General features: G+C 59.6%; 159 protein-coding genes, 1 other RNA gene, 1 pseudogene and 1 riboswitch (2 of these 162 cut by a window edge). Of the genes and pseudogenes, 85 read left to right on the top strand and 76 right to left on the bottom strand.

The genetic code is table 11. The annotated features are described in order from the left end of the window. The 5 genes in view from SynA1524_RS07130 to SynA1524_RS07110 are tightly spaced (at most 52 nt apart) and all read left to right on the top strand, a layout consistent with a single transcriptional unit that may run on beyond the window. Nucleotides 1-663, top strand: the 3' portion of a protein-coding gene (locus tag SynA1524_RS07130) for an MSMEG_0567/Sll0786 family nitrogen starvation N-acetyltransferase (RefSeq protein ID WP_186496335.1). The gene continues 39 nt to the left of window position 1, outside the view; 663 of the gene's 702 nt are visible here — the last part of the coding sequence; its start codon lies beyond the left edge, outside the window; the stop codon is at nucleotides 661-663. Continuing rightward, a complete protein-coding gene (locus tag SynA1524_RS07125; protein ID WP_186496333.1) occupies nucleotides 660-1,637 on the top strand; it encodes a sll0787 family AIR synthase-like protein in 978 nt (325 codons plus the stop codon). Before SynA1524_RS07130 ends, SynA1524_RS07125 begins: the two co-directional genes overlap by 4 nt. Before the next feature lie 52 nt (nucleotides 1,638-1,689). After that, nucleotides 1,690-1,971 (top strand): MSMEG_0570 family nitrogen starvation response protein, encoded by a 282-nt coding sequence (locus SynA1524_RS07120; protein WP_186496331.1) that lies wholly within the window; start codon nucleotides 1,690-1,692, stop codon nucleotides 1,969-1,971. Between the two features lie 45 nt (nucleotides 1,972-2,016). Further along, a complete protein-coding gene (locus SynA1524_RS07115) occupies nucleotides 2,017-2,484 on the top strand; it encodes a nuclear transport factor 2 family protein (RefSeq protein WP_186496329.1) in 468 nt (155 codons plus the stop codon). Nucleotides 2,485-2,486: 2 nt separating this feature from the next. Further along, nucleotides 2,487-3,227 carry a DUF3050 domain-containing protein gene (locus SynA1524_RS07110; protein ID WP_186496327.1) on the top strand — a complete coding sequence of 247 codons (741 nt, stop codon included), beginning with the start codon at nucleotides 2,487-2,489 and terminating at the stop codon, nucleotides 3,225-3,227. 37 nt (nucleotides 3,228-3,264) lie between these two features. Here the strand turns inward: SynA1524_RS07110 and SynA1524_RS07105 are convergent, their stop codons facing one another. From SynA1524_RS07105 to SynA1524_RS07070, 8 genes are all read right to left on the bottom strand, one after another. Further along, the gene (locus SynA1524_RS07105) at nucleotides 3,265-4,317 is read right to left on the bottom strand and encodes an aromatic ring-hydroxylating oxygenase subunit alpha (RefSeq protein WP_286188517.1); all 1,053 of its coding nucleotides are present in this window, start codon (nucleotides 4,315-4,317) and stop codon (nucleotides 3,265-3,267) included. Then, entirely contained in the window at nucleotides 4,317-5,072 is a 756-nt protein-coding gene (locus tag SynA1524_RS07100; protein ID WP_186496315.1) for an ABC transporter ATP-binding protein, read from the bottom strand. Before SynA1524_RS07100 ends, SynA1524_RS07105 begins: the two co-directional genes overlap by 1 nt. Nucleotides 5,073-5,075: 3 nt before the next feature. Further along, on the bottom strand, nucleotides 5,076-5,903 hold the full coding sequence (locus SynA1524_RS07095; RefSeq protein ID WP_186496313.1) for an ABC transporter permease: 828 nt from the start codon (nucleotides 5,901-5,903) through the stop codon (nucleotides 5,076-5,078). Continuing rightward, nucleotides 5,903-6,904: an ABC transporter substrate-binding protein gene (locus SynA1524_RS07090; protein WP_186496311.1), complete on the bottom strand. Its 1,002-nt coding sequence runs from the start codon at nucleotides 6,902-6,904 to the stop codon at nucleotides 5,903-5,905. The genes SynA1524_RS07095 and SynA1524_RS07090 overlap by 1 nt, the downstream gene beginning before the upstream one ends. 36 nt (nucleotides 6,905-6,940) lie before the next feature. Next, nucleotides 6,941-7,675: a hydrogenase nickel incorporation protein HypB gene (hypB, locus tag SynA1524_RS07085; RefSeq protein WP_186496309.1), complete on the bottom strand. Its 735-nt coding sequence runs from the start codon at nucleotides 7,673-7,675 to the stop codon at nucleotides 6,941-6,943. Nucleotides 7,676-7,699: 24 nt separating this feature from the next. Continuing rightward, nucleotides 7,700-8,098 (bottom strand): hydrogenase maturation nickel metallochaperone HypA, encoded by a 399-nt coding sequence (locus SynA1524_RS07080; RefSeq protein ID WP_186496308.1) that lies wholly within the window; start codon nucleotides 8,096-8,098, stop codon nucleotides 7,700-7,702. A gap of 3 nt (nucleotides 8,099-8,101) precedes the next feature. Then, nucleotides 8,102-9,292, bottom strand: a complete 1,191-nt coding sequence (gene speB, locus SynA1524_RS07075; RefSeq protein WP_186496306.1) for an agmatinase — start codon at nucleotides 9,290-9,292, stop codon at nucleotides 8,102-8,104. A gap of 25 nt (nucleotides 9,293-9,317) precedes the next feature. Continuing rightward, nucleotides 9,318-9,416: riboswitch (guanidine-I (ykkC/yxkD leader) on the bottom strand. 97 nt (nucleotides 9,417-9,513) lie between these two features. Continuing rightward, entirely contained in the window at nucleotides 9,514-9,699 is a 186-nt protein-coding gene (locus SynA1524_RS07070; protein ID WP_186496305.1) for a hypothetical protein, read from the bottom strand. 163 nt (nucleotides 9,700-9,862) lie between these two features. On the opposite strand from SynA1524_RS07070, the gene SynA1524_RS07065 reads away from it, so the two are divergent. After that, the gene (locus SynA1524_RS07065; RefSeq protein WP_148228865.1) at nucleotides 9,863-10,078 is read left to right on the top strand and encodes a hypothetical protein; all 216 of its coding nucleotides are present in this window, start codon (nucleotides 9,863-9,865) and stop codon (nucleotides 10,076-10,078) included. Between the two features lie 55 nt (nucleotides 10,079-10,133). On the opposite strand, the gene SynA1524_RS07060 is transcribed toward SynA1524_RS07065, so the two are convergent. Next, on the bottom strand, nucleotides 10,134-10,238 hold the full coding sequence (locus tag SynA1524_RS07060) for a DUF4278 domain-containing protein (RefSeq protein ID WP_186496299.1): 105 nt from the start codon (nucleotides 10,236-10,238) through the stop codon (nucleotides 10,134-10,136). Nucleotides 10,239-10,831: 593 nt separating this feature from the next. Here SynA1524_RS07060 and SynA1524_RS07055 point away from each other — a divergent pair. Next, nucleotides 10,832-11,023 (top strand): hypothetical protein, encoded by a 192-nt coding sequence (locus tag SynA1524_RS07055; protein WP_186496297.1) that lies wholly within the window; start codon nucleotides 10,832-10,834, stop codon nucleotides 11,021-11,023. Between the two features lie 24 nt (nucleotides 11,024-11,047). Beyond that, the gene (locus SynA1524_RS07050) at nucleotides 11,048-11,200 is read left to right on the top strand and encodes a hypothetical protein (RefSeq protein WP_186496295.1); all 153 of its coding nucleotides are present in this window, start codon (nucleotides 11,048-11,050) and stop codon (nucleotides 11,198-11,200) included. A 10-nt stretch (nucleotides 11,201-11,210) separates the two neighbouring features. Here SynA1524_RS07050 and SynA1524_RS07045 read toward each other — a convergent pair whose 3' ends face one another. Further along, on the bottom strand, nucleotides 11,211-12,455 hold the full coding sequence (locus SynA1524_RS07045) for a cytochrome P450 (protein ID WP_186496293.1): 1,245 nt from the start codon (nucleotides 12,453-12,455) through the stop codon (nucleotides 11,211-11,213). Nucleotides 12,456-12,518: 63 nt separating this feature from the next. Between SynA1524_RS07045 and SynA1524_RS07040 the strand changes: the two genes are divergently transcribed. Beyond that, nucleotides 12,519-12,743, top strand: coding sequence for a hypothetical protein (locus SynA1524_RS07040; RefSeq protein WP_186496291.1), 225 nt, complete (start codon nucleotides 12,519-12,521; stop codon nucleotides 12,741-12,743). A 68-nt stretch (nucleotides 12,744-12,811) separates the two neighbouring features. Then, on the top strand, nucleotides 12,812-13,273 hold the full coding sequence (locus SynA1524_RS07035) for a cupin domain-containing protein (RefSeq protein WP_286188516.1): 462 nt from the start codon (nucleotides 12,812-12,814) through the stop codon (nucleotides 13,271-13,273). A 9-nt stretch (nucleotides 13,274-13,282) separates the two neighbouring features. Here SynA1524_RS07035 and SynA1524_RS07030 read toward each other — a convergent pair whose 3' ends face one another. The 5 genes from SynA1524_RS07030 to SynA1524_RS07010 all read right to left on the bottom strand — a co-directional run bounded on the left by SynA1524_RS07030 (nucleotide 13,283) and on the right by SynA1524_RS07010 (nucleotide 16,604). Beyond that, nucleotides 13,283-13,435: a hypothetical protein gene (locus SynA1524_RS07030; protein WP_186496287.1), complete on the bottom strand. Its 153-nt coding sequence runs from the start codon at nucleotides 13,433-13,435 to the stop codon at nucleotides 13,283-13,285. A gap of 124 nt (nucleotides 13,436-13,559) precedes the next feature. After that, complete coding sequence (locus SynA1524_RS07025; protein WP_186496285.1) at nucleotides 13,560-13,859, bottom strand: DUF3104 domain-containing protein; 300 nt, start codon at nucleotides 13,857-13,859, stop codon at nucleotides 13,560-13,562. A 51-nt stretch (nucleotides 13,860-13,910) separates the two neighbouring features. Continuing rightward, nucleotides 13,911-14,414 carry a DUF924 family protein gene (locus SynA1524_RS07020; RefSeq protein WP_186499563.1) on the bottom strand — a complete coding sequence of 168 codons (504 nt, stop codon included), beginning with the start codon at nucleotides 14,412-14,414 and terminating at the stop codon, nucleotides 13,911-13,913. 17 nt (nucleotides 14,415-14,431) lie between these two features. After that, nucleotides 14,432-14,884 (bottom strand): lipocalin-like domain-containing protein, encoded by a 453-nt coding sequence (locus SynA1524_RS07015; protein WP_186496283.1) that lies wholly within the window; start codon nucleotides 14,882-14,884, stop codon nucleotides 14,432-14,434. A 40-nt stretch (nucleotides 14,885-14,924) separates the two neighbouring features. Beyond that, nucleotides 14,925-16,604: a protein adenylyltransferase SelO family protein gene (locus tag SynA1524_RS07010; RefSeq protein WP_186496281.1), complete on the bottom strand. Its 1,680-nt coding sequence runs from the start codon at nucleotides 16,602-16,604 to the stop codon at nucleotides 14,925-14,927. Nucleotides 16,605-17,026: 422 nt separating this feature from the next. Here SynA1524_RS07010 and SynA1524_RS07005 point away from each other — a divergent pair, with 422 nt between their 5' ends. The 4 genes from SynA1524_RS07005 (at nucleotide 17,027) to SynA1524_RS06990 (ending at nucleotide 18,766) form a co-directional block, all read left to right on the top strand. Beyond that, nucleotides 17,027-17,224 carry a hypothetical protein gene (locus SynA1524_RS07005; protein WP_186481763.1) on the top strand — a complete coding sequence of 66 codons (198 nt, stop codon included), beginning with the start codon at nucleotides 17,027-17,029 and terminating at the stop codon, nucleotides 17,222-17,224. Next, a complete protein-coding gene (locus SynA1524_RS07000; protein ID WP_502707892.1) occupies nucleotides 17,224-17,613 on the top strand; it encodes a DoxX family protein in 390 nt (129 codons plus the stop codon). Before SynA1524_RS07005 ends, SynA1524_RS07000 begins: the two co-directional genes overlap by 1 nt. A gap of 39 nt (nucleotides 17,614-17,652) precedes the next feature. Then, a complete protein-coding gene (locus SynA1524_RS06995) occupies nucleotides 17,653-18,033 on the top strand; it encodes a DUF1330 domain-containing protein (protein WP_186496277.1) in 381 nt (126 codons plus the stop codon). A 532-nt stretch (nucleotides 18,034-18,565) separates the two neighbouring features. Beyond that, nucleotides 18,566-18,766: a hypothetical protein gene (locus tag SynA1524_RS06990; RefSeq protein ID WP_186499665.1), complete on the top strand. Its 201-nt coding sequence runs from the start codon at nucleotides 18,566-18,568 to the stop codon at nucleotides 18,764-18,766. Nucleotides 18,767-18,795: 29 nt separating this feature from the next. Here the strand turns inward: SynA1524_RS06990 and SynA1524_RS06985 are convergent, their stop codons facing one another. Further along, on the bottom strand, nucleotides 18,796-18,957 hold the full coding sequence (locus tag SynA1524_RS06985) for a hypothetical protein (RefSeq protein WP_222930474.1): 162 nt from the start codon (nucleotides 18,955-18,957) through the stop codon (nucleotides 18,796-18,798). 189 nt (nucleotides 18,958-19,146) lie between these two features. On the opposite strand from SynA1524_RS06985, the gene SynA1524_RS12895 reads away from it, so the two are divergent. The 4 genes from SynA1524_RS12895 to SynA1524_RS06970 are packed head-to-tail and all read left to right on the top strand — an operon-like array spanning nucleotide 19,147 to nucleotide 20,078. Beyond that, on the top strand, nucleotides 19,147-19,323 hold the full coding sequence (locus SynA1524_RS12895; RefSeq protein ID WP_173358493.1) for a DUF8642 family protein: 177 nt from the start codon (nucleotides 19,147-19,149) through the stop codon (nucleotides 19,321-19,323). 40 nt (nucleotides 19,324-19,363) lie between these two features. Continuing rightward, the gene (locus tag SynA1524_RS06980; protein WP_186499562.1) at nucleotides 19,364-19,579 is read left to right on the top strand and encodes a Nif11-like leader peptide family natural product precursor; all 216 of its coding nucleotides are present in this window, start codon (nucleotides 19,364-19,366) and stop codon (nucleotides 19,577-19,579) included. A gap of 53 nt (nucleotides 19,580-19,632) precedes the next feature. Continuing rightward, on the top strand, nucleotides 19,633-19,917 hold the full coding sequence (locus SynA1524_RS06975) for a DUF427 domain-containing protein (protein ID WP_186496275.1): 285 nt from the start codon (nucleotides 19,633-19,635) through the stop codon (nucleotides 19,915-19,917). Beyond that, nucleotides 19,914-20,078: a hypothetical protein gene (locus SynA1524_RS06970; protein ID WP_186496273.1), complete on the top strand. Its 165-nt coding sequence runs from the start codon at nucleotides 19,914-19,916 to the stop codon at nucleotides 20,076-20,078. The genes SynA1524_RS06975 and SynA1524_RS06970 overlap by 4 nt, the downstream gene beginning before the upstream one ends. Before the next feature lie 4 nt (nucleotides 20,079-20,082). Here the strand turns inward: SynA1524_RS06970 and SynA1524_RS06965 are convergent, their stop codons facing one another. Beyond that, complete coding sequence (locus SynA1524_RS06965; RefSeq protein WP_011128259.1) at nucleotides 20,083-20,280, bottom strand: DUF7441 family protein; 198 nt, start codon at nucleotides 20,278-20,280, stop codon at nucleotides 20,083-20,085. A 39-nt stretch (nucleotides 20,281-20,319) separates the two neighbouring features. After that, entirely contained in the window at nucleotides 20,320-22,074 is a 1,755-nt protein-coding gene (locus SynA1524_RS06960; protein ID WP_186496271.1) for a gamma-glutamyltransferase family protein, read from the bottom strand. Nucleotides 22,075-22,146: 72 nt separating this feature from the next. Between SynA1524_RS06960 and SynA1524_RS06955 the strand changes: the two genes are divergently transcribed. The 6 genes from SynA1524_RS06955 to SynA1524_RS06935 all read left to right on the top strand — a co-directional run bounded on the left by SynA1524_RS06955 (nucleotide 22,147) and on the right by SynA1524_RS06935 (nucleotide 25,457). Further along, nucleotides 22,147-23,775, top strand: a complete 1,629-nt coding sequence (locus SynA1524_RS06955; protein ID WP_186496269.1) for an FAD-dependent oxidoreductase — start codon at nucleotides 22,147-22,149, stop codon at nucleotides 23,773-23,775. Between the two features lie 93 nt (nucleotides 23,776-23,868). Beyond that, nucleotides 23,869-24,138 carry a hypothetical protein gene (locus SynA1524_RS06950; protein WP_186496259.1) on the top strand — a complete coding sequence of 90 codons (270 nt, stop codon included), beginning with the start codon at nucleotides 23,869-23,871 and terminating at the stop codon, nucleotides 24,136-24,138. Nucleotides 24,139-24,173: 35 nt separating this feature from the next. Next, entirely contained in the window at nucleotides 24,174-24,419 is a 246-nt protein-coding gene (locus SynA1524_RS06945) for a hypothetical protein (RefSeq protein ID WP_286188515.1), read from the top strand. Continuing rightward, complete coding sequence (locus tag SynA1524_RS06940) at nucleotides 24,416-24,820, top strand: hypothetical protein (protein WP_186496257.1); 405 nt, start codon at nucleotides 24,416-24,418, stop codon at nucleotides 24,818-24,820. The genes SynA1524_RS06945 and SynA1524_RS06940 overlap by 4 nt, the downstream gene beginning before the upstream one ends. A 30-nt stretch (nucleotides 24,821-24,850) precedes the next feature. Next, on the top strand, nucleotides 24,851-25,006 hold the full coding sequence (locus SynA1524_RS13035; RefSeq protein WP_286188514.1) for a hypothetical protein: 156 nt from the start codon (nucleotides 24,851-24,853) through the stop codon (nucleotides 25,004-25,006). Further along, the gene (locus tag SynA1524_RS06935) at nucleotides 24,939-25,457 is read left to right on the top strand and encodes a hypothetical protein (protein WP_286188513.1); all 519 of its coding nucleotides are present in this window, start codon (nucleotides 24,939-24,941) and stop codon (nucleotides 25,455-25,457) included. The genes SynA1524_RS13035 and SynA1524_RS06935 overlap by 68 nt, the downstream gene beginning before the upstream one ends. Nucleotides 25,458-25,463: 6 nt before the next feature. On the opposite strand, the gene SynA1524_RS06930 is transcribed toward SynA1524_RS06935, so the two are convergent. The 3 genes from SynA1524_RS06930 to SynA1524_RS06920 form a co-directional block, all read right to left on the bottom strand. Continuing rightward, on the bottom strand, nucleotides 25,464-25,874 hold the full coding sequence (locus SynA1524_RS06930) for a YccF domain-containing protein (RefSeq protein WP_186496255.1): 411 nt from the start codon (nucleotides 25,872-25,874) through the stop codon (nucleotides 25,464-25,466). A gap of 65 nt (nucleotides 25,875-25,939) precedes the next feature. After that, a complete protein-coding gene (locus SynA1524_RS06925; RefSeq protein ID WP_186499560.1) occupies nucleotides 25,940-26,275 on the bottom strand; it encodes a type II toxin-antitoxin system PemK/MazF family toxin in 336 nt (111 codons plus the stop codon). Nucleotides 26,276-26,548: 273 nt separating this feature from the next. Then, nucleotides 26,549-27,409, bottom strand: a complete 861-nt coding sequence (locus SynA1524_RS06920; protein WP_186496253.1) for a DUF429 domain-containing protein — start codon at nucleotides 27,407-27,409, stop codon at nucleotides 26,549-26,551. Nucleotides 27,410-27,619: 210 nt separating this feature from the next. Here SynA1524_RS06920 and SynA1524_RS06915 point away from each other — a divergent pair, with 210 nt between their 5' ends. The 3 genes from SynA1524_RS06915 to SynA1524_RS13030 all read left to right on the top strand — a co-directional run bounded on the left by SynA1524_RS06915 (nucleotide 27,620) and on the right by SynA1524_RS13030 (nucleotide 29,047). Further along, nucleotides 27,620-28,090, top strand: a complete 471-nt coding sequence (locus SynA1524_RS06915; protein WP_353616586.1) for a DUF411 domain-containing protein — start codon at nucleotides 27,620-27,622, stop codon at nucleotides 28,088-28,090. A gap of 3 nt (nucleotides 28,091-28,093) precedes the next feature. After that, entirely contained in the window at nucleotides 28,094-28,804 is a 711-nt protein-coding gene (locus SynA1524_RS06910; RefSeq protein WP_186496249.1) for a response regulator transcription factor, read from the top strand. A 120-nt stretch (nucleotides 28,805-28,924) separates the two neighbouring features. Then, nucleotides 28,925-29,047, top strand: coding sequence for a hypothetical protein (locus tag SynA1524_RS13030; protein WP_263969699.1), 123 nt, complete (start codon nucleotides 28,925-28,927; stop codon nucleotides 29,045-29,047). A 51-nt stretch (nucleotides 29,048-29,098) separates the two neighbouring features. Here SynA1524_RS13030 and SynA1524_RS06905 read toward each other — a convergent pair whose 3' ends face one another. Continuing rightward, on the bottom strand, nucleotides 29,099-29,296 hold the full coding sequence (locus SynA1524_RS06905) for a DUF3136 domain-containing protein (protein ID WP_186496247.1): 198 nt from the start codon (nucleotides 29,294-29,296) through the stop codon (nucleotides 29,099-29,101). Nucleotides 29,297-29,443: 147 nt separating this feature from the next. Between SynA1524_RS06905 and SynA1524_RS06900 the strand changes: the two are divergent. Further along, nucleotides 29,444-29,661, top strand: a pseudogene (locus tag SynA1524_RS06900) (CP12 domain-containing protein). Between the two features lie 63 nt (nucleotides 29,662-29,724). Beyond that, a complete protein-coding gene (locus tag SynA1524_RS06895) occupies nucleotides 29,725-30,411 on the top strand; it encodes a response regulator transcription factor (RefSeq protein WP_186496245.1) in 687 nt (228 codons plus the stop codon). An 11-nt stretch (nucleotides 30,412-30,422) separates the two neighbouring features. On the opposite strand, the gene SynA1524_RS06890 is transcribed toward SynA1524_RS06895, so the two are convergent. Then, nucleotides 30,423-31,313, bottom strand: coding sequence for a GNAT family N-acetyltransferase (locus SynA1524_RS06890; RefSeq protein ID WP_186496243.1), 891 nt, complete (start codon nucleotides 31,311-31,313; stop codon nucleotides 30,423-30,425). Between the two features lie 127 nt (nucleotides 31,314-31,440). On the opposite strand from SynA1524_RS06890, the gene SynA1524_RS06885 reads away from it, so the two are divergent. Together SynA1524_RS06885 and SynA1524_RS06880 are read left to right on the top strand one after the other, a co-directional pair. After that, a complete protein-coding gene (locus tag SynA1524_RS06885) occupies nucleotides 31,441-31,659 on the top strand; it encodes a hypothetical protein (RefSeq protein ID WP_011128242.1) in 219 nt (72 codons plus the stop codon). A gap of 107 nt (nucleotides 31,660-31,766) precedes the next feature. Then, a complete protein-coding gene (locus SynA1524_RS06880; RefSeq protein WP_186496241.1) occupies nucleotides 31,767-31,937 on the top strand; it encodes a DUF8633 family putative protein in 171 nt (56 codons plus the stop codon). A gap of 52 nt (nucleotides 31,938-31,989) precedes the next feature. Here the strand turns inward: SynA1524_RS06880 and SynA1524_RS06875 are convergent, their stop codons facing one another. The 3 genes from SynA1524_RS06875 to SynA1524_RS06860 form a co-directional block, all read right to left on the bottom strand. Then, nucleotides 31,990-32,277 (bottom strand): hypothetical protein, encoded by a 288-nt coding sequence (locus SynA1524_RS06875; protein ID WP_286188512.1) that lies wholly within the window; start codon nucleotides 32,275-32,277, stop codon nucleotides 31,990-31,992. Between the two features lie 178 nt (nucleotides 32,278-32,455). Further along, a complete protein-coding gene (locus tag SynA1524_RS12890) occupies nucleotides 32,456-32,716 on the bottom strand; it encodes a hypothetical protein (RefSeq protein WP_222930520.1) in 261 nt (86 codons plus the stop codon). Nucleotides 32,717-32,835: 119 nt separating this feature from the next. Further along, the gene (locus SynA1524_RS06860) at nucleotides 32,836-33,102 is read right to left on the bottom strand and encodes a hypothetical protein (protein ID WP_222930472.1); all 267 of its coding nucleotides are present in this window, start codon (nucleotides 33,100-33,102) and stop codon (nucleotides 32,836-32,838) included. A gap of 144 nt (nucleotides 33,103-33,246) precedes the next feature. Between SynA1524_RS06860 and SynA1524_RS06855 the strand changes: the two genes are divergently transcribed. Continuing rightward, the gene (locus tag SynA1524_RS06855) at nucleotides 33,247-33,411 is read left to right on the top strand and encodes a hypothetical protein (RefSeq protein ID WP_186496233.1); all 165 of its coding nucleotides are present in this window, start codon (nucleotides 33,247-33,249) and stop codon (nucleotides 33,409-33,411) included. Nucleotides 33,412-33,419: 8 nt separating this feature from the next. Here the strand turns inward: SynA1524_RS06855 and SynA1524_RS06850 are convergent, their stop codons facing one another. Continuing rightward, the gene (locus SynA1524_RS06850; protein ID WP_186496231.1) at nucleotides 33,420-33,722 is read right to left on the bottom strand and encodes a DUF8646 family protein; all 303 of its coding nucleotides are present in this window, start codon (nucleotides 33,720-33,722) and stop codon (nucleotides 33,420-33,422) included. Nucleotides 33,723-33,840: 118 nt separating this feature from the next. Between SynA1524_RS06850 and SynA1524_RS06845 the strand changes: the two genes are divergently transcribed. Both SynA1524_RS06845 and SynA1524_RS06840 read left to right on the top strand, forming a co-directional pair. Beyond that, a complete protein-coding gene (locus SynA1524_RS06845; RefSeq protein ID WP_186496229.1) occupies nucleotides 33,841-34,092 on the top strand; it encodes a hypothetical protein in 252 nt (83 codons plus the stop codon). A 23-nt stretch (nucleotides 34,093-34,115) separates the two neighbouring features. Then, nucleotides 34,116-34,352: a hypothetical protein gene (locus tag SynA1524_RS06840; RefSeq protein ID WP_011128235.1), complete on the top strand. Its 237-nt coding sequence runs from the start codon at nucleotides 34,116-34,118 to the stop codon at nucleotides 34,350-34,352. 29 nt (nucleotides 34,353-34,381) lie between these two features. On the opposite strand, the gene SynA1524_RS06835 is transcribed toward SynA1524_RS06840, so the two are convergent. Further along, nucleotides 34,382-34,528, bottom strand: coding sequence for a hypothetical protein (locus tag SynA1524_RS06835; protein WP_186511511.1), 147 nt, complete (start codon nucleotides 34,526-34,528; stop codon nucleotides 34,382-34,384). Between the two features lie 570 nt (nucleotides 34,529-35,098). Between SynA1524_RS06835 and SynA1524_RS06830 the strand changes: the two genes are divergently transcribed. After that, on the top strand, nucleotides 35,099-35,242 hold the full coding sequence (locus SynA1524_RS06830) for a hypothetical protein (RefSeq protein ID WP_186496227.1): 144 nt from the start codon (nucleotides 35,099-35,101) through the stop codon (nucleotides 35,240-35,242). Nucleotides 35,243-35,271: 29 nt separating this feature from the next. Continuing rightward, nucleotides 35,272-36,432: a glycosyltransferase family 2 protein gene (locus tag SynA1524_RS06825; RefSeq protein ID WP_186499559.1), complete on the top strand. Its 1,161-nt coding sequence runs from the start codon at nucleotides 35,272-35,274 to the stop codon at nucleotides 36,430-36,432. A 38-nt stretch (nucleotides 36,433-36,470) separates the two neighbouring features. Here the strand turns inward: SynA1524_RS06825 and frp are convergent, their stop codons facing one another. The 4 genes from frp to SynA1524_RS06805 form a co-directional block, all read right to left on the bottom strand. Further along, nucleotides 36,471-36,791: a fluorescence recovery protein gene (frp, locus tag SynA1524_RS06820; protein WP_186496225.1), complete on the bottom strand. Its 321-nt coding sequence runs from the start codon at nucleotides 36,789-36,791 to the stop codon at nucleotides 36,471-36,473. A 45-nt stretch (nucleotides 36,792-36,836) separates the two neighbouring features. Next, nucleotides 36,837-37,571 carry a fatty acid desaturase gene (locus SynA1524_RS06815; protein ID WP_286188511.1) on the bottom strand — a complete coding sequence of 245 codons (735 nt, stop codon included), beginning with the start codon at nucleotides 37,569-37,571 and terminating at the stop codon, nucleotides 36,837-36,839. Beyond that, the gene (locus SynA1524_RS06810; RefSeq protein ID WP_186496221.1) at nucleotides 37,561-38,517 is read right to left on the bottom strand and encodes an orange carotenoid-binding protein; all 957 of its coding nucleotides are present in this window, start codon (nucleotides 38,515-38,517) and stop codon (nucleotides 37,561-37,563) included. Before SynA1524_RS06810 ends, SynA1524_RS06815 begins: the two co-directional genes overlap by 11 nt. Before the next feature lie 91 nt (nucleotides 38,518-38,608). Further along, on the bottom strand, nucleotides 38,609-38,857 hold the full coding sequence (locus SynA1524_RS06805; RefSeq protein WP_286188510.1) for a hypothetical protein: 249 nt from the start codon (nucleotides 38,855-38,857) through the stop codon (nucleotides 38,609-38,611). Nucleotides 38,858-39,240: 383 nt separating this feature from the next. Between SynA1524_RS06805 and SynA1524_RS13025 the strand changes: the two genes are divergently transcribed. The 7 genes from SynA1524_RS13025 to SynA1524_RS06770 all read left to right on the top strand — a co-directional run bounded on the left by SynA1524_RS13025 (nucleotide 39,241) and on the right by SynA1524_RS06770 (nucleotide 42,989). Continuing rightward, the gene (locus SynA1524_RS13025) at nucleotides 39,241-39,627 is read left to right on the top strand and encodes a hypothetical protein (protein WP_286188509.1); all 387 of its coding nucleotides are present in this window, start codon (nucleotides 39,241-39,243) and stop codon (nucleotides 39,625-39,627) included. A 58-nt stretch (nucleotides 39,628-39,685) separates the two neighbouring features. After that, the gene (locus SynA1524_RS06795) at nucleotides 39,686-39,931 is read left to right on the top strand and encodes an RNA recognition motif domain-containing protein (RefSeq protein ID WP_042504323.1); all 246 of its coding nucleotides are present in this window, start codon (nucleotides 39,686-39,688) and stop codon (nucleotides 39,929-39,931) included. 941 nt (nucleotides 39,932-40,872) lie between these two features. Continuing rightward, entirely contained in the window at nucleotides 40,873-41,058 is a 186-nt protein-coding gene (locus SynA1524_RS06790; protein ID WP_222930471.1) for a hypothetical protein, read from the top strand. A gap of 48 nt (nucleotides 41,059-41,106) precedes the next feature. Continuing rightward, nucleotides 41,107-41,259: a hypothetical protein gene (locus tag SynA1524_RS06785; protein ID WP_186499663.1), complete on the top strand. Its 153-nt coding sequence runs from the start codon at nucleotides 41,107-41,109 to the stop codon at nucleotides 41,257-41,259. A 9-nt stretch (nucleotides 41,260-41,268) separates the two neighbouring features. Then, nucleotides 41,269-41,661 (top strand): DUF559 domain-containing protein, encoded by a 393-nt coding sequence (locus SynA1524_RS06780; protein WP_186496217.1) that lies wholly within the window; start codon nucleotides 41,269-41,271, stop codon nucleotides 41,659-41,661. Nucleotides 41,662-41,690: 29 nt separating this feature from the next. After that, nucleotides 41,691-42,044 (top strand): hypothetical protein, encoded by a 354-nt coding sequence (locus SynA1524_RS06775; protein ID WP_186496215.1) that lies wholly within the window; start codon nucleotides 41,691-41,693, stop codon nucleotides 42,042-42,044. Nucleotides 42,045-42,125: 81 nt separating this feature from the next. Further along, nucleotides 42,126-42,989, top strand: a complete 864-nt coding sequence (locus tag SynA1524_RS06770) for an SDR family oxidoreductase (protein WP_186496213.1) — start codon at nucleotides 42,126-42,128, stop codon at nucleotides 42,987-42,989. A gap of 9 nt (nucleotides 42,990-42,998) precedes the next feature. Here the strand turns inward: SynA1524_RS06770 and SynA1524_RS06765 are convergent, their stop codons facing one another. Then, entirely contained in the window at nucleotides 42,999-43,175 is a 177-nt protein-coding gene (locus SynA1524_RS06765) for a hypothetical protein (RefSeq protein WP_186496211.1), read from the bottom strand. Between the two features lie 83 nt (nucleotides 43,176-43,258). Between SynA1524_RS06765 and SynA1524_RS06760 the strand changes: the two genes are divergently transcribed. Continuing rightward, a complete protein-coding gene (locus SynA1524_RS06760) occupies nucleotides 43,259-43,495 on the top strand; it encodes a hypothetical protein (RefSeq protein WP_186496209.1) in 237 nt (78 codons plus the stop codon). Here SynA1524_RS06760 and SynA1524_RS13020 read toward each other — a convergent pair. Beyond that, nucleotides 43,488-43,616, bottom strand: coding sequence for a hypothetical protein (locus SynA1524_RS13020; protein WP_286188508.1), 129 nt, complete (start codon nucleotides 43,614-43,616; stop codon nucleotides 43,488-43,490). The two genes, SynA1524_RS06760 and SynA1524_RS13020, sit on opposite strands and share 8 nt — an antisense overlap. A gap of 200 nt (nucleotides 43,617-43,816) precedes the next feature. Here SynA1524_RS13020 and SynA1524_RS06755 point away from each other — a divergent pair, with 200 nt between their 5' ends. Then, nucleotides 43,817-44,002 (top strand): hypothetical protein, encoded by a 186-nt coding sequence (locus SynA1524_RS06755; protein WP_286188507.1) that lies wholly within the window; start codon nucleotides 43,817-43,819, stop codon nucleotides 44,000-44,002. Nucleotides 44,003-44,355: 353 nt separating this feature from the next. Beyond that, nucleotides 44,356-44,487: a hypothetical protein gene (locus tag SynA1524_RS13015; RefSeq protein ID WP_286188506.1), complete on the top strand. Its 132-nt coding sequence runs from the start codon at nucleotides 44,356-44,358 to the stop codon at nucleotides 44,485-44,487. Between the two features lie 12 nt (nucleotides 44,488-44,499). Here SynA1524_RS13015 and SynA1524_RS06750 read toward each other — a convergent pair whose 3' ends face one another. Both SynA1524_RS06750 and SynA1524_RS06745 read right to left on the bottom strand, forming a co-directional pair. Further along, nucleotides 44,500-44,817, bottom strand: a complete 318-nt coding sequence (locus SynA1524_RS06750) for a hypothetical protein (RefSeq protein WP_286188505.1) — start codon at nucleotides 44,815-44,817, stop codon at nucleotides 44,500-44,502. 45 nt (nucleotides 44,818-44,862) lie between these two features. Beyond that, a complete protein-coding gene (locus SynA1524_RS06745) occupies nucleotides 44,863-45,246 on the bottom strand; it encodes a DCC1-like thiol-disulfide oxidoreductase family protein (protein WP_186496205.1) in 384 nt (127 codons plus the stop codon). Nucleotides 45,247-45,260: 14 nt separating this feature from the next. Between SynA1524_RS06745 and SynA1524_RS06740 the strand changes: the two genes are divergently transcribed. After that, nucleotides 45,261-45,614, top strand: coding sequence for a DUF8671 domain-containing protein (locus SynA1524_RS06740; RefSeq protein ID WP_286188504.1), 354 nt, complete (start codon nucleotides 45,261-45,263; stop codon nucleotides 45,612-45,614). A 2-nt stretch (nucleotides 45,615-45,616) separates the two neighbouring features. On the opposite strand, the gene SynA1524_RS13250 is transcribed toward SynA1524_RS06740, so the two are convergent. From SynA1524_RS13250 to SynA1524_RS06730, 3 genes are all read right to left on the bottom strand, one after another. Further along, nucleotides 45,617-45,808 (bottom strand): DUF8622 domain-containing protein, encoded by a 192-nt coding sequence (locus SynA1524_RS13250; RefSeq protein ID WP_502707891.1) that lies wholly within the window; start codon nucleotides 45,806-45,808, stop codon nucleotides 45,617-45,619. Then, nucleotides 45,784-46,011 carry a DUF2811 domain-containing protein gene (locus tag SynA1524_RS06735; protein WP_186496203.1) on the bottom strand — a complete coding sequence of 76 codons (228 nt, stop codon included), beginning with the start codon at nucleotides 46,009-46,011 and terminating at the stop codon, nucleotides 45,784-45,786. Before SynA1524_RS06735 ends, SynA1524_RS13250 begins: the two co-directional genes overlap by 25 nt. A 359-nt stretch (nucleotides 46,012-46,370) precedes the next feature. Then, nucleotides 46,371-46,529, bottom strand: coding sequence for a hypothetical protein (locus SynA1524_RS06730; RefSeq protein WP_186496201.1), 159 nt, complete (start codon nucleotides 46,527-46,529; stop codon nucleotides 46,371-46,373). Between the two features lie 125 nt (nucleotides 46,530-46,654). Between SynA1524_RS06730 and SynA1524_RS06725 the strand changes: the two genes are divergently transcribed. Then, nucleotides 46,655-46,834, top strand: coding sequence for a hypothetical protein (locus SynA1524_RS06725; protein ID WP_186496199.1), 180 nt, complete (start codon nucleotides 46,655-46,657; stop codon nucleotides 46,832-46,834). A gap of 298 nt (nucleotides 46,835-47,132) precedes the next feature. Beyond that, complete coding sequence (locus SynA1524_RS06720; RefSeq protein WP_186499662.1) at nucleotides 47,133-47,297, top strand: hypothetical protein; 165 nt, start codon at nucleotides 47,133-47,135, stop codon at nucleotides 47,295-47,297. A 50-nt stretch (nucleotides 47,298-47,347) separates the two neighbouring features. Here SynA1524_RS06720 and SynA1524_RS06715 read toward each other — a convergent pair whose 3' ends face one another. Next, nucleotides 47,348-47,593 carry a hypothetical protein gene (locus SynA1524_RS06715; RefSeq protein WP_186496197.1) on the bottom strand — a complete coding sequence of 82 codons (246 nt, stop codon included), beginning with the start codon at nucleotides 47,591-47,593 and terminating at the stop codon, nucleotides 47,348-47,350. Nucleotides 47,594-47,750: 157 nt separating this feature from the next. Between SynA1524_RS06715 and SynA1524_RS06710 the strand changes: the two genes are divergently transcribed. Continuing rightward, nucleotides 47,751-48,362, top strand: a complete 612-nt coding sequence (locus SynA1524_RS06710; protein WP_186496195.1) for a nucleoside kinase — start codon at nucleotides 47,751-47,753, stop codon at nucleotides 48,360-48,362. 80 nt (nucleotides 48,363-48,442) lie between these two features. Continuing rightward, nucleotides 48,443-48,724, top strand: a complete 282-nt coding sequence (locus SynA1524_RS06705; RefSeq protein WP_186496193.1) for a 2Fe-2S iron-sulfur cluster-binding protein — start codon at nucleotides 48,443-48,445, stop codon at nucleotides 48,722-48,724. Nucleotides 48,725-48,727: 3 nt separating this feature from the next. Here the strand turns inward: SynA1524_RS06705 and nth are convergent, their stop codons facing one another. Then, a complete protein-coding gene (nth, locus tag SynA1524_RS06700) occupies nucleotides 48,728-49,381 on the bottom strand; it encodes an endonuclease III (RefSeq protein ID WP_186496191.1) in 654 nt (217 codons plus the stop codon). 65 nt (nucleotides 49,382-49,446) lie between these two features. Here nth and SynA1524_RS06695 point away from each other — a divergent pair, with 65 nt between their 5' ends. Further along, complete coding sequence (locus SynA1524_RS06695; protein ID WP_186496189.1) at nucleotides 49,447-50,382, top strand: metal ABC transporter substrate-binding protein; 936 nt, start codon at nucleotides 49,447-49,449, stop codon at nucleotides 50,380-50,382. Beyond that, a complete protein-coding gene (locus SynA1524_RS06690; RefSeq protein WP_186496187.1) occupies nucleotides 50,382-51,137 on the top strand; it encodes a metal ABC transporter ATP-binding protein in 756 nt (251 codons plus the stop codon). The genes SynA1524_RS06695 and SynA1524_RS06690 overlap by 1 nt, the downstream gene beginning before the upstream one ends. Here the strand turns inward: SynA1524_RS06690 and SynA1524_RS06685 are convergent. Genes SynA1524_RS06685 through SynA1524_RS06665 form a run of 5 tightly spaced genes read right to left on the bottom strand, consistent with a single transcriptional unit; the run spans nucleotide 51,134 to nucleotide 55,887 of the window. Next, nucleotides 51,134-51,379 (bottom strand): hypothetical protein, encoded by a 246-nt coding sequence (locus SynA1524_RS06685; RefSeq protein ID WP_186496186.1) that lies wholly within the window; start codon nucleotides 51,377-51,379, stop codon nucleotides 51,134-51,136. The two genes, SynA1524_RS06690 and SynA1524_RS06685, sit on opposite strands and share 4 nt — an antisense overlap. A gap of 55 nt (nucleotides 51,380-51,434) precedes the next feature. Continuing rightward, on the bottom strand, nucleotides 51,435-52,646 hold the full coding sequence (locus SynA1524_RS06680) for a flotillin family protein (protein WP_186496184.1): 1,212 nt from the start codon (nucleotides 52,644-52,646) through the stop codon (nucleotides 51,435-51,437). Further along, nucleotides 52,646-53,977, bottom strand: coding sequence for a flotillin family protein (locus tag SynA1524_RS06675; protein WP_186496181.1), 1,332 nt, complete (start codon nucleotides 53,975-53,977; stop codon nucleotides 52,646-52,648). The genes SynA1524_RS06680 and SynA1524_RS06675 overlap by 1 nt, the downstream gene beginning before the upstream one ends. 49 nt (nucleotides 53,978-54,026) lie before the next feature. After that, nucleotides 54,027-54,533, bottom strand: a complete 507-nt coding sequence (locus tag SynA1524_RS06670) for an NfeD family protein (protein WP_186496179.1) — start codon at nucleotides 54,531-54,533, stop codon at nucleotides 54,027-54,029. A 22-nt stretch (nucleotides 54,534-54,555) separates the two neighbouring features. Next, nucleotides 54,556-55,887, bottom strand: a complete 1,332-nt coding sequence (locus SynA1524_RS06665; protein WP_186496176.1) for a lysophospholipid acyltransferase family protein — start codon at nucleotides 55,885-55,887, stop codon at nucleotides 54,556-54,558. Nucleotides 55,888-55,982: 95 nt separating this feature from the next. Between SynA1524_RS06665 and SynA1524_RS06660 the strand changes: the two genes are divergently transcribed. Next, a complete protein-coding gene (locus tag SynA1524_RS06660) occupies nucleotides 55,983-56,831 on the top strand; it encodes a metal ABC transporter permease (RefSeq protein WP_186496173.1) in 849 nt (282 codons plus the stop codon). Nucleotides 56,832-56,841: 10 nt separating this feature from the next. Further along, nucleotides 56,842-57,546 carry an SDR family oxidoreductase gene (locus SynA1524_RS06655; RefSeq protein ID WP_186499554.1) on the top strand — a complete coding sequence of 235 codons (705 nt, stop codon included), beginning with the start codon at nucleotides 56,842-56,844 and terminating at the stop codon, nucleotides 57,544-57,546. Here SynA1524_RS06655 and SynA1524_RS06650 read toward each other — a convergent pair. From SynA1524_RS06650 to SynA1524_RS06640, 3 genes are read right to left on the bottom strand one after another with little or no spacing between them, the layout of a single operon-like run. Continuing rightward, nucleotides 57,528-58,316: an ABC transporter ATP-binding protein gene (locus SynA1524_RS06650; protein WP_186496170.1), complete on the bottom strand. Its 789-nt coding sequence runs from the start codon at nucleotides 58,314-58,316 to the stop codon at nucleotides 57,528-57,530. The two genes, SynA1524_RS06655 and SynA1524_RS06650, sit on opposite strands and share 19 nt — an antisense overlap. Continuing rightward, on the bottom strand, nucleotides 58,306-58,737 hold the full coding sequence (locus SynA1524_RS06645) for an NUDIX hydrolase (protein WP_186496149.1): 432 nt from the start codon (nucleotides 58,735-58,737) through the stop codon (nucleotides 58,306-58,308). The genes SynA1524_RS06650 and SynA1524_RS06645 overlap by 11 nt, the downstream gene beginning before the upstream one ends. Further along, on the bottom strand, nucleotides 58,734-59,228 hold the full coding sequence (locus tag SynA1524_RS06640; RefSeq protein WP_186496147.1) for a hypothetical protein: 495 nt from the start codon (nucleotides 59,226-59,228) through the stop codon (nucleotides 58,734-58,736). Before SynA1524_RS06640 ends, SynA1524_RS06645 begins: the two co-directional genes overlap by 4 nt. A gap of 11 nt (nucleotides 59,229-59,239) precedes the next feature. Here SynA1524_RS06640 and SynA1524_RS06635 point away from each other — a divergent pair, with 11 nt between their 5' ends. Next, entirely contained in the window at nucleotides 59,240-59,461 is a 222-nt protein-coding gene (locus SynA1524_RS06635; RefSeq protein ID WP_502707890.1) for a hypothetical protein, read from the top strand. Between the two features lie 4 nt (nucleotides 59,462-59,465). On the opposite strand, the gene SynA1524_RS06630 is transcribed toward SynA1524_RS06635, so the two are convergent. Further along, a complete protein-coding gene (locus SynA1524_RS06630) occupies nucleotides 59,466-59,651 on the bottom strand; it encodes a DUF8647 family protein (RefSeq protein ID WP_186496144.1) in 186 nt (61 codons plus the stop codon). A 107-nt stretch (nucleotides 59,652-59,758) separates the two neighbouring features. Continuing rightward, nucleotides 59,759-59,884, bottom strand: coding sequence for a hypothetical protein (locus SynA1524_RS13010; protein WP_286188501.1), 126 nt, complete (start codon nucleotides 59,882-59,884; stop codon nucleotides 59,759-59,761). Between SynA1524_RS13010 and SynA1524_RS06625 the strand changes: the two genes are divergently transcribed. The 4 genes from SynA1524_RS06625 (at nucleotide 59,883) to SynA1524_RS06610 (ending at nucleotide 61,439) form a co-directional block, all read left to right on the top strand. Continuing rightward, nucleotides 59,883-60,068, top strand: coding sequence for a hypothetical protein (locus SynA1524_RS06625; protein WP_186496141.1), 186 nt, complete (start codon nucleotides 59,883-59,885; stop codon nucleotides 60,066-60,068). The two genes, SynA1524_RS13010 and SynA1524_RS06625, sit on opposite strands and share 2 nt — an antisense overlap. A gap of 97 nt (nucleotides 60,069-60,165) precedes the next feature. Then, a complete protein-coding gene (locus tag SynA1524_RS06620; protein WP_286188500.1) occupies nucleotides 60,166-60,561 on the top strand; it encodes a hypothetical protein in 396 nt (131 codons plus the stop codon). Then, complete coding sequence (locus SynA1524_RS06615; protein ID WP_186496135.1) at nucleotides 60,558-60,779, top strand: high light inducible protein; 222 nt, start codon at nucleotides 60,558-60,560, stop codon at nucleotides 60,777-60,779. The genes SynA1524_RS06620 and SynA1524_RS06615 overlap by 4 nt, the downstream gene beginning before the upstream one ends. Nucleotides 60,780-60,782: 3 nt before the next feature. Continuing rightward, nucleotides 60,783-61,439, top strand: a complete 657-nt coding sequence (locus SynA1524_RS06610) for a class I SAM-dependent methyltransferase (protein WP_186496133.1) — start codon at nucleotides 60,783-60,785, stop codon at nucleotides 61,437-61,439. Nucleotides 61,440-61,444: 5 nt separating this feature from the next. On the opposite strand, the gene SynA1524_RS06605 is transcribed toward SynA1524_RS06610, so the two are convergent. Then, nucleotides 61,445-61,912, bottom strand: coding sequence for a DUF427 domain-containing protein (locus SynA1524_RS06605; RefSeq protein WP_186496131.1), 468 nt, complete (start codon nucleotides 61,910-61,912; stop codon nucleotides 61,445-61,447). A gap of 96 nt (nucleotides 61,913-62,008) precedes the next feature. Here SynA1524_RS06605 and SynA1524_RS06600 point away from each other — a divergent pair, with 96 nt between their 5' ends. Beyond that, nucleotides 62,009-62,356 (top strand): molecular chaperone DnaJ, encoded by a 348-nt coding sequence (locus tag SynA1524_RS06600; protein ID WP_286188499.1) that lies wholly within the window; start codon nucleotides 62,009-62,011, stop codon nucleotides 62,354-62,356. Between the two features lie 2 nt (nucleotides 62,357-62,358). Here the strand turns inward: SynA1524_RS06600 and SynA1524_RS06595 are convergent, their stop codons facing one another. Next, complete coding sequence (locus SynA1524_RS06595) at nucleotides 62,359-62,454, bottom strand: hypothetical protein (RefSeq protein ID WP_042503531.1); 96 nt, start codon at nucleotides 62,452-62,454, stop codon at nucleotides 62,359-62,361. A 280-nt stretch (nucleotides 62,455-62,734) separates the two neighbouring features. Between SynA1524_RS06595 and SynA1524_RS13005 the strand changes: the two genes are divergently transcribed. Next, entirely contained in the window at nucleotides 62,735-63,013 is a 279-nt protein-coding gene (locus SynA1524_RS13005) for a DUF4278 domain-containing protein (RefSeq protein ID WP_286188498.1), read from the top strand. An 81-nt stretch (nucleotides 63,014-63,094) separates the two neighbouring features. After that, nucleotides 63,095-63,352 carry a hypothetical protein gene (locus tag SynA1524_RS06585; RefSeq protein WP_186496125.1) on the top strand — a complete coding sequence of 86 codons (258 nt, stop codon included), beginning with the start codon at nucleotides 63,095-63,097 and terminating at the stop codon, nucleotides 63,350-63,352. Nucleotides 63,353-63,884: 532 nt separating this feature from the next. Here SynA1524_RS06585 and SynA1524_RS06580 read toward each other — a convergent pair. Together SynA1524_RS06580 and SynA1524_RS06575 are read right to left on the bottom strand one after the other, a co-directional pair. Next, nucleotides 63,885-64,151: a hypothetical protein gene (locus tag SynA1524_RS06580; RefSeq protein WP_186496122.1), complete on the bottom strand. Its 267-nt coding sequence runs from the start codon at nucleotides 64,149-64,151 to the stop codon at nucleotides 63,885-63,887. Continuing rightward, the gene (locus SynA1524_RS06575; RefSeq protein ID WP_186496119.1) at nucleotides 64,148-64,330 is read right to left on the bottom strand and encodes a hypothetical protein; all 183 of its coding nucleotides are present in this window, start codon (nucleotides 64,328-64,330) and stop codon (nucleotides 64,148-64,150) included. Before SynA1524_RS06575 ends, SynA1524_RS06580 begins: the two co-directional genes overlap by 4 nt. Nucleotides 64,331-64,548: 218 nt before the next feature. On the opposite strand from SynA1524_RS06575, the gene SynA1524_RS06570 reads away from it, so the two are divergent. After that, entirely contained in the window at nucleotides 64,549-64,704 is a 156-nt protein-coding gene (locus SynA1524_RS06570; RefSeq protein ID WP_158305732.1) for a hypothetical protein, read from the top strand. Nucleotides 64,705-64,724: 20 nt separating this feature from the next. Here SynA1524_RS06570 and SynA1524_RS06565 read toward each other — a convergent pair whose 3' ends face one another. From SynA1524_RS06565 to SynA1524_RS13205, 4 genes are read right to left on the bottom strand one after another with little or no spacing between them, the layout of a single operon-like run. Further along, nucleotides 64,725-65,267: a DUF1543 domain-containing protein gene (locus tag SynA1524_RS06565; protein WP_186496117.1), complete on the bottom strand. Its 543-nt coding sequence runs from the start codon at nucleotides 65,265-65,267 to the stop codon at nucleotides 64,725-64,727. A gap of 1 nt (nucleotide 65,268) precedes the next feature. Beyond that, nucleotides 65,269-66,453, bottom strand: a complete 1,185-nt coding sequence (gene chrA / locus SynA1524_RS06560) for a chromate efflux transporter (RefSeq protein WP_186496114.1) — start codon at nucleotides 66,451-66,453, stop codon at nucleotides 65,269-65,271. Then, nucleotides 66,450-67,052, bottom strand: coding sequence for a methylglyoxal synthase (locus SynA1524_RS06555; protein ID WP_222930470.1), 603 nt, complete (start codon nucleotides 67,050-67,052; stop codon nucleotides 66,450-66,452). Before SynA1524_RS06555 ends, chrA begins: the two co-directional genes overlap by 4 nt. After that, nucleotides 67,022-67,222 (bottom strand): cyclic nucleotide-binding domain-containing protein, encoded by a 201-nt coding sequence (locus SynA1524_RS13205; RefSeq protein ID WP_353616585.1) that lies wholly within the window; start codon nucleotides 67,220-67,222, stop codon nucleotides 67,022-67,024. The genes SynA1524_RS06555 and SynA1524_RS13205 overlap by 31 nt, the downstream gene beginning before the upstream one ends. Nucleotides 67,223-67,249: 27 nt before the next feature. Here SynA1524_RS13205 and SynA1524_RS12885 point away from each other — a divergent pair, with 27 nt between their 5' ends. After that, a complete protein-coding gene (locus tag SynA1524_RS12885) occupies nucleotides 67,250-67,585 on the top strand; it encodes a hypothetical protein (protein WP_222930469.1) in 336 nt (111 codons plus the stop codon). 60 nt (nucleotides 67,586-67,645) lie between these two features. Here SynA1524_RS12885 and SynA1524_RS06545 read toward each other — a convergent pair whose 3' ends face one another. Then, nucleotides 67,646-70,090 (bottom strand): ligase-associated DNA damage response DEXH box helicase, encoded by a 2,445-nt coding sequence (locus SynA1524_RS06545; protein ID WP_186496108.1) that lies wholly within the window; start codon nucleotides 70,088-70,090, stop codon nucleotides 67,646-67,648. Between SynA1524_RS06545 and SynA1524_RS06540 the strand changes: the two genes are divergently transcribed. Continuing rightward, nucleotides 70,039-72,084, top strand: a complete 2,046-nt coding sequence (locus tag SynA1524_RS06540; RefSeq protein ID WP_186496106.1) for an alpha-amylase family glycosyl hydrolase — start codon at nucleotides 70,039-70,041, stop codon at nucleotides 72,082-72,084. The genes SynA1524_RS06545 and SynA1524_RS06540 overlap by 52 nt on opposite strands. A gap of 15 nt (nucleotides 72,085-72,099) precedes the next feature. On the opposite strand, the gene SynA1524_RS06535 is transcribed toward SynA1524_RS06540, so the two are convergent. Continuing rightward, complete coding sequence (locus SynA1524_RS06535) at nucleotides 72,100-73,761, bottom strand: ATP-dependent DNA ligase (RefSeq protein ID WP_186496103.1); 1,662 nt, start codon at nucleotides 73,759-73,761, stop codon at nucleotides 72,100-72,102. A gap of 285 nt (nucleotides 73,762-74,046) precedes the next feature. Continuing rightward, complete coding sequence (locus SynA1524_RS06530) at nucleotides 74,047-74,748, bottom strand: GAF domain-containing protein (RefSeq protein WP_186496101.1); 702 nt, start codon at nucleotides 74,746-74,748, stop codon at nucleotides 74,047-74,049. A gap of 169 nt (nucleotides 74,749-74,917) precedes the next feature. Between SynA1524_RS06530 and SynA1524_RS06525 the strand changes: the two genes are divergently transcribed. Next, the gene (locus SynA1524_RS06525; protein ID WP_186496099.1) at nucleotides 74,918-75,178 is read left to right on the top strand and encodes a hypothetical protein; all 261 of its coding nucleotides are present in this window, start codon (nucleotides 74,918-74,920) and stop codon (nucleotides 75,176-75,178) included. On the opposite strand, the gene SynA1524_RS06520 is transcribed toward SynA1524_RS06525, so the two are convergent. Further along, nucleotides 75,175-76,161 carry a ligase-associated DNA damage response exonuclease gene (locus SynA1524_RS06520; protein WP_186496096.1) on the bottom strand — a complete coding sequence of 329 codons (987 nt, stop codon included), beginning with the start codon at nucleotides 76,159-76,161 and terminating at the stop codon, nucleotides 75,175-75,177. The genes SynA1524_RS06525 and SynA1524_RS06520 overlap by 4 nt on opposite strands. Before the next feature lie 42 nt (nucleotides 76,162-76,203). On the opposite strand from SynA1524_RS06520, the gene SynA1524_RS06515 reads away from it, so the two are divergent. Further along, complete coding sequence (locus SynA1524_RS06515; RefSeq protein WP_186496093.1) at nucleotides 76,204-76,359, top strand: hypothetical protein; 156 nt, start codon at nucleotides 76,204-76,206, stop codon at nucleotides 76,357-76,359. Between the two features lie 11 nt (nucleotides 76,360-76,370). On the opposite strand, the gene nadA is transcribed toward SynA1524_RS06515, so the two are convergent. After that, nucleotides 76,371-77,303: a quinolinate synthase NadA gene (gene nadA, locus SynA1524_RS06510; RefSeq protein WP_186496090.1), complete on the bottom strand. Its 933-nt coding sequence runs from the start codon at nucleotides 77,301-77,303 to the stop codon at nucleotides 76,371-76,373. Nucleotides 77,304-77,348: 45 nt separating this feature from the next. Between nadA and SynA1524_RS06505 the strand changes: the two genes are divergently transcribed. The 3 genes from SynA1524_RS06505 to SynA1524_RS06495 all read left to right on the top strand — a co-directional run bounded on the left by SynA1524_RS06505 (nucleotide 77,349) and on the right by SynA1524_RS06495 (nucleotide 80,233). After that, a complete protein-coding gene (locus SynA1524_RS06505) occupies nucleotides 77,349-78,206 on the top strand; it encodes a TIGR04168 family protein (protein ID WP_186499550.1) in 858 nt (285 codons plus the stop codon). Then, nucleotides 78,200-79,288 (top strand): hypothetical protein, encoded by a 1,089-nt coding sequence (locus tag SynA1524_RS06500; RefSeq protein ID WP_186496087.1) that lies wholly within the window; start codon nucleotides 78,200-78,202, stop codon nucleotides 79,286-79,288. Before SynA1524_RS06505 ends, SynA1524_RS06500 begins: the two co-directional genes overlap by 7 nt. 216 nt (nucleotides 79,289-79,504) lie before the next feature. Then, the gene (locus SynA1524_RS06495; protein WP_186496084.1) at nucleotides 79,505-80,233 is read left to right on the top strand and encodes a glycoside hydrolase family 24 protein; all 729 of its coding nucleotides are present in this window, start codon (nucleotides 79,505-79,507) and stop codon (nucleotides 80,231-80,233) included. Between the two features lie 8 nt (nucleotides 80,234-80,241). Here the strand turns inward: SynA1524_RS06495 and SynA1524_RS06490 are convergent, their stop codons facing one another. Beyond that, nucleotides 80,242-81,048 (bottom strand): TPM domain-containing protein, encoded by an 807-nt coding sequence (locus SynA1524_RS06490; protein ID WP_186496081.1) that lies wholly within the window; start codon nucleotides 81,046-81,048, stop codon nucleotides 80,242-80,244. A 64-nt stretch (nucleotides 81,049-81,112) separates the two neighbouring features. On the opposite strand from SynA1524_RS06490, the gene SynA1524_RS06485 reads away from it, so the two are divergent. Beyond that, nucleotides 81,113-82,261: a class I SAM-dependent methyltransferase gene (locus SynA1524_RS06485; protein WP_286188497.1), complete on the top strand. Its 1,149-nt coding sequence runs from the start codon at nucleotides 81,113-81,115 to the stop codon at nucleotides 82,259-82,261. On the opposite strand, the gene aroB is transcribed toward SynA1524_RS06485, so the two are convergent. Continuing rightward, entirely contained in the window at nucleotides 82,215-83,330 is a 1,116-nt protein-coding gene (aroB, locus tag SynA1524_RS06480; RefSeq protein WP_186496079.1) for a 3-dehydroquinate synthase, read from the bottom strand. The genes SynA1524_RS06485 and aroB overlap by 47 nt on opposite strands. 79 nt (nucleotides 83,331-83,409) lie before the next feature. Between aroB and SynA1524_RS06475 the strand changes: the two genes are divergently transcribed. The 4 genes from SynA1524_RS06475 (at nucleotide 83,410) to SynA1524_RS06460 (ending at nucleotide 85,924) form a co-directional block, all read left to right on the top strand. Then, entirely contained in the window at nucleotides 83,410-84,282 is an 873-nt protein-coding gene (locus tag SynA1524_RS06475; protein ID WP_186496076.1) for a carbohydrate ABC transporter permease, read from the top strand. Nucleotides 84,283-84,337: 55 nt separating this feature from the next. Then, complete coding sequence (locus SynA1524_RS06470) at nucleotides 84,338-85,519, top strand: 5-(carboxyamino)imidazole ribonucleotide synthase (RefSeq protein WP_186496073.1); 1,182 nt, start codon at nucleotides 84,338-84,340, stop codon at nucleotides 85,517-85,519. Nucleotides 85,520-85,521: 2 nt separating this feature from the next. Continuing rightward, nucleotides 85,522-85,705: non-coding RNA, 6S RNA (ssrS, locus tag SynA1524_RS06465), on the top strand. Between the two features lie 18 nt (nucleotides 85,706-85,723). After that, entirely contained in the window at nucleotides 85,724-85,924 is a 201-nt protein-coding gene (locus SynA1524_RS06460; RefSeq protein ID WP_186496070.1) for a hypothetical protein, read from the top strand. Between the two features lie 8 nt (nucleotides 85,925-85,932). Here SynA1524_RS06460 and SynA1524_RS06455 read toward each other — a convergent pair whose 3' ends face one another. Beyond that, nucleotides 85,933-86,208: a DUF2103 domain-containing protein gene (locus SynA1524_RS06455; protein WP_186496067.1), complete on the bottom strand. Its 276-nt coding sequence runs from the start codon at nucleotides 86,206-86,208 to the stop codon at nucleotides 85,933-85,935. Between the two features lie 74 nt (nucleotides 86,209-86,282). Here SynA1524_RS06455 and SynA1524_RS06450 point away from each other — a divergent pair, with 74 nt between their 5' ends. Beyond that, nucleotides 86,283-86,510 (top strand): hypothetical protein, encoded by a 228-nt coding sequence (locus tag SynA1524_RS06450; RefSeq protein ID WP_186499549.1) that lies wholly within the window; start codon nucleotides 86,283-86,285, stop codon nucleotides 86,508-86,510. A 2-nt stretch (nucleotides 86,511-86,512) separates the two neighbouring features. Here the strand turns inward: SynA1524_RS06450 and clpS are convergent, their stop codons facing one another. Next, a complete protein-coding gene (clpS, locus tag SynA1524_RS06445; protein ID WP_186496065.1) occupies nucleotides 86,513-86,809 on the bottom strand; it encodes an ATP-dependent Clp protease adapter ClpS in 297 nt (98 codons plus the stop codon). A gap of 72 nt (nucleotides 86,810-86,881) precedes the next feature. On the opposite strand from clpS, the gene petN reads away from it, so the two are divergent. From petN to SynA1524_RS06435, 3 genes are all read left to right on the top strand, one after another. Further along, on the top strand, nucleotides 86,882-86,983 hold the full coding sequence (petN, locus tag SynA1524_RS06440) for a cytochrome b6-f complex subunit PetN (RefSeq protein WP_011128167.1): 102 nt from the start codon (nucleotides 86,882-86,884) through the stop codon (nucleotides 86,981-86,983). Nucleotides 86,984-86,987: 4 nt separating this feature from the next. Next, the gene (locus SynA1524_RS13000; protein ID WP_286188496.1) at nucleotides 86,988-87,122 is read left to right on the top strand and encodes a hypothetical protein; all 135 of its coding nucleotides are present in this window, start codon (nucleotides 86,988-86,990) and stop codon (nucleotides 87,120-87,122) included. Nucleotides 87,123-87,575: 453 nt separating this feature from the next. Then, entirely contained in the window at nucleotides 87,576-88,475 is a 900-nt protein-coding gene (locus tag SynA1524_RS06435) for a hypothetical protein (protein WP_186496062.1), read from the top strand. Here SynA1524_RS06435 and psb29 read toward each other — a convergent pair. Beyond that, nucleotides 88,457-89,095: a photosystem II biogenesis protein Psp29 gene (gene psb29 / locus SynA1524_RS06430; RefSeq protein ID WP_186496059.1), complete on the bottom strand. Its 639-nt coding sequence runs from the start codon at nucleotides 89,093-89,095 to the stop codon at nucleotides 88,457-88,459. The genes SynA1524_RS06435 and psb29 overlap by 19 nt on opposite strands. Before the next feature lie 80 nt (nucleotides 89,096-89,175). On the opposite strand from psb29, the gene clpP reads away from it, so the two are divergent. Both clpP and SynA1524_RS06420 read left to right on the top strand, forming a co-directional pair. Further along, a complete protein-coding gene (gene clpP / locus SynA1524_RS06425) occupies nucleotides 89,176-89,769 on the top strand; it encodes an ATP-dependent Clp endopeptidase proteolytic subunit ClpP (protein ID WP_186496056.1) in 594 nt (197 codons plus the stop codon). Continuing rightward, nucleotides 89,766-89,912, top strand: a complete 147-nt coding sequence (locus SynA1524_RS06420; RefSeq protein ID WP_186496052.1) for a DUF2256 domain-containing protein — start codon at nucleotides 89,766-89,768, stop codon at nucleotides 89,910-89,912. The genes clpP and SynA1524_RS06420 overlap by 4 nt, the downstream gene beginning before the upstream one ends. Before the next feature lie 32 nt (nucleotides 89,913-89,944). On the opposite strand, the gene SynA1524_RS06415 is transcribed toward SynA1524_RS06420, so the two are convergent. From SynA1524_RS06415 to pyk, 4 genes are all read right to left on the bottom strand, one after another. Further along, nucleotides 89,945-90,196, bottom strand: coding sequence for a DUF7219 family protein (locus tag SynA1524_RS06415; RefSeq protein ID WP_286188495.1), 252 nt, complete (start codon nucleotides 90,194-90,196; stop codon nucleotides 89,945-89,947). Between the two features lie 63 nt (nucleotides 90,197-90,259). Continuing rightward, complete coding sequence (gene ftsH / locus SynA1524_RS06410) at nucleotides 90,260-92,173, bottom strand: ATP-dependent zinc metalloprotease FtsH (protein WP_186496050.1); 1,914 nt, start codon at nucleotides 92,171-92,173, stop codon at nucleotides 90,260-90,262. Between the two features lie 56 nt (nucleotides 92,174-92,229). After that, entirely contained in the window at nucleotides 92,230-93,459 is a 1,230-nt protein-coding gene (locus SynA1524_RS06405) for an ABC transporter permease (protein WP_186496047.1), read from the bottom strand. 23 nt (nucleotides 93,460-93,482) lie between these two features. Continuing rightward, nucleotides 93,483-94,937 (bottom strand): pyruvate kinase, encoded by a 1,455-nt coding sequence (pyk, locus tag SynA1524_RS06400; protein WP_186496044.1) that lies wholly within the window; start codon nucleotides 94,935-94,937, stop codon nucleotides 93,483-93,485. A gap of 56 nt (nucleotides 94,938-94,993) precedes the next feature. On the opposite strand from pyk, the gene SynA1524_RS06395 reads away from it, so the two are divergent. Together SynA1524_RS06395 and SynA1524_RS06390 are read left to right on the top strand one after the other, a co-directional pair. Then, entirely contained in the window at nucleotides 94,994-95,323 is a 330-nt protein-coding gene (locus SynA1524_RS06395) for a nucleoside triphosphate pyrophosphohydrolase family protein (RefSeq protein WP_186496041.1), read from the top strand. 6 nt (nucleotides 95,324-95,329) lie between these two features. Beyond that, entirely contained in the window at nucleotides 95,330-95,794 is a 465-nt protein-coding gene (locus SynA1524_RS06390; RefSeq protein WP_186496039.1) for a hypothetical protein, read from the top strand. A gap of 1 nt (nucleotide 95,795) precedes the next feature. On the opposite strand, the gene SynA1524_RS06385 is transcribed toward SynA1524_RS06390, so the two are convergent. From SynA1524_RS06385 to ilvA, 3 genes are read right to left on the bottom strand one after another with little or no spacing between them, the layout of a single operon-like run. Then, nucleotides 95,796-96,095, bottom strand: coding sequence for a YggT family protein (locus tag SynA1524_RS06385; protein ID WP_011128159.1), 300 nt, complete (start codon nucleotides 96,093-96,095; stop codon nucleotides 95,796-95,798). 38 nt (nucleotides 96,096-96,133) lie between these two features. Continuing rightward, nucleotides 96,134-96,631: an SMC-Scp complex subunit ScpB gene (gene scpB, locus SynA1524_RS06380; protein ID WP_186496036.1), complete on the bottom strand. Its 498-nt coding sequence runs from the start codon at nucleotides 96,629-96,631 to the stop codon at nucleotides 96,134-96,136. Between the two features lie 39 nt (nucleotides 96,632-96,670). Then, complete coding sequence (ilvA, locus tag SynA1524_RS06375; RefSeq protein ID WP_186496023.1) at nucleotides 96,671-98,200, bottom strand: threonine ammonia-lyase, biosynthetic; 1,530 nt, start codon at nucleotides 98,198-98,200, stop codon at nucleotides 96,671-96,673. A gap of 80 nt (nucleotides 98,201-98,280) precedes the next feature. Between ilvA and dxs the strand changes: the two genes are divergently transcribed. After that, nucleotides 98,281-98,827, top strand: partial view of a 1-deoxy-D-xylulose-5-phosphate synthase gene (gene dxs / locus SynA1524_RS06370; protein ID WP_186496021.1) — the 5' end (the start) only. 1,385 nt of this gene lie beyond the right edge of the window; 547 of the gene's 1,932 nt are visible here — the first part of the coding sequence; it begins with the start codon at nucleotides 98,281-98,283; its stop codon lies beyond the right edge, outside the window.

Here is a 98,827-nt window from a genome sequence, read left to right as displayed (position 1 = left end):
CGCAGCATCAGCTCCGCCCCAAGCCTGTTCACCCCTTCGGTGCGGGCTGGCATCGGCATCGACGCCGATGATTTCCGCCTGTCGCCCACCGCCAGTTCGGATCGGTTCAGCTTTCACCTGCTGCGTCCCGATTCGCCCCTGATCGCGGGTTACTGGTCGTTGCGGCGCAGCATCTTCTGCGAGGAGCAGCACGTGTTCGAACAGTCCGATCGGGATGAACTCGACCGCATCGCCTGTCCGATCGCGGCCCTGCATCACGGATGCGACCCCGAGCTGGAGCAGGAGCGCCGGGAGGAAAACGGTCTGAAGGAGGACGGTCCGGAGGCGCAGGTGGTGGGTGTGGTTCGGATCGTGGAGACCGAACCACGGCTCTGGTATGGCGGACGGCTCGGGGTGCACAGCGACTTTCGCCGTCACAACCAGATCGGCAAGGGGTTGATCTGGAAGGCGGTCACCACCGCCAACGGCTGGGGCTGTGATCGTTTCATGGCCACGGTGCAGATTCAGAACGTGCGTTTCTTTCGCCGTCTGAATTGGGCCTCGATTGAGGAACTCGAGATCCGTGGCATCCGGCATCACCTGATGCAGGCCGATCTCAAGTACTACGCGCCGTCGCGGGAGCGGCGGCCGTCATGTTCGCTCCTGCCATCCCTTGCCGCATGAGCTTTGCCGAGCTGATGGATGGGCTGCGGCTGCACAGCGGTCTTCTGGCCAAACGCGACATTCAGCCAGCGGCCGGGATGTTTTGCCACCAGCCTTTCCCACAGCTTGGTGCAGCGGGGATGCTGGGGGATGATGCCGCTCTGCTGCCTCGCGAGAACGGCCAGCTGTTGCTGGCCTGTGAGGGCATGCATCCTGGGCTGGTGGAGGAGGACCCGTGGTTTGCCGGCTGGAGCGGTGTGCTGGTGAATCTGAGCGACATCGCGGCGATGGGCGGTCGACCGCTGGCGTTGGTCAACAGTGTCTGGAGTGGTGGTGCCGATGCGTTGCAGCCTCTGCTGGAGGGTATGCGATTCGCCTGTGAGCGCTTCGGAGTGCCGATGGTGGGGGGGCATTCCAATCTGCAGAGTCCCTACACAGCCTTGTCGGTTGCCGTTCTTGGGGTGGCAGAGGGGCCGGTGCTCTCCGCCCGGGTTGCAGCACCCGGCGACGAACTGTGGATGCTCGTGAACAAAAGCGGAGCCTTCTACCGCCATTACCCCTTCTGGGATGCGGCCACCCATGCCACCCCAGCTCGACTGCGCTCCCATCTGGGCCTGCTGCCGGCACTGGCGGCTGAGGGCCTGGTGCGCGCTGCCAAGGACATCAGCATGGGTGGACTGACGGGAACGTCGGTGATGTTTGCCGAAGCGTGTGGCTTGGAGCTCAGCATCGATCTGGATGCGGTGGACCGCCCTGATGGGGTGGAGGAACAGGCCTGGCTCAGCTGTTTCCCGAGCTTCGGCTACTTGCTGGCCGTGGATCCGTCCCGGACTCCAACCCTGGTGCGGATGCTGCAGGGCGATCCGGACCTGATCTGCTGTCGGATCGGTCGCTTCAGCACCGGTGAATGCCGGGTGCTGCTGCAGCGCTCCGGGGCGTTGGATTGCCTCTGGGAGGGGGCGAGCGGACTCACCGGATTCGGCTGTGGCGGATGAGACAGCGATGCCGAATGGCCTGTTGCAGGATCCACCAAATGTGTACGGATGGATGCCTGAGGTTCGCTTTCAGTTGGAATGGCCGGATGGCCAATCCAGCACGTTGTATTCACCATCAACTGTGATTCTTGAGTATCTGAAACCCGGAGATTCATTTCGGGTGTCGGAACTGGAATCGTTGGGTGTCAGGGCACTGCGGGCCGCCTCCGAACGGGTTCGTGCCCGCTATGGATTTGCCTGCACCCGCACGGATGAAGAGGAATCCCAGCTGCGCCTGTGGATTGCCCGCTACGAGCCCGATCAGAACGTGCGGGTGATCAGCCAGTTGCCCTGACCCTATGATGCATCCCCTCTTTCTTTTCCCCAATTTGTTGTTGCCATGACCGGAAAACCTCCCTTTCCACCGTTCACCCTCGAAACCGCGCAGCAGAAGGCACGGATGGCCGAAAATGCATGGAACAGCAAGGATCCAGACAAGGTTTCATTGGCCTATACGGAGGACAGTTTCTGGCGTAATCGCAGTGAATTCATCCACGGCCGGGCTGAGATTCTCGCTTTTTTGCAACGCAAGTGGGCGAAGGAACTGGACTACAAATTGATCAAAGAAGTGTGGGCGTATTCCGGTAACCGCATCGCTGTGCGTTTCCAATATGAGTGGCATGACTCCGAGGGGCAGTGGTTTCGCGCCCATGGCAACGAGAACTGGGAATTTGCCGAGAACGGGTTGATGCGCCGGCGTGAGGCCAGCATCAACGACGTGCCGATCGCGGAGGGCGATCTCCTGTTCACCTGGGGTGATGGCCCAAGACCCGATGATTTCCCGGGTCTGACGGAACTGGGCCTCTGACGATGGATCTCCAGCGCCATCCCTTGCCGGAGGCGATTGTTTCGATCGCAGATCTTCGGGTGTTCGTTGAACACCACGTGTTTGCGGTGTGGGACTTCATGTTGTTGCTCAAGGCGCTGCAGCAGCACCTGGCACCATCCGGTGTTCCCTGGGTGCCGCCCCAGCATCCGCGCAGCGCCGGGTTGATCAACAGCCTGGTGGCTGAGGAGGAGTGTGATTGTCTGCCTGAGGCCCTCGGTGGCCCGTTGCATCTGTCCCATTTCGGCATCTACCGCCGTGCGATGGTGGAGATCGGTGCCGATACCTCGGCCATCGACGCGGTGCTGCAGCAGGCGATGGCCGGTGATCTTGGCAGCGCTGTGCAACACCCGCGGATCCCGCCCGCTGCAGCCCGTTTTCTCACCACCACGCAGGTGCTGATTCAGGACGGTGAGAGCCATGTCCTGGCTGCGGCGTTTGCCTACGGCCGGGAGCTGTTGGTGCCGGATCTGTTCCGTGCGCTGCTGAAGCGACTGCAGGCCCTGGCGTTGCCCTGTCCAACGTTGTGCTGGTACCTCGAACGCCACATCGCCCTCGATGGCGACAGCCATGGCCCGTTGGCCGAGGCAATGGTGCTGGCCCTAGTGGGGGAGGACGCCAAGGCGATGCAACGGGTGGAGCAGGTGAAGCGCCAGGTGATTGCGGATCGCAAGCGTTTCTGGGATGCGCTGCATGCTGAGCTGCGCTCACCGATTCCGGTATGAATGGCGGATTCGAACCGGGTGATCCGGCTGGGCGCGATCAGCTGAGCGATTGGGCCAGCGCTTTGGGCAGCACCTGTCGGTAGATCTCCTGCCAATGGATGATCCGTTGCTCGAGCCCGTGGGGTGGACCGGGCACGAGTCCACTGCGGTAGCCGCGCTGAGCGGATTCGACCAGGGTCTGGTCCTCTTCCAAAAAGGCCAGCAGCTCTTTCAACCAGGCTTTGTTGGCCGCATCCGTCGGCGGTTCGCCGCTGGCTGCGTTGGGAGCGAACAGCCGCAACTGCATGCAGCAGCTGTCGAGGCTGAGGGGCAGAAACTCCAACAACGCCAGACGGCCGTCCGGCCAGGTGATCAGATGTAGCCAGGGCGGCAGGCCAAAGGTGTGAAAGCAACCGCCATCGGCGTGGGGGGTCACCAGCAGGTTCACCAGGGCTGTGGTGTGGTGGGCGTAATCGCGCACCGGCCCCTGTTCGCGGTGCAGAGTCGTTGGATGGGCCACGGCGACGTGGTAGTCGTCCAGGGTGTTGTCGTGGGCGATCTTCCAGTTGCAGTACAGGGTGCGCTGCAGGATCCGCACCTGATCCAGGGGCTGGGTCCAGAGGTCCGCCACCCGTTGATGCACCAGGTCGAGCTGCTGCTCCAGGGGCGTCACCGCCTGGGTGAGTGCGACCCAGATCAAGGGGCCATCCTCGCGGCAAGGCAGGGAAGGGAGCGGCCAGTCCTGGCGATGGAAGGGGTGATCGAAGCCCTGCTCGCGCGCCGCGGCCAGCAGCTCCCCTACCAGGCTGTAGGTCCAGCCGTGGTACGGGCAGATCAGGCGACGGCAGGCGGTTGCTCCATCGCGTTCGTGCTGGAAGGCCACGCCGCGGTGGGGGCAGCGGTTGAGAAAGGCGCGGGGGAGTCCGTCCTCGGCTCGGGTGAGCAGAAGGGGCTGATTCAGCAGGGTTAGAGCCAGGCTGTGGCCGGCCGGCAGGGCCGATCCAGCGACCAGGGGATGCCAGTAGCGCTGGGCGTAACCGCTGCAGTCCCAGCGATACAACTCCGGATCGGTATAGGCCTGGGCCGGCAGAAACCGTTGCGGAGCCGTCATCACCCGATGGTTGGTTCCAGCTGCCGCAGGCTGGTGGCCAGACTGCGGCGCAGCTGCAGGAACTCAGCGCTGAGGCGCAGCTGATCTAAATCGCTTTTGTTCAGGGTCACCTCGAGCGAGCGGATGATCCGGCCCGGGTTCGGTGCCAGTACGTGCACGCGTTGAGCCAGCACCAGGGCTTCCTCCACGTCGTGGGTGATCAGCAGCACTGTCAGGCCGGTGCGTTGCCAAAGCTGGAGCAGAAACTCCTGCATTGTTTCGCGGATCTGCAGGTCCAAAGCACCGAAGGGTTCATCCAGCAGCAGCACGCTGGGGTTGGTGGCCAGGGCGCGGGCGATAGCCACCCGTTGCTGCATGCCGCCGGAGAGTTCCCTCGGCAGTTTGGTGGCTGCATCCTGCAGACCCACCACCTCGAGGAAATAGGCGGTGCGATTACGCACGTCAGCCGACGTCATGCCCTGTAGCCGCATGCCGAAGGCGACGTTGTCGGCGGCAGTCAGCCAGGGGTAGAGGCTGTATTTCTGAAACACCATGCCCCGGTCGGGGCCGGGCCCTTCAACGGGGGATCCATCGACGTGGATCCGGCCCCCGCTGGGGTGATCCAGGCCGGCGATCAGCCGGAGCAGGGTGCTCTTGCCGCAGCCGGAACTGCCGACTAAGGTGATGAATTCACCGGATTGCATCGAGAAGTTGATGTCCTCGAGAACGGCTTTGTCGCCGAACTGTTTGCAGAGGTTCTGAACCAGCAGTTCCATGGTTCAGACCGCCCAGCGGCAGCTGAGGCGCAGCAGCAGACGGAAGCCCATGTCGATGGCGAAGCCGATCAACCCCAGCACGATAAGTTCGGCGAAGATCTGATCGGTGCGGAAGAAGCGCTGGGCCAGCTGAATCCGTTTGCCCAGACCCACTTCGGCCGCCACCAGTTCGGCCACCACCACCAGGTTCCAGGAGGTGGCGATGTTGATGCGCAGGGTGTCGAGGATGCTGGGCAGGCTGTAACGGGCCACCACCTGCACCAGCACCTGGCGGCTGCGGCCGCCGAGGGTGAGGGTGGTTTCGATCAGTTCCTTGGGAACAAACTTCACCGCATCCATCACCATCAGGATGTTGAAGTAGATCGTGCCGAGAAAGATCAGGGCGATCTTGGGTTCCTCGCCGATGCCGAGGTAGATGATCAGCAGGGGGATGAACGCTGCTGCCGGCATGTAGCGGAGCATGGCGATCAGGGGTTCGCACATGGCGCACACCGCTGGGTACACCCCCATGCAGATGCCGATCGGAACCGCCAGAACGGTGGCGAGCAGAAAGCCAGCGAACACCCGACCGGTGCTGGCGACGATGTCCTGGAACAGGATGCCGCTTTCGGCCATCGAAGCCAGGGAGCGGAACACCGCCCCCGGTGATGGCAGGAACTTCTCATCTACCAGGCCCAGGGAGGCGATGGCCGCCCAGGCCAAAAGTGGGATCAGCAGGGAGGCGACCTGCAGGCCGCCACGCACGGCCCCCGATGGGGTGGCCCCCAGGGTGAGCAGAGAGAGGAGCCCTGAGCCCCTCCCCTTGGATGCAGCGGCGGCCGTGGCAGTCATCAGGATTCGGCGACCTTCTTGATGAAGCTGGAATCAAACAGGTTGCTCATGTCCGGCTTCTCGGGAATGAAGCCAACGGAGATCATGAATTTCGCCATCGATTCCGAGGCGAAGGGCATGTACTGCATGCCTTCGCCTTCGCTGAAGGCTTCCAGGTTCTCGTCGATCGAAAAGAAACGGGTGCCGTCCTTGTACTGCTCGTACTCCTCTGTGGGAATGCCGGCCCGCTTGGCCATGATTGCCTCTGATTTCTCGGGGTTCTTCTCCATGAAGTCGCGCACGTCCCACCAGGTCTTGACGATCTTCTGAACGTCGTCGGGCCGTTCCTTGATCAGATCACCGCTCACGGTGAGCAGATCGGGAATGGCACCGGGGTACTCCTTGGAGCTGGCGATCACCCGGGCACCCTCGCGCTGCATGGCGGTGCCGGTGTATGGCGGGAAGGCGCCGACGGCATCCACCTGCCCGGCGGCAAAGGCTGTGGCGGCCTGGTCGGTGGGCAGGCCTTTGATCACCACATCCTCACGGCTGAGGCCAACGTCCTTGAGAGCAAGGCTGAGCAAGTAATCGTCTACGACGCCCTCTTCAACGGCCACCGTCTTGCCCTTGAGCTCTGCGATGGAGGTGATCGAGGCGTCAGCAATGATCTGGTCGTTGCCGGCGGAGTTGTCGTTCACCAGCACAACAACTTCACCACCGTTCTCGCCTGGCAGGAAGGAGATGGTGTCGTTCAGGGTCTGGGAATTGCCGTCGATCTTGCCGGCGGCGAAGGTTTCCATCGACTGCACGTAGCCGTCGAACCACTTCATCTCTACATTCACGCCATTCTTTTCGAACAGCTTCTCTTCAACGGCGATGGCCCAGGGCCACCAACCGGCCCAGTTGCTGTAGCCGAGAACGATCGGGGTGCCGCCCACAGTTGGGGTTGAGGGCTTGGAACAGGCGACGGCCAGAACGATCGCCAGGCCGGCGATCAGGAGATTGCGGAGTTGCTTGGTCATGGCATCGGCGTGATGGGTGGATGACGGGATCGGGGCTCAGGCGGTGGCCAGAGCGGGGGACTGGTCTGCAGCCCTGGCTGCAGCAGAGGAGACGGCGGTGCGATCGGCAAGGGCCTGCCGCACCCACTGGTGCCAGACATCTAGGCCTTCGCCGCTGAGGGCGGAGACCTCGATCACCGTGGCGTTGGGGTTGATGCTGAGGATGTTGCGGCGGATCGCCGCCAGCTCCACCTGCAGGTGGGGCAGCAGATCCACCTTGGTGATCAGCACCACATCCGCCTGGCGGAACATCAGCGGGTACTTGAGCGGTTTGTCGTCGCCCTCGGTGACGCTGAGCAGAGCCACCTTGTGGTGTTCCCCCACATCGAATTCAGCGGGGCAAACAAGGTTGCCGACGTTCTCCACCAGAAGCAGATCGAGCTGGGTTGGATCCAGGCGTTGCTTCAGCAAAGTGAGTCCGCCGCTCACCATGGCGGCATCGAGATGACAGGCCCGACCGGTGGTGATCGGCACCACTGGAATGCCGACGGCTTCCAGACGCTCGGCATCGAGCTGGGTGGTCATGTCGCCCTCCAGCACCGCCATCTTGTGATTGGCGGCCAACGCCGGCAGGGAGCGTTCGAGCAGGGCGGTCTTGCCGGCACCGGGGCTGCTCATTAGGTTGAGGCAGAGCACGTTCCAGGCCTGGAAATGCTCGTGGTTGTGCTCCGCCTGGTGCTGGTTGGCGGCGAGGAGGTTGAGACCGAGGGTGTCCTCAAGGGGCATGTGCATGGCTAAATGGAGGTATTTGGGTTGTCAGCGCATGCGCTGGATGGAGCCGGACTCAAGGGCAGCGCCGGCAGCACTGCGGTAATCGATGTTGCGGATCCGCAGTTCCCGGCCGCTGACGATCTCCTCAAGTGGGTGATCGCAGCAGGGGGAGCGGTAGGCGCTCTCCGGCACAGGGTCATAGGTGCTGTTGCAGGCCAGACAGCGACCGACGAAGGAAATGTCGGTGATGGTGAGCCGGGAACCATCGAGCCAGGTGCCCTGCACCGCGGCGTTGTAGGTCGTCACCAGCTGATCGGGCTCAACGCAGGTGAAGCGGCCCACATCGAGGTGCACAGTATCCACCATTGCTGAGGGATCGTCCCGATCCCGCCGCCATTCATTGAGGGAGATCAGCAGGCACTTGGTCATGTCGACTTCATGCATGGCCTACCTCCACTTCTGATCGACGTTCATGTTGCAGACATCGCTGATCCAGGCCGGCTTGCCCTTGCGGGGGAGCTGGCCGCTGACCACGAGATGGGCCATGGCGTCGCAGATCACGCGGGTGGCCATCAGCGAGGTCATGTCGCTGATGTCATATGGCGGCGAAACCTCCACGATTTCGAGACCGCACACCGGAACATTGCGCACGATCAGTTCCAGCAGCTTGAGCGCCTCGCGCGGCAGCAGGCCGCCGGGTTCGGGCCAGCCGGTGCCCGGCACGAAGCCGGCATCGATGCAGTCGATGTCAAAGGAGATGTAAACGCAGTCGGTGCCGTCGGTGGCGCGTTCGATGGCGTATTTGGATGCCGCCTCCAGACCCATCTCGGTGATGTCCGTGACGGTGAGCACGTTGGTGCCACGTTCGCGGCAGACCTTCACGCCTTCGCGCGGCACCTGCCAGCCGCCGATGCCGAGCTGCACCAGGTTCTCGGCCGGAGCGTTGGCCATGTTGGTGGCGTGGAACCACGGACAGGTGTGCATCCGCTCGTCCAGGTCGATCTCCTGGGTGTCGACGTGACGGTCGAAGTGGATGATGCCCACTTTCTTGTCACCCAGATAGCGGCAGACGCCGCGGACGGTTGGGAAGCCGATGGAGTGGTCGCCGCCGAGAATGATCGGGAAGGCGCCGCTGGCGAACACGTGGGCGATGCCCTTGGAGATCTGATCGAAGCTTTTCTCGTTGTTGGCCGGAATGGTGAAGATGTCGCCGACATCGCAGAGGGTGATCTGTTCGCGCAGATCAACCCCCATTTCGTAGTTGTAGGGGGTGTAAAGGGCTGAGATGCGACGGATGCCCTGGGGCCCGAAGCGGGTGCCGGGGCGGTAGGTGGTTCCGCAATCGTGGGGGACTCCGACGATGGCCACGTCGTAATTGCCCACCTGGTTCACATCCTCCAGGTAGGGAGCCTTCATGAAGGTGTTGATGCCGGCGAAATGCGGGAGCTCACCTCGCGAAAAGGTGGAGATGTTGCGGTCAACGATGCTTTCCGCAGCTTCGAGACCCAGGCGCTTGGCCTGATCAACTTCCTGTTGCCAGCCGGTGAGGGGCAACTTGCGTTCCTTCTCGAGCGCCTGCATGCCTTCGCTGGGATGCGAACGCTGAAAGGCCCCGTTGGGGTCCGTTGGGGATGACATCGAAGGGAGAGTTGGGGTTGTTGCGGTCTCCCGGGCTTTTGTCCCTCCGTGCAGCCGGCAGAACCGACCGAAACCTCTTGGACCAGACATCCCTGATGGGATCGGAACCCTAGGTTTCTCCGCCCTGCCACTGTCTGCGGCACCGGTGGCACGCGCGGTGTGATCAGCTACGGAATGACGTCGTACCAGCCAGACCTTCAGGACCAAGGCCTGATCGGCTCTCAGCTCATCGGTGATTCCTGAGTCGGCACCGATGGGGCTGCCACGTTTCGGTCACTGCCAGTGGTCAATTCAGACTCCATCTGGTCCAGACAGGTGGAGCACAGCACCCTGCCTTTCAGACGCAGATAGGTGGCCATCGATCGCTCGATGCGCATGCTGCAGCCGGCACAGACGAACAGTGGCATTCCCAGTGGATCGACACCCTGTCCTAACGCGCTCCTCCTGAGCATGTTGGTTGTGCTGAACAACACGGAAAACTGATCAACGTGCTGTGATCCCGAAGAGTTCAGGTAACTTCAGCCACCCGGTGGATCCATGGGCCATCACGAAAGCATCTGTGCCGGGCGCATGATCCTGACGCGCTACTTGAGCAGCAGTGGCTGGGTGGAGGAATGTTCCCACCAGACCCTGTTTGATGCCTACGTCGATGCACGTCGTCGTTGTGTTGTGCGGGGTTGTCCTTATGCCTTGTTTGATGCTGATACGGGCAGCACTGTGTCGGTGCTCACGGTGAAGCAATGTCTGCACCAATACGGCGTTGATGGTGAATTAACCGTTGGCTGAAAGCACAAAAAAAGCCCCGCCGAAGCGGGGCGATTAAGCTGCTTCAAAGTGCTGCTCACTGAGCCACTTTGTGGCCGCGGTACACGAGAGCCGGACGCTTGCAGTTGGTGGCAGCAGCGTTGTTCTGGACGTACGTCTGGCCGCGATAGGTCAGGGTCATGATGGGTTCCTCGAAGCAAGCTCAGGTCCCCGTTCCATGGCCTGAGTCGAACTGCGCCTCACCGGTGGTGAGGTGAACGTGTTGTAGCTGTTGCTACATCAATGTTCTACAGGCTCTGTCCAGGGTTCTGTCGTTCATGCCGCTACACAACAGAGAAATTTGCGGAAACCGCCTCAACCGAGCCCCGAGTATTCCTGCCGGAGTTCGTCCCAGCTGGTTTCGATGGATTGTTTTCGTGGACGAATTGGATCCGGTCGAAGAGGTCGTGGAAGTAGAGCTGGTTTTGTTTTGTCTGCGTTTGATTTGACTGTCGATGTTGATTTCAACAGCTTCACGACAGGGTTGAGGGGCATTGATCAAGTGGAATGATTTCAACAATGTCCTCCTCCGTGCACCCCCAGCACTGCTGCGATGGCGACCAAATGAAGGATCAGACGACCTCTTCAGAAGGATGAGAACGCAAAGATTCTCTGAAGATCATGATCAGATGAACACTTTTGGCTGATACCTGTGTGCATCGATGCTTACGGATGGTGACGTTGGCTGCGCCATTCAGCACCGTCCTTACGGTGTGAGTGCTCATTCTCAGTTCAATGAACTCTCATCAGAACAAGGACGACTGGTTCAGGGCGCAAAAGCAGAAGGTTCACAAACCCATTGATGTCGACACCCTGATGTGGGTGCGCCACCGCTTGATGCGTTTTGAGGTGGAGATGCGCTGGGCCGATCGCATCTGTGTGTTTGAGGAGTTTTTCCCCAACGACGCCATCACACCCCAGCTTTAGGCTCTCGCTTCCGTAGAGGTTCCGATGCCTGTTCCCTTGGCCTTCATGCTCGGTGAGCTGGAGATCAGCAACGTCACCACCGTTGTTCTGGTGGTGGTCGCACTGGTGTTCGTGGGGAGTTTTGCAGTGGTGTCGTTGCAGACCGGTGAATTGATCAAGCCTCCCAAGAAGGATTGACGTCTGCTGATCAACGGGCTGTGGCCGTCACCAGCAGTCCATCCCGAGGCGTTGGGCTGGGAATCAACTGCAGGTTGAGATCCTGATCGGGCTCGAGATGCAGCTCAACGCGCTGCAACAGTCCCACCGCCATCAAACGGATTTCCAGTTCCGCCAGGGCCTTACCCAGGCAGACCCGTTCACCGCCGCCGAAGGGAAGCAGGGTCTGTTGGAACGATCCATCCAGATGACGCTGGGGCCGGAAGGTTTCCAAGTCGGTCTGGTCTGTGGTGCTCGATGAGCTCAGCACCACCTGAATCACCTTTCCCTGGGGAATCGCCACATCGGCCAGCTCGATCGACTGGGTGTTCTGCCGGAAAAAACCGCCCACCGGTGGCGTCATGCGCATCACCTCAAGCACTGTGGCATCCAGCCTCGACGGGCGTTCGTGGCTGTTCAGATCCTGCATGAGCCACTGTTCCACCTCTGGGTTGAGCAGCAGGGCTCGAAACAGGCAGCTCAATGACGATGCCGTGGTCTCGTAGCCAGCGAACAGCAGCAGCAGCAGCTGCTCAACCAGGTCATCGTCATCTAGTGGGAGTCCCGCTTCATCCAGTCCGCCGCTGAGCAGATCAAGACCGCCCTGTTGCCTGTTGTTGTTGGTTTGCAGCACAGTCTTCAGCCGAGCCAGCAACCGTTGCCGTGCGGCAAGGGCCCGCGCGAAAGGCGTTCCTGGCAAGGCAAGGGGGATGGAAAACAGGGCGCGGGTCCAGATATCGAAATCGGCGAACAGGGCATCGCGGTTCTCGGCCTCCAGCCCCAGCACCGTGGTGGCGATCACCGAAAAGGCAAAGCGCCGCATCCGTGCAGCCAGGGGGATCGGGCCATCTGCCTGTTGCAGCTCGTTGGCAAGGTCCTTGACCAGGGCTTCGATGGCTGGGGTGTAGCGGCTCAGGGCTGCACTTGAGAACAGCTGACCCACCACCCGGCGACGCGCTTTGTGGTCTGCACCGCTGCGGTTGGCCAACGACTTGCTGCCCAGTAGTTGCCGCACGCTGTCCGGCCACCAGCCTTGAAGGCAGTCTTCCTGCTTCAGCAGATCACCGATGGCGCGTTCTCCGCGGATGAACACGATGCTTTGGGCCAGCAGTTTGGTCTCGAACACATCTCCCAGCTCACTGAAGCGGCGTTGGCTGAAGGACGGATCCCGAAAAAGGGCCAGGGTTTCGCCGAGGCCTGTCACTGCACCGGTACTGGGCAAGGGTGCGGCCGTCATGGATCCAGATGTGTGGCTCTGAGCAAGCTATTGCCAACATCGCAGGAGTAACGTCACCGATTGATGGTTCTGCAGCTGCATTCCGCCGAATTTCTCCATGACGATGGTGTGACGTACTGCATCCGGCGTGAAGGCCTGGAACAGGACTTCACGATTTACGAGAAACGTGATGGGGCCTGGATCGACAGCGGTCTCGATCAGCCGGTGAAGGACGTGAACTTCAGCGAGGTCAAGCGGCTTGGGCTGTTGATTAAACGGATCATGGATGCAGATCGCTGGGTGGCCTGAAAAATCGCGGCAAACTGCTGGCATCACCTTCCCTGACCCGCCACATGCTGAAAACAACTCTTCCTTCGATGGCAGCCTCTGCCCTTTTGATGGTTGGTGTTGTCGGTTGCGCCGGGGAGCCAACAAGCTCCGGCGGTCAGGCATCGTCGGATGCTGCATCGACGGACGCCAAGATCGAGGCGATCTTCAGCGGCAGCCAGACCCTCAATGGCACCGATCTGACGTATCCCGAGGGCAAGCCGGAGTTGCGTCTGTTCCGCGTTGAGCTCCCTGCGGGGGGCAAGATCCCACTGCACACCCACCCTGCACCGATGTTGGTTTATGTGCAGGCCACCGATTCCGGTGAGCTGCTCAACACTCGTGTGCAGCCGGATGGCCGTGAGGTGAGCAGTGTGTTCAAGCCTGGCGAGAGCTTCATTGAGGGTGCCTCAGAGCCGCACTATGTGGAAAACAAAGGAGACACCCCAACGGTCGTATGGGTGATGGTGGCTTCTGTGGAGGGGTTGCCGACCACGGAGTGGATCAAGTGATTCCCACCCTCAGGCGCTGATGCGGCTCATGGCCAGCTGCATACGCGCTTGGATGGGTAGCGATGGCATCTGGATTGTCTTCAGAAGTTGACGTTCTGCTTTTACAGATAACAGGGCATTGATGTTATTGCCCTGGCCGTCTTTGTAGATAAATATGTCCAACCTACAGGGATCGATATTGGCACAAATCTTGTTGCCACCTCGCAGTAAATATCTTGCCATCTCAATGTCAAATCAACTCCATCAAAGCATGTGAATAAAAGGGTCTGATCTGTTTGTTCAGGCCTCACGACAAGCGCTTGCGCCGCTTCGATGTGAAGTCCACAATATTGATGGTTTCCAGGCCGCTCAGGACCAGCCGGGTCGCTTCATCAGCGCTGATCCAGCGCACATGGCCTGTATCGCAGTCAGCGACCTGGAACAGCGTCGGCACGCGCGGATCTCGTGCTCCTCCATCCACATGGATGATCCAGCCCATCCACCAGTCGGCGTCTGCAGCGGTGTCGGCTGAGAGCGGTTCAACGAGCACCAGGTCTCCAGCCTTGAAGCCGAGGAACGGCGGTGCGTCTTTGCTCGCCAGAGCCATGCCATGCTTTTGGTACGGATGTACTGGTTCTAGCAGGGGTGATCTGGCCCGTCAGGGGTGATTCTGCTCAGTTCGTCGAGCCTCGTCGCGCCAGGGATAGCGCCCGAAGCGTTGCAATTGTTCCAGGTTGCGTTGTGCCAGGTCTGCCGTGGCCTGGTCCACATGGATCTGCAGCAGCGGGATCGCCTGCTGCACCACAGCGGGGGTTTCGCTGTGCAGCATCGGCATCAGCCAGAACTGGCGCCTGGCCCGTTGCGGTTCCATCGCAATCCAGCCCAGCGCGAGAGCCCGCTGGCTCAGCCGCAGCGCCTGTGCATCGCCGGCAAAGGCTCGGGGCTCGCCCCGCCAGATCTGACGGCTGAATTGATCCAGCAGCAGCACTAGGGCCAGACACGATGACGGCTGCGCCTCCCAGCACTGCAGGCCGCCAGCGAGGGCCTGCTCCACCAGCGCACCAAACCGCTGGCGGACCTCCTGATCGAACGTTTCGCTGCGGCGAAACCACTGCCAAGGACGGCACTGTTCAAACCAGAACTCGAGGATGGCCTCGTGCATGGAACAGCGCGGATCGATCAACAGCGTTGAAAGTGCACGATGCTGCGGGTCATCCCCTTCTCCGGCCAGTTGGGCATTACCCGCCATGGGGTGCTGACGATCAGCAGGTCGTTCTCCACCCGGTAAAAACGGGTCTGTTCCGTGCCGACCCAGGAGGGATTCCAGGCCACATCCACCTGGGTGATCCAGCGATCCCCCTCGAGCCGATAACTGCCGGTGTAAGCAATCATGCTGTTGAGCAGATCGGATCGCTCCTCAGCTGTGGAGCCGGCTTGGCGCCCCTGGGCTGAAAGGGTGAAGGACAACCGCCCTTCGGCCGTGAATATTACAAAACCGGTGGGATGGTCTCCCATCGGTGCGAAGGTTTCACCGGTCTCCTGCACCTCCACGACGTACGACACCAGGCTCCACACGCCTTGAACCGGGTTGCTCTGATGCGTCTGCTGGGGCCGGATGGAGCTGGCGGTCATCAGCCGTTGCCGTGACGGGGGCGCACACACGCTGTCATGTTCATGAGGAACAGCTGTAGTGAGAGATGCCGCCGGCGCTGAAGAACTGCTGCGGCCTGAGCTGGTCGTAGCGGGCCGCCAGCTCTGCGGATGGGGCGCTGTAGGGGGTGCTGAACAGGGTCTGCAGTTCCAGCACCAGGCTGTTGTCACCCTGCTCAGCCTGTTGGTAAGCCGGGGCGATCAGCCATTCCCGCCAGGTGATGGCCGGGTTCACGCGCTGCATGGCAGCTGATGTCTCCTCCAGATTGCCGTTAGCCGTGATTCGCTCACGCCAGCGTTGCAGCCAGGTCTGCCAGCGTTGATCCAGGTCTTCCGAACTGGGCAAGTAGAAGCTCGGATGCAGCTCGGCGACATGGTCGGGAATGGCCGAGAGCAGGCGGAACGCCTTGGTGTAATCGGCTTTGGCGGCAACCAACAGCTGCAACAGTTCAGTCACAAGGGTTTCGTCGTAAGCAGGGAGCGCCAGCTTGCTGGCCCACATCGCCTCCAGTTGCTGCTGCATCGCCACGGCAAATCCTTCGTTCAGTTGATCGAGCTCTCGCTGGGCCGCGTCATCTCCTTCCAGCAGGGTGCGCAGGGATCTCCAGAACATCCGGTAGTTGGCCTCCGCGGCTGCCGGCTGGTTGAAAAAGGAGAAGTGGGCCCCACCACCGGTCCAGGGTTGGAAGCGTGGATCAAACAATTCACAGAAGCCGAATGGGCCGTAGTCGAGGGTGTATCCACCGGCAGCGCAGTTGTCGCTGTTGAAGTTGCCTTGGCAGTAGCCGACTCGCATCCAGTTGGCGACCAAGGCGGTGAGTCGACCGCGGAACAGTCGCGCCAGCTCAAGCACCTGCTGATGGAAGGGCAGCGTTGCATCAATCTCAGCGCGGTAATTGCGGTCGATCAGGTGCTGCACAATCAGCCGCAGCTCGTCGTGGGCGTTGGGGTGAGCGTTGTCGCGTGCGCGGCGAGCAAACAGTTCGATCTGACCCACCCTTAAAAACGACGGCGCCACCCGGGTGCTGATGGCGGCCTGGTTGTCGACCATCACGTCCGGATCAAAGGAGCGTGAGTGGTCGGAGTACCAGGGGCGTCTCACCGTTTCGGCTTCAGATCGATACAGCGTGAGCGAACGGGAGGTGGGAACGCCAAGGGCATGCATGAACTCCTGGGCCAGGAATTCGCGCACGCTGGAGCGGAGCACGGCCCGGCCATCGGCGCCACGGCAGTAGGGGGTCGGTCCGCCCCCCTTCAGCTGCATTTCCCAGCGCTGGCCCTCAAAAACGCCTTCAACGATCGACATCGCACGGCCGTCGCCGTAGCCATTGCCCGTGCCGAAGGGACACTGCTGGATGTATTCGGTGCCGTAGATCGACAAGGCATAGCCGGTGGCCCACCCCCAGGGGTGCATCGGTTCGGCTGCGACCGAAGCATCGCCAGAAAACAGTCGGGTGAAGTCGCTGTTGCGGGCGAGGTCATCACTGAGCCCAAGTTCGGCGAACAGACTGAAACTGTGGGCGACATATTTCGGTTCTGGAATGGGTGTTGGCCTCACGGGCACCCAGTGGCCTGAGATCACCGGCCTGGGGCGGTGGTCAATGCCGTCCGACGTCGCCTCAGGATCAGGCTTCAGGGCTTGCAGCAGCGAGTAGTCGACCCGCTGCCTGAACTCTTCAAACGTTGTCGCGGTAGTGGGCATGCGGTCAGACCAGCGATCCGCTGATGCTATTGAAAGCATCACTGCGGCCTGATCGGTCAGCGCACAGCCGAAAAGCCGTTTCGGCGCAGGTATGCCGTGCCGCGGTATTGGGCCGAGTGCTGCCCATCAGGACCTGCTAAGGCTGACTCAAGACGCCGTACCAGCGCCTCACGTTTGGCGGCCTCACGATCCTGAGGGCCAAAAGCTGATCCAATCCAAACCATGGTTGTCATCGCATCCAAGGGAAGCAAGCCCAGACCCCCGTTCCATGGCCTGTGTCGTGGTGACGACATTTCTGTCTTAGTCCCCCGGTATCGCGTTGTCCAGCTCTGACAGGGCGCCATGACGAATGCTTTGGTTTGAGTCGTCACATTTACGTTGGATTTGCGTGGCTAGGTTGAAGAAATTCCCGTCTGAAGACGATGCATCGCTTCATCCTGAGAGACGGCAAAATTTTCTCGTCAGCCACGTCACCGCCGGCGGATGATGTTCTGGCGATCAAAGACGACGACAACAAGGTGATTGCATATTGCTTCATGACCGATGAGTCGGAGGATGCATTCATCCGGGCCGTCAGGGGAGATTGGGATGAGCGTTTTATCTGGAAAAACTGGACATGATGACCCCTCAGATCCTGCTCGATTGGCTCGGGCGCGTTTTAATGGCTGCGTTGTTTGTCAAAGCCGTTCCCGGAAAACTGACGGATTTCAGCGGAACGGTTGATGTGATCGCTTCAAAAGGGATCGCCGAACCCTTGGCTGGATTCCTACTGGCCAGTGCCATCACCTGTTTGATCTTGGGATCGGTTGTTTTTGTTTTTGGAACGAACACCCGGCTCGGGGCGTCGCTGCTGCTGGTGTTTCTCGTACCCACCACGCTGATTTTTCACACGTTTCCGGTGGATAGCGGCTTCTTCATGAACCTGGCCCTGATTGGTGCGTTGTTGTTGGCGCTCACTCGGTCCAGTGCAGGAGCAGTGCCCAGCTTTCGCTGGCTACGGCAACGGTGACGGGCCAGCGATGATGACGGAACATTGCTGATTGATCCGATGCGTTTCAACCTCACGGCGGCTGTCGGCATCGCAGCCGGATCGGTTGGGCTGATTGCCGGGGTGCTGATCCCGAATCCTCAGCAGAATTACGGCATGGCAGTTGTGACTGGAACGTCCAAGGCCGACCCAGCCATGAAGGGCTACATCGAAAAGGTGGATGCCTTGATGGAGGAGTGGGGCTGTGAGTATCTCGTTCGCCAGCGCAACACCTTGCTGATGGAAGGTGATGGAGGTCCCTTGACGGTGGTGACAGCCTGCAAGGGTAAAACCCTCCAGGACGGCATCGATTTCTACAAAAGCCCCGCCTATCAAGAGTTGGTGAAGCTGCGAGCTCCATTCACGGATTGGGACTTTCGTCTTGTGCAAGGACGGTTCTAAACCTCTCCTTGCTGGATGTGGATGACTCAGAGCAGGGCAATGATTGGAATGAATAAGCCGATAAACCCAGCGGTCACAAGGGCAGCGGTGAGGGTGTACATGATTCAGTCTTTGCGTGGGGTCAAGCGGGCGGCAAGGCCTCCGCTGATGCCAACGATGATGGCCAGGGCAAACAGTTCCATCGGTTGAAGCGTTGAATAAACATTTCAAATATCTGTTTGATCGATGATAAAAACGTATCGGATGATTCGTTGCAGGCCGTTTAAGTGAATCTGCTTAATCGGGAGGGTTTGAATCATCCGCAACCATGTTGAGTGATTAAGGGGGTCGTTGTTACCGACATCCTTGCTGCAGTCAACTTACGTTCTGATTGTTAAAAGCTTTTATGGTCGATGGAAATTCTTCATGCAGGATGTTTGATCTTCCCTGTGGCGGCTTTGTGGGTTCAGTCCAATGAAGATGAGGATGATGAGGACAATTTCGACTTCCTCTGACTTCTTTGGCGTCCAGAGACCGGTCGGTGTTTTCGCCGATGACGTTCGGTTTCTGCCGACCTACACCAACAGCAGAGACCGATCGATCCTTGGGCAAAGTCAGAAAAGTCACGTCCGATGCTCAGCGCGAAGAAACGCTGATCACCAGCCTCATTGGCTTGATAGCCATTTTTGTGGCTGTCGCAGTCTGGTGGAGCGTTGCTCCCCAGTGGCTCACCAGCACCTGGCAGACCCTCTGAGGCCAGACGTCCGGAGGCTCGCCGGGGCCTCATGCCATCGGTGACTCCTGGCGTTTCAAGGCAGTCTGGGCCTGGCGCCAGCCTTTCACCATGACGCAGCTGGTCTGATGGCAGACCAGGTTGCGGCCGTAGCCAACTGCGTCGATTGTTTGACCTTGTGAGTTGACAAAGATGCGGCTTTTGATTTCCATGACCTCGTCCATGCGCTGATTTCACTCTTGTGGTTTGTTGCCCAGATGACAACCGGCGGCAAGGCTTGTTCACGATCCGGATAAGTATTTCTTCCTGAGAGTATTTCCCTAAGTATTTTATTCTCCGCAATGTTTTTATTGACGAGCCATCAAAGCTGCTCGTAAAGGTGTCGCACTCGCAAGAATCAGATGTACTCACTCAAGCAGGAACATCAACACCAATCCATCGGCGAACGGTGGCAAGCCCTAGATGAGTATTTCGTTTGCATCAGTGCCTGCGACATCCATGACCAGACCTGTGTCACCACTTGTCTGACGACTCACTTGCAGATCGATGACGGTTCGGACCTGTCGATCGCTTCCTGAGCCGTCGTTTACGGTTCACGCCCCTGCGCTGAGGCGGGCGATGGCTCTCGATCAACTGAAAGGCTTCTTGCTCCGTCTGCAGGACGACGAAGCCCTGAAGCAGTCAGTGCTGGCGGCATCCACAGCCGATGATGTCGCCAAGATCGCCTGCGGGCTGGGCTACTCCTTCGGTGGCGATGAATTGCTGCGGTTCTCCGGCAACAAAGTGGGGCGGGTGACGGTGTCCAAGCAGGAGACGCCTGGGGAATACAACTGATTCCGAGACAGATTTTCTAGCCTGCGGCCGAACATGAATGACGGTGCCAGATCATGCAGGCGATCTTCAACGGCACGGTGCTGGCTGACAGCGACGACATCGTGATGGTGGATGGCAACCCCTATTTCCCCCGCTCTGCCATGGCAGAGGGGTTGTTCCGAGCGTCCGATCACGCCACGGTCTGTGGATGGAAAGGCACGGCTCGCTACTGGGATGTGGTGATTGGCGATCAGGTGATCCGCAACGCCGTTTGGACTTACGACACCCCCAAGCCAGACGCGGAATCGATCCGTGAACGCTTCGCCTTCTACCGGGGCAAAGGGGTAGAGCTGCAGTGACGATTCCCTTCGGTGAACCTGAGCCCTCAGATGCGCTGCTGAACAAATCGGTGTCGTCCGATCGGTTGCGCCTCTGGCTCAACACTCGGCTGCGTCTTTTGGCGAAGGAGCAGCGCATTCAGGATGCGCGAGCTCTTCGTGGAGAGTTTTCGCTCGACTGAAGCGTCAGCCGAAGCCGCCACGCGGGCGGGACGGTTTGGTGGCGGGCAGCACCTCAATCACCCGAGGCTTGATACGACTTGAGTACCAGAGATCGGTGGCTTCGGCGTAGCTGCCGGTGTCCTTGAACGAGCCATCGCGGAACTGCACCCGGTACCGGTGACGGTCATAGGGGCGTGGGTCGGTGTCCTCGAAGCTCTTCATCAGCAGCGCACGTGTGGAACACCATCCTGCTGGGATTCGTCAGTCGGCTGACAGGGCCGCTCCCTCCCGACGTGGGTCGGCTGCTCCGTGCCAGCGGCCGTTGATCTTCTGCAGCAGGGCGGTGCCGCTGCCCAGGCGTTGGCGGCGGACCGGTTGATAACCGGGAGTGAGTTGGTCGAGGGCAACGGGCCAGGGGAGGGGCGGATCCTGTTCCAGCACCAACTCATTGCGGCGTCGCGACAGATGCGGCAGCCCGACGGCCCGTGCCGGTGGCTCACGCCAGATCAGAGAGGCCAGCAGCACGCGGCTGAGCACGTGGGGGATGCTGCGTCCGCCGGGACTGCCGACCGACAGCAGCGGTTGCCCCCGCTCGAACACGATCATCGGAGCCATCGACGACATCGGCCGACGACCGGGCCGGCGCCGGTTGGCCACCGGCTGACCGTTGATGCTGGGGCGGAAGGCAAAGTCGGTGAGTTGGTTGTTCAGCACCATTCCCGCCACGAGATGGCGGCTGCCGAAGACCGTTTCTACCGAGCTGGTGTAAGCAGCGAGGTTTCCCTCGCCATCGACGATCGCCAGATGGGTGGTGCCCTGTTCGCGGCTTTGCTCCGGCAGCGCATAGGGGTAGGCCGCCAGGCCAGGGGGCAGCCCCGGAGTCGGGCGAGCTGCGGGGGAGGCCTGCAGGCCAATGGCGCGGGATTGGATGTAGGCGGGATCGAGCAGTGGACCTGTCGGAATGGCCCCATCCACGGGGTCGTGCACCCAGTAGAGGCGATCGGCATCGGCCCAGGCCTGGGCTCGCGCCAGCAGCTGCCAGGTCTGCGGATCTGCAGGGCCGCTCAATGCGTTGCTCTGGTTCAGAAGCGCCAGGGTCTGCAACACCGCCAGCCCGCCGCTGCTTGGTGGCGGCACCGTGCAGAGCCGGTAGCTGCGCAGCCGGTGGCAGAGGGGTGAGCGCTGAACAACGGCGTACCCAGCCAGATCGGCAGGGCTCCAGCCGCGGAAGTCGGGCTGTTCGGCCTGCAGGGCAGCCATCCCGGCAAGGATCTGCTGGGCCAGTTCGCCTTTGTAGAAGGACGGGCCGCCGTCCTTGGCCAGCAGTTCGAGAGTGCGGGCCAGGGCCGGATTGCGGAAGGGCCTGTTGTCCGGTGGCGGTTGGCCGCCGGGCAGATACAGCGCCTGAAACGCCGGGCTGTGGTCCACGCCGATACGCTGGGCGATGCCGATAGAACGGCGCAGGCGGGGGCTGGGGCGGAACCCATCACGGGCCAGGCGGATGGCCGGCTCAAAGGTGGTGGCCCAGGACAGGCGACCGTGCTGTTGATGGGCGTTCCAGAGCAGGGCCACGGTGCCGGGCACACCGATGGCCTCCGGGCGGCTGGTGGCCTCGCGCCAGGGCAGCGGTTCGCCGGAGGGCTGCTGCAGATCATCTGGACGGCTGCTCAGGGGGGCGACCTCACGGCCATCGAGCACCTGCAGCTGTTGCTGCCGGGCATCCCAGTGCATCAGAAAACCACCACCGGCCAGGCCGGAACTCTGCGGTTCCACCACGGCCAGCACCGCCTGGGCGCTCACCAGGGCATCCACTGCCGAACCACCGGCCTTGAGGACAGCCACAGCGGCCCGGCTGGCGCGGGGATTGGCGGTGACGACCACCGCATCCCCTGCGGCGGTGGAGATGGCGGCTTGGCCGGGATCGGCGGATTCCGGGTCGTCGCGGCTCACCGGCGCGGCGGCTGCGCCGGTGCTGCTGATGCAGAGGCCGAGGATCAGCAGCAGGGCACGCAACATCGAGGCAGCGGCTTCGGAGCCAGGATGAACCCTGCCTAGCTTGTCGGCCTGAAGCGACGGCAGGGATCAGGCATGGCGGTGCAGCGGGGATCGGCGGCCAACCCTTCGCATGTGGTGGTGGTTGGTGCCGGCTGGGGTGGATGGGGTGCGGCCAAAGCGCTCTGCGAAGCCGGGGTGCGCGTCACCCTGGTGGATGGCCTGGCGGATCCCACCGGCAGCACGCCGCTGACCACCGCCAGCGGTAAGCCGTTTGAAGCCGGCACCCGGGGGTTCTGGCGGGATTACCCCAACATCAATGCGCTCTGCGAAGAACTCGGGCTGAGCGATGTGTTCACCCCGTTCACCAGCAGTGCCTTCTGGTCGCCCCAGGGGTTGGAGGCCACGGCACCGGTATTTGGTGATGGCCCGCAGTTGCCCAGTCCGCTGGGGCAGGCCTTCGCCACGATCCACAACTTCAAGCGCCTGCCGGTAGCCGATCGACTCAGCATCGCCGGACTGCTGGTGGCGATGCTCGATCTGAACCGCAGCCCTGCGGTGTACGAGCGCTACGACGCCCTTGATGCGCTCACGCTGTTCCGGCAACTGCGGATCAGCGAGCGGATGATCAACGAATTCCTGCGGCCGATCCTGCTGGTGGGACTGTTCAAGCCGCCGGAGGAGCTGTCGGCGGCGGTGACGATGGAGCTGCTCTATTACTACGCCCTGGCGCACCAGGATTCCTTTGATGTGCGCTGGATCAAGAGCAAGAGCATCGGTGAGCAACTGCTTGCGCCCCTGAGCCGCCGTCTTTGCGATGCGCATCAGCTGCAGGTGCTGGGCGGCACGTTTGCTTCACGCTTGAACGTCTCCCCCACCGGTGCCATTGACTCGCTGGAGACGCGATCGCTGGCGACCGGCGAGACGGGTGTGATCGACGACGTGGATTCCGTGGTGGTGGCGGTGGGGGCCCGAGGCATGGGGTCTCTGATGGCCAGATCAGCGGAGTGCGCTGCCTTGGCACCGGAGCTGGCGCGGGCCGGTGGACTCGGCGCGATCGATGTGGTGTCGGTGCGGCTGTGGCTGGATCGCTCCATTGCCGTTGACGATCCCGCCAATGTCTTCTCCCGTTTCGCGGCCTTGAAGGGGGCCGGCGCCACATTCTTCATGCTGGATCAACTGCAGGCTGGCAACGAGCAGGCCCTGTGGGGGGATCAGGCGGTGCAGGGGTCAGTGATCGCGAGCGACTTCTACAACGCCAGTGCCATTGCTGAGCAGAGCGATCAGGAGATCGTTGATGCCTTGATGCAGCAGTTGCTGCCGCAGGTGCAACCGGCCTTCCGCCATGCGCAGGTGGTGGATCAGGAGGTGCGGCGGTATCCGGCATCGGTATCGTTGTTTTCTCCCGGCAGCTTTCAGCAACGCCCGCCGCTGGAGACATCGCTTGCGTCGGTGGTGTGCGCCGGCGACTGGGTGCGTATGGGGGAGCGGGAGCATGGCGCCAAGGGCCTTTGTCAGGAGCGGGCCTATGTGTGCGGCCTGGAGGCGGCCAATTCGCTGCTGCGGCGAGGGGTTGTGCGCGGAACGGGCTCCGGCGAACACCGTGTGATTCCAATCCGCCCGGATGAACCGCAGGTGGTGCTCGGCCGGGCCCTCAACAAATTGGTGATGGATCCCCTGGAGGCGGCGGGTCTTCGCTGGCCCTGGTTCGCGGGTTCACGTTGAGCCGGTAGTTGTTTGTTGTTGGTTTCAGGCGTTTGTGCTGAGTGCCATTCATGGCTCTCTCGCTAGGGTTATTTCAGTGATGGTTCGCGCTTGATGCAGATATTGGAAATGGTCACGCTTGTTTTGGTCGACCTCGCGTTGATGGTTTATCTGGTTGAAAAGGGATCGGGATTTGTGCGGGAGCGCCGCAAGATCACGCGTCTTGTGAATCGCCATCCCGAGATGCAGGGTGTGCATCCTGAACAGGACGATCTGTTTGTGTTTGAAAGCGATGATTGTTTGAAAGATTTTGTTCTGCAGAACAATGAGCCCGGAATGGATGAACCTTTCTATGTCCCAGATGACGAGCTTGATCAAGATTGAGATGGCGTCTGCTTTGCGCTGATGCCTTGCGCTGAGTGGAGGGCAAGGGGATGCAGGAATGGACTGATGAATTCATCCGCCATGCCCAGCATGAGCTCGTGGCGATGGTGAAGGATTGGCAATACGACTACGGCCCCTCAGATGATGAGTGTGCCGCCATGCTTCTGTGGATGGCCCTACGGCTGAAGCCTGATCTCAACCTTGGCCCTGGCTTGATGAAGCAGCCTGCCAGCAGTGATGTGGCTCAAAGGCCAGGCATGAATCCGGAATCCCACCGATGAGTCGCCAGCGTTTCAAAGGTTTGTACCTGCAGAACACGGGCCATCCTTTGTGCTTCTCGTTTGTGACCTATACGCCGCAGACCAGAGACCAGATGGTGTCGTGCGGTGACCTGAATCCGGATGACGAATACTTCAGCCCGGTGCTGTTTGATTTTCTTCTGTTCGTTTCTGAGGGCATTCTCGGGTTGTCTCCCGATGTTTCTTTCCCAGTTGGTTACGACGACCTGGCGATTGCAGCCTCACGGATCAGGGGAACTGGCGTTCAACATGAATATCTGATCACTGTGAAGCAGGGGGCTTGGAATGATCAAAAGCAAGCTGTTCTTGATCAGCTGAGAGACATCCTGTCGAGAGCGTCGTGGGATGGGGCTCGCCTGCGACGACGAGATGATCATCAATGACATCGTGGATTCACCCCTGCGCGATCACCCTTGACCAGTCCCGCCGATGCCGATGCCAACCTCAAGCGGGCTCTGCAGGAGTTGGGGCAGAACGAAGCGGCGGTGGCTGAGGCGATCAATGAAGCCCGGGCTGAACACTCCCGCACCGAGCCGCCGGTCACTGGTCCGGAATTGCTCGAACGCTGATGCGCTGGCGGCGCAGCGTTCACTCGACAGTCAGGACGCCGCGATCATCTGCCATTGGCCCGATGCGGCCTCGATCGGCCAGGCCTGGTTTGCGCTCAAGCATCCCGGCCAGAGCGTGCCCAGCCCGATGCTGGTGCTTGATGCCTATCTGGTGGGGGCACCGCCGTTTCTGAGCAAGGCCCAGCGTGATCAGGTGAGCGACTGGTATCGCAGCAAAGTGTCGGCCAATCCCGAGTACACCGCTGCGGTGACCGGTGCTGCCAAGGCTTTTGTGCTGATCGGTGATTTCAACGCCAGTGCCGCCGGCATGGCCTGGCAGACGATCATTCCCGATCTGCTCGCCGAGGGCCACGACCTGGAGTTCAACGTCACCAAAGAACAGGTGGCGGCCGCCGCTGCCCGTTGGATCGTGGCGGTGGCCGACACCTTCACGCCGCCATCGCTGGATTGAGCCCGTTCAACCCGCCGACCGCACCGGCACGACTGTCATGCCAACGGGTTTCAACGCGATCAAGGCCAGCTTGATGTGCTGGATCCCGAAAGGAATGCCCACGATGCTCACGAAGCAGGCGAGGGCGGAGCTGAGGTGGCCGATCGCCAACCACCAGCCGGCCACCAGAAACCAGAGCACGTTGCCGATGAGCCCCAGCGGCCCTGTGCCGAGATCACCGCGTCCACTCAGCTCCTCGCGGTTCACTGCTTCCTGCCCGAACGGCCAGAGCGAAAATTTGCCGATCACAAAGCAGGAGCGCGCCCAGGGCAGCCCGATGATCGTGATCGCGCACAGCAGGCCGGCCAGCCACCAGCCCAGGGCCATCACGAAGCCTCCGAGCACAACCCAGAGGATGTTGAGCAGGGCGCTGATCATGGTTTGTTGGTGGTGGCGGAACGGTTGCGCATCTCGCGGGCCAATCGAGGACTGTTGAGATCTTTTTACACAGCAAACATCGCCTGTAGAACACGAAGCAATTCATTCAACGTTGATTCCGGCAACCTCCCGAGTTGCTTCACAAGGCGGTCTTGATCAACAGCCCTCAGCTGTTCAGCCACAACTTGGCCGTCTTTGTTCTCAAACCTGCAACGCACCCGGAAGGGGTAGGGATGCCCTCCCGTTGTGAGCGGTGCAACGATGAATGTCCGGAGATGGGCATTCAGCTCGTCTGGAGACACGACGACACACGGCCTGGTCCTTCTAATTTCCGATCCACGGGTTGGATTCAACGAAACGAGGAAGATGTCCCCTCTTGAGACGCGTTCTTCTGTTACCACGTCCACTCATCGTCATCAAACCGGGTGGCGCTCATGTCATCGAGCAGCCCCTCCGGTTCAAACGAGGATGCTGCTTCTGCCCAGCCAGCCCTTGGATGAGACGAAGGCCTGATGGTCAGAACTCCTGGAGCTGCATCGATTTCGACGTCGTCTGAGAGCCCTGCAACTTCAAGCAATGGCTTGGCGAGTCGGATTCCTCTGGAGTTCCCGATTTTGACCAACTTGGCACGCACCACGGGACAGTTCACTGATGTGATTACATTGTATTCACATCTATGGTCTGGTGCCTCCGGAAACTGATGCCGGCACCCAGATAGCAGCGGTGGCATCACCCAGGCCAATGGTTCGCCCCTCGAGGTGTTCGATGCCGATCCAGGCGCAGATCAGGGCATCGAGCATGTCTTCCACGGGCTTGAGCGATGAGAGCGTGCTCACCTCATGGGGTTGGGGCAGGGTGAGCGGGATGGCGCTGATGCACTGGCTGAGGGCCTGGTGGATGGCGGTGAACTCAGCGAGCAGACGCTTGACCCGTTCAGCAATCGGAGGCCGCTCAGCCTTCCAGTACTGAGCCGAGCGGCTCACCTTGTAGGGCACGCGGTAGTCGCGATTGAGCAAGGCCAGCAGGGCCACATGGGGGTAACACTCGATCAGGGCCGGCCCTTGGCGAGCTGGAGTTGTGGTGTGCAGGGCAACGCCGAGTTCGGCGAAGCGTTCACGCAGCTGATCGGCGATGGCACCGGGGCGTTCTGCTGATGGGCTATGCACGGCGCAACCCTTCGGTCCGAAGCGGCTGGCGATGGCGGTGTCGGCGGCGCGACGGCTGGTGATGGGAGTCGTTGCCAGGGGCATGTCGACCGACACGCAGTCCACGGGTTGCCCCGCCAGTTGTTGGCAGGCCGCCAGCAGCGCTTCGGGATCGGGCTCACTGCCCTGGGCTTTTCGGCTCTGGTCCCAGGCTTCTCCAGCGGCAATGGCAAGGAAGCTGTCGTAGCTGGGGGCAAGGGCCAGGCATTGCCATCCATTAGCAGCTCGTTGCACCAGGGCCACACCACTGGGGTTGTGGGGCGTCCAGGCGGCATCGATGCCGAGGACTAGTACTGGTGTGGGTTGGTTTCCCTCGGGCTCCTTTGGCATTTGTGTGTCGAGGATGGTCAAGAGAGCACTCCTCAGGCTGTCGTGAGCATCAGCTCCCTCAATTGAGGGAGCTTGAAGTCTCTCTTCATCCCTCAGTTGAGGGATCTCTCCGCCCATCCCCTGTTGTCGCCCGTGCAGCGTTCGCGAGAATTGCGTTGTTGCTGCGGTTGATCAGGGATGGCGTGGACGGTCTTAGCTCCCTGTGGCGCTGTGTTGGCGGCTTTGCTCCTGTGTTCGCCTGCGTCGGTGCAGGCCCATGGTGATGCCAAGGGCCCATCTGTGATGCCGGCCACTTCCGAGGCGACAGGACCGGCCATGACCATCTACCGCTCAGCCAGTTGCGGCTGTTGCACCCAGTGGGGCGAACACATCGCCGCTGCGGGATTTCGCATCAATGATCAGGTCCGGGAAGACATGGATCGTGTGAAGCAGGCCAATGGCATCGCGCCGGACCAGGCCTCCTGCCACACCGCCATCGTTGAGGGCTATGTGATCGAAGGCCATGTGCCTGCATCATCGATCCAACGCCTGCTGGCCGAACGGCCCGACATCCGTGGCCTGGCGGTGCCGGGGATGCCGATCGGTTCTCCTGGCATGGAGGTGAAGGGGAGGACGGCGGATCCGTTTGCGGTGATGGCCATTGCCCACGACGGTTCAACAACCGTGTTCGAGCTCTACTGAGCCATGGAACTCCGGCTCGATTCCCGCACCACCCAGGAGGCGATCGCCCAGGCCGCCGAGCTGCTCGAACACAGGCGCCTTGTGCTGGTGTTTGGTGATCGGCTCACCCTCAGCGCCCTGACGATCGCAGAACCAATCCAGCCGTCCCTGGTGGGTGCTGCCACCACAGAAGACGAAGGTGTTGAGCTGGTGCTGCGCACCCAGCCGGATCTGCTGATCTGCAGCTCGGATCTGGAAACCGGCTACGGCCCGGTGTTGCTCAAACGCGTGAAGGCGGAGCTGCCCACCTGCCAGCTGCTGATCGTGCTGGAACGGGAAACCAAGGCCCTGGTGCGGGAGGCGCTGGATGCCTTCGCCGATCGGGTGATCTTCAAATCAACCCTGGGCACGGGCCGTGGTGATCTGATCGCTGCCCTGCACACCATCGCTGAGGGTGGCGTCTATTACCCCGCGGAGATCCGCCGGCTGGCGGTGGCAGCACCGCAGCCTGATCTGCCGCCGTTGGTGGAGGATCTCACCCAGCGCGAGCTGGATGTGGCGGCAGCCGTGGCCCGTGGCCTCGATAACAATGCCATCGCTGATCTGCTGGGCATCTCCCTGGAAACGGTGAAAACCCATGTGGGCAATGCCATGGACAAGCTCGGTGCCCGCGACCGCACTCAGATGGCCGTCACCGCCCTGCTCTATGGCTTGATCGACCCGCTTGATTCCTGATCTGCCGCTTTCAGGCACTGAGTAGATGTTCCTGACTCGGCGAATTGGGGTAGTCGATTACTCAGCTGCGAGGCATCGTGAGCCTGTAGCAGGACGTTGATCCTGCGAGTTGCTAAACCCATGAAGCTCGAACTCGCCCACGCCTATCCAATCGGCACGATGATCCTGGAAGGCAAGCATCAACCGTTTCATGCCCTGGCCTGCCCGTTGAAGCCAGCCATCATCAAGCGCCGTCGTCGTTGAGTTCCATCTGAACAACGACTCCTAAACAGAGCCATTGTTGGAAAGATCGGTCTAAATCATCAACATCAGTCGCTCAGGCGACTTGTACTGCCGAGGCAGTGATCGGTGAAGCAAACCGAGGCGATTCCAGCAGATGGTGCGATGCAATTCCGCACTGGTTTTGCCTTGTCGGATCAGGATCTTCAGGGCTTTGCAGTACAGCGCATAGTTCGCTTCAAGTTCACCGATTCTCAGGCTTGCTGTGGTCATGCTGCAGCGTCGTTTTGGTGGCGTCAGTGTGCGCTGGCTGGGTGTATTCCATCGCCTCCCATTTGGGGACAGTTCTGCTGTCCCCGGATGGGGGTAGTGAGCTGGGGCTGTGTGGAGGTTGGATGCACCCGAGTTGTTGAATCCTGGATGGACACGATCGAAACCCACATCGCCAAGGACCGTGAGCAGTTGGCGCGAGCGGAAGCCAGTGGCGATCAGCCAAGGTGCGTCACTACGCCACGGAACTCGAAGGCCTTGAGACCTACCGCAGCCATCACCCCGGTGATCAAAAAGATCCCACCTCGCTTGAGGTGCATTGCGATCTCAATCCAGATGCCCCTGAATGTCGCGTCTATGACGACTGACAACGGCGTTTCCGGAATGCTTCCTCGGCCTGGCAAGGATGGGCAGAGGGAGCAGCTCTCGGCATGGATCTGACGCCATATCTCCAACAGCAACCAAAGAAGCTGAACGACGAGCCGTTGTTGTCAGTTGCGATGACCGGAAAGATTGCCTTGGCGATGAAGGGCCGTTTCTTCCTGCGTTGCTTCTGTGAAAGTCTGACTGAACGTGCCCAGATCGGTTGTGCCGTGACCGATGAAGTGTCCTGCTTGGATTACCTCAAACAAGACACATTCGAGTTTCTCCTTTGTACGGATTTACTGGAGCGCGGTAACGGCTTTGAGCTGGTGCGCAAAGCGCGTGAGCACCAACCGGATCTGAAGGTTGTTGTGCTCGCTTTGAGTGATGCCATCCCTGTGGAATACGACAGCGCGCCCTGGCTGGAAGCTGTTGTCGCTGAAGCCGACATCATCGAAGACCGCAAACCCCTGGAAGCGGCCGTGTTGGCGGTGATGGGACATCACTCCTACCGCAGCCCATCGTTGCGGTCTGATGAGCTTCCCTATCTGAGCTGCCCGAGGCTCACACCTCGCGAATATGAGGTGTTGGATCGGCTTGCCCGCGGCATGTCTGATCGCGACATTGCTGAAGATCTTGTGGTGACGGAAGAAACCGCTCGCACCTACACCAAGCGCCTGTTGCGCACGTTGGAGGTGAACAACAGAGTGCAGGATGTGTTGAAGGGAATGCGTTGCGGCATGGTTCAGATTTGATTCACCGTGCCTCAGCCCAATTCCAGGCAAGCCAGGCCGTAGATGTTCTGGTCGTGGCCATTGTCAAGGTCGCCTTTGTACATCCGATGGGTTGCCCCCATGCTTCGAAATCCTTTAGCCCCTGCAACGGTTCGGGCTGATCGATTATGGCCTGGGGTGTCGATGAGGATAATTCCTTTGTGCCGATCCATGGCGTTGCTCAGCAGCAAGGATGCGATCCCGGGCTCTTCTGCCAGCAATGGACCGATTCTCCAGCCTTGGCCAATGGGCAGCAGGCATGGACGGATGCGGACATAGCCATGGCACTGATGGCTGCCGTCCATGGCGACGAAGACATCACCAGCCTGGTGATTCAGCCACTGTTGGAGGAAGTGGGGCCGCGGGCTGATTTCATGACGTTCGTCATAGGCCTGCACCGCATCCAGTGAGATGGCCTTGAGCGGAACAATCGTGATGTCGTTGCGATGCAGCAATCGCCGTGTGGGGTGTTGCGATGACTCTTCAAGGCGCAGATGTTGCCTGCGCGTGGTGATCGAATCCTTTCGGAAGCCCTGACGTTGGTAGAACTCCACCATTGATGGTGCGGCTTCCAGTCCGATGCACGTCACATCTGCGAGTGATGCCAGAGCGTGATCCCAGAGCTGCCTGCCCACTCCACCGCCGCGATGGTCGGGGTGCACCACAAACAGACCCATGAAGCCGTAATCAGGGTTGTATTTCACGGCAGCGATGCATCCCACGGGCATATCGCCCTGCCAGGCCAGCCATACCCCTTGATTCGCCGTGTTGGCATAAATCGCGATGTCCCCAATGCCAGGAGCAAAATCCTCCTGACGTGCCAGTTGCCTGACGAAGTCCAGGTCCGTCTCCTGAAAGGGTCTGATCTCCAGTGATGCCGTCATGGGTGCGATCTTCGATCAGGGCATCGCAGTTTGAGCATCAACCGATTCAGGCCTGTGGCCCTACCCCCATCTGGTGACAAACAGCACCTCCATGACGTAGCAATCATGAAGGTGCAACAGGACCGAGATGGTCGGAACCCCAATGTCTGGCAAGCCGACCGAGGACACCCTGATCGATGCCTTGCGGGGCTGTAGGCACGTTCAGGAACTGAAAGAGCTCGAACAGCGTTTGGCCCAGGTGGATGATGCACCGCCTCTGTTTGATTGGATCTGTGATCTGTTGGTGAACCGTCGCCTGTCCAGAGGCCTGGCGGCCAAACTTCTCCTGCAACTTCACAACTCCTGACGGGCTGGCTCCGGAGCCGACACACTGCACATTGATGGGTATTCATGCTCTTGATTCGTTGTGTTGTTTTGGCGTAAGAGTCCAGACATCAGCCAAAGGAGGCTGCCATGTTTGAAGTTCTTAAGGGCCACACAGGAAGCTGTCAGCGACGCACCTGCTTGAAGTGGGAAACCAGTGGGGAACTCTCTGCCGTGGATCGCCAGAACCTGATGCAGTTGTTGTGTCAGGTCGACAAGCAGGCCTGCCTTGGTCTGGACGCGGACCAGCAAGACGAGTAGTTCAGCACCTGAATTGCACTGGACTGACCATCACGCATCAACGTGGAGCGGATCACAGTTTCCGATAATTTTCCAGTTCTCCTGGGCAAACGGCAGAGATGTAACCGGTGAGTTGAGACGTGATTCTGTTGCGTTCTGATTCGCTTGGGTTCAACGGGATGTCGTCGTACCGCATGGACGTCTGGCTTTCAAAAAGCTTGCGGACGTCGTCCTCTGGCAGTGCGTAGAACCGTTCGGTGCCCATCTTGCAGATGTTTTCACCGGTCCAGCGTGCGATCACCGACTGCTGCTCTCTTGACGTGGTGTTGGCCAGAGCGACCCCCTGGAGGAGCGAACTCAACAGAACAAGAACCTGAGCCGAATGATTCATGCAGCTTCGATGGAGCGACGGTGTATCCATTCCAACAGCTGCTGCTTTAAGCCGCGGTTAAAACATGCGTGGAGCTGATCGGGAAGTTGGCTCTCTGGCGGCCGCCCTCTCACACCAGCGGCCGCCTTCCTTTTTCTGTTCTTGCGATTCAAATAGCTTCGTCGCTGCGCTGGCAATGATCGCCATCGCATTGCAAGCCGCACTGGGGCTGTTTGTTGCCGTACTGCCAGGGTCGCCTCATGGCCCAGTATTCGTCCACCAACCCCAGCAGATAGGTGCCGAGTCGCTGCAGCAGAGAGGAGTGCTTCATGCCTTCACCCTGCCAACGGTTCAACGCCGCCGCAACTGCAGTGGCTGTGCAACAGCGTTGCGTTGAATTGCAGCACGCAGATTGCGGCAGCTCAGGCATTCACAAGGTTGATCGTCGTGAATGGAACTGTGGAAACGGATTGGGCTGGGTTGATCGTGATCAGACACCGCTTCAGATTGGCTGCCTGTGTTATCCCAATCCGTGAGTCGAATGCCAGCTCAGTTGTCTGAGGTGTTTACCTGTTGTGATGCTGTTTGAAATCTGGAATTCACCATCAGTGAACACATCTGGGTGACATCCGCCGCGGCTGGGTTGGTGGCCAGTGCGTCCTTCACGCAACCGCAGTAGTCACGTCCCATGCCTTTCGGCGGCAGTGCACGGGCCTGGTCGATGTAGGCCTGCTGGAAGTAGGCCCTGCATTCCTTGCTGGTGGTCTCCGTCCACTCAAACCTGGCTTCCGCCAGGGCCGCTGCTGGACCAACCATCAGCACCATTGCCCAGACCATCCTCTCCATGGCATCTCAATAGTGAAGAGACCGTACGTCTTCACAGTGATGGCATCCGTCACGGATGCTGCAGTGGCGCCGCTCGGCAGTGATGGGTTAGCCCCGTAGAAGATCACGCTTGCCATGACCGCATCCACCCAGCACTCAAACCACCTGCTTGAGGAGCTGGTGGCTGAGGAGATTGCCAATCAGATCAATCAGATCGCTGAGGAGCTGCAGCGTGAAGGCTGGCCGATCGCCATGGTCAAGCGCTTCATGCACGTCGCAGTTGAACGCCTGCCTGAGTAACCCTCAGATCAGGAGAGTGACTGACGCACCTGCTTCAGTGTTAGGCCGGCTTCGGTGGCGGTCACCCCCGCCAGCACCAGCAGGCCGATCAACCCCACCAGTTGGTTCTGCGCTTCGGCAGCAGCGTCCGCATCCTGAGCCAGCACGGCACCTGCCACGAACCAGGCGGTGGCCACAGCCGAGGTGATCCAGTAGGCCCGCCAGCGGCGCTGGTAGAGGTAGCCGGCCCCGAGTCCGGGCACCACGTTGAGCAGCACGGCCACCCAACCGGCGGAGGATGCCAGCACCTGATCGCGGCTGGGAGTGGTCATGGGTAGGAGCCTAAAGTGCCGGCACTCTGTCGGATCCTTTGCACAATTGTCGTGCGAAGGGCTGTCGATTGCTGCGGATTTGCCTAAAACCGTTGGGTGCTCTTGCCGCTTTCGCCTGATGCGCTCCGTTCTTCTCGCCCTGCTTCCTTTGTTGGTGGCTCCTTCCGCTGCCCTGGCGCAGAAGGAGATCCCCAAGGCCCCCGGTTTTGATCAGTGCCCTGCTGGCTACGTCAACACCCTCGGTACCACCTGTGTGTCTCCGGTGTATTACGAGGTAGCTCCCACCAATGGCCAGGCCTGCAAGGCCGGTTGGATGAACATCGGCGCTGGCTACTGCAAGAAGAAGAAGAGCCCACTCGGCGTGCTTTGATCCACTGCCCCTACCGGTCCGCGATGAAGTGGGAATACACCCAGCTCCGCTTTGTGCCCCGCGGTAAGTCGTGGACCGGTGAGATCGAAGAGTTGTGGCTGGATGATCGTCAGATCATTTCCCGCAGCCACCCCCAGCGTGATGTGACCTTGGTGGGGTTGATGAATGAGCTGGGGGAACAGGGCTGGGAGCTCACCACCTATGCCCAGCCCTTCACCGGTTACCACGGTGGTTGCTACACCTTTAAGCGCCAGAAGTAATCCGTCAGCCCCCGTTCACGGGCGACCGCTCAGAGCTTCTGACGCCAGACCTTGAGATGCTCGAGGGCGATCACCAGATCTCGGCAGTTCACGCAGCGGTTGCCGTTGCAGGCGCGGTAAAACGGTCCATCCACGCCCTGAAACATGCGCACGGTGTCTCCATCGCGCGTGGTCACCACAGAGGCTGATGTCATGGCTCGTCTCCGGAATCACGGTTGCGTGAAGTCAACGCCGTGGAGCGATCAGGGTGCAATCAGACAGCCGAGGCATGCACCGCTTAGTGGAATCTGTCGCCTGCACTTCTCTTCACCCAGAAAACATATGCGAGCCGCTGCAATCCGGCAAATCATTGATTGCGTTCGGTAAACATCAGCTCCACACCTTAATTGCACCATATGAACAAGGGGAAGGCCGCCCCTCCCGGATGGGAAGGACGGCCTATCTCGCTCGTTTGTGCATAGCAATCGACCTGATCAGTAATGCTTCAGGGAGTTGGAACCTCAAGCAAAGGGACTGAAGAAACGGTCGAAGCGTCTGGCTGGATGGCGCCTGGGGCCATGGGGTCCAGTTGTGAAGGCTTGTGGACTCCTGGGCACCTGAAGACGGTGCAATGGAGTGTCGATTGACGTGGCGCTCAAGGAAAGCCTGCCAAAGGACGAGCCTTACGGATGGGTGGAAACTGTTGGAGCAGGAGCCGAGTCAGTCAGGCAGCTTCTGGGTGTTGCTCAGGTGGAGTGTCGGCCGTCATGGGCACCTCCGATCTCGATGACCACAGTGTTGGTCGCGTGGAGCACATCCGGCAATCGGTGTTAAGGCGCATTGCCTCTGGGGCAGCGCCCACCGATGTTGGGAATGGCGTGCTTGCCGACAGCCTTTGGATCCACTGGTGATCGTTGCGCTGGGGTTGCTGGCCACCGCCATGGCCTCCTGCATTGGCCTGTTGATCCTGCAGCTCGGTCTCTGGCGGGTGTTCGCAGTGGCGCCGCAGTTGCAGGCTGCGGCGGACACGCCTGTGCCCCGGACCTCCCTCACGGTGGTGATTCCGGCCTACAACGAAGCCGGCAACATCGGCGCTTGCCTGGCCAGCGTGCTCAAGGGCCAGCCCCCCTGCGTGGAGTGGCAGGTGTTGGTGGTGGATGACGACTCAACCGATGCCACAGCGGAGCTGGCGGTGGCCTGTGCTGCCCGCCACCCGCAGTCCACGGCGGGGTTCAGTGTGCTGCCGGCAGGTCCCCGTCCGGCCTCTGAACGCTGGGTGGGCAAGAACTGGGCGTGCACCCGGGCCATGGAGCAGGTGCGCAGCGACTGGGTGCTGTTCATCGATGCCGATGTGCAGCTTCAAGCCGATGCCATCCCACGAGCACTGGCTCAGGCGATCGCGGATCAGGCGGATCTGTTGAGCCTGGCGCCGCGACTCACCTGTGGCTGCTTGGCCGAATGGATGGTGCAACCGATCATGGCCAGCCTGCTGGGGCTGGGTTTTCCGATCGAGGCCGCCAATGATCCCGACTCCGACGTTGCCTTTGCTGCGGGACCGTTCATGCTCATCCGCCGCAGTGTTTATGAGCGGATCGGTGGGCACCGTGCTCTGGCGGCAGAGGTGGTGGAGGATCTGGCATTGGCGCGCAGGATCAAGACGGGCGGTTATCGCTTGCGCTACCTGCTGGGTCTTGATGCCGTTGATCTGCGTATGTACGCCGATCTGGCCGCGTTGTGGGAAGGCTGGACCAAAAACTGGTGCCTTGGACTGGATCGCGATCCCGGCAAAGGACTGGCTGCTGCTGGCGTGGTGGTGCTGATGTTCAGCCTGCCCTGGTTGCTGATTCCAGTTTCGACTGGATTGTTGTTGGTTCTCCCGATCGCTCAGCGGTGGTGGCTGGCTCTGCTGGCTGCCGCCACAGTCGCAGTTCTTCAGCAGTTCATCCTGCGTCTGTGGACCAGACGGGAATTTCAACTACCCATCGATTACTGGTGGCTGATGGGGGCCGGAGGGTTGATTGTTGGCGCCATCGGGCCCGTGTCGGTTTGGCGGACCTTCACCGGTCAGGGGTGGACCTGGAAGGGACGCTCACTGCGTTGAAGTTGCCTGGTGGTTCTGATCACATCTCTGCGTGTCGATCAGAACATCGACATCGCTTTGACTTTGATCACTTTAGTTTGATCCAACCCTTGCAGATCATCCAAAGCGATCAAACGTTGTTTGATCATGTCGGCTAACACGAACAACACATTACCTTCGTCAAACTCAGCGCGCCCTTCATACAGATAGCGCTCAGTGCTGAGGTGGTCATGCAGCTTCCAGACCGATTCCGGTGTATCAAGGTTGCTGGATTGCTCCTGCAGAGTTGAAATCAAAGCCGTGATTGAACGATGTTTGCCAAGTTCGAAGGCAGTGCGGGCAACGGCCTGTTCTTCGGATGTCCAGTCTGTTGCCGACATGAAGGGGAAAGCGGTGAGGAGGAAATCAGCGTTGGTCAGAAATGGTCAAATGAATGATTCACTTCGGAGTTGTGGCAGCTGAAACCAGGGAGTGGAAGGCGATTCATGATGTTCGCGATGATAGCCAAAGTGGTAACAAGCTGCGAAAGATAGTGCTGGATGCAAGGCCAGGCTGCGCGTTGTCACGCCCGGTCGTGTCGTGGCCCCACGTCGGTGGGGTAACCAGGTTCCCACTAGAAACAATTGACAGGAACTGATGATCAGTGGCAGAACGCTGAACAACAGCAGATGCATGATCTGAACAGGGAGATCAGAACCGTTGAGAATGACAAGTGTCAGCCAAAGAAAACTTAAATTCAACAGTTGTTGGCCACCCAGATAGTTGCCCATAAAGTGAACATACCAATCCAGGATGTTGTTTTTCGTGCAACATTGGTAGTCAGGATCCTGGAACGTTTCCGGTGCCAGGTGATGACGTATGTGGTTGCGGGAACAACGCTCATAAGACAAGCCTGCATACATCATTAAACAAACTTTGCCGATCCAGCTGTTCAATCCGGGATGACCCGGAACAAGACTGGCGTGCATGGAATCGTGGGCAACGATGAACAGCCCGGTATGCAGAAAGGCCCTCAGCAGAATCAAGCTGCCAATCAACAGCCCAGGCGTCTGATCGAGTGGCAGGGTGTAGCTCAGGCCCAGGGAGAGCAGCCAGGCGGATCCAATCAGACCAGCCAGAACCAACCCTTTGCGGGCCTGAGGGCTGAACTCATTTGCCACCCAGCTTGAGCAACTCGGCTGGAGATGCCAGCAAGTCGATGGCCACGAAATAGATTTTGTCGTTTTCATCCAGAAGGAAGCGCCAAGCCACGTTCATGCCCACCTCACGACCGAACCAGGGGGTCTGCACCTTGCCGGTGACCTTGATCTGATTGAAGCCACCTTCGGTCGGCTCGCCATAACCGCCCTGGGGCATCAACTTCAGGTTCTGACAATCCCGCTTGAAGAATTTCTGGATGGCGTCGCGGCCGACAATGGGACGCTGGAACGGGGGCTGCAGAGCACCATCGTTGAGAAACAGATCGATCAGCTGATCAAAGTCGTTGGCATTGAGCAGCTGCATGTAGCTGAGGATGGTCTGATTCAGCACGCCGGGGATCAGAATCTCCTCGCGTTGATCAACCGGTGTCGGAGCCACGATCGGCTCGGTGACCACCTGGCTGTCGTCCACATCGGGGTCGTAGCCCATGTCGACCACGAAGTTGCGCAGCAGGGTGATCTGTTGGCCCTGCTCAACTTTCTTGACGGCCTCCAGCACCGAGTTGGCGTTTGCGGACAACCTGTACCCCTGAGGAATCGGAGCCACCTTGCCCTGGCGCATGAATTCGCCCAGCTCGTACCAGAAGCACAGCTTCACGTTCACCGACCAGTAGGCGTAGCGCGCCGAAATCGGGCTGTTGATCTTGGAAGCCAAATCGCACATCACCTTGGTCTGCTCGTCAAAGCTCATCGCCAGAATTTCATCCATCGTCGGCTGTGCCAGCGCCATGCGGGCCGCACCCGGTGCCGCCACGGTGATGGTCTTCCCCATTTCCAGATAGGCAAACCAGATAAGTGCCAACTGGTCCTCTGCGCTCAGCAGCTTGAAGCGGGCTGTGATGGCCGGGACTGCACCAGCGCTCAACGTGTCTGGGAAGATCTGACGAGCTTTGTCGAGCGTGAACATCCGCAGGGGACACAGAGCCTTCGAACCGTAACACTATGTTTCGAGTTCACGCTGGATTGGGCTCAGGGCCTGCGGATGTCGCTCTGATCTGTTATGGAGTGTTGGGTTTGGCGCGATGGTCGTCAGCAGCCCTGCGGGCATCCTGGGCCCGGCGCCGCAGGGCGGCATGGCGGAAAGCCTTTTCCAGTTTGGTCAGCTTTGGCTGGTTGTCTTGAATGGCGGCCTCAGCACGTGCTTTGGCGGCGTTGATGAAGTCGTCCGATTTGGTGCCACTCAATCCACCCATGGCTTCGCTGCAACTACATCCAGGGTGAACAGTCCAAGGATCGAAAAGCGCCAAACAACAGGCCTTCTATTGATTTGATCCATGCACCCAACAAGGGGAAGGCCGCCCCTCCCGGATGGGAAGGACGGCCTATCTCGCTCGTTTGTGCATAGCAATCGACCTGATCAGTAATGCTTCAGTGAGTTGGAACCTCAAGCAAAGGGACTGAAGAAACGGTCGAAGCGTCTGGCTGGATGGCGCCTGGGGCCATGGGGTCCAGTTGTGAAGGCTTGTGGACTCCTGGGCACCTGAGGACGGTGCAATGGAGTGTCGATTGACGTGGCGCTCAAGGAATGCCTGCCAAAGGACGAGCCTTACGGATGTGTGGAAACTGTTGGAGCAGGAGCCGAGTCAGTCAGGCAGCTTCTGGGTGTTGCTCAGGTGGAGTGTCGGCCGTCATGGGCACCTCCGATCTCGATGACCACAGTGTTGGTCGCGTGGAGCACATCCGGCAATCGGTGTTAAGGCGCATTGCCTCTGGGGCAGCGCCCACCGATGTTGGAAATGGCGTGCCCATGCCTGGTTTTGGCCCAATACCGCTGCAATGTGGAAGACCTGAAGGGCTTTGGTTTCAGATAAGCCAGCTTGGAGTCATGACCATGTCGCTCCAGCACGTGATCGCCCGCAGCAAAGCGCGTGGTCTGATCAACGGATCGGCGACGCCGGACCTTGGTCAAGCGATGGACGTGCACCGTCTCTTAGTACTTGAGGGCGACGCACGTCTTGCTTCAGCTCTGCTGACATTCGTTCTGTCACTGCCACCGCCTACTGAGCCTGCTGGATGAGTGGCATTCAAGGTACGGCTGTATGCGATGGTGAGTTAGTACGGTTTTGGCCTTTTTTTTGACGATTTTCATTGGCAATCTCTCCTGGGACGCTGAGAGAGAAGACCTCGTTCATCTGTTCAGCCAGTACGGCGAGGTCAGCAAGTGTTCGCTGCCTTTGGATCGGGAGACCGGCCGAAAGCGTGGCTTTGCCTTTGTCGACCTTGCCAATGCTGCGGATGAAAAGTCCGCCATCGACGACCTGCAGGACGTCGAGTGGATGGGACGCGGGATCACAGTTCGTCAGGCCGAACCCCGCCGCTGATTTCAGCTCGGTTCAGCGCTTGCCGATGACCTCTTCCCAGCTGATGAGTTGGGGAGAGGTTTTGAGCTGGTTGGAAGGAGGGTGCTTCGGGGTTGCGCTCTTGCGCGCAGTCAAGTTTGCGGCACGCCGTGCGGTGTGTTTCTTCATTGGGTTCAAAACAGGGTTATCGGGTTCTCGCTCGCCTGCGTTATCAGGGTTGCTCAGCTCACAGGCCTGAACAGACCTGCTTCACCACTTCAACATGACACATCGGTGATTGGTGCTGCTGCTCGCGCACGGCTGTTCGCGCTCGACTGATGGACGTGCCCACACAGCAGGATCAGCGCGTGTAGTTTTGTGAAGAAGTTCACGGTTGCGCTGAAAGCGCGCCTCAGCGAGATGTCTACGCAGCTGCTTCTAACCATTTTTGGCGCCTTTTCCGCCGCCAGCATGGTGCTTTGGATCTCGCGCCTCTCAGGTTCGGGGCAGCCCCAAAGTTGATGTCTATTCAGGATCGCTGCCTCCAGCAACGACCGCTGGCTGACCGGGCGTTCATGGATTTCAAGTACACACCCGCCGGCTCTCAGGAGCAGAGGAGTGCTCTCGCTTGCCTGCATGCGTTGGTCCTGGAATGGATTGAGCTCGAGTCAGGTCCTTGTTCTCATGGACATAAAGAAACGTCTCGTCGACATCAAGATCTATTGACCCATTCGCTTGGTTTGTGACTACGCCCTTAGCTTGGCGATCCACGCAATCGGGTCATGCGCAGCTATCAAGACATCAAGCGCAGCAATGAGATTGCGATGGGTCTGTCGTTCATCGTCGTCTCTGTCGCGGTGTTAGCAGCGCTTTCCGTTCTCGCATCCCAGGCCTGAGACCTTCGGTTGAATTCAAAATCCCTCAGTTGGGGTATGTGTCGTCATCATGGTTTCGCCTGAATGGGGACACTGCATCTCCCCGGCATGCCGCCTCTGTTTGATCTAATCCTTGATTGCAATGGCGTGCTCAACACCGAGCGCGTCGAAGCGGCTGATGCCGATGCGGCCTGGCGTGCCGGATTGATGCTGCACCTCGGCACGCTCAAGGGAGTGGTGCAACTGGATGAGGTGGATCAGCCTCAGGGCAACCCTCCAGCTTCAGGGTCTTAATCTTGTCTCAAGATTGGATCGGAGGGTGATGCTGTGGTGATGGTGGCGATGGTCGGCTTCTTGTCTGCGCTTTCGTCTCTGCCCGGGGCGGACGTTGGCTTGTTTCAGCAGCTGAACCAGGAGCTGGGCGCTCTCTGTCAGGCGCCACCTGCCAAGGCGGTCAAGGTGTGTGCATTGCATGCACGGCTGGTGAACCGCTGAACTGCAGGCATGGCTGAGTGGGAGCAGAGGTTCAAGGGGGTTGATCTTCAGTCAGAGGGTCATGTGCGGCTGTGTGAGGCCCTCGAAGCTGCCGGACTTCTGTTCAGTTTTGAGGTGCACATCTGCATTCCTGAGGGTGCAACAGGCACCCGTCGCACCCTGGATCTGCTGGTGATCTCCCCCCATGGGCTGCTCAATGTGGAAATTGACGGAGCTCGCCACAACAAAACCAAACGCCGCGACAAGGATTACAACCGTGATCGTCTCCTCAGTCGCCATCTGCGCACGCTGCGGTTCACCCATGACGCGGTTCTTAGTGATCCTCAGGCGGTGGCGCGCACCATTCAGATTGAGTTGGAGCAGGACCGTCGTTCCCTATTCCAGCAACTCAGTGGGCCGTAGGCGCTGTCACGGCTTCCTACGCTGACGCCATGACTAAGGGATCCATCCCGAACAATCCGGCCCAGGATCTTGAGGCCGCCCGTCAACGGGGTCGCTGGCTGAGCGACGAGGAACAGGCGGAACTCGATCGTCAGAACCAGCGGATTCAGCTGTCCCAGGAACAGGATCGCAGCCGTCGCCATCGATTAACCCTGCTCACAGCCGTTTGCGTTCTGTTGCCACCGCTGTGGCCCGTGGCATTCGGCCTCAGCTTTTATCTACTGTTTCCCCAAACGGCAGCGCGGATCGGTTTTGTGGCGGGTGTTGTTCTGCTGCTGGGGGGGCTGGCTGTTGCCGTTGCACTGGCCCTGGTCACAATCGGATTGCTGCAACTGCTGTTTTGAGCCAACAACAGAGGCTGCAGCGGTTCTTACAACACACTGCCCCATGAATCGTTACGTTATGTAAACACAGGTAAAAAAGTCATGTCAGGTCGGTTCGGAGTGGTGGGTTGTGGTTACGTCGGTTCTGCTGTTGCCCTTCACCTCCGCGCACAGGGCTACGAGCTGACGGGCACCACCACGGGCCCGGCTCGTCTGGCTGAGTTGTGCGATCTGGTCGACCATCCCCGCATTCTTCGAGCTGGTGATTCCGCCGCCGACTTCAGTGTTTTCGACGACCTTGATGGTGTGTTGATTGCCATGGCTCCGACCACGGCCAGCTACGAGGAAGATCAGTACAGGGCGGTTTACGGCGAAGCGGTTCCTGCCATTGTCAAAGCTCTCCGAGAGCGCCCTCGCCAACGTCCGCTTCACGTCAGTTACCTGAGCAGCGCTGGGGTCTATGGCGATCAGTGCGGTGCCGTCACCACGGAGTTGTCATCCCCGGATCTCAGCAACAGCACCAACGAACTACTGGTGCAGGCGGAAAATGCTGTCCTTGGGCTCAACACTCCATCGATTCAGACCTGTGTGCTGAGGTTGGGGGGGATCTACGGGCCCGGAAAAGACATCCCATCGTTCATTCGCAGTGCCTCGGGGCAGCAGGTGGCCAAGAACGGCAACCACATCAATGCCTGGGTGCACCTGGAGGACATCGTTCGCGGGGTTGAGTTTGCCCTGCAGCGCAGACTTCAGGGCATCTACAACCTCGTGGATGACCTTCAACTCAGCCGTCGCGAGCTCTCCAATGCACTCTGCGATGAAGAAGGGCTCCCCCCTGTGATCTGGGACAACCACGATCGTCCAGGGGCCAGGGTGTTCAACGCACGTGTCTCCAATGCACGGCTGCTCCAGATGGGCTTCTCGCTGAGAACCCGGTCCATGCTCGAACCGGTCGCCGCTTGTTGATCCGACCGCTCAGCTGTCGTAGGTGCGGCATCCCTTTCGCCAGGGATTGGCGGCGCAATCCATTGCCCAGTAATCCATTTTCGGAGCGTTCTGCGATTCTTGCGTTGGAACAGCTGGCACCACGGAGCGCCGCCGACCGATGCGTGGCAGGTGATCCGTGATCATTTTCAGTCCGAAGCGAGCCATCATTCCTCTCGTGCTGAATCGGTGCTAGCTCGCCCTTGAGCGAGGCGACAGTCCTTCAAAACGAGTTTTTCTGTAAAAACACCGTGATTCATCCCCTCGAGCTTCTCGATCGATGGCGCCGGCATCTGCCAGGTTCTCGACGCTGGCGGCGCGATTCAGCAGCGGCGGCCACACCACCGGATCAGGATTGGTTGCGGGAGCCCGCAACCCTTGAGGAAGCATCGGCGCTTTATCCTCACCTCAGCCTGGAGCAAGCGATGGTCCGTTATCAACGGTTCAGGCTGGGCATGCGTTGGCAACGGGATCAGGAGCTCAGCTGATCAGCACAAGCGTCAGCTCCAAGCCGATGAAGCCCACGAGAAAAAAGGCTGCCAGCAGAGACGCCTCTCGGAAGAACCGCGCCACGACAACCCCGGCTCCCACCAACACGGAGGAAATCATGATGGCTGTCAGGTCGTCCGACACGGTGTTCAATACGTAACAACATTAACTTAACCAATTAAAACTTCGTCCACGATGAGGCCTCTTGCCGTTTTTGTATCAGAACGAACAATTGGTTGGTCCATTGTTCGGCGTAATGGACTCAATTGAGTTAGTAGACGGCTTTGGATCTCCTCGTTCAACACGCTGATCGACCCGGTTTGGCCCGTCTGATCGTTGCCAGTGTCCATGGTGCGTTATGGCTGCAAACCCACTTCCCGGAGGAGGAATGGACCACGTTGCTATCCGGCGAAGCCTGTTTCGGTATGGATTGCCTGAGCACGCTGCTCGTGGATGCACACTCCGCAGGATTATTTGTGAATGAACCTATTGTTGTTGAATCCTGACGATTCTTGTGTGTTGATAACACCATTCTGAATGATTTGTTGTTGTCGTCGAAGCTGGTTCCAGTAAGGATCTTTGTAACTTTATTCTCTGCCTGAGATATCATCTCTTTCTTCTACGAAGACGAAGATCAAATTCTCCCCCTTCTCCTTCATCATGTGGAGGTTGGTCAAGATCATTGCTCCTGCAGAGATTGCTTGGGAATTCGAGATCGGATGCGTCAGTTGAATCTTGATATCGATCAGTTCAGCGTACGTTTGGTGGCCTGAATTCAGCGTTTGTGAACATCAGTTGAGGACAGCCACAGCAGTGCCAATCCTGTCTCTAGAAATGGTGGGTCCCGTTCTGAGACGCTGTGGCGGACGACTTCTGCACTGAGTTTGCTTCGGCTTTAGCCGTGTTGTTGATTGAAATGAATGCCGAGCTAGAGGATTTCGCCGAACAAGTTGATTTAAGCATCGCTTTGGAACTTGAACCGACCCTCTGACGCTGAACGCGATCAGCTCTCCGCATATCGCAGTGCCTTCAGTCCCATCACCAAGTGAGTTCGGAAGCTGCCCAGGGCCATGACCTGTTTTGGTGTTCTGGTATCGCTGACGGCATCACCCTGGCTTTCGATCCACTGGAGCAGTTCGTTGGTTTGATCTGCCCAGGCACTTAGAGCTGCCCGCAGCAATTCGTCCTCATCAACGCTGGCCATTCGCGCTTGCGTGCCCTCCATCGCTGCTTTGAGCAGGGCGCTGAGCTGGTGGCGGCTCAGGGCATCGGGGACAGAGGAATCGGGGTCGATACTTAAGGAAACCTGAAGGCGATGCATTCACCGTAGACCTGCATGGGGTCGTGATGCCACACCGGTCCTCGCTCAGATCGGTTGAACGTCTGGGTCGACTGGCTTGCCTTGAATGGTCAGGGCGAGTCGTCGTGCCAGCAACAGGGAGGGGTAAACCCCCGCGGCACGTCCATCGTCGCGAAACAGTTGGCGCATCATCAGCAGCAGTGGATCACTCGGTTGCATGCGTCGGCACAGTTCTGCAATGGCCGCGCTTCCGTGCCAAATCGTGTCGCCTTCCAACAGCATCGCCCCGTCAGCTAGGCGGTAACCCTGTTGCTGAAGGCGGCAGCGCAGCTCGTTGTCGGCCCGACCATCACGGATTTCTAGCTCCTTGATACCGCCCACCAACTCACTGCGCAGGGCAAAGGAACGGCAGAAGGGGCAGCCGCCGTCGTAGACGAGGGTGAGAGTCATCGGACAATTCTGTCGTGGGTGCCCTCCTGTCGTTGATCCTGTCGATGCTGATCTGCTTGTTGCCGGCTCCGGCCGCTGCAGACTGGAGCTGTGACGGTGATCCGCTGAGGGTGGAGACCGTGGCTGGTGCGGTGGATCCGACCGGTCTGCCCGGAGGAATTCCGAACACCTCGGCCGGGACGCTCCCCGGAGATGGAGTTCTGATCCACTGGCGTGACATGACCTTGCAGCTACCGCGTACGAACAATGCCGGTGCTCCCAGCTACACCGACGGTCGTTGGTGGTGGCGGGTCGAGGACCCCCTGCAACCGGAATTCCTGCAGCGCCGCGGCTCGATCGTCGCCTACGACTGCCTACCGCTGCCCTGAGTTCAGCGCCGACGGCGTCGCCGATCCGCCTTTCGGGTCCCTCCGTAGCGGTACCCGGGTTGCGCTTTCAGCGCGGGCCAGCAGGAGGGACAAACGAAGATCCACTCCGTCAGCGCATCGGTTCGGACCCTGTAGTGCAGCTCTCCGGGTGATGCACAGCAATCACAGCTCAGCGCTCGAGCGCCATCTGGCATGGGTCTGGCCTGTGGTGGAACAGTCCTTTTAGATAGTGCTGCGCCACCATCCGCTCCTGGCTGCCCTGCTGAAACAGGAAGCCAGCGATGGCCACCTGGACCAGTCGGTACTGGTCCCATTGCGGATGGCTCTCGATGAATCGGCCCATGGCTTCACAAAGATCCTGCGGCAACTGGTTTTCCACACTGACGTGTGGCGGCATGGAATCCGGAGTGGTCAGCAAATTGCTCTCTGCGCTTCCTGCAATCCATCTCCGCACGTCAGGAGTCGGTTCGTCAAAACCGTTCCGATGGACCGATCAAGTTGACCTTGTTCGGGGTGAGATCAGTTTTTGCAGTCGTTCTGGAGCGCGATGTGCGCTGGACTACAGGCTGCTCTCCGGCCTCGTCAAGAGGAAAACCGGTTTTCCCCCGCCAGTGGCAGACCCGTCTTGGCATCGACATCCTGAGGATGTCGGATTGTGGAAAAGCTGTTAGGAACATTGGCGAAGCCGTGGATTGATTCATCGTTAACTGCTTCTGATCAATCATTGGCGAGCTGATTGGCGATCGTGTTTCTGTCTCAGGAGAGCCAGAAGCCCCCCTGCATCAATGTGCTCCAGAGCTGCTGTTGGTCGTCCACTGCATCGGTGGTCGATGGCGATTGGCGCATGGGCGGGGTCCACCAGTCCCGCATGCGATCAATGGGCGCGCGTCGGCGCGGCCACGGGCATGAGGTCATGACGAAAAGGGGGTTCTGGTGTTAGTGCAGCGTGAACAGTGGTTGTTGGCATGGGTTGTTTCACTTATTGCATCCCCGTTCGTGCTGAGAGTGTTGGCATGGTGATTCCATTGCGTCGTTGATCCATGGACGAGCCCTCCTCGGTGACGCCGCTCACGGCCCTGGTGGTCGATGCGGAAGGGAGGCTCACCTACATGGGTGTGGATGGACGACGTCGGGTGATCGTTGGCGATGCAGAGCTCCTCAAGCGCCTGCAGCAGCTTCATGACGACAGCGGCAATGTCGACGGCGGTTGCGGAATCTGATCAGCCAGTTGACGCACTAGTACAGACGCACTAGAACAGGTGTATCAGTGAGGTCCTCATGGCTTGCAGCTCTCCCTACGCCACCTTCCGTGCCGATGCCTGGATGCGGCAGTCCCTGATTCGCCCCCGCAAAGTGCTGAGTGACACGCCAGCGTCCGCGCCGCCTCGCTCGGCAAGTTGCAAGGTCAGGTCTTCGCGGTCCTCTGCAGCTGTTCAGGGTGAATTGTTTCTTTTTCCCGTCATCGTGTCCTGCTGAGCCTCGATGACGGGCAGTCCATGGCGATGCGTGACTGCTCAGATGCATCCACTGTCCAGATCTGGCAATCTGAACATTTCGGCATTGCCTTCCATGCTGCTGTTCGCTTCTCAGACGGCCCCCGGTGGCCCGACGGTCATCCTTCCCGCCCTGCTGGTCACTGGCCTTCTGATCGCGGCATCCCAGGCGTTCGTTCCCAAGGGCTGATCACAAAAAAGCGGGGGAGTGTCCCCCGCTCCTTGCTGTTGTCTGGAGAATCAATACACCCCGTAGCTCACGCCGCGGTAGCGAAGTTCGCGGCCGCCGGTGGCCTCCTGATCCTGTTGGATCGGGTCATATGCCACGCCGCGATAGCGCAGTTGTGGCTTCTGGCCAAATTCCACCGGTGTGTGGGTGGCATCGATGTGGTCAGCACTGCCGAAGGCCTTGGCCATCTGCAGGCGCGCCCGTTGCATGGCCCGGGTGCGGGTGGTGCGGGCTTTGATCAGTTGAAGTGTGTTCATGACATCACCTCTTCAGCGCCCATGCCCCCGTTGCCTGGCGTGGGTCTGACTGCAGCTCCATGGATGAAGCTCAACGTGCCTTGACCATAGGCCATTTCTGTAACAACGGCTACCAATTGGCGACTGTGCTCTTGTCTGGCCTTGCCAGCATGGATTCATGACCCCGTTATGGCCTGTCCTCTGTATTTGTGGCCCTTCCGCGGCCGGCAAAACCACCTTTGCGGCGTCTCTTTCGCAAGCCCTGCAGGCCCGTGGTCGTCAGCCTCTGCAGATCGCCTGCGACGACTACTACCGCCAGGATTGGAGTCCCCATCCGCTGTTCGGGTTCGACACAGCAGATGCCATCGATGATCAGGCCCTGCGGGTTGATCTTTCCGCGGCACGTCAGGGGCAGGCCCAGACTTTGCGCACGTACGACATGCGCACCCGCCGCGTTCAGCGGCGGTCGATCACAACTGCTTACAACGTGATTCTTCTGGAAGGTGCCTACGGACCTCAGCACCTGGTGAACGATTTCCCGTTCCTTTTGGTGGTTTATCTGGAGGAGTCCGTGCCCCGGCGACTGTGGCGACGTTTGCGGCGGGACGTCCGCGATCGCCATCGTTCCCCCCGCTATGTGATCCGTCAGATGTTGCGGGAGATGCTGCCTGGGGAGCGCCATTTCATCCAACCCCTCAAACAGAACGCCAGTGTTGTGATCCGCGATCAGTCCAAGGGGCTTGACCAGGTGCTGACTCTGTTGGGATCCGTTGGCTCAGACGACGTCTGAGTGGGACCCAGGCGTTGTCTTGATTGGCACGGCACGTTTTGACCGCCGCGGCTAACAAGCGGGAAGTCTGTTTTCTCCGAATGGCCTCCTACAAGATCAGCATCGAAGGTGGTTCCACCTTTGAGTGCGCCGATGACGTGTACATCCTCGACGCCGCTGAAGAAGCCGGTGTGGATCTGCCCTACTCCTGCCGAGCCGGAGCCTGCTCCACCTGCGCCGGCAAGTTGCTGAGTGGGTCCGTTGACCAGACCGACCAGAGCTTCCTGGACGACGATCAGATCGGCCAGGGATTTGCCCTGCTCTGCGTCAGCTATCCCACCAGCGACTGCAGCATCAAGGCCAACGCCGAGGACGACCTCTGACGGTCACGCTTTGCGTGTGATCACTGGTTTGCGGCGGTTCGGATACAGCTCCCGGCACATCGGACAGATCCGACCGTCGCAGCCGCGGGCGGTGCAGAACTCCCGCCCGTAGAAAATGATCTGCAGGTGCAGTCGATTCCAGGCCTCCCGCGGGAACAGATCCTTGAGGTCTCGCTCGGTGCGCTGCACGTTGTCGCCGTTGCTCAGTCCCCAGCGCTGGGCCAGGCGATGAATATGAGTGTCCACAGGAAAGGCCGGTACGCCGAAGGCCTGGGACATCACCACGCTGGCGGTTTTGTGCCCAACGCCCGGCAGTGCCTCCAGCGCCTCGAAACTCTGGGGGACCTCGCCGTCATGACGCTCCAGCAACAACTGCGCGAGTCGGCGGACATTCTTGGCTTTGGTCTTCGCCAGGCCCAGTTGGCGGATGTGCTGCAGGATCTGCTGCTCCTCAAGTTGTGCCATGGCCGCAGGGTCAGGCCCAGCGGCAAACAGAGCCGGGGTCACCTCGTTCACTTTTTTGTCTGTGCACTGGGCGCTGAGCAGCACCGCGATCAGCAACGTGAATGGATCGCTGTGATCCAGAGGGACCGGCGTCTCCGGATACTGGTCGTTCAGCCGTTCCAGCGCCACCTGCGCTCGTTCCTTCTTGCGCATGGACCTCACCGGCTCTCCACAGGCAATGATGCCTGCAGTGCAATGGCGTTGACGTCGCAGCTGTTATGGCGTCGTTGAAAAGGGTGGTTCGACATTCGTTCAGCCTGGTGCTGCTGGCCTTGGTTGCATTGGCCGGCTGCAGCAGTCGCGATCCAGAACAGCAAACCTCCGATTCCAGACCAACGGTTCTCACCAGCTTCACCGTGCTGGCCGATCTGGCAAGAAATGTGGCTGGGGATCGCCTACATGTGCGCTCCATCGTCAAGCCTGGAGCCGAAATCCACGGCTATCAGCCCACCCCCAGTGACATCGAACGGGCCAGTTCCGCTGATCTGATTGTTGAAAACGGTCTGGGCCTGGAGCTCTGGTTCCGTCGATTCACGGCTGCCGCTGGTGACGTGCCGACCCTCACCCTTGCCGAAGGGATGCAACCGCTGCTGATCACAGAGGATGCTTACGCCGGAAAGCCCAATCCCCACGCCTGGATGTCGCCGCAGCGGACGATGCACTACGTGGATCGCTTGGTGGATGCTTTTTCAGACCTCGATCCAGCTGGCGCTGAACAGTTCGCAGCCAATGCCGCCGTTTACAAGGCTGAGCTTCAGCAGCTGGACCATGATCTGCGCGATGCCCTTCAAACCATTCCGCCAGAGCGTCGGCTGTTGGTGACCTGTGAAGGGGCCTTCTCCTACCTGGCGCAGGACTATGGCTTCGAGGAGGCCTACCTCTGGCCAGTGAATGCGGAGAGTCAGGTCACGCCGAAGCGGATGGCCCGCCTGATCGCGACCGTTCGGGAGCGTGACATTCCCACGATTTATTGCGAAAGCACGGTCTCCGACAAGGCGCAGCGGGAGGTGGCCACTGCCGCTGGGGCCCGCTTCGGGGGCAGCTTTTACGTTGATTCCCTCTCGGAGGCAGATGGACCGGCCCCTTCGTTGCTGGAGCTCCAGCGTCACAATATGGATCTGATCAGGTCCGGACTTCTGGAGGTGCAGCGCTGATGCGGATCGAGGCGGATCAGCTCTGCGTTGACTACAACGGCACCGTGGCGCTCTATGACGCCAGCCTGCACCTTCCCGCTGGTTGCATCTGCGGCCTGGTGGGCATGAATGGTGCCGGCAAGTCCACCTTGTTCAAAGCTCTCACCGGCTTTGTCCGTCCATCCCGTGGACGCATCCGTATCAACGGTGCTCCAGTCGCGGAGGCCCAGCGGCAGCAGTCGGTGGCCTACGTACCCCAGAGCGAGGGGATCGATAGTCAGTTCCCTGTCTCCGTCTGGGATGTGGTGATGATGGGGCGCTACGGCGCCATGAATCTGCTGCGCATTCCCCGCAGTTCCGATCGGGTGGCTGTGCGCGACGCCTTGAAGCGGGTGGATCTGTTTGACCTTCGCTCAAGGCCGATCGGAGCCCTCTCCGGTGGACAGCGCAAACGCGCCTTTCTGGCTCGGGCGATCGCGCAGCGTGCCGATGTGCTCCTGCTGGATGAACCCTTCAACGGCGTTGACGTTCGCACTGAAAAGTTGATGGCGGAACTGTTCATGCAGTTCCGCGAGGACGGCCGCACGATTCTTATCTCCACCCATGACCTGAGTCATGTGCGGGAGTTCTGCGATCTCGTGGTGTTGATCAACAAAACCGTTCTGGCCTACGGCGAAACCTCCGAGGTGTTCACCCCAGAGAATCTCGCCATGACGTTCGGTGGGTTGCCGCCGGATCTGTTGACCGGCAACAGCTCCAGCGACGATTCCCTTTAATCGACTGCTTCGGCCCCGCGCTCCATCACGCGGTTGAGCACCTGCTCCTTGATCCGGGCGCGATCCCGTTCCACATAGATCTCAGCCCAGTGTTCGGGCTTCGACTTGGCCTTCACCGGTTCCAGCTGCTCTTCGATTTCGGCGAACACGCTGTCCACGAAGGCCGCCGGATCGTCGCCGAAGCTGTCATGCCGGGCCAGCACCTTGTCCAGACGGTTGATCAGACGGGTGGCACGCGACATGGGGAGAGAGAAACTTAAGTTTGATCCTGGCGAAGCTGTAGCAGAAAGAACCGTTTCATTCGCTCTCGCTGACAGGCAGACGCAAGCCGGTGCTCTGCTGCAGTTGTTTCAGCAGGGTGGCCAGGGACAGGTTGATCTGCCCCTCCCGCTCACCGATCAGGTTCACCTCCTCCACCTCGATCGGCTGAACGGTGTCGCTGAGCATCGTCAGCAGCGGCTCGAGTTTCTGCAGCAGGAACAATCGTTTGGCGTCATCGCCGGACCGTTTCAGCGACTCCACCAGATCCCGCAGACCTTCCGCCTGGGAGCGACCCTGCTCGACGATCGTGGCCGCTTCACCTTTGGCCTCGGCCATCATTGTCTGGCATTCCGATTCCGCCGGGGCGATCACATCCGCTTCGAGCTGCTGCGTGACCTGCTTGATGCGTTCCTGTTGCACCGGCACCTCAGCTTCGGCACGGGCCAGTTCGGCTCCCACCTCAGCCTGAACCTCCGCCACCAGGGCCTCGCGGCGCGTCAGGGCGTCCTTCACCCGTTTTTCTGCATCGGCCGTGGCAATCGCAAGGTCCTTGTCGAGCCGCCTGAGTGCCGTGATCCGTTCGTTCTCCGCCTGCTTCACCGCTGACTGTGACTTCGCTTCCGCTTCTGCGATGCGGGAATCACGCTTCAGTTCAACCAGTTGCTTGCGGCCGATCGAATCGAGGTAGCGCACATCGTCGGAGATGTTCTGAATCTGCAGGGTGTCGAGCACCAGCCCCAGTTTCTGCAGGTCGTCCTCCGCTTCCTCCAGCAGGGTGCGGGCAAAGGTGACCTTGTCTTCGTTGAGCTGCTCCGGCGTCAGGCTGGCCATCACACCGCGCAGGTTGCCCTCAAGGGTTTCCTTGGCGATGTGCCGAATCTCATCCTGCTCCTTGCCGATCAGGCGTTCGATGGCGTTATGGATCCCGGGCTCATCGCTCGAGATTTTGATGTTGGCAACCCCGGAGACGTTCAGCGGAATGCCTCCCTTGGAGTAGGCGTTATCCACCTTGAGGTCGATGATCATGTTGCTCAAATCGAGCCGCATCACCTCCTCCAGAAGGGGAATGCGTAGGGCACTGCCGCCGCGCACGGTTCGATAGCCGACATTCCGGCCGCTGCCGGTGGTGCGGCGCAGACCGGCGAAGATCAGCACCTCACTGGGCTGACAGATGTAATACAGCTGCCGCAGCAGCACCACGAAGGCCCAGATGCCGGCGGCGCCGGTGAGTCCGATGGCAATGAACATCAGTTGTCTCCTTGCTGAGTCGTGGACAGGGTGGCGAGCAAGTCGATGCCGAGGATCTCCTTCACCTGCTCAAAGAACTGGCGAACCACAACGTGGTTCAGGGCCACGAGGCTGGCGAGGCTGGTGGCGTCGTTGCCATCGAGGCTGGTGATCCGTTTCAGGGTCAGTCGTGAAGGAAGACGCGTGGCCTGGTCGAGCACCATCTCGATCTGCTGAAGCAGGAACACCAGCTCAGCGGTGCTGCCGGCGTCCTCCCACACCTGGGTCAGCAGGTCATTGACCAGGGCGCTGGCCTTCACATCCTCGGCGGTGGCAGCCGCCTGACCGCGGGCGCGCAGTTCCCGCGCCCGTTGCCTCGCCTGGGCAGGCAGCACCTCCTCCGCCTCCAGCCTCAGACGCTCCAGCTCGGAGCGCACTTTCTGCAGCTGTTGCTGGGCCTTCGCTCTTGCTTCCAGTTCCGCTGCCGTCGTGCGTTCCTCCTCGGAACGGGCCTGCTTCTCCATCTGGGCCACCTTGGTGCGCACCGCGTTGTCTTTCTCCAGCACCACGGTGTCGGCTTCGGTGCGGACCACCTCCGCCACTTCTTCCATCTCGGCCTCCTTGCGCTCGGCTTCTCCGATCGCCTCGGCCTCTGCGATTTCCGCATCCCGGACGATCTGGGCCACCCGGCGGCGGCTGATCGAGTTCAGGTAATCCACGTCATCGAAGACACTCTGAATTTTGAGGGTGTCCAGTTGCATCCCTAGTCGTCGCAGGTCATCGCCGACGTCATCGGCGATTCGTTCAGCGAAGCGCAGTCGGTCCTCATTCACTTGTTCCGGGGTGAGCTGGGCCAGCACGCTGCGCAGGTTGCCCTCCAGGTTTTCTTTGGCCACTTGCACGATCTCTTCCGAATCACGGCCGAGAAAGCGCTCGATGGCGTTGTTACGCACATCGGGATCGCTGCTCACCTTCACATTGGCGATCGCCTGGATGTTCAGCGGTGTCCCCCCCTTGGAGTAGGCGTTCTTCACCTCCACCAGCACCGGCAACAACGTGACATCCATGCGGCGGGCTGTTTCCAGAATCGGCTTGACAAAGGTCCAGCCGCCGTTGGCCACCACCCGGTAGCCCTTCATTCCCTGCTGACCCTGGTTGCTGCGGCTTCCTGTGACCACCAGCATTTCGTTGGGCCGGCAGATCCGGATCATCCAGCGACTGATCAGGTTCAGGGCCACCAGAAGAATTAACAGAGCAGTAACACCGCCGATGACCGCCTCGCTCTGGTTGCGGTTGGGGGGAAGGAATGCCGGTGTTGTGGCCTGGGTCTGCAGAACTGGTGGATGCGTCATGGCAGCGGCAGGGCTGACCCCTGGATAGCGCCGATTGGTTGAAGGGGCTTCAGTTCGCGTTTTCCAGCGCTTCCACCTCCAGGGTGTTGGCATCGGCACGGATCACCACAACGTTGGTGTCGCGGGGAAGGCGTCCCTGGCGGCAGCGAGCCGGACGACGGATCAGGCTGCCGCGGACGCTCAGTTCCACAAAGCCCCGCTCGCCGGCCTCAATCGTCAGAGAGACCCTGCCCTGTTGTCCGATCAGGTCATCGCTGCGCACCAGGCTGTCGGCCTCGCGGCGGCCCAGGGTCTTCAGGACTCGATTGGCACCCCATCCCATCAGCAAGCCCATGGGCAGAGCCACAGCGCTGGGGGGAATCCAGGCCCCTGGCGGACTCAACAGCAACATCAGCACACCGCAGAGCCCGAATCCCGTCAGTCCGAAGGACCAGAACGGTGTGCTGAACAGCAAGGACAGGTTGCCCGCCTCACCGTCCAAACCTCCCTCATTGTCGAGGGACAGGCTGATCAGCACGGCCCCGGCCAGCAGGCAGACGAGATAAGCGATGAGCATTGAGGTGTCCTGGAGGAAAGATTCAGGCTGGAGAGATCAGGGAGCTGAGTTCGTCGTCCAAAGCCTGCGTGAGGTGCTGGACGGCGCGACGTCTGTTGTGCCGGTAGTCCTGGAGACGGGTGTGCACCGGCAGGGGATCACCGAGGCTCAACTCCACCCGTTGCGGTCCCAGAGAAGGCCGTGCTGGCCAGGGCTTGGATTCAATCCAGCCGATCGCTTCCTCCACCAGCAGCAGCATCTCCGCCAAACGGTCGAAGTCCGGAGCATCACTGACGTAATGACCACTGACGCTGGTGAAGTGCTCCACCAGCCGCATGCGGCTGAGCTGCAGATCGGCTTCCTGGGCTTCCCAGTCCGCCAGGCCCCGTTCGAGGGTCGGCAGCTGGTCCAGTCCCTCCCGGTAAATGCGATCCCATGCGGCCTGTTCGATGCTGCGGCAGCGCTCCTGCAGGGTGCCGCCGGCCTTCAGCTGAAAGTGCGCTTCCGCTGTGGCCAGACCGTGCAGCCGGTACGCCTCGATTCGTTCCGTCAGGCTTTGACCCTCCGGGGGGTTGAGGCGCTCCAGTTGCTCAAGGGCCGACATCAGGTGGGCACCGATGCGCAGCAATCGGTCCCGGCGTGGGCTGATCGGATCCTCAGCTGGCTTCTTTGAAGGCTCGACGCCGAGATGGGTCTCCAGAGCAGTGAGCCGTTGATCGAGAGCGCCCCAGCGCTGCTGGCGCCAGCTGTAGCGGATGCCAAGCGGCAGCAACTGCAGCTCCCGTCTGTCGTTGGTTTTGGTGAGATCGTCGGCTGCCCAGAAGGCCAGCTGCGCCACCCCCGGCTCTAACGGCGCCATCTCTCCGGAGAGATTGTTGGTGGCGCCTTCCGGTGCCACCACCAGGGCATGGCGGCCCTGCACCAACGTGGCGCGGGCCTGGGCAAGGGCTGGACGGTCGAGTCGGCCGCGGTGAATGGCGATGCCACCGCAACGCTGCAGCAGCCATCCGATCACCGGGCCAGCCCAGATCGGGATGCCGCGGTCGTAGAGGAAGCGGAGCTCCACCGGGCGTGGCAGGGGCTGGAGCAAGGCGGCCGCCTCAGCGGGAATGCGATTCCAGAACAGATCAGCCAGCACCAACGGATCCCGGGTGCTGGGATGGCGGAACGCGATCAGAAGCGTGCTCTGTCCTGCCTGTTGAGCAGCGAACGCCTTCGCCAGACCCTGGGCGGCGTTGCCGCTGCGCAGTTCAAGGCCCTGCAGCCGGAACAGCCGGGGAAGCACCCGTTGAATCAGCCCCTGCACAAGCCTGCTCGGCCGTGTCGGCAACCGGCGCAAGGCCGGTCTGGCGATCAGGGTGGAGGCGCGGGGCATCGGGCCGAAGCCTGGGCCCCCATCCTGATGGCTCTCGCGCAGGCTCAACCGTCGCTTTCATGGTTGAGGATGAACACCACCCTGTCTTGCCCTGCATGGATTGGCTGCTGGAGCCCCTCAGTCATGCCTTCATGGTGAGAGCGCTGTTGGTAAGTGCTCTGGTGGGGGGTGTCTGCGGATTGCTGTCCTGCTACATGACCCTGAAGGGTTGGGCGCTGATGGGGGATGCCGTGTCCCATGCGGTGTTGCCCGGAGTGGTGGTGGCCTATGCCCTGGGTCTCCCCTTTTCGCTGGGGGCGTTTGTCTTCGGGGTGGGTTCGGTGGCGGCGATCGGCTTTGTGAAGCAGAAGTCCCGGGTCAAGGAAGACACCGTGATCGGTCTGGTGTTCACGGGATTTTTTGCTCTCGGTCTGGTGCTGGTGTCCAAGACCCGCAGCAACATTGACCTCACCCACATTTTGTTCGGCAACGTCCTCGGCATCACAGCCGGAGACATTCAGCAGACGCTGCTGATTTCCGCACTCGTGTTGCTGCTGCTGTTGTTGTTCAGGCGGGATCTGATGCTGTTCTGCTTCGACCCCACCCACGCCCGCTCGATCGGGATCAACACGGGTGTTCTTCATTACATGCTGCTGGGCCTGCTCTCCCTGGCGGCGGTGGTTGGCCTCCAGACGGTGGGCATCATCCTGGTGGTGGCGATGCTGGTGACACCTGGCGCCACGGCCTATCTGCTCACCGATCGCTTTGATCGCATGACGGTTCTGGCGGTGATCAGTAGCGTCCTGTCGAGTGTTTTCGGTGTGTTCGTCAGCTACTGGAGCGATAGCTCCACCGCCGGGTGCATCGTCTTGGTTCAAACAGCGCAGTTTCTGCTGGCCTTCCTGTTTGCACCGCGCCATGGCGTGCTGCGACGGTCCAAGGGGCAGTTGACTGGTGACCTCTGACAAACGGCTGATGCAGCGAGTGGCGGTGTCCGGTGCCTCCGGCAAAACCGGATGGCGGGTGGTGGAGGAAGCCCTGCAGCGGGGCATGTCCGTCCGAGCCATCGTGCGGCAGGAGTCCACGTTGCCTCCGGCACTGGCAGCGGCTGAGCGTGATCAACGTCTCGACGTGCAACGACTCGATCTCAATTCGGGTGAGGCGCTCCTGCATGCCTTGAAGGGATGCACAGCATTGGTCATTGCCACGGGAGCCAGGCCATCGATCAATCTCGCTGGTCCACTGCAGGTGGACGCTGCTGGCGTGCAGTCTCAGGTGCAGGCCTGCCGGGCGGTCGGCCTCCAACGGGTGGTGTTGGTGAGTTCCCTCTGCGCGGGTCGCTGGCTGCACCCGCTGAATCTGTTCGGTTTGATCCTGGTGTGGAAACGACTGGGTGAGCGCTGGCTGGAGCGAAGTGGCCTGGATTGGACCGTCGTCCGTCCGGGTGGCCTCAGTGAGGACGATGGTCGCGCTGAGGCGGAAGGGGTTGTGTTCACGGGAGCGGATCAGCAGCAGAGCAGCAGCATTCCCCGTCGGCTGGTGGCCCGGGTCTGTCTCGATGCTCTGGAGAGTCCGGCCTCCAGTGGGCACATCATTGAAATCACCAGTTCGCCCGATCAGCCGTTGCGCAGCCTGCAGCAGTGGCTCGAGGCCTCTCCTGTTCAGGCCGGCAGTACCTGACGGAAGCCATTGGCGTGCACCACCCGCAGCGGTGTGTCGAACAGCGTGCTGAGCGGCGTGTCCTGAAGCATCTCGTCGGGCGTGCCGTCTCCCACGATCTGGCCCCCAGAGAGAAACAGCACCCGCTGCATCTCAGGAACAATCGTGTCTATGCGATGGGTCACCTGCACCACAGTGGTGTTCTTGCGGCAGAGCTGCTGCAGGGTGCTGAGCAGCTGGTGGCAGGCCTTGAGATCCAGGGCTCGACTCGGCTCATCGAGCACCAGAACCTCCGGAGCGTGCACCAGCGCCCGCGCGATCAACAGACGGCGTTTCTGACCATCCGACAACGTCCCGAACGGTTGTTCGGCGATCGACTGCAGATCCAGTTGTTGGATGAGGCTGTCGCTGAGGTCCCGTTGAGCGGTGCTTGGCACCTGGTCTCGTCCGAGGCGCATGGAGCCGAACAGGCCGCACTGCACCACCTCCCGAGCAGGACAGCCAGCCGGAATGCGTTGTTCCAGCTCACTGGTCACCACCCCCAACCGTCGCCGCAACCGCCAGAGATTCGCCGTTGATGACCCGAACAATTTCAGGTGGGCAGTCGGTTTGACGATCGGATGCAGGCTGCGATCAATCAGCTTCACCAGGCTGCTCTTGCCGGCTCCGTTGGGTCCAAGCACCGTGGTGGATTCCCCCAGTCGCAGCTGCAGCGACAGGGACTGCAGGACCGGCGCACCCCCCAGCCAGGCTTCGCCGTCCTCAATGTCGAACCAGGCTTCAGGCGTCATCCATCTCCGCCAGCAGACGGCGCATGACGATGGACAAGCCTGGGGCGATCGGACGCTGCTCCTGGCAGTGATCACTCCAGATCTTCTCCCTGCAGAGCTCCTCCAGGCTGGCGAGTTTGAGGTCCTGCCCTTCCTTAAGGCACAGCTGTTCCAGGGGCACCGTCAGCACACCGCGGAACACGTGGGCCGTGCGGGTGCCACTGTCATCGCTGAACCAGTGCTGCAGCGGAGTTGAGGGAGCCCAGCTGATTTCCTCCTCCAGTTCGCGCTGAACAGCGTCAGCCGGAGACTCTCCCGACTCGACATGGCCACCGAACAGACCCCAGTGGCCGGGATAAATGATTGAGTCGATGTCATCGCGCAGCTGCAACAGCCAGCGTCCATCCCGATGGAGCACGGCCAGGGCGACGCTGATTGTCATCGCTGGATGGCAGGGTCCTTCACCCATAGCGCCAGGCCACCGCCCCGTCCGCGGGCACAGAGCCAGTGGGCGTCATCGCCGACGGCAATGAGAGCAAAGAAGGGCATCCGTTGGGGTTTGGGCTGGGGCAGGGAGCGCTCGAGCAGTCGGTAGGAACCGAGCATCACGCGTACGCACGAGAAGCTGAATTGCAACAGGGGCCGGCGACCCAGCAGGCAGGCGCTCCCCTCGAAGCGAAGCAGCAGCGGGCCCAGGTTCACCTGGTTGGCGATCCGCAGGCCTGTTTCGTTCTGCTCAAGCTCTAGACAGGCCTTCAGAGTGCGCAGCAGCAGCGTCGACGCCTTCGGTGCTGCCTTGGCTTGACGCGACCAGGTGGTGTTCAGCCACCAGCAGCCAGAGAGGGTCTGGGATGTCAGCCCCGAACCCAGAAGGCGGGCTTGGCGTTCCAGCTCCAGGACAGCTGCGGCGTCCTGTGGGAGATCAGAGGTCATGGGAAGCTTCCGTGACGCCATACTTCCGGATCCAGCCGATGCAGCGCGATCAACCTCGGACACCTGTGTTGATGGATCTTCTGCTGCGGGGCCTGAGGATCGGGGCCAGCACAGTGGCGATTGTGGAACTCCTGCGCAGCGATTGGCTTGGGGGTGGACTGTCGAGCCTGGCCTGGGTGGTGTTTTTTCAGGTGGAACGCCGTCGGGCTGCCGCTGAGCAGCTCGAGCCTTGAGGCATCAGGCCTTGGTCTGAAGGATGGAGTCGATGCAGTTGGGGTGCTGTTTGATGTAGGCGTTGAATTCCATAGCCAGCAGCCGGGCTTCGTAGGCATCGCTGGCGTAAAAGCAGGACTCGAGCTTCTCGCCGTTGGAGTTCTTGTGGCGAACGGTGTAGGGAGTCCGTCCCTCAGTGATTGTTGACATGAGCTCTGAGGTGTGACCCGCTCAACATGACACGTCCAATCTGCCTGATGCCATAACCATTTGTTCATGTTTTCGTTTCAACGCTTCGTAAAGTTCCTGGTATTAATTCATTCGGAGTGAATAATCCAACGCGGGTTTTCACCCGTTTGGGGGATGTGCAGATCGTCCGCTTCGCTGATGCTGAATGCATTCAAGGGAGATCCAAATCCCACACGACCCAGGAGGTCAGCCATGACCACAACCCAAACAGCCCAACACAACACCGTTCAGCAATGTTTGCTGGCCGTCAGCTTCAGTTTGCTTGTTGCAGGTGTTTCAACACCCCTCGCTTTTGAGGCTCCGGTGCATGAACCACTGGAGATCACGCTATGCCGCTTGCAGCTGGTGTCCACGGATCCAACCCTGCGGGTGTTCTGAATCAATCTGTTCCAATCTCATCCCCTGCTCCATTCAGGGGTTTTTTGTTGATTGAATCAAATGCTTCGTCGCTCATTGCGTGCCGTTGCTTCATCGTTTGACCGTCGCGGTCCTGAGTGTTCTGGCTGTTGCGCCTGGGGCGCTCGCCCAGGCCGACTGGAGCCCGAAGCCTGAGCCTCAGGCGATGCAACAGCTGCGTGAGGAGTATCTGCCCGAGCCGGAGTGGCAGTTCATGGATGCCATCCGCAATGCCCGTGTTGAAGCTGCTGAATACATACGAAAGCCTCGCGCTGTGGGGGACACCATGGAGCTCGAGGCCGGCCTGCTGCTGAAGCCAACCGGCCGAGACGAATGGACGAGCAAGGTTGTGCCGATGCGTGCGCTCTGTTCAGACGGTCGTCTGGAACGACGCTCGTCGGATGGATCCTGGTCTGCCTACCCCAGTCGACCGGATACGGCCGTTAAGGTCCGATGGATCTGTTCGCTGCGATGACACGACCGGCTTTCCAGTACGAGCAACCGGAGCGTTTCGGTGAGTCCCTCACCACAGCACGCCCTTGGAACCAGTCGGCGCTGACCTTCGTCGAACGCCTAAATGGTCGTGCCGCGATGGTGGGTTTTTCGGCCGCGGTTCTCGGGGAACTGTTCACAGGCCAGGACATCGTCGGTCAACTGACGGGCGTGGTGCGCTGGTATCTCGAACTGGGTTGAGCCATGCCTGCTGTTCGCGTTCTTGAGGAATCCCAGCGCTACAAGCTGGATGGCAGTGATGACGCGCTGTTTTACAACGAGCCTCGCTTTGTTCATCATCTCGACGCGGGTTTCCGGGCGCGTCTGACGCAGCTCTACCGAGAACGGATCCCTCCCTGCGCCGAGGTGTTGGATCTGATGAGCAGCTGGGTCAGTCATCTGCCGGACGACATCACCTACGACACCGTGGTGGGTCATGGGCTCAACGACGAGGAGCTGGCAGCCAATCCCAGCCTTGATCGCCATTGGGTACAGAACCTCAATCGTGATCAGGTGCTGCCTCTTGAGAACGACAGTTTTGATTGCACCTTGATCGTTGCCGGCTGGCAGTACCTGCAGCAACCGGAAGCCATTGCCGCCGAATTGCTGCGGATCACCCGCCCTCGAGGCCAGGTGATCGTGGCCTTCAGCAACCGCATGTTCTTCACCAAGGCCCCTCAGGTCTGGACCGATGGTGATGACCGTGATCACCTCAGTTATGTGGCTTCGGTGCTGATGGCACAGGGCTGGCCCAAGCCAGAGATCGTGGCGGAACAGACCCGCGGTGAGGGGGTAATGGGACTGCTCGGTGGCAAGGGTGATCCGTTCTTCGCTGTGGTGGCCACCAAGCCCCTGGGTTGATCAGATCAGATCAGTTCCGGATGACTGGGATCCCCCTTGAAGGGCCCTTCAACCTGGGATGTGATCCAACCGCCGTAGAACCCCCCATGCTGGGGAGTCACCCGTTCGCCGTTAACCCAACAGCCATCCATCTGTCCTGGGTAGAGGGCAAACCACCCGGCCAGCTCGCGGAACCGTTCACTGGGGTGGTTGTAAGTCCATACCGCTCGATTAAGCCGCCGCTCTCCTGCCACCACGTCGTAATAGCTGGCCACACCCTTCCATTCACAGAACGACGGCCTCCCCGGGGCGGGAACCAGCAGCACCTGGTTCATGGCCTCCGGCGGCAAGTAATAGGTGGGGGGATGGAAGGTCTCCAGCACCCGCAAACTGCGTTGTGTCTCCACAAGGATTTCGCCTAGAGCCTCCACCCGGATCTGGTCCTGAGAGGCTTCCAACCGTGGTGGACGGGGGTAGTCGCGGACGCGCTCCATGGTCTGGCTGCTGGGTTTCAGGGCTGGGAGTCACGCAGATCACCGAAGCCGGGACCCCCGATCAGTCATTGTGACGCCCTTGTGGTGAGTCTTCCGGTGGCGAAAACGACTGGGCTCGGGGGTGGTGAAGCCGGTAGCGGCGGTTTCGGCGGTGGCGCAGGTTCATCCGGCAAGAAGAGTGCCAAACGCAAGCCGGGCAAAGCCAACCACCGCCGCGAACAGTGTCCAATGGGGCGAGACCCTGATATCGACGCCATCAAGGCCCGCCAGAGCCTTGGCTTGCCTCTGACCGGACGACTCACGGAGCAGCAGGTGAAACGTGCTCACAAACTGCTCGCGGTGAAGCATCACCCCGACAAGGGTGGCGATCCTGAGCTGATGACGCGCTACAACAACGCCCGAGATGTGCTGTTGGAGCCTGAGATGGAAGCCATCGTCGGTTGATTTCAGCGGGCAGATCGCACCAACACCAACCAGCAGATCAGCAGCAGGCCACTCAGGCTGACCACGGTGTAAATCCAGTCCGCGTAAGGGGTCCACATGGATCAGGAGCGATCCCAGACCAGTAACAGCACTGCAAAGACACCGCCAAACACCAGAAACGGTGTGGCGATGGTGACCAGGGACTGGGTGTCCATTCAAAACAGCGCGAGCCCTGTGATCCTCACGGCCCTGGTCCATGGCTGTCAAACAGGAGATACGCACTGAAGTTTTGAGAGTCTGGTTTGGTCAACGAACCTGTCTGGTTAGATCATTCAGAAAAATAATGTGTTAGAGAATCGATATGAGCGATTAAAATGTTCCTAATGGAACAATTTAAAGGTGCGCTCTAAACGTTTTTATATTGTCAAAATCATTTTGTGCTGCGCCGAACTTGTTTTTTATTTGGCGATGGCCGCAAATTCGCGAGTCATTTTCAAAGCCATGCAACTGACGTTTCTGGGCAACACCCACACCAAGTCTTGTACTCCGCAGGTGAAGCCGGATGTTCAGCTCCGTTATCAGGGAAAGGTGTATCAAGCACGCAGGTTGGAAGCTGCTAATGCACTGGCGACAAACGCGATCGCATTAACCTATCGCGGTGTGTCGTATACGAAATGAGGGATGCCGGACCAGAATATTTCTGGTCCGAGACATCTTGATTGAATTCACGTATGGTGGCTGAACTCTTGGGTTTGAGCCATGGCTAGATTGAACAACCCTGTGTTGGATACCAGTATTGTTGTGTTGGCAACAACCGTTGTGTTTGGGGAACGTGTGCTGTTCCCCATGTTCAAAATTGTTGCCTCCATGCTCGAGTCGTTTGTGAACTCGTTGAACGTCACTCATGAGAGCATGCCTCAGTTGGAGATCCCGTCAAAAGAATACGAACTGGTTGAGGCTGTTCAACCTGAAAAGGCATATGTAACGATGATCATTCATGATATAGAATCTAGTTAACAGCTTGGTCATGACCGTTGCATGATCCATTGGCGGCTTGTTAATCGCGGCTCCAGCGATCAGGCCCGCAATCTGAGGGCTCATATTGCTTTTTGGCCAATCTGTAATCGTCTGTGTCGCTAAGCAATTGGTTGCTGGCTTCCTCTTGAGCAATTTGATTGTCAGATGTTGCGATTGTCATGCGAAGGATTGACATCCGTGATCCTAATTTGTTCATTGTTCGCTGTATAAACTCACATTCCGTTAATGCATGGCTCGGTGTTGCCATGACGCCTGTTGCTAACGCAACAAACCAGCAGCAGCCCTTAACGCCTGTCATTCAATTTGAATTCGTTGAAGACAGCCTCCGCCTCGGCGTAATCCTTGCGCTCTCTTAGCTCATAGATGAGAGATTTCCACCAGTCCCAGGTGTCCATCTGAATTAGCTCATCCAGAATCTGTTCCCGCATGATCAATCTGCGATTGCTTGAACGCTAGGAAGAGATCGCGATGCGTCAATTGGTGTTCACAACTTGATAACAAGCGGCTGATTTCAGCGGATCAGATTGGCCTTGAAGAAACCTGAGCCCAAGCCAAAACTTTGCTTTTTGTCCTGGTGGAGGGTGATGGATAGGTCGAAATCAAGCAGTCCGTGGGCTTCGATAGCCTCACGGCTGAGTTGTCCCGTGTTGATGCTTTCGTAATTCGAGAGGATGCTGTCTCGGTTCTGTTCCAGAAAATTGATCAGCTGCTCAAGCAGGAATTGTCGCCATTCCTCTTTTTCCTTCTCCTTCAGTGGTTGAACCTGCTCTTGAGTCATCCCTGGTTGAAGCGGCTGTCCAGCCATCGTGAAAATATGTATGCCGTGATGAACATGGGTAGGTACACCACCCACATGTTGTCCAGATCCAGGGGGCTGTTGTTGACCAACGTCAAGGCGACGTAGCTCAGCACCATGTAGATCGACACACGGCGCAGCGCCGGAAATTTTTGAAACATGCGGCCCTAACAACTGTGGACGTTCTAGCCGGTATCAGCGGCTTGTCGTCTCCATAGCCCTTGTCGCGTCTGGGATGGTCTGATGGTCGTTATGGACATGCCTGGTCCTCTTATTTGTTGTGATCGACATATTTGTTGCCCAGTCGATGCCGCCCCTGTAGCAGAAGGGAACCTGAGTCATGAATTTGAACCGATACATTCTTCGTGACGGACAGGTTGTGACGTCATCCCAACCATCGGAAGGGATGGATGTGTATTGCTACCAGGAGAGGAGTGGTGCCACCACCTGCATGTTTCTCTCAGACCGGGCCGAGGTGGCTTTTCTGATGAGTTGTGGTGAGGATCTGAACGTCAGCTTCACGGGGAACCGTTGAAGTCAGCCCTGGTGGAGGTCTCAGATCAACCGGTAGCCATACCAATCAGGCCGGTCCGATGGATCATCACCCTCGTTCACCAGTGTCAGTCGGAGACTCCACTGCCCGTTGCCGTCGATCGGCAACAGGTCGTCGAGCTCAGGTTCCTGCATCACGCTGTGCAGATCGTCTTTGTGGATCTGTTCGAGTCCCTTGAGCCAGCGACGCTTGGCCGCCGCTTTGGCGCTCGCTGTGGATCGAGCCACTACCAGTCCGAAGTGATGACGTTCCGCCATTGAGCTGGGGTCATAGGCCCCAAGATTGACAAACCAAAGCTTCGCCGTGCCATCGGTCTTCTTTTCCCTCGACGCAAGAGGGCCAGGGAGCACCTCAACCAGGTGGTTGTCGATACGTTCGACAGTGCGATAACTGTCGAGATGCAGTCCGCGGCGAAGTCCGATCCATTGCTGAATCAACTGGGGGTAGGTGTCTTCAATCTCCTCTCCCACCACCCATCGCACGTCGTGCTGCTCGGTATGGCAACCCCGACAACGACCTCCCAGCACCACCAGAAACAGCTTCATCTCAACGAAGCCACTCCAGCAACAACCCGATCATCAGGGATGCGCTGATCAGCGGCAGAGGTTTCATTCGTCCAGTCACGCTCAGCCACAGCGCAAGGCTGAACAGCAGAAGCTGCACCCAGATCACGCCACTCTCCACAGCTGTCCATGTCAACGGAACTGCAGCCGCTGCGACGGCTCCGGGCACGCCCGCCAGCAGACCACTCAGCACCGTTTTCACCGATGGTCGTTGGCGGAGCCGTTGCAAAAAGGATGCCCCCACAAGGATGAACGCAAAGCTGGGCAGGAAAATGGCGGCTGTTGCCGTGCAGGCAGCCAAGACAGCAAACGAGACTCCCCCTTCCTGCCAGGCGGCCTGGTAACCGACGAAAGCACTGGTAAGAACCACAGGGCCAGGTGAAATCTGACCGATCGCGACGCCGTCGAGGAATTGAGCGGAGTTCAGCCAGCCCAGCGACACCACCTGCTGCTCAAGCAGGGGAATGATCACCAATCCTCCGCCAAACACCAGTAGGCCTGTTTTGAAAAACACGGCGAATAACTGGCCCAGCAGGCCCCATGAGCCAAAAAGCAGGGGAGCTGTGGCCAGGGGGACCGGTGCCAACAGTCCAGCGTTGCCTGCCGAAGGTGGCGTTGGTGCTGATGGCGTTTGTGCGATCAGCCATCGGCTCAGACCGGCCAGCAACAGCAGACCACCAGCTGGAAATGTCAGGGGGCTGAAGCTGTTGAGCAGTCCACCGAGCATCACTAGACCAGCTGTGATGCGTTGCCATCCAGCCCTGCGGTTGCGCAGGAGCTTCCAGGCAAAGGCCCAGATGATGGCTGCGATCACCGGTTGCAGCGTCTGCAGTGCCGTTGTGAAGCTGGGGATGGATTGCCCGTTGCGCCAGAGCTCACTGAGGGCCAGCACGATCAAAAGGCCGGGCAGCAGAAAACAGATCCCACTGATCAACCCCCCCGGCAAGCCACGTTGGAGCCATCCCAGGTAGATCGCCATCTGGCTGGAGGCGGGACCAGGCAGCGCTTCACAGAGACCCAGGCCTTCATCGAAGCGATCGGCATCAACCCAACCTCGGCTGAGCACGATCTCCTCCCGAAGCATGGCGATGTGAGCCTGGGGACCACCGAAGCCAAGGAGTCCGATCCGCAGGTAGAGGGCGATGAACGTGGCCCAGGAGCTGGTCACGCCGATGCGACGACTTTTTTCTGCTGATTTCTGTAGTTCTCCAACACGCGATTGGGAATCACTGCCTCCTCGGGATGATCGACCAACAAGTAGTTGAGAATGGCGGCAGCGCCCCCTGGATTGGTGGCAAACGGCACCTGATAAACGTCACACAGCCGTCCCAGCGCCTCGATATCGGCGTGGTGGGGATGGGCGGAAAGTGGATCGCGAAAGAAGATCATTCCAAGAATGCTGCTTTCGGAAATCATTTTTCCAATGGCTTGATCTCCGCCAAGAGGGCCAGAAGCCACCTTCTTAGAGAGCATTAAACCTGTTTCCTGATACAGCTTGATACCTGTCGTACCTGTGGCGATTAGATGAAAACGCCGTAATTTGTCTTGATGATTTTTTGCAAATTCCATCAAGCTAGGTTTCATTTCGTTGTGCGCAACAAGAGCGAGAAATCTTCTTTCGTCTGTGAAACTGATTCCCTCAACTTCGTGCAATCGCTTGCGGTGCAAGTTATTAAAGTACTGTTTTAATTTTTGTGCTGCTTTGCAATTTTGCTGAAGAAAGTTCTCGAAATGCTTCATTTCGAGCCGCGCCACAACGGTTTCCAAAGTGGCAGATGCCTGCTCAAAGCTGGTTCCATCTTCCGAAAAGGCTCCTCGCCGAAAGTTTGCCCAGGATGAAGTTTGTCGATTTCTGTCCCGTCGTGGCTAAGTCGAACCTCGCCGCTGACCACGATGAGCAGGCTGCAATCGGGTTCGCCTTCTGGCCTTAAAACCATATCTGCGTCGACAGTCTCGACCCCAAGGTGGGGAACAAGGGCAATAATGTCATCATCACTCAAAACGTCAGTGAGAACACTGCGCGTGCTGAGAAACTCGATCAGTTGAATTGTTTTGATGGATCTAAAGCCTCTCCGCCGAGCTTAGGCAGATTGACTTTCATGAGCAAATCAATGGGAAACCATTTTGCTGTCGTGCAAACAACTGAGCAGTTGTGGACGTTTGCCGTCTGCCATGTGCATCGAAGAGACAAAGGCTCGGCAGCAGCGTTCTTCCGAACAGATCTTCACCCAGTAGCCAGCCCCATCCTCAGTCGGAACAACATCGAAATTGGTGGAGTTGGACATCGTGAAAACGACTAAGGCTCTCTTTAAACGGGATCTCCCGATGGTCGTCAACCCGAACAACCACCCATTGCTTGGTCAGTGTTCCCGCCGCAGGGCTTCATCCCGCATCCGTTGAACCCGTTCCAGCACGGATTCATTGCTCATGCGATTGTTGAGTCGCTCCACCAGCAGGGGAAAGGCGAGGGGTCCTGGTCGGGGGGTTGAAACGTGCAGCCATTCCTGTGAAGCGGCGCGTTCCAGAGCTGCCTCGAGCCGCGGCAGTTCCAGTTGTTCCTCCAGCACTTCGCGCTGGGCTTGGCGCAGCAAACGATTCTCCGGTTCATGGCGGCTGAACACGTCAAATAGCAGCGACGCACTGATCTGCAGCTGTCCAGTACTCTTGCTCGACCCCGGGAAGCCGCGATTCATCAATCCAGCGATCTGGGCGATGGCTCGGAAACGCCGCCGTTGCAGTTCCGAGAGGTTCAACGCGTTCTGCAGATCTCGTTTGAGGTTCTGACGGTCCAACAGCAATTCGCTGTGATCCTCCAGTAATTCAGCCATGGGGTAGCCCTTCGGGGCCAACAGCTCAAAGCCGTAGTCGTTGACGGAAACCGTGATGGTTCCCCGCTCCAGGCGGGTGAGACGGGAGGCCCAGAGGAAGCCGATTCCCTCATGCACGAACCGACCCTCAAAGGGGTAGGCGTAGAGGTGTGTGCCCTCCCGTGTGGAGCAGGTTTCGATCAACAGCTGACCGATCCTTGGCAGCACGGAGAGATCCTGCTGGCGTTCGAACAGGGGCTCAAGTGCCTTCAGTTCCAGTGTGTCGAGCTCGCCGCGGCTGGCCCGGTCCACCTCCAGGCGGAGGTGATGCGTCAGGAGGTCAGACAGCGCCATCTGACCGCCGGCCCAGGCCGGCACCGTACGGGTCTTGCGGTTGCTCACCTTGACGTATGCGGTCATGTCTCTCAGCCGTACAAACTCCAGCTGCCGGCCGGAAAAGAAGAACACATCCTTCGGCTTGAGCTGACTGATGAACGTTTCCTCCACGTGACCCAGAACGGCTCCACGCACAAAACGCACCGTGATCGCCGGAGCCGCCGTGATCGTGCCGATGTTGAGCCGATGCAATCGGGCAATCGCCTTTTCGCGGATGCGATATCGGCCCGTTTCCTGGTCCCATTCCAGTTTTCGGTAGCGGGGATAGGCCGTCAGGCATTCGCCGCCCTGTTCCAGAAACAGCAGGCACCAGTCCCAGTCTTGTTGCGTCAGATCGCAGTAAGCGGCGCACTGGCGAATCGACTGCAGTGTGTGATCGGGATCAAATCCAGGCCCGCAGGCGAGGCTGGTGAGGTGTTGCAGCAGCACATCCAACGGTGCATGTGGTGGCTTGCGCTGTTCCACCAGCCCTTCGTCGAGGCCGCGCCGCACGGCACTCAGTTCCAGCAGTTCGAGGGCATTGGTGGGCATGAACAGCACCTGTGAGGTGCCGCCCGGCAAGTGGGCCGAACGGCCAGCTCGCTGCAACAGCCGCGCCAGGTTCTTGGGGCTGCCGATCTGCACCACCTGTTCCACCGGTTGGAAATCAACGCCAAGATCCAACGAGCTGGTGCACACCACCCAACGGATGCCGCCGGCCTTCACGGCCGCTTCAATCGCCTCCCGTTCACTGCGGTCAATGGCGCTGTGATGCAGGGCCAGGGCGTCCTCCATCTCCGGGCAGGCGAAGCGAAGGCATTGGTGCCATCGCTCCGACTGGTTGCGGGTGTTGGTGAACAGCAGCGTGCTGACCCCTGGATTGAGCCGCGCCACCAGCTCTTCGTACATCCGTAGCCCCAGGTGCCCGGCCCAGGGAAAGCCGTCAACCGTCTCCGGAAGGATGCTGTTGATGTCGGTGCTGCGGGCAGGGGCGCCCCCCACGATGAGTGGGTCGCCCTCCGTGCCAAGGGCATGACGTGCTGCCTGTTCCAGGTTGCCGATGGTGGCGCTGATGGCCCAGGTCTGCAGTTGGGGCCGTTGTTGCCGCAACCAGCTGAGGCAAAGCTCCGTCTGGCTTCCGCGCTTGCTGCCCATCAACTCGTGCCATTCATCCAGCACCACCGTGTCCAGACCACTGAACAGCTCCTCCGCCTTCGAGTTGCTGAGCAGCAGCGTCAGGGATTCCGGTGTGGTCACCAGAATCTGTGGCGGCGATTTCAGTTGTTTTGCTCGTTCACTGCTGCTGCTGTCGCCATTGCGGATGCCCACGCGCAGGGGCCATTGCATCGCCTCGATCGGTTCGCGGATAGCAAGGGCGAGATCACGGCTCAGAGCCCTGAGCGGGGTGAGATACAGCAACCGAATTCCTTTGGTCGTGCTCTCGTCCGCCAGAATCCGGGCGATTGGTCCCATCACCGCAGCGAAGGTCTTGCCGGATCCTGTGGGCACCTGGATCAGGCCGCTGCGACCCTCGAGGTAGGCCTCCCAGGTGACCTGTTGAAAGGGCAGTGGTGTCCAGCCTTGGTGGTCAAACCACTCATGGATCGGGTCGAGCGCGTGCACAAGCTCAGTTGACTTCAAGCAATGTTGAATCACCAATTAGGCAAGCGTTGCTTCTGCCTTGTATTGATTTGGTCAAAGTTCGCCTCACCACAGCCAGGTCCTCGTTTTCTGATCACCATGTCAGAAGTGGCTCAAGTCCTGTGTCCGACCTTTCTGCCTCAGTCGTCGCTGATCTCAAGCACCATTTATTTGATTCCCCGGTTGACTTCCGGTCTGAGGTAATTTATTTCCTGATTGTAGACCGTTTTCATGATGGTCACGATGTTGCTGGTGATCAGGAAGGTTCGGAAAAAGAAGATGCCAAAGGTCTCTTCGATCAAACAAGGCAAGATTGGGGCAAGTACTGGGGTGGAAATCTGCAGGGAATTATCAACAAGATTGATTACCTTAAAGATCTCGGGGTAACAGCGCTTTGGCTGTCTCCGTTGTTCGAGCAAGTCAGCGATCTGCAGTTCAGCCGTGCGCCGATGCATGGTTATTGGACCCGCGATTTCAAGCGACTTAATCCTCGATTTGTAAAAGTTGGTGAGTCAACCAGTATTTCAGAGTCTCCTACTCTAAAAAAACTGGTGGATGCATGCCATGCGGCGGATATTAAGATTGTCTTGGATATTGTATGCAATCACAGCTCTCCTGAGATTAACGGAAGTAAGGGAGTTGTGCTTGATGATGGACAGCCACTTGCTGATTTCAATAATGATCAAAAAGGCTTCTACTACCATGAAGGTGAAATCACCGACTGGGAAGATGAATATCAGCTAATTCATCTTGAAATGATGGGTTTGGCGACATTTAACGAAAAAAATATTTATTACCGTGACTATATTAAGTCTGCTATTCAGATGTGGTTGGATGCTGGGGTGGATGCTTTGCGCGTAGATACTCTCAAGCACATGCCGATTTGGTTCTGGCAGGAATTCACGACGGCGATGAAGGCACATAAGCCTGGCTTGTTCATGTTTGGTGAGTACGGATTCAGCAAGCCTTGGGAGCAGCGATCTGTTGATTATGCCAACAACATCGGCATGTCTATTCTTGACTTCGGTCTATGCGATGGCATTCGTTTTTGTTTTTCTGGTCAGGAGCCTGGCGGCTTCCATCAGGTTGAACGGGTGCTCAACTATGACAGCGTTTATCAACGTGCCAATGAATTGGTGACGTTCATCGACAACCACGACATGCCAAGGTTCCTGTCGATCGTCCCTGATTCCCGCAAGCTCGATCTTGCCCTTGTTCTCCTCACCACTCTCAGGGGTGTTCCTTGTCTCTTTTATGGAACGGAGCAGTACCTGAACAATGCTACGAATGGTGGTCAAGATCCCTACAACCGCCCCATGATGGAGTCATGGGATACGTCGAGTCACTCTTTTAAGTTGGTCCAGACGTTGCTTGACTTGCGTCATCGAAACCAGGCTCTGTCCCTCGGATCTCACCATACAGCTTGGATTAATGACGACTTCTATCTCTACACCCGTAATTTCCGTGATTCAGCGGTGATGGTGATGGTCAACAAAAGTGAGCATGATCATGTTGTTGATGCTGAGAATATCCAGATGCCAGATGGTTCCTACACCTGTTTGATCACAGGCTTTCCCGTGAACATCAGCAACGGCGGCCTTCAGGGGTATCGCGTGCACGGCAATTCGGCCATGGTGATCAGTGCTGAAGGCAACCCTGTGGAGGCTCCACTGGTGGTTGTGTTCCAGATCAACGGATTTGAGACTCAACCAGGTCAATCAATTGCCATCATTGGTGATTGTGACGAGCTTGGTCATTGGGATCACGCGAAGGCCTACCGCATGGAATACGTGAATCAGAACACATGGACGGCTACCGTCGGGTTTAACCGGTCTGTCGCTTCTGTGCTGAACTACAAATTTATTGTATTCCAGGACAATGGTGAATCCATCGTCGAATACCTGATCAACCGCAAGACGGTCATTCCGCAGGAAGGGCGAATCGCCATTGATTGCTTCTGGAACAGCAACAACTGATTCACCGATCTCGTATCAAACTACTGTGATATCCAGCAATGTCTGCGCGGTGCCAAGTCGATCAGCCTCTTCAGCAGGTTTGTCGCGACGCCAGCGCAGAATTCTGGGGAAGCGAACAGCGATGCCCGATTTGTGGCGTTTGGAGGGATGAATCCCTTCAAATCCGATCTCAAACACCAGCTCCGCTTTCACGGATCGTGCCGGCCCGAACCGCTGCAAGGTGTTGCGCCGTATCCAACGATCCAGCTCGAGGATCTCCTCATCATTCAGGCCTGAATAGGCCTTGGCAAAACTCACCAGCTGGGGTTCCGCGGCATCACTCCAGAGACCGAAGGTGTAGTCCGTGAACAGATTCGCCCGTCGTCCGCTACCGGCCTGGGCGTAGAGCAGCACGGCATCGAGGGTCATCGGCTCCAGCTTGTGCTTCCACCAGTGGCCACGCTTGCGCCCGCTGAGATAGGGGGAGTCGATGTTCTTCAGCATCAGACCCTCCGCTCTGACCTCCCGGGCGTTGTTTCGCTGTTGATCCAGTTCACCCCAGCTCTGCAGGACCCAGCTGGGGCTGCGGTGCAGCCGCCAGGCCTCGCAATGGTCGACATGGTTCAGGACATCGTCGAGCTGGTGTAGGCGTTCATGCAGGGGACGCTGGCGGATGTCGGTGCCGGATCTCTCCAACAGGTCGTAGGCGACGAACCGCATCGGACACTCACGCTTCAGCGTGCTGCCCACTGTTTTGCGCCCAAGGCGTCGTTGCAATTGATCAAACCCCAATGGTGTTTCGTCTCCTTCGCGCCAGCAGATCACCTCCCCATCGAGCACGGTTCCCTGCGGCAAGGCCGCAGCCACATCCACGAGCTCCGGAAAGCTGTCGTTCACCAGCTCTTCACCCCGGCTCCACAGATAAACGCCCGTGCCGCGATGGATCAGCTGGCCGCGGATGCCATCCCATTTCCATTCAACCCGCCAGCCGCTGGCTGGTGTCTCAACGAGGCGTTCCGGCTCCAGTGGACTGGCCAGAAAGAAGGGGTAAGGCACACCGCTGGATTGATGTTCTTCAGGAGCCTCAGGTCGAGATAAGGCAAGGAATGCAGACGCTGAGGGCGTGAATCCCCCCATCAGCCGCTGCACCACCAAGGTGTCCTCCAGCTCAAAGGCCGTGGCAAGCGCCCTGCTGATTAGTCCAGTGGACACGCCGACGCGAAAGCCGCCGGTGAGCAACTTGTTGACGATGAAGTGCAGTTCATCCGGTACCGAGTGCCAGAGATGGATCACGGCATCGGCCTGCTCGTCGTCCTTCAGTGCACCGATCGCTGGCAGCAAGGTTTCCATCCACCAATGCAGCGGCTGCTCTGGCTTGATGGAGGGCAGATCCGTTGCTTGGCCTTGGATCCGATCCTTCACGGCTGGCCAGAGCAGGCTGATGGTTTCCGCCGAATCGCCCACCTGGCCATGGCAGTCGGCGATCAGCCATTCCTGTAGTCCACCTCGATCCCGAAGAATGTCCCTCAGCCGTCGTCCGGTGATCAGCCGCCGTCGCCGTTTCCCGAGCAGCAGCTGCAGGGCCCACGCTCCATCAGCAGCGGGCGTGCTGCGGAAGTGCTCCGCCAGCGCCATCACCTTGGCGTTGGTTCCATTCATCCGATCCAGTCGATCGAACAGGGCCTGGAAGGCCTTCATGGAGGCATGCGTCTGTGGGTCATCCTGACCAGTGGAACCCAGCTGATGTCGTAACGAACCCGTTCCCGCAGCTTGGATGACAGTTCCAGGGCTCTCCGGGAGTTGATGGGACGACTTGTGTATCGGAGTTGGTGAGCACAATCCCCCGGACGGGTGATGTGTTCCGACTGTTTTGGGCGGATGGTGTGTCAAGTTGAGACAAGCCCATGACCCGCCAACGACTCGCTGGAGCTGTTACCGCCTACGGCCTTCTCGCTGTGGCCCTCGCGCCTGTTGTTCTGGTGATTAACAGCCTGCCCGGCTGACCTCCGGGAAGTGCTCGGACATGCAGCCCTGACAGATCCCATGGCTGAAGTTCAAGGTGCTGTGCCGCATCATGTAATCCTCGAATGGCTGCCAGCCTCCGCTGCCATCCCGGATCTTGCGGCAGTAGCTGCAACTGCAGATCAAGCCTTTGCTGTCTTGAAGTTTGCAGAACTCTTCCAGAAGATCCAGGGATCTCCTGCGGAGTTCCAGCAGTGTGACCACTTGATCCGCTAATCGTTGCATCACCTGAATCTGAACGCTCGTCAATGATTTCGGCATCCGATCAATCACACAGAGGGTGCCAATCCTTTGATCATTTGGTGTGTTAAGTGGAAAGCCTGCATAAAGCCGGATGTTGGGATCTTCCCGCACCAGTGGATTGTCCTGGAACCGTTGATCAAACAAAGCATCCTCAACGATCAGTGGTTGGGGATTCAGAATGGTGTGGGCACAGAAGGAAATATCCCGCTCTGTTTGTTGCTGGTCACATCCAACCCTCGATTTAAACCACTGCCGACTTTGATCCACCAGGGAGATCAGAGCGATAGGAGCATGGCAGATCATGGCCGCCATGCTTGTGATGTTGTCGTAACTCTCTTCAGGCTTTGTCCCCAGAATTCTGTATTCACTGAGCGCGCGGAGTCGCTCAACCTCGTTGATGGGCTTCGGCGCAGCTCCCACAGACCCTCTGGACGTCACTCACACCGCGGTAACCCTGTCTCGATATGGGATGCCATAAATAACATTGAATGTTAAGAGAACATTTGTAAGTCTTTGTCGCGAACTGTTGTCGTGGTTCGTCGGAACTGTGCTGTTCTGATCGAAAGTTGTTCTATCACGATCACTCGACATGGCTTTGCTCTGGGAGAGCCTCGCTACTCAGCTGGATCGAGTGCGCGCCACCAACACGGTTTCGCAGAGCAGCGTCTCCACCATCACCACCACGGTGGCCGATGACCCAACGGATCGCCGTCGCCGCCTTGAGAAGGCTCTTGAGGCCATCAAAGACAGCGGCAACGCCATGTTGGTTGAGTCGTTGAAAGCGGCGATTGAAGGTCGACAGGCCAATCTCAATCTGCCCGAGCTTCCCGAAGGCATCGCCAAGTTTTAATCCGCTTCCCCTTCGAACAAGGTTTCAAGGGGCTCCGCCTCAATCCCCTCGATCTCGCGCAGATATCGGGCCAGAACATCACTCTGGCCGTGGGTCACATAAACCTTGCGTGCTCCGGACTGCCTCACCGTCTGAATTAACCCAGGCCAGTCGGCGTGATCGCTCAGCACAAAGCCGCGTTCGTAACCCCGGCGACGCCTGGCGCCCCGAACGGCCATCCAGCCTGAGGCAAAACCCGTTTGAGGAGAGCGGAAGCGCCGCATCCAGCTGGAGCGATGGGCGGATGGTGGCGCCAGCACCAAACGTCCGGCCAGGGAGTCTGATCTTGGGAGATCACTCACCGGCCGGCTGGGCGTCATGGGGACAGCGGCGGCCCGGTAGTGGCGGGTCACGGTTTCAACGGCGCCGTGCAGCAGCACTTCGTCGTTCACACCGATGGCGTTGAGCTCCGCCATCAGTCGCTGCGCCTTGCCGAAGGCGTAACAGAACAACAGCGATGGTCTCTGTCGATCACCCTGCCACCAGGCCCGAATCTCCTCGGCGATCTCCGTTCCGGTTTGCCAGCGATAGATGGGCAGCCCGAAGGTGGCCTCGGTGATCAGCACGTCGCAGGGGACCGGTTCAAACGGCACGCAGCTGGGATCGGCATCCCGCTTGTAATCCCCGCTTACCACCCACACTTCACCATCCACCTCAAGGCGGATTTGGGCCGACCCCAACACATGACCGGCGCTGTGGAACGACACGCGGCATTGCCCCAGCCAGTGTTCCTCGCCGTACTGAACCGGTTGCAGGGTGATGTCTTGCCCGAGGCGTTGCCGGAGCACGCCTTCACTGCTGGCCACGGCCCAGTACTCACCGCATCCGGGACGAGCATGGTCAGCATGGGCATGGGTGATTAGGGCTCTGGGGACCGGACGCCAAGGGTCGACCCAGGCATCGGCCGCTCGGCAGTACAGCCCCTCATGGGTGCGTTCAATCACGGCTGATCACCTGGGAGGATCAACAAGCACGCCAGCAGACCGATGCGGCAAGACGACGACTGCGATTTCCGCGAACCCTGGGCTGCGGACCACGAGCCACGATCACGATCCTCTGAACGACCGCCGGTGTTTCGGTTCCGTGAGGCTGGTGTGGAACGCTTCAACGATCTCTACGACGACGGATACGACGATGAATGAGCCAGCTGGCCTCAGCGACTCAGTTCCAGCATCCGTTCGATTGGTCTGAGGGCTTGTTGGCGAAGCTCCTCGTTGAGTTCCACCGCCGGTTCAAGTGTCTCCAGGCAATCGTGCAGTTTCTGCAGTGTGTTCAGACGCATGTAGGGGCAGGCATTGCAGCTGCAGCCGTCGAGTCCGGGCACATCGATCAGGGTTTTGGTCGGTACCCGCCGCTTCATCTGATGCAGGATTCCCGGCTCTGTCAGAACAATGAAGGTGGCAGCCGCACTCGAGTGCGTGTGGTTCAGCAGCTTGCTGGTGGAGCCGATGAAGTCCGCCAGGTCGAGCAGGTTCTCCTGGCACTCCGGGTGGGCGATCACCTCGGCATCGGGGTGCTCAAGCTTGAGTTGGAGAACCGCCTCCTCGCTGAAGGTTTCATGGACGATGCAACGTCCCGGCCAGAGGGTCAGTTCCCGTCCACTCTGTTGTTGCACCCAGCGGCCCAGGTTCTGATCCGGAGCAAACAGCACTGGCCTTTCTGCGGGTAGCTGGCGGACCAGATCCACGGCATTGCTGCTGGTGCAGATCAGATCGCTCTGAGCCTTCACGGCCGCAGTGCAATTGATGTAACTCACCACATAATGGTCCGGATGCTTCTGGCGGAAGGCCGCGAAGTCGTCTGCCGGACAGTCGTCTGCCAGGGAGCAGCCGGCATCAAGATCTGGCAGCACAACTGTTTTCTGCGGGCTGAGGATCTTGGCGGTTTCCGCCATGAAGTGGACACCGCAGAAGGCGATCACATCGGCATCGGTGCTGGCGGCCTTGCGGGACAGCTCGAGTGAATCACCGATGAAATCAGCGATGTCCTGGATCTCAGGCTCCTGGTAGTAGTGCGCCAGGATCACAGCATTGCGCTCCTGCCGGAGTCGGTTGATCGCCGCAACGAGGGCGGTGTCAGCGCTCATCGGAGTCCGGACGGGGCAGGATGGGACCCAGCCTAGGCATCTGCTCTGACGCATCTCCGTCTCGCGATTGCAGGAGATCTGCACGGCGCCTGGGGTGCGGAGGATGAGCACTTGCTGAACCAGCTTCGCCCCGACGCTGTTCTGTTCGTCGGTGATCTCAGCGATGGCGATCTGCGCTTGACCCGTCGGATCCGTTCCCTGCCCCATCCCAAGGCAGTGATCCTGGGAAATCACGACCGTGGACGGGACCGCAGCGGTGGTGTGCTGCGCCAGCAACTCACCCTGCTGGATGGTATTCACTGCGCCTGGCAACGGCTTCGCCTCGACCCGTTGCCGCTGTCGATCGTGGGGGGGCGACCCTGCAGTTCCGGTGGAGGGTTTCAGCTGTCCAAAGCCGTTGAGGCCATTTACGGACCCGTGTCGTTGGAGGAATCGGCGCAGCGCATTGCGACAGCTGCTGCCGAGGTGCCTGCGGATCAGCCCTTGGTGGTGATGGCCCACTGCGGACCCACCGGTCTCGGCTCGGATCCTGCCAGCCCCTGCGGTCGTGACTGGAAAACCCCAGCTCTTGACTGGGGCGACCAGGATCTGGCCCTGGCCATCGATCGCATCGCTCGTCACCGCATTCCCGATCTGGTGGTGTTCGGCCACATGCATCACCAGCTCAAACGAGGCTCCGGTCTGCGTCAGAGCCTGGTCCGTGACCGCCGTGGCACGGCGTATCTCAATGCCGCCTGCGTCCCCCGCAGAGGTCGCGATACCGGTAACAAGCTTTTGTTGCATCTCTCCTGGGCGGAGTTCGAGGGGCCTGCCCTTACCCACCTCAGCCACCGCTGGTATCAACCGGACGGCCAACTGATGCATGAGGAGCTGTTGCCACAACAGGAGCCTCTGGTGTGCTGATCTACGTCTGCAGCAGCAGCCATGGCTTTGGGCATGCCGCCAGGGATGCCGCTGTGCTCCAGCAGCTGCGCCGGCTTCGCCCGGATTGGCGACTGGTGATGAGTTCGATGGTCAGTTCTGGCTTTCTGTCGCTGTTGCTGGGGGATGGGGGCATCGAACAACGACCCTGTCGCTGGGATGTGGGCATGGTGCAGGCCGATGCGCTCGGTTCCGATCCATCCGCCACGCTGATCGCCCTGGCCGAACTCGATGCCCGACTGCCGGCGCAGGTTCAGTCGGAGGTGAACTGGGTGCGCGAGCAGGGCTTGCCGGTGTTGATACTGGGGGACATTCCTCCCGCTGCGGCGCTGCTGGCTGAAGCGCTTGATGCGCCTCTGGTGTGGATGAGCAATTTCGGCTGGGACGCGATCTATCGCCCCTTCGGCGGTGTGTTTGAGCTGATGGCGGAGCGTGCGCAGGCGGCCTATCGGTGTGGGCAGCTGTTGCTGCGCTGCCCCTTTGATCTCGTCATGGACTGGGGGCTGCCTGAACAACGGCTCGACCTGGTCTGCAGCAGCCCCAGAGCCCTGCCGGAGGTCTTGCAAGCGTTGCTGGCGGGCCTGGACTCTCCGATAATCCAAGTGGGCTTCGGCGGAATGGGATTGGAGCTGGATCCGCAGCTGTTCGCTCACTGGCCGGATCATCACTTCCTGATGGCCAGTCCGCCCGATCCGAAAACCTGCGCGCGATTGGCCGGTACCTCCAATCTGACGCTGTTGCCGGCCGGGGTGCGTCCCCTGGACGCATTCCCCCTCTGCGAGCGGCACATCGGCAAGCCGGGCTTCAGCACCTTCTGTGAGGCCTTGTCGCTTGATCTGGGCCTGCACGTGGTGGAGCGCCGCGATTTCGCTGAGGTAAGCGCCTTGATGAACGGCCTGACGCGCCATGGACGTCACCGACTGCTGAGCCGCGATCAGTTGATGGGCGGCGATTGGCAGCTGGATCAACCGCTGTTGCACGCCAAGGCGGAGCCCCTGTCGCCTGGTGGGGCTCTGCAGGCGGCTGAGCAGCTGATCCAGGTTGGCGACCAATTGTGTAATTAATTACGAAAAAATTAAAAAATGTGTCAGAGGCGACATTGCTGCCGACGCTGATGCAACGGTCGATTTGTTGACTGGCATATATACTTATTGATCTTGCATTCGTCTTCGACAAAGTCGCAAGGAAAGGAAAAGGTATTCTTTTCGCTCGCCAAAGACAATCATCCGCTTCTGATTGTTTTGGCCTCCGTTTCGGAATCTGCCCCCTGAATGCTTCTTATGGCTATCCACGCTCTGATTGGTCGCAAGTCACTTGTCGCGGCCGTCATCGCTGGATCCCTGCCGCTGCTGGTTTCGCCTGCTCCCACCGCGGCGACGCTTCTGCCTTCTGACTCCCGTGCTCAACTGCTGAGTGAGCCCGATGCCGTTCCGTCCCGGGCCATTCCTTATGTAATCACCCCGGAACGCCGGGCGATGCTCAATACCATTCGCTTCGCGGAAGGCACCTGGAAGGGTGGCCTTGATGTGGGCTATCGCGTGATGTTCGGCGGAGGCCTGATGCCCTCGCTCGACCGCCATCCCAACCGTGTGATCTACCGTTCGCGGTACGCCAGTGCCGCAGCAGGCGCCTACCAATTCATGCCTTTTACCTGGAACCTGGTGAAGCGCAGCATCGGTGTACGGGGTTTCGGACCTGAAGCCCAGGACCAGGGCGCGCTGTTCCTCATTCAGCGTCGCAAAGCCCTTGGGCTCACAGATGCAGGCGCTCTTACCCCGATTCTCACGGCCAAGCTGGCTCCCGAATGGGCATCGTTCCCGACCCTTGCCGGTCGCAGTTTTTATGGCCAGCCCGTCAAAAAGTATTCACGGCTCCGTTCCTTCTACGACGTGAATCTTCAGGAGCTGCGCCGCATCCGCGACGAGAAGCGCCAGCAGCTGGCCCTCAACGTGGCTCCGCCCCCAGCGATCTGCACAGGGTCCCGCATCGCCTGCGCGACCCAGCTCTGAGGGCCCCCTCAACTCTCCGGTTCCTGGTTGAGGCGCCGCCCCACTGTTGCTTGAGCAATGAGATAAGCGACCACAGCGCCTGCCAGGAATCCCACGCCATTCCGGACAATCGGCAGGATGTCGGATGTGCGGGTGATCACCGGCGCGATGCCGAACACTCCAAACAACATCACCCACAGCGGGGAGAGCAGGAGTAACCAGGCCCAGGCCACCGTTTCGCCTTCCTTGCGTGGGTAGGCGGCAAATCCTGCAATCAGACCTCCCACGGCGGAGGTGGTGAGGGTCCACAGCCATTGCTCGAGAGGCAGCCCCGGCACCACCTGGCAACCGCCCCTCTCCAGACAGACTTCAACAGCGTTGAGGGCATCGACGATGGCGCCATCCTCACCGTGTTCCTTCACGTAGTACTGGTTGCCGAATCGCGTCTGCAGCTCAACCCAGTAGGTGCGTGGCATCAACGCGAAAAAGGCGTCGCCCACGTTGAAGTTGAGCAGGTTGCCGCCACGGGGGTCTGCCACCAGCAGCAGGCTGCTTTCGTCCAGCCCCCAGAATTCCTTCACGGCCCGACCTGGGGTGCGTTCGTACTGCGTCAGAACCCGCAGCTTCCAGCCCGTGGAGGCCTCAACGTCGTTGAGTCTCTTCTCCAAACTGGAGCGTTGGGGATCGGTGAAGGCCTTGGCGAGATCGATTACCGGCGTCGGGTGGTCCGGCAGCAGCTCGGGATTGTCGTAGGCGTGAGCCGGCAGAGCTCCGGTCAGGGTGATCAGGGTTGTCAGCAGCACAGCCCACAGCCCTGCGATGCGATGTGTTCCCATGGACTTGCTGTAGTGGCGGGCATTCTCTCCAATGAATCCGACGGCTGCGGACTGTCCGGCCTGGTTGGCAACGCTTCTCCACCAGTCCGGTGGCACGGTTCCCTTCCGTCAGTTCATGGACTGGGCCCTGCATCATCCAGAACACGGTTATTACGGATCAGGCCGGGTTCGGATCGGTCCCCAAGGGGACTTCGCGACGTCACCATCGCTGGGTCCTGATTTCGCAAATCTGCTCGGTCGTCAACTGATCGATCTGCTGCGCAGCCTGTGCGATCAGGCTTCGACCTTGTCCTTGGTGGAGGTTGGACCAGGTGAAGGTGATCTCGCTGCCGATCTGCTGACTGTTCTGTCGCGCCAGGATCCCGATCTGATCGAGCGCTGTGAGCTTGTCCTAGTCGAACGCAGCCCCTCTCTCCGCCAGCGGCAGCAGCAACGACTTCAGGGAATCAGCGGCTGTCCGGTGCGCTGGTGTGGCATCGAGAAGCTGCAATCCTCTCCCGTTCAAGGCGTCGTACTGGCCCATGAACTGCTTGACGCTTTCCCGGTGGATCGCCTGGTGCTCCATCAAGGAGAGCTTGCCCTTCAGGGGGTGCGTCTGGAGCAGAACGATCAACTGACCTCGACGCCACTTGCCCTCCCTGACACGCTGCAGGAGCAGCTGCAGACCAGTGGACTGGAGCTACCCCCGCCTGGCAGTGAAGACGGTTGGACCACGGAATGGCACAGCAGCTTGTGGCCGTGGTTCGGGACGCTGGCTTCAGCGGTGTCCGATGGGGCCCTGCTGGTGATCGATTACGCCCATGAGGCCTCCCGTTATTACACCGCCCGACGCTCGGAGGGGACACTCATGGCCTATCGCGATGGCATGGCAGGGATGAACCCTCTGGCCCATGCCGGGGAGCAGGACCTCACCGCCCATCTCTGCATCGAGACCGTGACCCAGGCCGCTGCACACCACGGTTGGCAGCTGCGGGACCAGAGGCGTCAGGGGGAGGCGCTGCTTGCCCTCGGCCTGGCGAACGACCTGCATGCGCTGCAGCAGTTGCCCGCCAGCGAACTGGCCGAGGCGTTCCGACGGAGAGAGGCTCTGCTGCGACTGGTGGATCCTGCCGCCCTTGGCGACTTCCGCTTGCTGTTGTTCAGCCGCGGGGCTGGTGCGGACCGTTTCAGCCTCGCAACTGATCCAGACAATGCAGGATCTCGTCCCGGCTGATGTCATCGCGGATCTCCACGCGGCCGATGGCCGTGGGCAGCACGAAGCGCAAGCGACCGTCTTTCACCTTCTTGTCTCCCTGAAGGGTACGCAGCACGGCGTCAGGATCCAGATCCGGCCAGGCCGTCGGTAGCCCACAGCGCTGGATCAGCTGCGTCTGGCGCCCGGCATCCTCCGCCGTCCAGCTGCCGCGGTTCACGGCCAACTGCCCCACCGCCACCATCCCGATAGCCACTGCCTCGCCGTGCAGCCAGGTGCCGTAACCACAAAGGGTTTCCACCACATGACCGAAGGTGTGGCCGTAATTCAGCACGGCCCGCAGCCCCCCTTCCCGTTCATCCGCAGCAACCACCCGTGCTTTTGCCGCTGCCGATCGTTCCAGAATGTTCTCGAGCCGGCTGTTGCCAAGGCCAGCGGCTGAGTTGGGTTCTGGCCTCTCCTCCAGCCACTGGAACAGCTCGGGATCGCCAAGGATTCCGTACTTGATCACTTCCGCCATGCCGGCCCTGAACTCCCGCTCCGGAAGGGTGTTGAGCGTTTCTGGATCGATCAGCACCAGGCTCGGCTGGTGAAAGGCGCCGATCAGGTTCTTGCCGCCGGGATGGTTCACCCCCGTTTTGCCGCCGATGGCGGCATCGACCATGGCCAGAAGGGTTGTGGGGACCTGAATCACCCGGATCCCTCGCAGCCAGGTGGCTGCTGCGAAGCCGGTCATGTCTCCGACAACCCCTCCACCCAAGGCCAGCATCAACGAGCTGCGCTCCAGGCGCTGTTCAAAGGCGGCGTCATGGATGGCGGCCACCGTGGCTGGAGTCTTGCGGTCTTCTCCCGCATCAATCACCAGCAGGTCGGCGTGGAAGCCCTGGAGCCGCAGGCTTTGCAGGCATCCCTCTCCATAGGGGGCGGCGACGTCTGGGTTGCTGACCACCAGGATCCGTCGGCCGGGCTGAATTCCGGCGTTCAGGAGCTCGTCCCCAAGGCGGCTCAGGCCACCGGCGCCGATCACCACCTCATAGGGGTTGCGTTCCAAGGCGACGGCGATCCGACGCAGGGTGGGTGAGGAGACCATGGAGCGTCCTGCATTGGCACCACTCTGCCGGGCGGAGACGGTCAACCCGCCGTAACCTCATGCCAGTGACAGCAGCACCTTGCGCCGCAGTCTTGTCGCCTGGGCGTTTCTGTTGCCGGCCCTGGTGCTGATCAGCCTGTCGGTGCTGGTTCCAGCCCTGATGGCGCTGGTGATGAGCTTCACCGCCTCCGGCTTGGATGTGACGGAGCCACTCCGCTTCGTCGGACTCGCCAACCTGCAGCGGTTGTTGTCGGATCCGATGGTGCGTCGGGTGATGCTCACCACGTTTCTCTATCTCTTCGGTGTGGTCCCGCCGATTGTTGTCGGCTCACTGGCTCTGGCGGTTCTGGTGAATCGGGGCCTGCCCGGCAGTCACCTGATGCGCGGCGCGTTCTACACACCGGTGCTGGTCTCCATTGTGGTGGCAGCCATCGCCTTCCGTTGGCTCTACGCCGAAAACGGCCTGATCAATGGCTGGCTGGCTGTGTTGCTCGGCCCAGCCTTCACCCCGATCGGTTTTCTGACGTCACCACAGCTCGCTCTGCCTGCCGTGATGGTGGTTACGTTGTGGAAAGGGCTCGGGTATTACATGGTGATTTTCCTGGCGGGATTGCAGGGGATCCCGAAAGAGCTCTACGAGGCGGCCGAACTCGATGGCAGCGAGGGCTGGCGCCAGCACGTGGACATCACCCTGCCGTTGCTTCGTCCCTACGTTTCCCTGGTGGCTGTGGTGTCGTCGATCGCGGCCACCAAGGTGTTTGAGGAGGTGTTTCTGATGACTCAGGGTGGGCCTGCCGATTCAACGCGGACCATCGTTTATTACTTCTATGACCAAGCCTTCGCTGAACTGGAGATCAGTTATGCCTGCACCCTCGGGCTTGCTCTGTTCCTTGTGGTGATGCTGTTCACCCTGGTGCGTCTGGCCTTCAGTGGCAATCGTGCCCTGATCTGAGAGGTCAGGCGCTCCATTGAGTGGCAAGCTGCGGGAGATTACGCACCCATGGGGAATGACCACCACGGCCGAGATGATCGGTGTCGTCGGCGGCGGCCAGCTCGCTCGCATGATGGTGGAAGCTGCTGCAGAACGGCAGGTGGCCGTGGCGGTTCAGACCGGTTCCACCGACGACCCCGCTTGTGCTGGTTCGTCCCGTCAGGTCATCGCGGACCCTCGTGACACAGCAGGAACCCGCCAATTGGTGGTGGGCTGCCAGGGAATCACGTTTGAAAACGAGTGGGTCAACATAGATGCCCTCATTCCCCTGGAACAGCAGGGTGTGAGGTTCCGACCGGCCCTTTCTGCCCTTTCACCTCTGATCAACAAGCTGTCGCAGCGGCAGCTGTTGTCAGATCTCTCCATTTCCGCGCCTCCGTGGTGCCCGTTGAGTCGGATCCCGCCGGCTCAGCCAGCCCTGCCTCAGGGGTGGTCATTTCCGGTGATGGCGAAAGCGGCCCATGGCGGATACGACGGCAAGGGGACCGTCGTTGTGGAGTCGATTGAGGATCTGGCTCGCTTGATCCGCAGTGTGGAGAGGGATGAGTGGCTGCTGGAGTGCTGGGTGGATTACGAGCGAGAGCTGGCGCTGGTGGTGAGTCGTGATTCCCAGGGACGGGTTCGCCGTTTCCCTCTTGTGGAAACCCACCAAAGCCAGCAAGTCTGCGACTGGGTTCTGGCTCCTGCGGCTGTTGACCAAGGGGTGGAAGCCCAGGCCTACAACGTGGCAGCGTCCCTGCTCACCAAACTCAATTACGTCGGGGTTCTGGCCCTGGAGTTTTTCTTCGGACCCGATGGGTTACAGGTGAACGAAGTGGCTCCGCGAACACACAATTCCGGCCACTACTCGATCGAAGCCTGCAGCAGCAGTCAATTTGACCAACAGGTGTGCATTGCGGCCGGTCTGCCGGTTCCATCGCCTGAATTCACCAGCAATGGTGCACTAATGGTGAATCTGCTGGGGCTTGAGACAGCCACCACGCCATTACAACAACGCTTGGACGCTTTAGCGGCTTTGCCGGATGCGCACCTGCACTGGTATGGCAAGTCACCGGAAACTCCTGGACGCAAACTCGGTCACGTGACCGTGTTGCTCTCGGGGGCTGATGCAAAGCAGCGAGAGCATCAAGCCGAATCCGCACTGGAGGTTATCCGCGGCATCTGGCCGTCTCCAACGGTGAATTCAGCTTTAAGCTGAAACCTGAACTGCTGTGTTGGTGACGGCCTTTTTCTAGTGCTCTGATCTGACTCTCTTTCGACTTGGGGAGACTGTCGTGACGGTGCCGTAAACCGGCCCTGTAGCCGGAAACGAATCCCCACTTTGTTTCCCCTTCTGGTTCTTCCAGGTCGACCACTGGGGCTCGCACGGCACGGTGGTTCACCCCATTGATCAAGCCTGACGATGCCGACGCTGTTTCTTGTGATCGGACTGGTTCTGGCGCAGGCGGAGCCCGTGCGCTTTCTGCCCGATGACGCTCAGGTGGCTTGCCGCGCCATCCTTACCCAATGCTTCCGTCGCTCGGACTGGGCCGGCCTCTGCGACAGTCAGTCTGAAATCAGACTGTCAGTCCCCGAGACATGCCAGGCGGCTCAGAAGCACTGATTGACGACTCAGGGCCTGTGGTCATCGACGACCTTTTGAAGTTGGCTCTGTTCCAGCTCTGTGACAACAAAAACTTCTTGAACACTGCTGCCCTTGCGAGCCATCAACTTGAACCCGCCGCGAATGGGGGTTGAAACCCGCAGTTGAAGCGTCTGACTGCGACCTCGAACCCGATTGATCACGGCTGGCGTGACCGTTTGAATGCGGCGGTCCTTGGCAAGGCTTTTGAGCCAGGGAATCAGCCCGTCCACATAGGTGCTGTGGGTGATGACGACCCGGCCCAAACCTTGAGGAATCCCTGAGAACCGCTTGAAGCTAGCCAGCCTGGCTATGCCGGAGGGAGCCACCAGTGGCCCTGATGCTCAAATCAGTTGACACTCTTCGACGTGCCGTGTCCGGCCCCCTGGCAGAACGTTGCGGTTGTGAAGCCAGAATGTTGACCTCCGAACTCCACGGCATGGAGGTGCGGGGCCTGGCGTTTTGCCCTGGTCGAGTGGTTCGGTTTGTACTCGATGCCAAGACGCAACGACTGCAGACCGTGGATCTGCTGCGACTCACCAAAGCAACGCGACAACCGGCGGATTGAGCTCAGCAGCGTTCGAGTGGAGCCATGGTGAGCCCCTCTGCGGCCAGCTGCTGGTGGTACAGCTCGGCCTGCTCAAGCGGACCGCACCAGACTTCAGCGGAACCCTGTCCGTCGATGCGGTTGGCGAGTCCCCAGGCCTTTTCCTCACTCATGCCCGGGATGATCTTGCGCAGGCTGTCAACCACGTGCTGAAACGTGTTGACGTCGTCATCGAGAACAATCACACGGGCCTGGGGATAGCGCTGGGTGATGGTCTGGCGCTCAAGCAACGACGCTGAGCCAGGACTTGAGCTGCTCATGACAGTTGCTTCAAACGAAGAAGGCTGGCCGTGGACCCTAGGTAGGATCCAGCCATTGAATAAGTCAAGTCAATGCTGTTCACCGTCGCCTGGGCATCGCTCGCCGCCATGTTCAGCTTCTCCATCGCCATGGTGGTGTGGGGTCGCAACGGCGACGGAACCTTGAACTTCTGAGGCCTTGAACGGTCCTGCGACGTTCACGTTCAACCAGGGACTGGAGATCACAGCGGCTGCTCTCCTCGTCTTCGTCAGTGTCTCTGTGATTTATCTGTCCTTCATCGAGTTGCGGGACAGACGTCGGCGTCAACCCTGAGCTGATGGGAAGGCCGGCCAGTCTGCGTTGGATGCTTGTCCATCCGCTGACAACGTCAATCTTCTGCCTTCTGATTGTTCTGCCGCTGGTGCGTTTGGTCACACCGGCTGTTCGGAAAAACGACGCAGCCGGTGATCAAGAGACCATGCATCGTCTGTTGGCGGTCTCAGAGCTTTTGCAAAGCCATCGGGTTAAGGCCGATCAATCGCCGCCGGAGCTCTGGAGTCAGAGGCTTGGATCAGAAGAAGCAACCCGTCTCTCTGGGTGAACAGCAACGGGGCCATCTGGTGGACGGCCTGGCTGAACGATGGTCCAGCGGTTCTGGTCTTACCGTCGACACCGTCTGATCCTCTAGCTGAACAGTCGTCTCTGAGGATTGAGTTCGCCGACGACTTGCATGCGAAGGTCTTTGTTCAGCAGTCAGCGGGCAGTCGTCCTCCCCGATCGCGACTGATGAATCAGTGTCTAGATTTGCTGCGGGAGGGACCCGCTGTGCACTGGACCCCTGCAGCAGTGTCCTCAATGGCAGGCCCCATCGCCCGGTTGCTTTCATCGGTTTCAAACGGATGCCTCCGCCTCACCCGCACCGCGGCTCAGATTCGGTTCAGCGGAGTGGTGTCATCGCTGTCTTTGGAACAAGCACCGGCTGGGGTGCGGTTGGTTGCGCCTCTGTTCCGTGGGAAGGAACGCCTGCCCATGACGCCGGTTGCAGACGATGCCCTGTTGTTGCGGCTTGAAAGTCCAGCAGCCGATCAACTTCTGAGGCGTCTCCTCACAAACGAGTCGATACAGCAATCACTGGAGTCGAACTTCGGGCTCCCGTCCTCGACGTTGACAACACTGCTGAAAGCGCCGCTGCAGATTCGTCTAACCCCCGTGAGCCGTGGCCCGTTTCATGCCGTTCTTCAAATGAACCTGCGACTGACCATGCCACGAGCTCGCCTGGCGTCCACTCTCAACAGGGTTGGCAAAGCACTGGAGGAGCGTGGCCTGGTGCGTCAAGTTGTCGATGTGATCAACCCGGATGGTCGATCAGCCAGTGAAGCGGTTGTGTGGTCTCGAGCTGATGGACCACCCTTGGGAGGTCGGATTGTTGCCCCCTCGGACGATTCGCTTCAACGTCTGGAGTTGAGTCTTGGGGGTTCACCGCTTCCCAGTGATCCTGGCAGCACCGATGCAGGCACTCGGCTGAGCATGACCATGCTTCCCCGAGAACTGGTCAGACGGGGACTGATGGCAGACAGCTGGTCAAAGACGATTCAACAGGCTTTGTCGATGAAGCTGCAGCTTCAGCCCTTGTTCAAGAACAGGGCTGACTGGCAGTGGCTTGAGGGTCAGCTGGCTGAACCTTGAGTGGCTTCTGCGAGGCGCTTTTCTTTCTTGCGTCGTTCCGCAGCGAGGGTTTCCTGCATCAGTTCCACGGCCTGCTCCATCCGCTCACTGTTGGAGGAGAACACGGTCAAATCCTTTTCGACGCGTTCAGCCGGTAGTCCAAGATCCGGTGACAGATCGATGGCCTGCTGACGCAGGGCCTCTGCATCGCTCTCGTCCGACGACCCTTCCAGCAGAGCGAGAAGTCCAACCGCCATCAGTCTTGAGTAGTGAGAGCCGTCTCTCAGGGACTGTTCTTTCAACCAGCTCTGGGATGCGTCATCGGAATGCCCTTTGGCGTCCTGCAGGCATTGCTGAGCCGTTTGCTTCAGCTGTTCAGCGTCAAATCCGTTGCTGCTGCAAAGCGCAGATAACAAGGCTGCGGGGTGCTCCACAGGGCGGTAGCCCTGGGTGAAGCGCTTAAACACGGTGGTGAGGCCGACGGCGAAAAGGTTGTTGGCTTGGAACGCAGCCTGGTGACTCAGCAGGTGCAGCTCCACCAGTAGTTCATCAGCAATCCGCCGGTACAGCGGAGCAATGACATGCGGAAAGGCCTGATGAAAGGCGCGCTTGCTGTCCGCGATGGTGTGACGCTCAGCCAACGTGCGTGCTCTCAATCGAATGAGTGTGACCTTAGCGCCGAAGACAACGCCGTTAGGATTGTCAGACTCGCAGGGACGCCATGATTCCAATCGTGATCGAGGAGTCAGGTCGTGGTGAAAGGGCTTTTGACATCTATTCGCGCTTGCTACGCGAACGCATCATTTTCTTGGGGGAAGCCGTCACGAGTGATTCGGCCAATCGCATCGTTGCTCAGATGCTCTTCTTAGAAGCAGAAGACCCCGAGAAGGATATTTATCTCTACATCAATTCACCCGGCGGTTCCGTTTACGACGGCCTTGGCATCTTTGACACCATGCAGCACATCAAGCCTGATGTGCACACTGTTTGTGTCGGCTTGGCGGCGAGTATGGGAGCGTTTCTTCTCTGTGCCGGAACCAAAGGTAAGCGCAGCAGCCTTCAGCATTCGCGGATCATGATCCACCAACCCCTTGGTGGCGCCCGCGGTCAGGCCAGTGATATCCGGATTCAGGCAGACGAAATTCTATATCTCAAGGAACGACTGAACCAAGAACTCTCTGATCGCACCGGTCAGCCACTGGACCGAATTCAACAGGACACGGATCGCGACTTTTTCATGTCTCCCGGCGAGGCCGTTGAGTATGGCCTGATTGATTCCGTCATCGATAAGCGTCCCGTTCAGGCTGTGGAATGAAGTCCGGATTGCCCAGCAAAATCTGCCCGGTTTGTGAGCGGCCGTTTCAGTGGCGCAAGGCCTGGCGAAACAACTGGGATTCAGTGATCTATTGCTCGGAAAGATGCCGATGGCGCAAATTCAAACAACCAGATTCAAAATAATTCCTAGTAAGTGTTATCATGCATTAAATATTTTAAAATTCATCGCCATCATTGGGTAGTAAATCGTTGCGGCTGATTTTCAAAGTCTTCCAGAGTTCTTTAATCTGCTCGTATGCCTCCTCTTGGCTGATTTTTCCATTGGCTTGCAAGCCGACAATTAAGCCGATTCGGTCGGCAAACTGTTCAAGATTTTGGTGAAATGCGGCTCTCTGTGGGCTCCAATCTTTTCCGTGAAAACTGCTGTAGATCTCCATGGGATTGCGGATCCTATCCTGATCAGCCATGGATCATTGATCTGGGTTGGTCTGCTCAAGCATAAGGAGAGCAGACCAATTAAACATCGATTGTCAGTCGAGCATCACCACCGTGCGGTCCTTGTCTGGCACCTGAGTGAATTCAGCCACAACAGCTGCGAACTCGCCGCCATCCATGGTTTCTTTTTCAATCAGTAGTTCTACGAGGCGATCCATCGCCTCACGGTTGGCCGCGACGATGTCAAGAGTTTCCTCGTAGCAGCGCTTGACCATTTGACGGACCTGAGCATCAATCTGTTGGGAGATTGATTCCGAGATGTCATTGCGGGACATCAAGTCTCGGCCAAGGAACACCTCCTGACCTCCGCCTTCAAGGGCGACGGGACCCAGATCACTCATCCCGAGGCGGGTCACCATCTGGCGAGCCATGGAAGCAACTTGCTGAATGTCACCACCAGCACCTGTGGTCACTTCCTCATGACCGAACACCACATCTTCTGCAGCCCGACCACCGAGTGCTCCCATGATTCTTGCTTTGAGCTGCGCCCGGGTCACAAGGGTCTGCTCTTCATCCGGTGAGAACCAGGTAAGGCCCTGTGCTTGCCCGCGAGGAATCAGTGTGACCTTCTGAACCGGGTCATGATCCTTCACCAGGGTGCCGATCAACGCATGGCCCACCTCGTGGTAAGCGATCAGACGCTTGCTTCGGCCATCGGTCAGTGGACGGCCTTCCATGCCGGCGATGATCCGGTCAACGGCATCATCTATCTCGCTGAGGCCAATGGCTTCTTTGCGGCGACGAGCCGTGAGGATGGCGGCCTCATTCATCAGGTTGGCTAGGTCAGCACCCGTGAATCCTGGGGTGCGTCGGGCAATGCTCTCGAGGGACAGCTCCTCTTCAAGCTTTTTGTTGCGGCAATGAACTTCCAGAATGGAGAGTCGACCCTTGATGTCAGGGGCATCGACGGTGACCTGACGGTCGAAGCGACCAGGACGCATCAGGGCTGAGTCCAGCACGTCCGGACGGTTGGTTGCCGCAATGATGATGATACCGCTGTTGCCTTCGAAACCATCCATTTCGGTGAGCAGCTGGTTAAGAGTTTGCTCACGCTCGTCATTACCGCCACCAATGCCAGCGCCACGTTGACGTCCAACGGCATCGATTTCGTCGATGAAGATCAAACAGGGGCTGTTTTCCTTGGCTTTCTTGAACAGATCGCGGACCCGGCTTGCACCGACACCCACGAACATTTCGACAAACTCAGAGCCGGACAGGGAGAAGAATGGAACGCCAGCTTCACCCGCAATCGCCTTGGCAAGAAGTGTCTTGCCAGTTCCAGGAGGACCAACCAGCAGCAGTCCACGGGGAATCTGAGCACCAACAGACGTGAAACGCTCGGGTTGCTTCAGGAAAGTCACCACTTCCTGAAGTTCCTGCTTGGCCTCAGCAACACCGGCGACGTCATCAAACATCACACCGGTTTCCGCTTCCATCATGAAGCGAGCCTTGCTCTTGCCGAACTGCATGGCCTGGCCGGGGCCTCCGGGCATGCCGCTGTTGCGACGGGCTAGGAAGATCAATGATCCGATCAACAGCAGCGGGAACAGCAGATTGCCCAACAGGCCAAGGGCCTGAGGTGCTGTACGTGGGGGGTGGATGTCGAAGCTGATCCCCTCTTCCTTCAGGGTGTTGACCAGTTCCGGAGCAAGACCGGGAAGATCCACCCGCAGACGCTGGACGCGGTTGTCGAGGTCAGGATCAACGGCTTCGATCACAGCATTGCGGCCACCGTCGTAGATGTCCACAGCTGTCACGCGACCGGCTTCCACGTAGTCGAGGAAGCGGCCGTAACTCATGCGGGCCACCGCTGCATTGCGAGGCGCCACCGTGGTGCCCCCGGCGTTCTGACTGTTCAGACCACCGTTGCTGATCACCTGCCAACCGATCAGGAGCACGACGCCGATGGGCAGAAGCCAGAGGGCGACAATGCGCCAACGCTGATTCATGATCCTGGGAAATGATAAATGACTGTAAAGCAGGAAAATTGCTGCTGTGGTGTGGCTCAGAGGCTTCTGAGCGCCACGATCGGGTCGAGTTTTGCAGCTCGGCGGGCCGGTACGACACCGAAGAACAGGCCGATGGAGCCTGACAAGCCCACCGTGACCAGCACGGTGGTGAGCCCGATGCTCGCGGGTAGTGGACTGACCGCTGCCACCAGAGCGACCGTTCCCAGGCCGCCTGCCGTGCCAATGGCTCCACCGAGGCTGGCCAGGACCAACGATTCCACCAGGAACTGCTGGAGCACATCACTGCTGCGTGCCCCCAGAGCCTTCCGTAGTCCGATCTCCTCCGTCCGTTCACTGACGGACACCAGCATGATGTTCATGATTCCAATGCCGCCAACCAGCAGGGAGATTCCCCCGATCGCGGCCAGCATCAGGGTGAGTCCGCCAGTGATGGTGCCGACGATGGTGAGTGCATCTTTCTGAGAACGCACCGCGAAGTCATCGTCCCGAAGGATCCGGTGGCGCTGGCGCAGCAGGTTCGTGATCTGGAACTTTGCGGCACTGGTGCTGGCCTCGTCCCGCGCCTCCACGCTGATGAAACTGAGGCTGACGCCGTAGGTGGGATCACGACCGGTCAGTCGGGTCACCATGGTGTTCAGGGGGATGTATGCGTTCTCGTCCTGGTTGCTGCCGAACACCGCTCCCTTTGGGGCCATTACACCGATCACCTCGAAGGCCTCTGTTCCGATGCGGAGTTGTTGCCCCAGCGGTTCGCTGGTAGGGAAGAGCTTGCTCCGTAGGTCCGGCCCGATCACTGTTACGGCTCGAGCGGCCTGGTTGTCCTGGGGAGTGATGAATCGTCCGCGGGCAATCTCAAAACTGCGGACCGGTAAAAAGTCGGCGGTAATCCCCGAGATGGAACTGGTGGCCGTTCGCGCACCTGCCTGCACGACCTGGCTGCTGGTGATCTGCGGCGCCACACGGCGAACACTGGGAGCCTGTTCAGCGATCGCTTCAGCGTCTTCGAGGACCAGTGTTTTGGGGAAGGCCACGCCGCGGCGGCGGGTGTCGTTGTTGCCAGGAACCACAAACAGAACGTTGGCGCCGAGGTTGCTGAGCTGCTCTTCCGCCAGACCCTGAGCGCCACGTCCGACGCCCACCAGCGTGATCACTGACGCATTGCCGATCACGATGCCCACCATCGTCAGCAGGCTGCGCAATCGATTGCTGCGCAACGTGGTGAGAGCCATCCTCACGGTCTCCGTCGCTGGCATCCGCCGGGTCATCGCAGCTCAGCAGAGAAGAGCAATCAGATCATGTTGACGGGTTCTTCCTCGGAACTGACGATGCCCACCTTGACCAGATCGGTGGAACCGGAGACGCCCGTGTGGGTCCCGGCCGTCTGAACAACCAGATCCCCTTCTTTGAGAAGCCCCATTGTTTTGGCCTGGGTCATCGCAGAAAGGAACGTGTGAGTGGTGCGTTCGTGCTGCGGGATCACCAGCGGCTTCACCCCCCAAACCAGTTGCAGGCGGCAAGCCACGGTTGGATCAGGGGTAATGGCCAGAATCGGCGCTGCGGGACGGAACTTGCTGACGTTCTTGGCTGTGGCCCCACTTTTAGTGAGAGGGAGGATCGCCGAGGCGTTCAGCTGGCTGGCGATGGTGCTGACGGCGCCACTCAGGGCATTCGGCACCGTGCTGGCCAGATGGCTGTCAACGGAACGCTGGGGATAATCCTTTTCGATCCGGCAGGCGATGGTCGCCATCGTCTGAACGGCTTCCACCGGGAAATCGCCGACGGCCGTTTCGTTGGAGAGCATCACCGCATCGGTGCCATCGAGAATGGCGTTGGCCACATCGCTCACTTCGGCGCGGGTGGGCCGCGGGCTGGAGGCCATCGAATCCAACATCTGGGTAGCCGTGATGATCGGAATGCCCAGGCTGTTGGCTTTCTGGATCAATTCCTTCTGCAGAAGAGGGACCTCCTCAGCGGGCATCTCTACCCCCAGGTCACCCCTGGCGACCATCACGCTATCGCAAAGGGGAAGGATGGCATCGATCTGGTCGATGGCCTCAAACTTCTCGATCTTGGCGACGACGGGGGTCTCGTGGCCATGCTCACGGATCAGGCCACGGATTTCCTCCATGTCGGAGGGATTGCGTACGAAGCTCAGGGCCACCCAGTCGACCCCCTGGGAGAGACCGAATTCCAGATCCACCTTGTCCTTGTCCGTCAGAGCGCGGACGGACAGCTGCACATCTGGGAAATTCACCCCTTTGTTGTTGGAGAGAACACCGCCAACGGTGACGGTGCAGTGCAGGGTCTGTTCGGCCTGATCCACCTGCTCGACTTTCATCTCAACGCGGCCGTCGTCTAGAAGGATGCGGCTGCCGGCGGTGACTTCGTCAGCAAGCTTGTTGTAGGTGACGGTGGCGATGGATTGGTTGCAACTCACCGGCCTGGACGTCAGGGAGAAGTTGTCGCCATTGGCCAGGGTGATCGGGCCCTCGGCAAAACGGCCCAGGCGGATTTTTGGTCCCTGCAGGTCCTGAAGGATGCCGATGTTGATCCCAAGCTCTTCAGACACCTGGCGGATGGTCGTAATCCGCGCCGCATGCTCGCTGTGGTCGCCGTGGGAGAAATTCAGCCGAAAGGTGGTGGCTCCAGCCTGAACCAGTTCCTTGATTCGCTCGGAACTTTCCGTGGCTGGACCGATGGTGGCCACGATCTTGGTCCGACGGTTCTGATCGAACTGGCCCATACCGAGGCTCAAAATCCTTGCGGAAACTACCATCCGGGCGTTGTCAGGCTTTGCCGATGGAACTCAACGCCTATCAGGATGCTGCACGGAGAACAGCCGCTTACCCCCGGGTGGGTCAGAACCCCATCTACCCAACGCTGGGCCTGACAGGGGAAGCCGGAGAAGTGGCGGACAAGGTCAAAAAGGTGTTACGAGATCGCGAAGGGATTTTTGATCCTGAGACCAGAGAAGCGATCAAGCTCGAACTGGGAGATGTGCTCTGGTACGTCGCCCAGTTGGCCCGCGAGTTGGGTTATGACCTGGATGAGGTCGCTTCGGCCAATCTCGACAAACTGGCCAGCCGTGCGGCCCGTGGTCGCATTACGGGCAGTGGAGACCACCGCTAGGAGTTCATGCCCCAACGTCTGCTCCCTCTGCTTGCCCTGTTGTTGCTTTTGATCGGGGTGAATCCCGTAGATGCAGCCGATCTGAATCTCAACAACCTCGGCCTTGAGCCCTGTTCCCTTGAGGATCCCCGCAACCAACCGGACTTTGCTCGTCCCATGGGAGCGACGTGTTACGTCCTCAGTGGTGAGGTGGAGAACCCCGGTCGCAAGCCTGTGGTGGACACCGATGTGTTCGCTCGCATCCTTGACGCCAGTGGCGAACCGATTCTTCCGAACCGAACCCGGGTCGGCTCGATCGGAGATGTGATTCCCGGTTTGCAGACCTTCGCCCTGAGACTCTCCGTGCCGGCGGGCACTCCTGGTCCGTTTGAAATCCGCGACCCCCGGGCGCGGGGATTCAAGGCGCCCGTGCGCAACCTCACCAGCGTTGATGACGACGATCTGCTGCCGCTGGAGCAAGCGATTCAGTGATTCAGAACCCCAGACTCATTGACTGGAATTGAGCGCTGGATGCTTCGAGCAATCCCTGCAACACTCGCAAGGCAATGAACGCCAGGATCGCCGAAAGATCAATCCCACCGATCGGAGGGATCACCCCACGAAACATGTTCAGATACGGGTCGGTGATCGAGGCGACGCCACCCAGGACGGGGTTGCTGAAATCGATGTTGGGGAACCAGGTGAGCAGCACCCGCACGAACAGCACAAACAAGTAAATGTTCACGGCGGTGGACAGCACCAGCAGCAGATAGGCGATGCCACTGGTGAGCATGGTTGTGTCCACAGTTCGACTCGAAAGCTTCGAAAAGTCTATGCAGCCTCAGCCGGTGGATCCTGGGCCAAGTCCGGAAGAACCGAAAAGGTGCGATGGAATTTTTCGGAGAGCGTGATCCAGTACGAGCGTCCCTCGCTCTGACGGCGCCGTTCGATGAAATCCTGGGCCAGCAATTCCTTGATGTGGTCGTAGGCACCCGAGCCACGCAGATCCACCAGGTCTGCTTGCAGGATCCTTTTCTTCAGGGCAATCGTTGCCAGGGTCCGCAGTGCGGCGGTGGAGAGATTCACCGGCAGCATGTTTTGAACCAGGTCCGCGAGTGCCGGACGGAGTTGCAGTCCGAACCGGCCGTTCTGCTCGACGATCTCCAGTGCGGTATCCCGCTGGGCATAGCTGGCTGAGAGGGCCAGCAGGGCCTGTTGAACCCCCTGAGGTTCGGCTCGAGCAAGGTCAGACAGCTCGTTCAGACCGATCGGACGCCCTTTCAGATACAGGATGGCTTCGATCTGGGCAGCGAGAGACGGTGTGGACATCGCGAACCGTCGCAATGGTCCAAGGTATCGCCGTCAACGTCAGAGGAACAGGGTGTAAGCCGGATTGTCCGTTTCATTCCAGTAGGGGTACCCAAGCTCATTGAGGAAGGCCGTCCACTGCGGCTGTTCTTCCACCGGTATCAGCACACCCACCACGATCCGACCCACGTCAGCTCCATGGTTCCGGTAGTGGAAGATGCTGATGCTCCAACCGGGATTGAGAGCGCTGACGAAGCGCATCAGTGCCCCCGGTCTTTCTGGAAATTCAAAGCGGTACAGCAGTTCAAGGCAGCCCCCAGCGCAACCGTCCTTCGATGTGGATGGAAGACGACCGCCAACCATGTGACGGAGGTGACCCTTGGACAGTTCGTTGTCGCTGAGATCAAGACAGGAGAAGCCCTGTTGCTGGAGTCCATCCACGAGATGGTGACGATCCTGTGCGCCGTTCACCTGCACGCCGATGAAAATGTGGGCTGATTCCCCCTCACTCATTCGATAACTGAATTCGGTGAGGCTGCGGCTGCGCAGGTGATCGCACAGGGTTCTGAGGCTTCCCGGTTTCTCGGAGATTTCCACCGCCAACATCGCCTCACGTTCCTCTCCCAGCTCGGAGCGTTCGGCGATGAACCTCAGGCGATCAAAGTTCATGTTGGCTCCGCAGGCTACCGCCACCAGTCGGCGGTCCGCCATGTGGCAATCGGCCACATCCTGCTTCAGCCCAGCCACGGCAAGTGCACCAGCCGGTTCAAGGATGGAGCGCGTGTCTTCAAACACGTCCTTGATGGCGGCACAGATCGCATCGGTGTCGACCCGCACCATGCGGTCAACAAATTGCTGGGCCAGGGCAAAGGTGTGCTCTCCCACCCTGCGGACCGCAACGCCGTCGGCGAACAGGCCCACCTGGGCCAGCTCAATCCGTTGTCCCTGCTCTAACGACTGGGTCATGGCGTCCGCATCAAGCGGTTCCACGCCGACGATCTCCGTGCTGGGCCACAGCTGTTTGACGTAAGCCGCGATTCCGGCAATCAGTCCGCCGCCGCCGACCGCGACATAAATGGCGTTCGGTGGTTCAGGGCTCTGCCGCATGATCTCCAGACCGATTGTTCCCTGGCCGGCGATAACTTCCGGGTCGTCAAAGGGATGGATGTAGGTGAGTCCCTCATCAGCGCAGCGTTGTCTCGCTTCTGCTGAACATTCGTCGTAGGTCTCCCCATGGAGCACGACTTCCCCGCCAAGGCTGCGTACGGCCCGCACCTTCACCTCGGGTGTGGTGGCGGGCATCACGATGACGGCGCGGCAGCCGAGTTTTTTGGCACTGAGGGCCACGCCCTGGGCATGATTTCCAGCGCTGGAGGCGATCACGCCACGACTGAGTTCCTCCGGCGTGAGCTGAGCCATGCGGTTGTAAGCACCGCGAAGCTTGAACGAGAACACCGGTTGCAGGTCTTCGCGCTTCAGCAGCACCTCATTGCCGAGTCGGCGACTGAGGTTTGGGGCAGGGTCAAGCGGCGTCTCCCGCGCGACGTCGTAAACGCGAGCCCGCAGGATCCGCTGGAGATAGTCGGTCATCCCTCCATTCTCCCCATGTTCAGGGCTAACGGTCCTAAGGAAAGGACGCCGTAGATTGCAAGACCTGGAGCGGATGGTGCATGCATCTCGGAGATCTGACGCATCCGAATGAGCTGCACGGCCTCAAGCTGTCTGAGCTTGAGGATGTCGCTCGTCAGATTCGAGAGCGTCATCTTCAGGTGGTCTCCACCAGTGGCGGCCATCTCGGCCCTGGCCTGGGGGTGGTGGAGCTCACCCTGGCGCTCTACCAGACCCTCGATCTGGATCGGGACCGGGTCATCTGGGATGTCGGGCACCAGGCGTATCCACACAAATTGATCACCGGTCGTTTCAACGACTTCCATACCCTTCGCCAGCAGAACGGGGTTGCCGGGTACCTCAAACGCTCCGAAAGCAATTTTGACCATTTCGGTGCTGGTCATGCCAGCACGTCTATTTCAGCAGCGCTGGGCATGGCGATGGCCCGGGATAACCGCGGTGAGGACTTCAAGTGCGTCGCCGTGATCGGCGATGGTGCTCTCACCGGTGGGATGGCGCTGGAAGCGATCAACCACGCCGGACATCTCCCCGAAACCCCCTTGCTCGTTGTCCTCAACGACAACGACATGTCGATCTCCCCCCCGGTGG

The sequence above is a fragment of the Synechococcus sp. A15-24 genome, from assembly GCF_014280195.1.
In the GTDB taxonomy this organism is placed as follows: Bacteria; Cyanobacteriota; Cyanobacteriia; order PCC-6307; family Cyanobiaceae; genus Parasynechococcus.
This window is presented reverse-complemented; position numbering and strand designations above follow the sequence as displayed.

Coding starts and splice junctions, on each gene's coding strand:
- SynA1524_RS07060 (WP_186496299.1), bottom strand. CDS start 10,238: ATGACCCTGACCTATCGCGGCCAGACGTACGTCCAGAACAACGCTGCT.
- SynA1524_RS06905 (WP_186496247.1), bottom strand. CDS start 29,296: ATGACCACAGCAAGCCTGAGAATCGGTGAACTTGAAGCGAACTATGCG.
- SynA1524_RS13020 (WP_286188508.1), bottom strand. CDS start 43,616: ATGATTTCCTCCGTGTTGGTGGGAGCCGGGGTTGTCGTGGCGCGGTTC.
- SynA1524_RS06645 (WP_186496149.1), bottom strand. CDS start 58,737: ATGACAATCAGCGTCGCCCTGGCCGTGCTCCATCGGGATGGACGCTGG.
- SynA1524_RS06720 (WP_186499662.1), top strand. CDS start 47,133: ATGCATCCACTGTCCAGATCTGGCAATCTGAACATTTCGGCATTGCCT.
- SynA1524_RS06385 (WP_011128159.1), bottom strand. CDS start 96,095: ATGCTCACCAGTGGCATCGCCTATCTGCTGCTGGTGCTGTCCACCGCC.
- SynA1524_RS06765 (WP_186496211.1), bottom strand. CDS start 43,175: ATGGCTCGCTTCGGACTGAAAATGATCACGGATCACCTGCCACGCATC.
- SynA1524_RS07065 (WP_148228865.1), top strand. CDS start 9,863: ATGATCCTGACGCGCTACTTGAGCAGCAGTGGCTGGGTGGAGGAATGT.
- ftsH (WP_186496050.1), bottom strand. CDS start 92,173: ATGAATCAGCGTTGGCGCATTGTCGCCCTCTGGCTTCTGCCCATCGGC.
- SynA1524_RS07050 (WP_186496295.1), top strand. CDS start 11,048: ATGCCTGTTCCCTTGGCCTTCATGCTCGGTGAGCTGGAGATCAGCAAC.
- SynA1524_RS06830 (WP_186496227.1), top strand. CDS start 35,099: ATGGGCACCTCCGATCTCGATGACCACAGTGTTGGTCGCGTGGAGCAC.
- SynA1524_RS07100 (WP_186496315.1), bottom strand. CDS start 5,072: ATGGAACTGCTGGTTCAGAACCTCTGCAAACAGTTCGGCGACAAAGCC.
- SynA1524_RS06955 (WP_186496269.1), top strand. CDS start 22,147: ATGGCGGTGCAGCGGGGATCGGCGGCCAACCCTTCGCATGTGGTGGTG.
- nadA (WP_186496090.1), bottom strand. CDS start 77,303: ATGAGCGCTGACACCGCCCTCGTTGCGGCGATCAACCGACTCCGGCAG.
- SynA1524_RS06790 (WP_222930471.1), top strand. CDS start 40,873: ATGCCGCCTCTGTTTGATCTAATCCTTGATTGCAATGGCGTGCTCAAC.
- SynA1524_RS07080 (WP_186496308.1), bottom strand. CDS start 8,098: ATGCATGAAGTCGACATGACCAAGTGCCTGCTGATCTCCCTCAATGAA.
- SynA1524_RS06470 (WP_186496073.1), top strand. CDS start 84,338: ATGACCACCACGGCCGAGATGATCGGTGTCGTCGGCGGCGGCCAGCTC.
- SynA1524_RS07045 (WP_186496293.1), bottom strand. CDS start 12,455: ATGACGGCCGCACCCTTGCCCAGTACCGGTGCAGTGACAGGCCTCGGC.
- SynA1524_RS06460 (WP_186496070.1), top strand. CDS start 85,724: ATGCCGACGCTGTTTCTTGTGATCGGACTGGTTCTGGCGCAGGCGGAG.
- SynA1524_RS06575 (WP_186496119.1), bottom strand. CDS start 64,330: ATGTTTCAAAAATTTCCGGCGCTGCGCCGTGTGTCGATCTACATGGTG.
- clpS (WP_186496065.1), bottom strand. CDS start 86,809: ATGAGCAGCTCAAGTCCTGGCTCAGCGTCGTTGCTTGAGCGCCAGACC.
- SynA1524_RS06605 (WP_186496131.1), bottom strand. CDS start 61,912: ATGGAGCGCGTCCGCGACTACCCCCGTCCACCACGGTTGGAAGCCTCT.
- SynA1524_RS07055 (WP_186496297.1), top strand. CDS start 10,832: ATGAACTCTCATCAGAACAAGGACGACTGGTTCAGGGCGCAAAAGCAG.
- SynA1524_RS12895 (WP_173358493.1), top strand. CDS start 19,147: ATGTACTCACTCAAGCAGGAACATCAACACCAATCCATCGGCGAACGG.
- SynA1524_RS06695 (WP_186496189.1), top strand. CDS start 49,447: ATGGCGTCGTTGAAAAGGGTGGTTCGACATTCGTTCAGCCTGGTGCTG.
- SynA1524_RS06825 (WP_186499559.1), top strand. CDS start 35,272: ATGGCCTCCTGCATTGGCCTGTTGATCCTGCAGCTCGGTCTCTGGCGG.
- SynA1524_RS07025 (WP_186496285.1), bottom strand. CDS start 13,859: ATGGCTCTGGCGAGCAAAGACGCACCGCCGTTCCTCGGCTTCAAGGCT.
- SynA1524_RS06750 (WP_286188505.1), bottom strand. CDS start 44,817: ATGCATCGCCTTCAGGTTTCCTTAAGTATCGACCCCGATTCCTCTGTC.
- SynA1524_RS06860 (WP_222930472.1), bottom strand. CDS start 33,102: ATGGTTGGTCCAGCAGCGGCCCTGGCGGAAGCCAGGTTTGAGTGGACG.
- SynA1524_RS06910 (WP_186496249.1), top strand. CDS start 28,094: ATGGAACTCCGGCTCGATTCCCGCACCACCCAGGAGGCGATCGCCCAG.
- SynA1524_RS06675 (WP_186496181.1), bottom strand. CDS start 53,977: ATGACGCATCCACCAGTTCTGCAGACCCAGGCCACAACACCGGCATTC.
- SynA1524_RS06980 (WP_186499562.1), top strand. CDS start 19,364: ATGGCTCTCGATCAACTGAAAGGCTTCTTGCTCCGTCTGCAGGACGAC.
- SynA1524_RS06665 (WP_186496176.1), bottom strand. CDS start 55,887: ATGCCCCGCGCCTCCACCCTGATCGCCAGACCGGCCTTGCGCCGGTTG.
- SynA1524_RS06840 (WP_011128235.1), top strand. CDS start 34,116: ATGAAGTGGGAATACACCCAGCTCCGCTTTGTGCCCCGCGGTAAGTCG.
- SynA1524_RS06770 (WP_186496213.1), top strand. CDS start 42,126: ATGTCAGGTCGGTTCGGAGTGGTGGGTTGTGGTTACGTCGGTTCTGCT.
- SynA1524_RS06490 (WP_186496081.1), bottom strand. CDS start 81,048: ATGGGAACACATCGCATCGCAGGGCTGTGGGCTGTGCTGCTGACAACC.
- SynA1524_RS07115 (WP_186496329.1), top strand. CDS start 2,017: ATGACCGGAAAACCTCCCTTTCCACCGTTCACCCTCGAAACCGCGCAG.
- SynA1524_RS06535 (WP_186496103.1), bottom strand. CDS start 73,761: ATGAAGGCCTTCCAGGCCCTGTTCGATCGACTGGATCGGATGAATGGA.
- SynA1524_RS07125 (WP_186496333.1), top strand. CDS start 660: ATGAGCTTTGCCGAGCTGATGGATGGGCTGCGGCTGCACAGCGGTCTT.
- SynA1524_RS06690 (WP_186496187.1), top strand. CDS start 50,382: ATGCGGATCGAGGCGGATCAGCTCTGCGTTGACTACAACGGCACCGTG.
- SynA1524_RS06405 (WP_186496047.1), bottom strand. CDS start 93,459: ATGACCCGGCGGATGCCAGCGACGGAGACCGTGAGGATGGCTCTCACC.
- SynA1524_RS06985 (WP_222930474.1), bottom strand. CDS start 18,957: ATGGAAATCAAAAGCCGCATCTTTGTCAACTCACAAGGTCAAACAATC.
- scpB (WP_186496036.1), bottom strand. CDS start 96,631: ATGTCCACACCGTCTCTCGCTGCCCAGATCGAAGCCATCCTGTATCTG.
- SynA1524_RS06890 (WP_186496243.1), bottom strand. CDS start 31,313: ATGACGGCATCACTGGAGATCAGACCCTTTCAGGAGACGGACCTGGAC.
- SynA1524_RS12890 (WP_222930520.1), bottom strand. CDS start 32,716: ATGCCTGAGCTGCCGCAATCTGCGTGCTGCAATTCAACGCAACGCTGT.
- SynA1524_RS06995 (WP_186496277.1), top strand. CDS start 17,653: ATGCGTTTCAACCTCACGGCGGCTGTCGGCATCGCAGCCGGATCGGTT.
- SynA1524_RS07070 (WP_186496305.1), bottom strand. CDS start 9,699: ATGCCACTGTTCGTCTGTGCCGGCTGCAGCATGCGCATCGAGCGATCG.
- SynA1524_RS06920 (WP_186496253.1), bottom strand. CDS start 27,409: ATGCCAAAGGAGCCCGAGGGAAACCAACCCACACCAGTACTAGTCCTC.
- SynA1524_RS07010 (WP_186496281.1), bottom strand. CDS start 16,604: ATGCCCACTACCGCGACAACGTTTGAAGAGTTCAGGCAGCGGGTCGAC.
- SynA1524_RS06515 (WP_186496093.1), top strand. CDS start 76,204: ATGCGGCAAGACGACGACTGCGATTTCCGCGAACCCTGGGCTGCGGAC.
- SynA1524_RS06845 (WP_186496229.1), top strand. CDS start 33,841: ATGCGCTCCGTTCTTCTCGCCCTGCTTCCTTTGTTGGTGGCTCCTTCC.
- SynA1524_RS13025 (WP_286188509.1), top strand. CDS start 39,241: ATGGGCACCTCCGATCTCGATGACCACAGTGTTGGTCGCGTGGAGCAC.
- SynA1524_RS06735 (WP_186496203.1), bottom strand. CDS start 46,011: ATGCCGCCACACGTCAGTGTGGAAAACCAGTTGCCGCAGGATCTTTGT.
- SynA1524_RS06930 (WP_186496255.1), bottom strand. CDS start 25,874: ATGATCAGCGCCCTGCTCAACATCCTCTGGGTTGTGCTCGGAGGCTTC.
- SynA1524_RS13010 (WP_286188501.1), bottom strand. CDS start 59,884: ATGGCTGACCTCCTGGGTCGTGTGGGATTTGGATCTCCCTTGAATGCA.
- SynA1524_RS06880 (WP_186496241.1), top strand. CDS start 31,767: ATGTTTGAAGTTCTTAAGGGCCACACAGGAAGCTGTCAGCGACGCACC.
- SynA1524_RS06680 (WP_186496184.1), bottom strand. CDS start 52,646: ATGTTCATTGCCATCGGACTCACCGGCGCCGCCGGCATCTGGGCCTTC.
- SynA1524_RS06725 (WP_186496199.1), top strand. CDS start 46,655: ATGGACGAGCCCTCCTCGGTGACGCCGCTCACGGCCCTGGTGGTCGAT.
- SynA1524_RS06965 (WP_011128259.1), bottom strand. CDS start 20,280: ATGAAGAGCTTCGAGGACACCGACCCACGCCCCTATGACCGTCACCGG.
- SynA1524_RS06885 (WP_011128242.1), top strand. CDS start 31,441: ATGGTCGGAACCCCAATGTCTGGCAAGCCGACCGAGGACACCCTGATC.
- SynA1524_RS06780 (WP_186496217.1), top strand. CDS start 41,269: ATGGCTGAGTGGGAGCAGAGGTTCAAGGGGGTTGATCTTCAGTCAGAG.
- SynA1524_RS06630 (WP_186496144.1), bottom strand. CDS start 59,651: ATGTCAACAATCACTGAGGGACGGACTCCCTACACCGTTCGCCACAAG.
- aroB (WP_186496079.1), bottom strand. CDS start 83,330: ATGGTCTCCTCACCCACCCTGCGTCGGATCGCCGTCGCCTTGGAACGC.
- SynA1524_RS07095 (WP_186496313.1), bottom strand. CDS start 5,903: ATGACTGCCACGGCCGCCGCTGCATCCAAGGGGAGGGGCTCAGGGCTC.
- SynA1524_RS06655 (WP_186499554.1), top strand. CDS start 56,842: ATGCAGCGAGTGGCGGTGTCCGGTGCCTCCGGCAAAACCGGATGGCGG.
- SynA1524_RS07040 (WP_186496291.1), top strand. CDS start 12,519: ATGGTTCTGCAGCTGCATTCCGCCGAATTTCTCCATGACGATGGTGTG.
- SynA1524_RS07120 (WP_186496331.1), top strand. CDS start 1,690: ATGCCTGAGGTTCGCTTTCAGTTGGAATGGCCGGATGGCCAATCCAGC.
- SynA1524_RS06435 (WP_186496062.1), top strand. CDS start 87,576: ATGAATCAGTGTCTAGATTTGCTGCGGGAGGGACCCGCTGTGCACTGG.
- SynA1524_RS06660 (WP_186496173.1), top strand. CDS start 55,983: ATGGATTGGCTGCTGGAGCCCCTCAGTCATGCCTTCATGGTGAGAGCG.
- SynA1524_RS06395 (WP_186496041.1), top strand. CDS start 94,994: ATGGAACTCAACGCCTATCAGGATGCTGCACGGAGAACAGCCGCTTAC.
- SynA1524_RS07105 (WP_286188517.1), bottom strand. CDS start 4,317: ATGACGGCTCCGCAACGGTTTCTGCCGGCCCAGGCCTATACCGATCCG.
- SynA1524_RS06940 (WP_186496257.1), top strand. CDS start 24,416: ATGAGTCGCCAGCGTTTCAAAGGTTTGTACCTGCAGAACACGGGCCAT.
- SynA1524_RS06730 (WP_186496201.1), bottom strand. CDS start 46,529: ATGACCTCATGCCCGTGGCCGCGCCGACGCGCGCCCATTGATCGCATG.
- SynA1524_RS07015 (WP_186496283.1), bottom strand. CDS start 14,884: ATGACCGCCAGCTCCATCCGGCCCCAGCAGACGCATCAGAGCAACCCG.
- SynA1524_RS06935 (WP_286188513.1), top strand. CDS start 24,939: ATGAAGCCCGGGCTGAACACTCCCGCACCGAGCCGCCGGTCACTGGTC.
- SynA1524_RS06495 (WP_186496084.1), top strand. CDS start 79,505: ATGGCTATCCACGCTCTGATTGGTCGCAAGTCACTTGTCGCGGCCGTC.
- SynA1524_RS06580 (WP_186496122.1), bottom strand. CDS start 64,151: ATGACTCAAGAGCAGGTTCAACCACTGAAGGAGAAGGAAAAAGAGGAA.
- SynA1524_RS06615 (WP_186496135.1), top strand. CDS start 60,558: ATGACACGACCGGCTTTCCAGTACGAGCAACCGGAGCGTTTCGGTGAG.
- SynA1524_RS07020 (WP_186499563.1), bottom strand. CDS start 14,414: ATGCACGAGGCCATCCTCGAGTTCTGGTTTGAACAGTGCCGTCCTTGG.
- SynA1524_RS06390 (WP_186496039.1), top strand. CDS start 95,330: ATGCCCCAACGTCTGCTCCCTCTGCTTGCCCTGTTGTTGCTTTTGATC.
- SynA1524_RS06960 (WP_186496271.1), bottom strand. CDS start 22,074: ATGTTGCGTGCCCTGCTGCTGATCCTCGGCCTCTGCATCAGCAGCACC.
- SynA1524_RS07110 (WP_186496327.1), top strand. CDS start 2,487: ATGGATCTCCAGCGCCATCCCTTGCCGGAGGCGATTGTTTCGATCGCA.
- SynA1524_RS06670 (WP_186496179.1), bottom strand. CDS start 54,533: ATGCTCATCGCTTATCTCGTCTGCCTGCTGGCCGGGGCCGTGCTGATC.
- SynA1524_RS06705 (WP_186496193.1), top strand. CDS start 48,443: ATGGCCTCCTACAAGATCAGCATCGAAGGTGGTTCCACCTTTGAGTGC.
- SynA1524_RS06650 (WP_186496170.1), bottom strand. CDS start 58,316: ATGACGCCTGAAGCCTGGTTCGACATTGAGGACGGCGAAGCCTGGCTG.
- SynA1524_RS06610 (WP_186496133.1), top strand. CDS start 60,783: ATGCCTGCTGTTCGCGTTCTTGAGGAATCCCAGCGCTACAAGCTGGAT.
- SynA1524_RS06810 (WP_186496221.1), bottom strand. CDS start 38,517: ATGTTCACGCTCGACAAAGCTCGTCAGATCTTCCCAGACACGTTGAGC.
- SynA1524_RS06785 (WP_186499663.1), top strand. CDS start 41,107: ATGGTCGGCTTCTTGTCTGCGCTTTCGTCTCTGCCCGGGGCGGACGTT.
- SynA1524_RS06415 (WP_286188495.1), bottom strand. CDS start 90,196: ATGGCTGATCAGGATAGGATCCGCAATCCCATGGAGATCTACAGCAGT.
- SynA1524_RS06565 (WP_186496117.1), bottom strand. CDS start 65,267: ATGAAGCTGTTTCTGGTGGTGCTGGGAGGTCGTTGTCGGGGTTGCCAT.
- SynA1524_RS06715 (WP_186496197.1), bottom strand. CDS start 47,593: ATGAACACACTTCAACTGATCAAAGCCCGCACCACCCGCACCCGGGCC.
- SynA1524_RS06595 (WP_042503531.1), bottom strand. CDS start 62,454: ATGTGGACCCCTTACGCGGACTGGATTTACACCGTGGTCAGCCTGAGT.
- SynA1524_RS07090 (WP_186496311.1), bottom strand. CDS start 6,904: ATGACCAAGCAACTCCGCAATCTCCTGATCGCCGGCCTGGCGATCGTT.
- pyk (WP_186496044.1), bottom strand. CDS start 94,937: ATGGGCCAGTTCGATCAGAACCGTCGGACCAAGATCGTGGCCACCATC.
- SynA1524_RS07035 (WP_286188516.1), top strand. CDS start 12,812: ATGGCAGCCTCTGCCCTTTTGATGGTTGGTGTTGTCGGTTGCGCCGGG.
- SynA1524_RS07005 (WP_186481763.1), top strand. CDS start 17,027: ATGCATCGCTTCATCCTGAGAGACGGCAAAATTTTCTCGTCAGCCACG.
- SynA1524_RS07000 (WP_502707892.1), top strand. CDS start 17,224: ATGACCCCTCAGATCCTGCTCGATTGGCTCGGGCGCGTTTTAATGGCT.
- petN (WP_011128167.1), top strand. CDS start 86,882: ATGCTGTTCACCGTCGCCTGGGCATCGCTCGCCGCCATGTTCAGCTTC.
- clpP (WP_186496056.1), top strand. CDS start 89,176: ATGATTCCAATCGTGATCGAGGAGTCAGGTCGTGGTGAAAGGGCTTTT.
- SynA1524_RS06990 (WP_186499665.1), top strand. CDS start 18,566: ATGACGTTCGGTTTCTGCCGACCTACACCAACAGCAGAGACCGATCGA.
- SynA1524_RS13205 (WP_353616585.1), bottom strand. CDS start 67,222: ATGGTTTTAAGGCCAGAAGGCGAACCCGATTGCAGCCTGCTCATCGTG.
- SynA1524_RS06420 (WP_186496052.1), top strand. CDS start 89,766: ATGAAGTCCGGATTGCCCAGCAAAATCTGCCCGGTTTGTGAGCGGCCG.
- SynA1524_RS06975 (WP_186496275.1), top strand. CDS start 19,633: ATGCAGGCGATCTTCAACGGCACGGTGCTGGCTGACAGCGACGACATC.
- SynA1524_RS06775 (WP_186496215.1), top strand. CDS start 41,691: ATGACTAAGGGATCCATCCCGAACAATCCGGCCCAGGATCTTGAGGCC.
- SynA1524_RS06685 (WP_186496186.1), bottom strand. CDS start 51,379: ATGTCGCGTGCCACCCGTCTGATCAACCGTCTGGACAAGGTGCTGGCC.
- SynA1524_RS06525 (WP_186496099.1), top strand. CDS start 74,918: ATGGCTTTGCTCTGGGAGAGCCTCGCTACTCAGCTGGATCGAGTGCGC.
- SynA1524_RS06585 (WP_186496125.1), top strand. CDS start 63,095: ATGGCTAGATTGAACAACCCTGTGTTGGATACCAGTATTGTTGTGTTG.
- SynA1524_RS06895 (WP_186496245.1), top strand. CDS start 29,725: ATGGATCTGACGCCATATCTCCAACAGCAACCAAAGAAGCTGAACGAC.
- SynA1524_RS13250 (WP_502707891.1), bottom strand. CDS start 45,808: ATGCCAGATGGCGCTCGAGCGCTGAGCTGTGATTGCTGTGCATCACCC.
- nth (WP_186496191.1), bottom strand. CDS start 49,381: ATGCGCAAGAAGGAACGAGCGCAGGTGGCGCTGGAACGGCTGAACGAC.
- SynA1524_RS06710 (WP_186496195.1), top strand. CDS start 47,751: ATGACCCCGTTATGGCCTGTCCTCTGTATTTGTGGCCCTTCCGCGGCC.
- SynA1524_RS06950 (WP_186496259.1), top strand. CDS start 23,869: ATGCAGATATTGGAAATGGTCACGCTTGTTTTGGTCGACCTCGCGTTG.
- ilvA (WP_186496023.1), bottom strand. CDS start 98,200: ATGACCGACTATCTCCAGCGGATCCTGCGGGCTCGCGTTTACGACGTC.
- SynA1524_RS06850 (WP_186496231.1), bottom strand. CDS start 33,722: ATGACCACTCCCAGCCGCGATCAGGTGCTGGCATCCTCCGCCGGTTGG.
- SynA1524_RS06640 (WP_186496147.1), bottom strand. CDS start 59,228: ATGACCTCTGATCTCCCACAGGACGCCGCAGCTGTCCTGGAGCTGGAA.
- frp (WP_186496225.1), bottom strand. CDS start 36,791: ATGTCGGCAACAGACTGGACATCCGAAGAACAGGCCGTTGCCCGCACT.
- SynA1524_RS06625 (WP_186496141.1), top strand. CDS start 59,883: ATGACCACAACCCAAACAGCCCAACACAACACCGTTCAGCAATGTTTG.
- SynA1524_RS06855 (WP_186496233.1), top strand. CDS start 33,247: ATGACCGCATCCACCCAGCACTCAAACCACCTGCTTGAGGAGCTGGTG.
- speB (WP_186496306.1), bottom strand. CDS start 9,292: ATGTCATCCCCAACGGACCCCAACGGGGCCTTTCAGCGTTCGCATCCC.
- SynA1524_RS13030 (WP_263969699.1), top strand. CDS start 28,925: ATGAAGCTCGAACTCGCCCACGCCTATCCAATCGGCACGATGATCCTG.
- SynA1524_RS06450 (WP_186499549.1), top strand. CDS start 86,283: ATGCTCAAATCAGTTGACACTCTTCGACGTGCCGTGTCCGGCCCCCTG.
- SynA1524_RS06745 (WP_186496205.1), bottom strand. CDS start 45,246: ATGACTCTCACCCTCGTCTACGACGGCGGCTGCCCCTTCTGCCGTTCC.
- hypB (WP_186496309.1), bottom strand. CDS start 7,675: ATGCACATGCCCCTTGAGGACACCCTCGGTCTCAACCTCCTCGCCGCC.